Here is a 112528-nt window from a genome sequence, read left to right as displayed (position 1 = left end):
GCTTCTTCACGCAGCGGCCCCAGAGGGCTCCTCGAAGGTCGCGGTCGCCTGGCCGCTCGCACAGATACGAGAGCCGCGGCCGGCCGTCCTCGCCTCGCCGGGAGCACAGGACGGTGAGGCTGTCCGCCTCTTCACCTTCACGAGCGGTGATGTACGGGATGACGGTGGGGTTGGCAACAGTGGTCACGCCGCGTCTCCCATCACGCGGACCGCCGGCCGGTGCGGAGCGATGATCTGGCCGTTCGGCAGCAGCTCGCCGGTGTCGTCGAACATGAGCACGAGGTTGCACAGCAGGCTCCAGCCTTGCTCGTCACCGCGCGCAATGACTTTCGCTGCCTCCCGGTCGGGTGCTGCGGCGGTGGGGCACGGGGGGTTGTGCCGGCACATGGTGCTCGTCCTCTCGGTCGGTTTCGGATCGGTGATTGAGGGCCCGTACCGCGCGGGGCGGTGGCGGTACGGGCCCTGTCCCGCGCGGCGGACTCGGGGTCTCGTCGGGCGGGGGCCGGCTGCGTGAATCCCGGTCATGCAGCCGGAGTCATGGGTGAGCGCGATTACCGGATAGCTGCGAGGGACGGTGTGCGGCCCGTACGGGCGGCCTCCGTGAGGGGCATGGCCGCCTCCATAGCCAGCAGACGGGACATCGGCAGCTCGGCCGGTTTGGGCAAGAAGAGCGCAATCAACCAGCTCATGGCCGTCCCAGTTCTGCTACCGCGGGCGCGTGGCCCGTGCTGACTCTCCCGGTCAAGCGGCGGGATCGGAGGCGGGACTCCGCTTCGTCGTTCAGCGCGTTGAGGGCTCGAACCATGCGTGCGAGGTTCTGCGCCCGCATGGACCTCCCTTCGCGGGTCGTGGCGTTGAGACGGCGGCCCGCCTCCGTGAGCGTGACGATGGCCCGTCGGCGCATCTCGTCGTCGCGGGGCAGCGTGGTGATGTGCGTGGCGATGGCGTGGCAGAGTGCCACCAAGTGCACCGCGAGCTGGCGGACAGCATGTTCAACGATGTCGACGGCTGGCTCCTGCCTTTCACGGCTGGTCAGGTCCCAATCGAGCACCTGGTCGATCGTTGCCACGATTTCGGCTCTGTCCACCGGATAGTGATGAGTGCGAGCACTGGTCATACGACTGCCTTCACAACTTTGGTCTCGGCGAGACGTTCCAGCAGGTCGAGGGCGACCTGGGCCATCTGTCGCAGCAGGCCGATGGCCTTGCGGAAGTCGCCCGGCAGTTCCTCGGAGCGCAGCGTGCGGGCCCGCTGGATGAGGTCAGCCACCTCGGCGTCCTCACCATCAGCAGCAAGGGCGATCCTGACGAGCCTCATGAGGTCGCCGCGTAAGCGCTCGGCGATGTTGTCGAACTCGTCCTCGCGCGGCTCTTGATTGCCGAGCACGTCGCCGATGTCGTCCAGAATCGCCTCCAACGGCGTCACTTGGCGAAGGAGGCCGAGGACGCGGGCGAGAGCGTCAGCGCTCAGGGGCGGCTGCCACTTTTCGACCGGTCGTGAACTGGGGTCGCGGGTCTGGGGGATGGTGTGGGGATGCATCAGCGACTCCCGAAGGTGAGCGTGCACCATGTGGTGGTGCCGTCGTCGCTGCTGCCCCAGGTGCCATTGCGGGTGGATGTGATCCATTGGACGAGCTGGAGGCCCCGCCCGCTCTCCTCGTCCTCGCCCGGAGCGGCGGGCTTCGGCAGTCCCGGCATCCCGTCGCAGACGGCGATGAGCAGGTCTCCATCCCGAAGGCCGAGCGTCAGAGTGATCTCTGTTCCACGGCTGTGCAGGATTGCGTTGCTGATCAACTCGGAGACGATGAGTGTCACGTCGTCCGACATGCCGGGCAGCCCGTAATAGTTCAGGCACGCCTTGACCACTCGCCGCATCGCTCCGACGCGTGCAGCGTCTTTCGCGAGCAGCGGCTCACCCTGGCCACGCTCGGTGATCAGGAACCTGGTCTTCAGAAGGTCTCGGTCGCGGAGACTTCCCGCTGGAAGGCGTGCCATCGTGCCGTTCACCGCTCCGTGCCCCTCTGCGAAGGCCGTGCAGCGGGCCTGGCGAAGGAGGAGGCGAGCGTCCGGCGACGGTCGCGCTGGGCGGGCATTCTGCGCAGTAGGAAGGCGGCGAGGGCCGGCATTTCGGTGATCGAGGCGTCGGCGAGGTTTCGGCGCCGGGCGATCTCTCCGGCGGTGCGTCGGGGGGTCACTGGGCACCCCACGCAGGCTTGGCGGTGAGCAGTGCGCCGAGCTGGTCGTACAGTGCGCCCGCTTGGTCGGCCGTCAGGACGAGCGGGACGGGCGTTCCCGGTTCGGCCCCCTCGCACATTTCGAGGGGGACCGCGATGCGGCCGGCCTCGGTGTGGCCAACCTGGGCGTCTGCCGAGAGACGGAGGTGTCGTTTCCCGGCTGGTAAGGGCGTCGTGATGGCTGCAGCCTGAGCGTGACTGGTCGTCATAGCGCGTAAACGTAGGGCTATTTGGGCCGCTCGCCCCTGAGAAAAAATCAGGGCTGAGTAACGCTCAGGGGTTGCATGATCACTAAGCGGCAAGTCCGATGTGCTTCGCGACCTCGCGCAGGTCGTCTCGCCACAGCGGCTTCTCCCTCTTCAGCAGCTCGGCCACAGCCTCCCTGACCAGCGGAGAGAAGACGATCTCCTCGGGGGACTGTTTCATCAGCTTGCCGAGGATGTGCACCGTGGCGTAGTCATCCCGCTGGACCCGGTTGAGGTTCATGACCTCGATCAAGTAGCGCGTCCGGCGTTCCAGAGGGAGCTCAGGGTTGACCTGGACAGTGTCGGCCACGCGCAAGGCCTCGCTCGCGTCCCCCTCCTCCGCAATGAGGTGGACCTCGTGCATCGCGACGTTGGTTGGCCCGAAGCAGGTGTGCCAGTGATTGCGGTCGCCTCCCACCTTCTGCACGGCCCGCTGGGCTCCCCGGTACAGGTCCCATGCCACCGGGCCTTTGGTGGCGCGTACGGCTGCTACGGCGCCCTGGAGGTGCAGCGCTCCGTAAGCCGACCAGTGCTCGGGCGAGGCGTCATCGCCTGGTGTGCACTGGCCGATGGTCTGCCTGGCCAGTTCGAGGCTGTCGGCGACGTCGCCGGCGGACGTGAGAACGCACGACAGGTTCCAGGCTGCCGCCGCGAGGAGAGCGGGGTCGCCGGCGTTGTCAGCGAGGGCCAGGCCGCGGTCGGCCGCGATGCGTGCGAGCGTGGGTTCTCCGACGCGGCGAAGCCAAATCTGGTGCAGGCCGTAGAGGCTGATGAGCTGTCGGAGAACGGTGTTCTCCTCGTCGCCGCTCGTGTCGCGGAGGGCTGCGTGTCCCTGCCGCAGCAGCGTCGGCAGACGTTCGCCGACATCCCGGTATCGCTCCTCCGCCTGGGTCTCGTAGATCTTCCAGGCGTCGGTGACCGACTCCTGGAAGTCCGTCGCGCTGATCCCCTCGACCCGAAGAGGCAGGAGAGAGGAAGGTAGGGACAGGGTCTGCCGGATGCTCGGTACGTGCTCGTGCTCGGCGCCACCAGTAGCGATGCCGGATACGTAGCCGCCGGTCAGGTCCTCAATGCTGCACCGAAGTGCTCGACACAGGGCGAAGAGAACAGGGACTCGGTCAACCGGCATCCGGTCGTGCTCGATCTTGTAGACCCAGTTCTCCGACCTGCCGGTGAGGTCGCCGAGGGCCTTCTGCGACATCCCTCGCCGCTCTCGAAGCCACTTGATCCTTTGCCCGATGCTGAACAACTCTCCGTCGTACGTCATGGGTTGACCATTCGTCGTAGTGGACAGGGCACTCGTGAAGAGCGTATGCCCACTCAGCCACGGCAGGGGTGATACTGGTGCCCTCTCCCCTGGGAGGGCACTCAACGGTCCCCTGGCCGCAACCGCAGCCGGGGGACCGCCTCCAGTTACAACGCGTATCCGCAAGGAGCCCCGCATTGCCCACCTCATACCGCGGCCTGATCCTCGACTTCGGCGGCGTGCTGACCACGCGCATGAGGCTGAACGGCGAGGCGTTCGAGAAGTCCGAAGGCTTGCCCCCGGGCGCCTACTTCCACGCCCTGAACGAGCACCCCCAAGGCGTCGAGGTCTACTCCGCACTGGAGGTCGGCAAGGCCACTCAGGAGGACTGGAACCGCGTCATCGGCGGCATCCTGAATATCGACCCCACGGACCTGATGCGGCGCGCGCTCGCCAACCTCCGCCCCGAACGGCAGATCGTCGCCGCGGCTCAGCGGGCACGCAAGGCTGGCATCAAGGTCGCCATGCTCAGCAACTCGTTCGGTATCGAGCCGTACAACCCGTACGAGGACAAGGGGATGGGGAGCGACTCCTTCGACGCGGTGATCTTGTCGGAGCAGGAGGGCGTACGGAAGCCCTCACCGCTCATCTACCGGCGGGCTCTGGAGGCCCTGGGCCTGACCGGCCCGGAATGCGTGTTCGTAGACGACCACGCCGAGAACCTGCCTCCTGCCGAGGCCCTGGGCATCCGTACCGTCCACCACACGACAGACCCGGCGGCGACGGCGGCGCTCTTGGACTCCATGCTCCTCGACCAGGCCCCCGTGTAACGGGCTGAGCAGGCTTGTACCTGGTGACTTCCCGCCGCGCCACTCTCTCAGCGCTGGGCCCGGAAGGATCGCAGCCGCTCGGCGATGCCGTACGAATCCAGGCGCAGGATGCGAATGTCGTTGATCAGGTCGCGCCACAGCTCGTACGTCGTGTCGACGTGTTCGCCGGACGCCTCCAAATAGGCGACGGCAACGCCGTAGCCGTACGCCTCGTTGCGGGCGGGGAGCGGGCGCAGCAGCACACACTCCTCCAGGAACACGGCGGCCCGCCAGAAGGCGTCCGGGTGGCTGTGGTCGAGCCTCGGCGGGTCAACGCGATGTCGCGCGGCCATGCCGACGAGCACGCTGAGATCGTTCACCGTGAGGTCTGTGCGAAGGATGTCTTCCTGGCGGGCCAGGAGCCATCGGTAGTCGACGAGCAGTTCCACAGGTTCAGGCCGCCCGCTGAGTCTCGTGCGCGGCCGCCGGCGGGAGGCCTCCGAAATCGGCGTCGAAGCGGTCCAGGATGCCGGGCTCGCCGATGACGCGGCGGAACGCGGCCGTGGCGGTGTCGAGCAGCTTCTCGTGCTCCTTCTCCGCGGCCACCTTGGCGAGGTAGTCCTTCATCGACATGCCCGCACTGTCGGCCAGGGCCTTGAGCCTGTCTCTGGTGGTGTCGTCGATCTTGACGCTGGTGTCTGCCATGCTTCGAGTATGCCGCTGGGCATACCGTTCTGACTACCTGGCTTCTAAGATTGCTCTCACCTGCACATTTATCGGCCGTTTCTGTCTCACAGGGACCGGCCGAAGAGCGGTACGGCGTCCAGCGGGTCCTGCTTGCTGACGTCGATCGTGCCGTCGGGCCGGTTGTAGACGTCGTCGGCGAGGGTGGAATCCAGTCGCCGGCCTCGTTGCGCTCGGCGAGCGGCACCAGGGCCTCAGCCATGTCGGTGTTCGGTCCGGCCCGCAACGAGTGGGAGGTGACCTTGAGGCCGTTGATGATGGCAACCCCGGCGGCCTTCGCGCGCGCCTGGACCATTTCGTTGACGGCGCGGCCGGTGAGGAACAGGCCGCGCACGGTCGCGTTGGAGCGGCGCTTGAGGTTACCCAGCGTGGTCAGGGCACGGAAGAGCGGCTTGTGCGGCTGGTAGGCCGGCTCGCCGCCCACCGGGTTCTGGTCGTGCTCGGTGGGCTCGAACAGCTGGCGAAGGTCGGCGAGCCAGGCGCGCACCCGGGCGACGATCTTCAGGTCGGCGCGGTCGCGGATGAACCGCCACCGTCCCTTGCCCTTCCTCCTGGTCTTGGACTTAGCGGTCCACACCCACACGCCGTCGGTGTCGAGGCGGACGTGTCGCACGAGCAGGTTGGTGACCTCGATCGAGCGGTAGCGCATGCCGTACTGCAGGACGAGCATGGCCGCGTCGCGGCGCCCGACCCGGGTGGTCTCGTCGATCCGGTCGAGGACCTTGATCAGGTACTTCAAGGCCAGGCCCGCGGACTGCTCCTTCTCGCCGCCGGCTGGGATGTACTCCTCCAAGCGGTAGTCCTCGATCATCTCGCGGACCAGGGAGCCGTCCGGCCGGTCGCCCTTGGGGTACCAGGAGACGATGCGGGAGACGTAGACCAATAGAGTGTCGGGGCTGTACTTGGCGCCCTCCTCCTTGCCCTTCTCCATGAGGTGGCCGAAGTACGCGGTGACGTTCGCGGTCGTGGTGGTCGGCCAGGCGACGCGGCCTTCCTTCTCACACCAGGCCCTGAACCGCTCACGCGTGGTGTCGCGGTTGACGCGGGTGTTGCGCGCGCCGCGCTCGGCGATCCGCTTCTTCACGCGGGTCGGGACTGTGAAGTCCCGCTCGGTGAACTGCGGTTGCTCGTCGGCGCGGGGCGGCAGCTCGCCTCGGCGAGGATGGTGTGACGGGTGATGCGGAACGTAGGCGGCGCGGGCCGCGATGAACGTCGCGTCGCTGCGGCCGCGGTTCGGGGTGCGCGGCCGCCATGGACGCCTTGAGCTCGGCGAGTGAAGGCCTGGCGGCGGGGTGCGGGTTCAGGGTTGGCGGCTCGACGTAGAGGACGGAGTCCGGTTCCCACCAGCCGGCGGACCGGCGGCGGGCTGGCCGGTGCTCTCCAACTCCTGGCGGTCGACGAAGTCGGGCTCGGGGGCGGCGCCGGGCGCATCGTGGCGCGGTCGTAGTAGACCCGCCGGGCGGTCCGCTTCGACACGGGGAAGGCGACGGCCTCTGTGGTGATGTACGAGTCGCCATTGGTGTTCTGCCACGTGCCGTAGAGGGCTGCACTCTGTTGCGCCACTTGGAGAGAATGGCCAGGCTCTTGGCGGACCTGTCGTCGATCGCGATGCCGGCGATGTCCTTCAACCGCCCGATGGCCCCGCTCGTGGTGCAGCTGTCGAAATCGCCCGCCTCGAACCTCTCCCGCTTTGCGGTGCCGGGGTCCTTGAAGACGAGGCTCCAGTGCTCCTGTACCAGGCGAGCCTTGAGGAGGACCTCGGCGGCGGCCTGAAGGTGCAGGACCGCGTACTTCAGGTTCCGTGGACTAGGTTGGCCGTGGCGAAGGTGGTCGGCGACGTTGTCGAGGTAGTCGACGCCGTTCTGCACCGGCGGGTAGTCCACCTCGCTCGCGGCCGGAGGGGTGACCTTCGGCTCGCCGCCGGAGCGCGGCTCCGGCACGCCACCTTCATTCTCTTCGCTAACCGGGTATGACTCCTCGCTGACTGGGGGTTTCCTGACCACCCCTCAGCACCTCGCATTCTTCCACGACGTCGAGCATCCCCGCGAAGGCGGCTTCTCCGGCTGGCAGTGCGACGCCGGCCGTGACTGCCGCTCATGACGACGCTCTGGTCCGGGCCCCGTCCGGATGTGCGCTCCCCCGGTCCGGCCGAGGTAACGGCTGCCATGGCATCAACGCCCTGCTCCCGAGACCGCACAACAACCGAAGCGCACCATCCCACGGCCAGCGGCACCAGCCGCCAGCAGTCATGCATCCACCCGGACAACGCCACTGACTCATAGTGAGGGGTCTGGACTCGGGAACATCCCCGCACGCGGGGAGACAGGCCATCAGCCCGCGTCATTTGCGCGGTGGTGGAACTATCCCCGCATGCGCGGGGAGCAGAGATAAAGCCTGCACCCCCGCGAGCGTCCAAGGGGACCATCCCCGCATGCGCGGGGAGCAGACCCGCGGCAGATTGTTGCGCGCCCGGATCTCGGGACCATCCCCGCATGCGCGGGGAGCAGGCCTGGGCGAGGGTGTCGCAGTCGGCGTACGGGGGACCATCCCCGCATGCGCGGGGAACAGTCGGCGGAGGGCTCGCCCGGGTCGGTGCCGTCGGGACCATCCCCGCATGCGCGGGGAACAGGATGTAGAGGAATCCGTCGAGGAGCCGGGGGTGGGACCATCCCCGCATGCGCGGGGAACAGGGCGAGTTGCAGCGGGAGATGGCCCCCAGCCTGGGACCATCCCCGCATGCGCGGGGAACAGCCGCCGGTCTTGTCGTGCCAGACGGACAACGCGGGACCATCCCCGCATGCGCGGGGAACAGACGCCGCTGTGCCGTGCGGACCTCCGAGGCGCGGGACCATCCCCGCATGCGCGGGGAACAGACTCCGTGACCTGCGACTCTACGGCCAGCCCGTGCGATTTTCGAGCACTTTCACTGAATCGGTCAAATAGTGCATAAGTGGCAGACCCCCTCCTGGGGCCGGTGTTGCTACGCCAGGCCTACCGGGTCTGAGGGAAGGCACAAGTGATGACGTCGACGGACCGCCCCGCCGCAGCACGGTACGCAGTTCGCGCCAAGAGATGACGTATCTCGGTCTCCCTCGTGCGCGATGACTCCAGCTTTCCAGATGTCACACACGTATCGCAGTCAGCGATTCAGCCACGCCAAGGCCGCGTCCATGAGCGGCAGGCCAAGGGGACCTCTCCACGCACCGCGTGAGTACAGGGCGAGAGATCGTCCGAAACGCGTGTGTTCGATATCGCGGCTCTTGTCGTTGACCCATACATCGTCGGACTGTTCGCCTGCAGGAGATTCGGAGTTGACGTCGTCGTCGCGAAGAGCAACGCGGATCGCCGTAGCCAGCCCATCGCGACACCCATCGGGGAGCCCCTATATGAGCAGCGTGCGCAACGTCATCGGCGGCCATCTCTACCTAGAACGAGAAGGCACCGTCCTTCTCGGAAAACGCCATCCAGACACGGCCTTCGCTCCATCATCGTGGCATCTGCTTGCTGGCCATTGTGAGTTCGAGGCAATCCGTACCTGCGTCGCGCGTGAAGCGGCCGAGGAGGCCGGCCTGCAGATCGACGAGCAGGACCTGCGCCTGGTGCACACGGTGCACGTTCTCGACCCGGGCAGCACGCAGCCGCGCTTGCAGATGTTTTTCGCTGCGACCCGTTGGACGGGAGAGCCCGAACTGCGGGAGCCCGACCGCTGCACCCAGTGGCGCTGGTGGCCGCTGAACGCCCTGCCCCACCAGCTGGTCGAGTACACCCGGGCAGCCTTGGAAGGCATCACTCGAGGCAGCGCGTACACGCAGATGGGCTGGCCGTCGTGAAGCCCACGCCACGTGCGGACGGCGGCGCACAGGCGTATTGGGACCCGCTGTGGCGTGCCGGCCGACGCTACCGTCGCTTCGACCAAGATGAAGCCGAGCATCTGCGCCACCACGCTGGACCAGGTCGCGGGCGACCAGCGTTGGACATTGGATGCGGTGAAGGAACGCTTGCCCAGCATCTGCACGATCTCGGTTTCCAGGTAACAGGGGTCGACTGTGCACCGGCCGCTCTGGCCACCGGCCGACTTCGCTACCCGCACCTCGACCTGCGCCAGATGGACTTTGAACACGACGACCTCGCGCTTCTGCCGCATGCGGGCTACGCGCTCGTGACCTGCCGGCTGGTCTACCGGTGGATACCCGACAAGCCGGCCTTCCTCGCTCGCGTGCGCCACCTCCTGCCACCAGGAGGGCTCTTCTGGGTCGGTACTTCCGTACACAACCAGACTCACAGGAACGCAGAGGCATGGGAGCTGCAGGCGGCTGACGCTGACCTGCTCACCGCCGGCTGGTCCCGGGCGGACACCTTGACCATCGGCACCTATCGGTGCTTCGCCCTCCGACCATGAACACCAACGCAGTGCATGGGCATAGACCGAGAACCGCCGGCCACGACCCTGGAGACGAGTTGACCACAGAATCGAGCAACGCCACCGCATGGGAAACCTATGGACGTCACCACGCCCACCGGCGAACCGAACTGGACGAGCTGGACCGCTTCGACTGGGGCTGGTGGGGGACGGGACCAGGCGCCGAAGTCCTCGGTGACCTCACCGGCAAACGCGTGCTCGACCTGGGGTGCGGCACAGGCCGGCACGCGGCTCATCTCGTCCGCGAGCACGGCGCCGTCGTCGATGCCGTCGACTCCTCACCCAGCCAGCACGATCGGGCGCGATCCCGCTACCCCCACCTTGCCGGACTGCGCCTGGTCCTGGCAGACGCCGTCGACCATCTCGCCCATGCCGACCCCTACGACGTCATCTACTCCATGCACGGACTGCCCTACCTGAGCCCTCATCGAGCGCTACCAGCGCTTGCCGCCGGGCTCAAGCCGGGCGGCCTGCTGTGCTTCACCACTCTGCATACCAATTCCGCCGGTGATCCTCCCTCCACAAGGGTCGTCCCCCGCCCAGAGATTCTCCCGCTCGCAGGAGGCCAGGCCCAGACCGTCCAGATGTGGGTGCTCACGACCGAATTGTGGGAGAGCCTGCTCGACGAGCAGGGCCTGCTCGTTAGGCGTGTGGACACCCTGGACGCCCCCAGCGACGACAATGCGGTCTCCTACCGGCTCTTCCACGTCCGTCGCTGACCGAAGCAACTGGAAGCATGCTCCCCGAGCTGCCTGACGGGTGGGGACCATCCCCGCATGCGCGGGGAGCAGGCACTGAACCCGCCCGAAACATTCAGCGTGGCGGGACCATCCCCGCATGCGTGGGGGGCAGTAACCGTTCAGCGGGCCAATCACGTTGGCGCCGGGACCATCCCCGCATGCGCGGGGAGCAGCAAGAACGGCCCTCAGGTCCCGGCGCAAGTGCGGGACCATCCCCGCATGCGCGGGGAGCAGAGGGGCTGCTGCTCGGCGTCGACCGGGGGCGAGGGACCATCCCCGCATGCGCGGGGAGCAGAGCACGCGAGCGCTCTTGTACGGGAGCCACCGGGGACCATCCCCGCATGCGCGGGGAGCAGAGTCCGTGACCTGCGACTCTATGGCTGACTGGCACGGTTTTCGACCACATTTACCGAACCCGCCATACAGCCCATAAGCCTCAGATCTCGCGTTACGCTTTACGGTCCGCACGCCTGCAATGGCCGGCCGTGAGATCGGTGACGACGAGGGGCGGCGGTTGCTGCGGCGGGTCCGGGACGTGATCCATAGCTTCAATGCCGACAGCTTCGGCTCGCTCTACCCGAAGTACTCCGGCGGCCGGCCGCGCAGGTTCACACTGCTCGAGCGACGGGAGATCAAGAAGATCGCCAAATCGATGCCGACCGAGCACGAACTGCCGTTCTCCACCTGGAGCCTGACCAAGCTGGCCGACTTCGTGGTCGCTGAGGGGGTGGTCGACGACATCAGCCACGAGGGCCTGCGCATTCTGCTCCGCGAGGAAGGCGTCAGCTTTCAACGCGTGAAGACCTGGAAGACCTCCCGCGATCCGGACTACACCGCCAAGAAGGCCCGAGTCGAGCACCTCTACGCGATCGCCGACGGTGAGGTCATACCCGAGGACGACGAGCCCGAGGTGGTGATCTGCTTGGACGAGTTCGGACCGCTCAACCTTATGCCGCATCCCGGGCGGCAGTGGGCCGAACGCGGCGGCATCCACAAGGACCGCGACCGTGAACCGCGCCGACGGCGCCGCGCGACGTACAACCGCTACGGCGGCGTGCGCCATCTCTTCGCCGCCTACGACCTGGCCAAGGACAGGATCTACGGCCACATCAAGAAGACCAAGAACCGCTCGAAGTTCCTCGAGTTCTGCCGCTACCTGCGCACCCTCTACCCGGCCCGGACCCGAATCGCGATCGTGTGTGACAACTACTCCCCACACCTGACGACCAGGAAGTGCCAGCGCGTCGGCACCTGGGCCGAGGCGAACAACGTTGAGATCGCCTACACCCCGACCAACTCCTCCTGGCTGAACCGCATCGAAGCCCAGTTCACCGCCCTGCGCTACTTCGCCCTCGACGGCACGGACCACCAAAACCACAAGCAACAGGGCAGCATGATCCGCCGATACATCATCTGGCGGAACAACCACGCAGCTGACCAACGCCTCCGCATGGTCGTGGCCAGAGCGAACGTCGCCTGATTCCGACCCGCGCCGCCGCTACGGCTGCGGATCAGGCCCCAACTCTTCCGGCACCACGGCTACCTGGGCCTGACCGGCCAGCCATGTCTTCACCTCGTACCAGGCGGCGTGCTCCTCCGCCTCGGTTCCCCACCACCAGGTGAAGGGCGAGTAGTCGGAGGTCAACTCCTCCCGCCACCACCCGACGCTGTCAGCCAGGTGACGGCGGGCGACCAGGCTCTTCTCCGCCTCCCACAGGGCGAGCCACGGGGTGACCGAGGAACTCGCGGTCACACAGCTCTCGAACACCACACAAGCGGAGATGGGCGGTGACTTCCTCCGCAGGGTCTGCGTCCACCACGCCGCCAGGAAACCGCCCACTGCCCCGGCCTGCTCGCCGGGCCACCGCGACCAGCCTGCCGCGGCCAGTCCACGGGCAATGAGATCAGGCTCGGAAACGCCCTCGGCGAGCACCACGACGAGCTCGGGCAGGACCCGCCGAATAAGCGCGGGCTGGTCATCCCAGTGGAAGGGATCTTTCTGCGCGATCCGACGGACAAGATCCTTCGGGAGCGGGACGTCAGGAGTCCGCAGCAGCTCGACCTCACCCGCGTTGAAGCACCGGCCGCAGCCGGTCTCGTCCGCTTGAGCCGCCATACCGCCGAAGGTCTTGGCGAGCCTCGCCACCGCCGCGGCGAGGACATCGATATCTGGAGAAGTCACCGTGCATCCCGTCAAGACACCAGCAAGCTGCCCCAGCCGAAGAGAGCGACGCTACCAGGCGGCAACTCACCATCGGAACGAGGCGAACGTTGCTTGATACGGCACTAGCTCCACCCTTTGCGTACCGGACCGCCCCAGTCGTCATCAATGCGTGTCGTCGACGGTGCAGCACCTCGCCGGCGCGTCCGGGTTAGGGGCCCAGCAGATACGGAGTCCCGCAGGCCGGACGGTCGCGACCGCCTGCCCCTCATGACTCGGGTCCTGCGCGATGAGCCGCAGTCATCGCGCCGGGCACGAAGCCGCGCTGCTCACGGCACGGAGCACACGCGTACTGGCTGTATCCCGAACCGGACGTCGCCTCGAGGGTGTCGGTACGGACGGCGGTGATCGACGGCCCCTTGTGCCAGTGACACCAGGTGCCGGGCCATCCCGCTTCGGTGGCCCCTTGGGGCGGGTTCCTGTCGTCATGAGGACGACGGTAGGGAGACGATGTGCACGCACTCCAGCGATGTGCAGCAATGTTCACGGACATGCGATTCCACTGCCCCGGCCAGTCCGGACCCTTGACCAAGTCATAGCCCGTCACTGACGGTTGCGCACAATCATGCAGCGAGCGTGTCGGATTCTTCAGCGGAGACGGCCCGTTCGGGCAGTGCACAGACGATGGTGGCCATGAGAGAGAATGCTGCGCATGACGACTTGAAGAGCACCGACTGGGCGCCAGCGCTGGGTCAAGGTCGCGACCTGGGACACGGTCAGGCACGGCGATCGCCGAATCTGCGCCGCCTGCGGAACACCCGTCCGCTCCTACCAGTTCCGTCTCTATGCGCCTGAGTCCTCGATGTTCGAGCGGTGCGTCGGCTTGGCATGGTGTTCCAGGTGCCGGATCTACTCCGGTGCGATGGTCCAGATTCCCCGAACGCGTGTCCTCGTCGACGCGCTGGGATCCCTGCCTGCGGACGAGTGTGTTCGGCTGCGCCGCAGCGAGGCGAAACTGATCGACTATCTCGATCGCCAAGGCGACCGGTAGTCGTAATCCACATCCAGAGGGTGACCGGTGACTTGATTCGCTGTTCAGGACACAGCGGACACGTCCGGAAGTTGGCGTGAGGTTCGCTCTCTGCTCAGGGAGCCTCCTCTTGGAGGTAGGTCGCCGTCCTGTTGAAGCGGTGCATCCGTAGGATGGCGTCATGACTGCCGACGTCCCGCTCACCCGAGAGTCGTTCCGGCGGCTCCAGCCGATCAACGTGCCCAGCCCGGTGTCTCAGTTGCCGGATCGTGTCTGGACTGACGAGGACTGGGACCGGATCCGGCAGGGTTATCGAGCCCGGGACATGGATGAGAAGTGGAACGTCTTCGCTGAAGGCGCTGGCCTGTTCATGCATCGGAGTTGGACCGGTCACGGTGTCTATCAAGCGACCTTTGCCCCAGTGGCCGGCGGCGGGAGGAAGATCGCCTCTGCTGTGGTGGAGGCCGATGGTAAGCGCTATCGGGGCATGGGCGACGAGTATGACTGCCTGATGATGGAGCTGATCATCAGCGCCATCGTCCTTGGAGAGCCCGCCGCCGACCTCCGCGCCGGTCTCGTGGAGTTGACTGCCCCGTCTTCGCCAAAGAGCGCACTTCCCTCGGGCGTGGTGGAACACAGTGTTCTTGGGTTGCGCTCGGGATCGTAGGCGTTCTGGAGCGCTTTCCAGCCTTTCTGGCGCGGTTTTGTCAAGAAGGGGCTGCCGGCTTGCTCAGGCCGCAGTGCGGCGTTGGGCTTCGAGGCGGGCGGCGCGTCGGCCCTCAGCCGTGAGCGTGTAGAAGGTGCGACGCTTGGCAGTCCGCGGCCTGGGGTGGCTCGGCTCATCCAAGCAACGTCGCCTTCGGGGCGGCTGGTGAGCCATCCTGCGCTTCAAGCCGTTTGAGCTCGGGATATAGCGTTCCTGGATCGAGCCTGGTGCGTGCGATGACCTCGGGTCCGTAGAAACTGCGGGGCGCGGGTCCTCTAAGGGGCACCATCGCAGGACCGTCTGACGGCGATCGGGGTGTCGAGGAGGAGACCATCCCCGCATGCGCGGGGAGCAGCAGCGCTCGGACGCGGATTTCCCTGTGCGGCTGGGACCATCCCCGCATGCGCGGGGAGCAGTCCACCCCCCAACTCGCCGGCGATGTCGCTCCGGGACCATCCCCGCATGCGCGGGGAGCAGGAAGTGCGAGGCATGGCCGGTAAGTGGCAAGCGGGACCATCCCCGCATGCGCGGGGAGCAGACTCCGTGACCTGCGACTCTATGGCTGGCTGTCACAGCTTTCGACCACTTACACCGAATCCGCCATATAGCCCATACCCTCCCAGACGTCGCATTGCGCTCTACGGGCCACAGGCAAGGTTAGCCGCGCGGCTACGTCTCGAAGACCCGCATCCCGTCAGCAATGCAGGCGCGGAAAGCAGGTGAACGCACCAGTGCCGGGTTCAGCGGTGCCAGGTTCGAGGGAGCAGGCTGCGCCAGTGGAATCGGGGAGGCCTCGTGGTGACGCGGGGAGGGGGTGAAGTCGGCCGGGGCGGGATTGGTGCGACTGCCGGTGGTCCCGCGGGGTCCGGACTCTGTTGTGGCTCTTCAGCGTGGGCGGCGGGTTCAGCGTGTGCGGGTGAGCCCACCTCGTGGGCCAATGTTGCGAGTTCGGGGTGCTGGCTGTGGGTGTGGTGCTGGGCATGCTCACGGGCGCGGCGGCGGCGGTGCTTTTCACGGCCTCGTTCGGCGGCCTCGAGCGCAGTCATCACTTGGAAGGCCGCAGCGGGCCGGAAGCCGGTGTGTGTGCCGAAGGCGAGCAGCGACACCGGGACCAGGCCCCACCAGGTGGCAGTGCGGGCCGGGTAGGGGTGGGAGATTTTCCAGTCGTGCGACCAGGATTCCATCTCGCCGCTCCAGTCCTCTCCCGCGTGGATGGGATACGTGCCGGGGTGGCCTCCGTATGGGATCAGGGCGGTGTCTTTGGTGATCCAGCCGACCGCGCCGCCCGCGGCGGTGATCTGCCGCTGGGTGGGGGTGGGGCGCACCTTGTCGTGGGTGGAGGGCTTGCCGTGCGGGCGGACCCTGACGGTGCCGGCCGGGTCGTAGTGGAGGGCGTCGTCGCGGTCGAAGAACCACCAGTGCTGGGCGTTCTCGCCGTGGCGGGCGCGCACGGCGTGCAGGCGGTGCTCGGTGGCGGTGGCGGTGGCGGTGAGCAGGCGCCGGGGCCGTTCGATGACGGCGACGTCATTGCCGCGGCGGACGATGAGGGCGGGTGGGAGCGGCCAGTGCTGGCCAGCTAGTTGTGGGTCGATCTGGAGGCAGATGCTCGCGTCGGGAAGAGCGCGCACCAGCTGCTCGCGGAGGTGCAGGGCGATGGTGAGGTCGCTCTGGATGTCGGCCTGGTGCGGGGCGGGCGCGGCGCACAGGTCGGTGCCGGGGGCGGCGCTAGCGTCATGTCGGAAACGGGCCGTGAAGCCGGACGTCGGGGTGGCAGGGCCGGTGAAAATCAGGGCTCCCGCGCAGGCGCAGCAGCGGTAGCGGCCTCCGGCCTTGCCGCGGGGGAGCCGGGTGGCGGCGTCTGGGTCGCGGCGCAGGTCGATCACGCGTCCGGCGTTACCGGTGTCGATGGCGAGCTCGCTCATTCGCGGCAGTTTGCTACGGGAGCTCACGGAGCTTGATCGCTTCGTGGGCATGGTTACCTGACCGGAGCCAGCGGTGTGGACGGAGGGGCGGGAAGGGAGGGCCTGGTGCGTCATGAACGTCGTCTCCAGCGGTTGAGCGGGCGGTCGAGGTCATTCGAGGCTTGCCCGCCGGGAGTTGTCCGTCACGCCGTCCACCCCGTACGCGCAGGTGAAGTGCGGACATGGGTTGACAGGAACGGCCGTGGCAGCGGCCAGCTCGGGTGCCGGGGGCGGGTGGGGTGCCTCTGCCATGGGCAGGGATGCGCCTTGTCGCGGGAGGTTCAGAGGTCCATACGCTGGCCCACCTGCGGGATGGCCGTGGATGCGTTGAGGGGAGCAGGGGCGCGTGGCACAGCGGAAACAAGGCCGGGGCTGGGGAGAACTGAAGGCCGAGACACTCGAGGGACGTGCCTTGGCGCAGTTCCTGCGCGAGAAGCTGGAGCGCGCCGGAAAGCAGATCCGGGATCTGGAATCGCCTACGCGATACTCGCGAACGTCCGTCGGGCAGTTCCTGAGCGGGGAGAAGACGCCATCGCGTGACTTCGTGGAGCGGTTCATCACCGCCACGACGCCGCCGCGCGAGAAGGAGGTACAACTGCGTCAGGCACTGGCGCTCCTGGAGGCCGCGAAGAACCCGGCACCACCAAGTCAGCCCGCACCGGCCGGCGCGGGGAGTGAGATCGCATCCTTAGCGACAGTCGCGGCCACCGCGCAGGGGCAGGCCGCTCAGGCGCAGGAGCAGCTGAGACTGGCTTACCAGCGCAATGAGGAGCTGACGCGGGAGCGGGACGACAACCAGCGCATGGTGCTGTCGCTGAGCCTGCTGAGCAGCGATCTGCGCCAAAAGATAGCGACGGTGGAGCAGGAGGCGGGAGACCAGGCCCGATCGGAGCTCAAGCAGCTCACTGCGCAGCTGGCCTCCGCTGAGCGAGAGCTGGAGCGCGCGAGGGCGGGACGCGACGAGACGGAGCTTCTGGTGCAGCGCCTGCGCCGGCGCAGCAATGTGCTGGAGGAGCAGCTGGCTCAGGCCCGCGACGCCAGCACGGTGAACATTCTGTTCTCGGACAGTCCCGGTACCGTGTCCTCGCCCGGCCCCGAGGAGGTTCAAGAGGCGGCCTTCCAGACCGACTTCGCTCGTGCGCTGCGTGCCGCGCAGGGCTTCCTCGACGAGGGCCAGGCGCATCGTGACGAGGTCCGCGAGGAATGGAGCCTGGTCCCTCGGAGCAGAACGGTGGGGCAGCTGGAGCAATGGCGCACCGCGACCCACGTAGCGACGCGTGCCCTAGGGTGCACGCTGACGGTGGCCGGCGCCCTGGCGCTAGCGATGTCGACCTATTGGGGGCTCTCCATACTCCTCGCACTGGTAGGACTGCTGCTGGTGGCGGACCCCTGGCAGCCGTTGGGGAAGCTGTGGCCCCTGCTGCGCTCATTGATCCAGCAACGGCCGCCGGAGCAGACGCTGGTGGTCAGCTCCCGCGCTCTGGCCGTTCGCGGCGGGCGGTGCCTGGGCGCATTGCTGACCGCAGTCGGCGCGGTGCTGAGCGCGCAGGCGGCGCAGCACGCCGGCGCCTGGTGGCTGGTGCTGCTGGTTCCCCTCACATTGGCCGCCGGTGTGTACACCGTCATTGGGCACGATGACCGGGTGACAGCGGCGGTGCAGCAAGTCGCGGGAGACCTCGCAGCCGACCTCTCCGCGTCCCCTCCCCGCCCGGCGCATCAAGCCCTACTCGGTTGATCGCCCTGTCGGATGCGGCCTGGCTGGCAGACCGCCGACAGGAGTTGAGTACGGCGTTTGCCCAGGGGTGGGGGCCATCGGCGCTGTGGGTCAAGGTGGTCACCCTGGTACCGGTGGCACTGTTCGTGATCGCTCTGCTGGGGTCTCTCGGTACCGCGATGCTCGATGTGGTCCAGGGGACCTCATGGGACGAGCAAGGCATGGTAGCCGTCGTCGACGAACCAGTGCGGACCTACCTCAAGGCGCACTCCCCAGGGCTCCCCGTGACCGCAAACACCCTCTACACCACCTGGCTGGCCAGCGGCATAGGACTCCTGGTGATCTCGTTCATGACCGGCACGTTCGGCGCACGCCTCACATGGATCGCCTGGGGCGCGGGCAGCGTGCTCATGGTCTGGGCCGGTACCACGCCACCCGCCCGAGGCATCGCCTGCGGTGTGGCAGCCCTCGCTTGGGGCGTCGCATCGATCTTTGCGCTACGAGGGCTGGGCACCCGAAGGTTGTGACCGTCTTCTGCCGTTCTGAGACTGAAGTTGTGCACGGCGGGCTCGAACTTGTGCCCCTCCCAGGGGACCAGATCGCGCTCATGAGGTGTCGCGAGTGTGTGGCCAAGACCGGGTGGGGACCATCCCTGCATGCGCGGGGAGCAGCGCCGTCCCTTGAGGCGCCCTGTGAAGCGCCTCGGGACCATCCCCGCGTGCGCGGGGAGCAGACCTGGCCACTCGATCCGAACAGTCCCATCACGGGACCATCCCGCATGCGCGGGGAGCAGTTAGAGAGCGTCACCCATCAGCAGGCAGCCCGGGGACCATCCCCGCATGCGCGGGGAGCAGCTCTGCCAGTAGTCGGGCAGGCCGTCCCACGTGGGACCATCCCCGCATGCGCGGGCAACAGTACGAGACCGTCGTCGTCGACCCGTACACGCTGGGACCATCCCCGCACGCGCGGGGAGCAGAAGCTCAACACCGACGTGTACACGACGGTGAAGGGACCATCCCGGCATGCGCGGGGAGCAGCGCATCCACCCGTCCTTCCGGGCTGGCGCGGGGTCAGAGGACCATCCCCCCATGCGCGGGGAGGCGCTCATCGACCCGGACGTGGTGGGGACCATCCCCGCATGCGTGGGTAGCAGAACACGACGGCGACGACCAGGAGCAGCACGACGGGACCATCCCCGCATGCGCGGGGAGCAGGCCGCCCCGGGGCGGAACTACCAGACCCGGCCGGGACCATCCCCGCACGCGCGGGGAGCAGAGCTTGCTCGGCTCCCAGCCGGACGTGGCGGCGGGACCATCCCCGCTTGCGCGGGGAGCAGTCCGTGATCCGTGGCGTGGGGGCGGCGGCCGGGGGACCATCCCCGCATGGGCGGGGAGCAGAGCTGCTTGCTCGTGTCGAGCAGGCCGTCGTCGGGACCATCCCCGCATGCGCGGGGAGCAGTCCCGACGATCTTCGGTATCGAGAACGAGCGTGGGCCCATCCCCGCATGCGCGGGGAGCAGGCGGGCACGGGCGCGCACCGTATTCGCCTCCCGGGACCATCCCCGCATGCGCGGGGAGCAGGACTCCGCGTTGCTCAGGGGTACACGGCTGGCGGGACGATCCCCGCATGCGCGGGGAGCAGACATGCGATTAGCACATTGATGCCCAACCTCATACCCGTGAGGGTACCGATCACCCGTACTACAAGTGCCGGTGACTGGAGCCCCGTCTCGGGTGCCTGCAGGCGACTGCGAACGGACAGTCGGAGGCTCTCTTCCCCACGGACCTCATCGCTGGTCAACAACGGGGTCCCTGCCGCTGCCTGATGCCCTTGTTGACGTGACTGTGCTGGCGTAGCCGGCCTATAAGGGGGATCGGCCAAACCCGTCCATGACGGGTGCCGTCTTTTCTCGTCAACAGCCTGCATTGCTTTGACCACCAACCGCCGTCGGAACTCGTCGACAATAGGTCAAAAACAACGGCTCTTCACCAGTTCGTGGCCAGCCACAAGTGCATCGATGGATTGGACAGTCACACGAGCGACAGCCACCGATCGGCGACCCACTCCAGCCAACTGACCCCCCAGGAGGCGGCCCGCCAACCTCATGCCCATCGAGTTCGGCGGCATCGGGTTCCTCGAACAGCACCCTCCGAGCGCAGGAAGTCCGCATCAGGCATCGGGAAGGTCTGATCCGGAGTGGTCGACTGCCGATGCAGCCTGTCCGCTCAGGCCTTGAGGGCGTGTCCAGTCGTTGCGTCCACGTGATCGGGGATCTCATCGTGGCGGTCGCCCACGGTTGGTGTCCCAGTCGGCTCGAACATGAGGATCGCGGCACCGGACGGTGCGTACGGCTTGTGCTCGGTACCTGCGGGGACGGTGAAGACCGCTCCCTGCGGAAGCAGGACCGTGCGCTCACCCTCGGGCTCACGCAAGGAGATGTGCAGCTCCCCGTCGAGCACCAAGAAGAATTCGTCGGTGTCGTCGTGGGCGTGCCAGATGTGTTCGCCTGCGACCTTGGCGATCCGGACGTCGTAGTCGTTGACGCGCGTGACGATGCGGGGGCTCCACAACGCATCGAAGGAGGCCAGAGCCTGGCTAAGGGGGATGGGCTGGTTACTCATGGGCTCATCCTCCGCGGTTTCGCAGGGGCAGCGTGAGTGCTAGGAATTGCACATGGCGAAAGAATCCTCGCATCAAGCTCACGCGGCGGGCATACACCGGGTGGTCGTGATCGTGGACGAGAACTCAAACCCTTTCGAGCTCGGCTGTGCAACCGAGGTCTTCGGCCTCCGCAGGCCGGAGATCGGCCGCGTTCTCTACGACTTCAGGCTCTGCTCCCCCGAGCCCCGCACCCCGATGCGAGACGGATTCTTCACGCTCACGGGAGTCGCCGGCTTGGAAGCGGCCGATGCGGCGGACACCTTGATCGTCCCCAACCGCCCCGATGTCGAGGTGCCCCGCCGACCCGCTGTGCTCGACGCCATCCGGCGGGCGCACGCGCGTGGCGCACGCCTGATCGGCTTCTGCAGTGGCGCCTTCACCCTGGCCGAGGCCGGCGTGCTCGACGGGCGGCGGGCCACCGCCCACTGGCAGTGGGCGGCTTCTTTCCGGTCCCGCTTCCCTGCTGTCCACCTCGAAACAGACGTGCTGTTCGTGGATGACGGTGACATCCTCACCGCTGCAGGAAGCGCGGCCGCACTCGATCTCGGGCTGCATGTGGTCCGCCGCGACTACGGCGCCGAGATTGCCAACTCCGTGAGTCGGCGACTGGTCTTCGCGGCGCACCGGGACGGCGGGCAGCGGCAGTTCGTGGAGCGTCCCATGCCCGACTTCCCCGACGAGTCCCTGGCACCCGTCCTGGCCTGGGCGCAGGAACGGCTCGACTCACCGCTCACGGTGTCAGACCTTGCGGCACAGGCGGCGGTCAGCCCGGCGACGCTGCATCGTCGCTTCCGGGCACAGCTGGGAACGACCCCGTTGATGTGGCTCACGGGAGAGCGACTTGCCTTGGCCTGCCGATTGATCGAACGAGGCGAGTCACGCTTTGAGGTGGTCGCACGGCGGAGCGGGCTGGGCACCGCTACCAACTTGCGTACGCTGATGCGTCGCGAGACGGGCATCACTCCATCGGCGTACAAGCGTCGGTTCGGGCCAGAGGTGAATTGACGACGGGGACGCCCCCCAACGGCTTCTGCGTACAGCCACGGTCGGGGAGTGACCGAATAACGCACGGTCAGAACACCGCCTCTTCACCAGTACGGTACTACGCCACCCGCCCGAGGCATCGCCTGCGGTGTGGCAGCCCTCGCTTGGGGCGTCGCATCGATCTTTGCGCTACGAGGGCTGGGCACCCGAAGGTTGTGACCGTCTTCTGCCGTTCTGAGACTGGAGTTGTGCACGGCGGGCTCGGACTTGTGACCCTCCCAGGGGACCAGATCGCGCTCATGAGGTGTCGCGAGCGTGCGGCCAAGACCGGGTGGGGACCATCCCCGCATGCGCGGGGAGCAGCCGTCTGCCAGGAGGGCCGGTCAAGGCTTTCTGGGACCATCCCCGCATGCGCGGGGAGCAGCGCCGCGTCTGGCTCACCGCCGACGCCGTGGTGGGACCATCCCCGCATGCGCGGGGAGCAGCTTGTCGAGAGCTCGCTCTCAGAGGGACAGAGGGGACCATCCCCGCATGCGCGGGGAGCAGCGCCGGCGGATACCTCGACCTGTGGCACAACCGGGGACCATCCCCGCATGCGCGGGGAGCAGCATGTCGGCGAAGGAGACGCGGCGGCCCATCAGGGACCATCCCCGCATGCGCGGGGAGCAGTCCGTTCACGTCCCAGCCCAGCGCGCCGACCAGGGACCATCCCCGCATGCGCGGGGAGCAGACCACCGGCGTCGTCCTGGTGGTGGGCGGACTGGGACCATCCCCGCATGCGCGGGGAGCAGCTCAACCATGAATCGGCGTATACCGTTGTTGCAGGACCATCCCCGCATGCGCGGGGAGCAGGCTGGCGGTCGCATGCGGTGTCGTGCGGACCAGGGACCATCCCCGCATGCGCGGGGAGCAGCCGAGGAACAGGACTCCGGCTTCGGCGCGGACGGGACCATCCCCGCATGCGCGGGGAGCAGCACGGCCGACGACGGAGGAAGAGCTCCTCAACGGGACCATCCCCGCATGCGCGGGGAGCAGCGACAGCGGTTCGTACAGTGGGCACGAGCAACGGGACCATCCCCGCATGCGCGGGGAGCAGGCCGGGGTCGAGCTGGCTCCGGCCGACGCCGTGGGACCATCCCCGCATGCGCGGGGAGCAGTCTCGCTGACCTGCGGCTCTATGGCAGGCTCACGAAGTTTTCGACTACTTTCACCGAGTCCGTCAAATGCCGCATAGTTCTCACCGCTTGCTCGTGCATGCCAGCCGGAGGGCAAAGGGTAGCTGCGCATCTTACGGCCCACGGCTCGGTCGGCAGTTGTGCCAGACCTCAAGTTGGTGTGATTTCCCCATAAGGGCGCCATCGGTTGGGATTTAGCTGTATTCATCAGCCATGAGCAGTGACGGGCAGTTCCGCGGGGGCCTCAGTGGCCGTCTGGCGGGGCCGGTGCGGAACGTATGGGCCAAGCACGACCGGGATAGCGAGGGTTGGCTGCCGCTGTGGCGACACATGGAAGACAGTGCCGCCGTGGCGGGTCGTCTGTGGGACACGTGGTTGCCCGCAAGCGTCCGCAAGGAGCTCGCCGGGTCGTTGCCGTGTGGTGATGAGGATGCCCGCCGATTGGTGGTGTGGCTCGCGGCGGTGCATGACATTGGGAAAGCGACACCGGCGTTTGCTTGCCAGGTCGATCAGCTCGCGAACCGGATGCGTGCGCAGGGTCTTGAGATGCCGACGGCACGCGGGTTCGGTTTGGATCGCAGGATCGCTCCGCATGGTTTGGCTGGGCAGGTGCTGCTGGGGGAGTGGCTTCAGGAGCGGCACGGTTGGACGGGTCGTCAGTCGGGGCAGTTCGCGATCGTTGTTGGTGGTCATCATGGTGTGCCCCCGGAGCATGGGCAGATCAAGGCACTGGAAGACCGCTTGCATTTGTTGTGTACACCTGGGCCGAGCAGGGTTTTGTGGCGTCAGGTACAAGGCGAGTTGCTGGACGCGTGCGCTGACGAGTTCGGCGTAGTTGAGCGGCTTGACGCGTGGCGGTCGGTGAAGCTGCCGCAGCCGGTGCAGGTGCTGCTGAGCGCTGTGGTGATCGTCGCTGACTGGATTGCCAGCAACCCGGATCTGTTTCCGTATTTTCCGCAGGAGACTCCGCGCAGCGGTGAGGAGCGTGTAGCTGCGGCTTGGCGAGGGCTGAGTCTGCCGCCGCCCTGGCAGCCCAAGGAGCCGGCGCAGGAGGCGTTGGAGCTGTTTGCTGACCGTTTCGATCTGCCGCCGGGTGCCGTGGTGAGGCCGGTGCAGGAGGCGGTGGTGCGGTTGGCGCGTGGGATGTCTGAGCCGGGGCTGATGGTGATTGAGGCGCCGATGGGGGAGGGGAAGACGGAGGCGGCGCTGGCCGTGGCTGAGGTTTTCGCTGCGCGGTCGGGTGCGGGGGGAGTGTTTTTCGCTCTGCCGACGATGGCCACGGGCAACGCGATGTTTCCGCGCCTGCTGGACTGGCTCGATCACCTGCCGGCTGAGGAAGGTGCGCGGCTGTCTGTTCTGCTGGCGCATTCGAAGGCGGCTCTCAACGAGGAGTACGCGAGCCTGCTGCGCGACAGTCAGCGGGTCGCTGCTGTTGATGTGGATGCGCAGGTACAGGAGTGGCGGCCTTCTCAGGAAGGGCGGTCTGCTCCGGCGGAGTTGGTGGCGCATGCGTGGCTGCGGGGGCGTAAGAAGGCGATGTTGTCGTCGTTCGTCGCGGGGACTGTGGACCAGTTGTTGTTCGCCGGGCTGAAGAGCCGCCACCTGGCGCTGCGGCATCTCGCGGTGGCCGGGAAGGTCGTTGTGATCGACGAGGTGCATGCCTATGACACCTACATGAGTGTGTATCTGGACCGGGTGTTGTCGTGGCTAGGTGCGTACCGGGTGCCGGTGGTGGTGCTGTCAGCGACGCTACCCGCGGCCCGGCGGCAGCAGCTGGTCGAGGCCTATGCCGGAGCGACTAGCGGGGCCGAGCAGTTCGAAGCGGTAGCGGCTGCGGATGCTTATCCGTTGCTCAGTGCCGTGTCGCCGGGGCACGCCCCAATGATCGAGGCGCCCGCAGCGTCCGCCCGGGGCGGCGAGGTGCATCTCGAACGCCTCGATGATGACCTCCACGTTCTGGCGGAGCGGCTTGCCCCCGAGTTGGAGGGAGGCGGCTGCGCCCTGGTGGTGCGCAATACGGTCAGGCGGGTGCTGGATACCGCGCGTGTGCTGCGGGAGCGGTTCGGCGACGAGCAGGTGACGGTCGCCCACTCTGCCTTCATCGACGTGGACCGTGCTGCGAAGGACGCTGACCTTCTACGGCGTTTCGGGCCGCCCGGGAAGACTGACGGCCGACCGGAGAAGCGGCACATCGTGGTCGCAAGTCAGGTGGCGGAGCAGTCCCTGGATGTCGATTTCGATCTGCTGGTCACCGATTTGTGTCCGGTCGACCTGTTGTTGCAGCGGATGGGGCGGCTGCACCGGCATCAGCGGGGTGAAGACCAGAAGGAGCGTCCTGAACGGTTGCGTTCCGCCCGGTGCCTGGTTACCGGGGTGGACTGGGACGCGCACGTTCCTGTGCCGGTCCGCGGTTCGGTGGCGGTGTATGGGGCGTACCCCTTGCTGCGGTCGGCTGCTGCGCTGGGGCCGTACCTGGATGGTGCGGATCGGCCGGTGCGGTTGCCGCGGGACATCAGTGTGCTGGTGCAGGAAGCGTACGCGGACGGATGGGCCGGGCCGGAGAGCTGGGCTGATGCGTTGGCGACCGCTTTGGAGCGGCATGAGCGGCACCGTGAGGATCAGGCGGAGCGTGCCGGCCGGTTCCGGCTGGACGCGGTCGGAAAACCGGGGCGGCCGTTGATCGGGTGGGTTGCGGCAGGTGCCGGCGATGCGGACGACACGCGGGCCGGGCGGGCGCAAGTGAGGGACAGCAAGGAGAGCCTGGAGGTCGTCGTCGTGCAGCGGCTGACCGACGGGTCGTTGGCCACCGTGCCTTGGCTCGCGGACGGCAACGGCGGCCTGGCGTTGCCGCAGGACCGTCCCCCGTCGCCGAAGGCGGCGCGGGTGGCGGCGAGCTGCGGGCTGCGTCTGCCGATCCAGTTCTCTTCGCCCCGGGTGATGGACCGGGCGATCGCCGAGCTTGAGGAGCTTTATGTTCCGGCTTGGCAGGTGAAGGAGTCTCACTGGCTTGCCGGCCAGCTGATTCTCGCGCTCGATGCCGATTGTCAGACCCGTCTGGCAGGCTTCGACCTCCGTTACAGCCCCATCGACGGCCTTGAGGTGACCAGTGTCTGAACCCGGCGAAGAGAAGGTGGAGGGCGGCGTGTTGTCGTTCGATCTGACCGCGCGTCCATGGTTACCGGTTCTGCGGCTCGACGGTACGCAGGATGAACTGTCATTACGAGAAGTGTTCGAGCAGGCCGGCGATGTGCGTCGGCTCGTCGGGGACCTGCCCACCCAGGAGTTCGCTCTGGTGCGTCTGCTCCTCGCCGCGTGCCATGACGCCCTCGGCGGGCCGGCAGACATCGACGAGTGGGCCGAGCTGTGGGCCGACGAGCAGTGCTTCGCACCATTGGACGCGTATCTGACTGAGCACCGGGCTCGGTTTGACCTGCTCGATGCGCACGCCCCGTTCTTCCAGGTCCCGCAGCTTCGGACGGTGAAGGACGAGGTGTTTTCCCTCAACCGGATCGTTGCCGATGTGCCGAACGGTGATCCTTTCTTCAGCTCCCGCATGCCGTCGGTGCGCCGGCTGGGTTTCGCCGAGGCGGCCCGCTGGGTCGTCCACGCGCACGCCTACGACACCTCCGGCATCAAGACCGGTGTCGCTGGGGACAGCCGGGTCAAGGGCGGAAAGGTCTATCCGCTGGGGATGGGCTGGGCGGGGAGTCTGGGCGGGGTCTTCGTCGAGGGGACCAACCTGCGGGAAACGCTGCTGCTGAACTTGATCGCGGCTGACACCGCCGGTCTGCGGTTCGGTGAGGACGACCGGCCGGCCTGGCGTCGCGAGGTGTGCGGCCCCGGCCCCGCCGATCCGTCAGGTGCCCGAAGGCCCTCGGGGGTGCGGGACCTGTACACGTGGCAGACCCGGCGCCTGCGCCTGCACGTCACGGCCGAGGGAGCCCACGGTGTCGTTCTTGGCTACGGCGATCCGCTCACCGCGCACAACATGCACGTCTACGAGCCGATGACCGCCTGGCGGCGCAGCCCGGCGCAGGAGAAGAAGCGCGGCGAGGCGCTGGTGTATCTGCCGCGGGAGCACGACCCCTCGCGCTCTGCGTGGCGTGGGCTGGCCGCTCTGGTCGCCGATCGGGCGGAGGGCGGCCAGGGTGCTGAAGCCGCTTCAGTGCTGCGGCCGCGGGTGTTGGAGTGGGTCGCGAGGCTGGTGACGCAGGGGGAGCTGCCGCGCGGGTACTTGATCCGGACGCGGGTGATCGGTCCGGTCTACGGCACGCAGCAGTCCGTGATCGACGAGATCGTTGACGACCACGTCTCCATGGCGGTCGTTCTTTTGCACCAGCAGGACCGTGAGTACGCGCAGCAGGCGATCGACGCCGTCCATGACGCGGAGGAAGCCGTCAAGGCCCTCGGTGATCTTGCCACGGACCTTGCTCGCGCTGCGGGCGGTGAAACCGACGGGCCCCGAGCGACGGCCCGAGATCTCGGGTTCGGTGCCCTGGACGGCCCCTATCGGACGTGGCTGCTGAACCTTGCCGCGGCCGATGACCCGTACGAGCAGCGCCGACTGTGGCAGCGGAGCGTGTACCGGATGATGCGCCGACTTGGTGAGCGGCTGCTGGCCGGGGCGGGGGAGGCGGCGTGGGAAGGCCGGGTCATCGAGGTGAAGAAGGGCACGCAGTGGCTCAATTCGGCGCTGGCCGACACGTGGTTCCGGTACCGCCTGAACAAGGCCCTCGGTGACCCGTTTTCTACCGACCCTGCCGACGGCGCGGCAGTGCCCGGCTCTGACTCATCGAAGGTGCCCGCATGACCACCACCGTCCCACCCACCGCCGCTGGGCGAGTCGCCGTACTCGTCGGCCAGACGATCACCGTGCTGCAGAGGGACTACCTGGGCGACCAGTCGCACGCGGTGGGGGCACTGGCCCGGCTGCGGCGTGGGGCCGGCAAGGAGTTCGCGCAAGTCCCTGACCTTTGGGGCCTGGCGGACACCAGGTCACTGCACGAAACCCCTGCCGGTGGGCGGCCGCTGCGCGAGGAGGAGTTGGTCCGTGCGGAGGATGCTGTGCACGCGGCGCTCACCCTGTGGGCACTGCACCAGCAGTCCCGCAGGACGGGCATGCACCGCCCCGATTCCCGCAAGACGCCCACGGGGCTCGGTGCGGCCGTTCGCCGCCTGATGCCGGCCGGTGACATCGACGAACCGATCCGCAAGCGGCTCGTCAGGGCCGGCACGGCCCCCCACCTCGCGGTACTGGCCGGGCGGCTGCGGGACATCGTCCTGCTGCTGCGCCGCGAGGACATCGCACTCGACTACGGGCTGCTCGCCGAACAGCTGTACCGCTGGCAGGAGCCCGGCGGCCGCGACGAGGTCCGCCGCGCCTGGGGCCGTCAGTTCAACGCTTACCGCACCACCCAAGATCCTGCTGCCGCACCGGACGGTTCGCCGGCCGCACTCGACGAAGACACTGCCGCTCTCGCTGACAAGGACGCCTCGTGAACCGTATTTTCCTCGACGTGCACGCCCTGCAGACCGTGCCGCCCAGCAACCTCAACCGCGACGACACCGGTGCACCGAAGTCGGCGATCTACGGCGGCGTGCCCCGGGCACGCGTCTCCAGCCAGGCATGGAAGCGCGCCACCCGCACCTACTTCAGTGACGAGCGCCTGCTCGAGCCGAGCGAACTGGGTGTGCGGACCAAGAAGGTCGCCGAGGTTTTGGCCGACCGCATCACCGGCCTCGACCCCTCACTCACCGGCGCCCAGGCGTTGAACCTGGCGGCCGTGGTGATCGAGAGCGCCACCGGATCCAAGATCGTGGTGCCGCAGCGGAAGGCCGACGCTGCCAAGGACGGGGCGGACGACCCGGCCCCGGAGTCGAAGTACCTGATGTTCCTCAGCTCCCGCCAGCTCGACGGACTGGCCAGCTTCGCCATTGAAGGCGCCGCCGACATCAAGGCGTACCTGAAAGACAAGGACAACAAGGCGAGGGCGAAGGAGATTGCCGACACCCGGCACTCCGTGGATATCGCCCTGTTCGGTCGCATGGTCGCCGACTCCGCGGACGTCAATGTGGACGCCGCCGTCCAGGTGGCTCACGCCATCAGCGTGCACCGTGCCGAAACGGAGTCCGACTACTACACGGCCGTCGACGACCGCAACACCGCTGCCGAGCCCGGAGCCGGAATGATCGGCACTGTCGACTTCAACTCGGCCACCCTTTACCGCTACGCAGCCCTTTCAGTCCACCAGCTCACCGCCAACCTGGGCGAAGGCCTGCGCGAAGACGAACCGCGCACCGATCCCGTGCGCCGTGCCGTCGAGGCGTTCGTGCACGGCTTCGTCGCCTCCCTGCCTACCGGAAAAATCAACACCTTCGGCCACCACACCCTGCCCGACGCCGTCGTCGTCAAGCTCCGCACCACCCGTCCCATCAGCTTCGTCGCCGCCTTCGAAGAGCCCGTCTCCAGCGACCAGGGCGGAGGTCACGTGCGGGAGGCTGCCGCACGCCTCGCCGAGTACATCCCCGACATCGAGCGTGCCTACGGCAACGAGGACTCCACCGCCTCCTGGGTACTGCGCGTCGGCCCGAACACGGAGAAGCTCACCGGCATCGGCGAGGAGGCGAGCAACCTGACGGCGCTCGTCGCCTCGGTCGGCCAGGCCGTCGCCGAGCGCCTGGACAAGCCCGCATGAGCGTGCTCACACTCCGGCTGGCCGGCCCCCTCCAAGCGTGGGGAGCCTCGGCCCGCTTCACCCGCCGCACCACCGAATCCGCCCCCACCAAGAGCGGCATCATCGGCATGCTCGCCGCAGCACAAGGAATCCAGCGGGGCGACGACGCCGCCCTCGCGCGGCTGGCCGCGTTGCGCTTCGGCGTACGCATCGACCAGCCCGGCACCCGCGTACGGGACTTCCAAACCGCCCACCACGCGGTCACCGGCAAATCCATGCCGCTCTCGGAACGCCTCTACCTTGCCGACGCCGTCTTCGTCGCCGCACTCGAGGGCGACCGCCTCCTCCTCGCAGAGCTCCACACCGCTCTGCGGGCACCGGTCTATCCGTCCTATCTCGGCCGCCGCTCGTGCCCACCCGCACAGCCGGTCGAGCTGGCCCTCCACAACGCCTCAGACCTCGACCAGGCCCTGCGGGACGAGCCCTGGCAAGCCGCCCGCTGGTACCAGAAACTGCACCGCCAGCAGGCCGCTGTGCCCCTTGTAGTCCTGCGCGAAGCCGGGCAGGGGGAGAACCACACAGATGTACTGCGCGACCAGCCCCTGAGCTTCGCCGCGGAACACCGCCGGCACGTACTGCGCACCGTGGTCAGCACGTCAGTGGACGTACCCAACCTGCAGGCCGCACCCCGTGGGGCCGTGCCCGCTCACGACCCGTTCGCTTCGCTGGAGGACAGCGTCTGATGTCATTCTTGACCCGTTTCCGCGTGAACACCGCACGCCCGGGAGCCCGTCGCCTGCTCTCCTCGCACCAGTCGGTGCACGCGGCCGTCATGTCCTCCTTCCCGGCGCTGCTGCCCACCGTCTCGGCCAATCCGGGTGGAACCGACGCTCCTCGGGTGCTGTGGCGCCTGGACCACAACGCCCGGGCCGAAGTCTTCCTGTACATCGTCAGCCCCGAGCAGCCCGACCTCACCCACCTCGTCGAGCAGACCGGCTGGCCCGCCGCGGCCACCGACCCCAGCACACCCGGCTGGCAAAGCCGCCCCTACACCCCACTCCTGGACCGCCTCGCCCAAGGGGACACCTGGGCGTTCAGGCTCACCGCCAATCCCGTACACCACATCCGCCGCAAGGACGGAGAACCGACCAAACGGACCGCGCACCTGACACCCACCCACCAAAAGGGGTGGCTGCTCGAGCGCCAGGACCGCTGCGGGTTCCGCATCCTCGAAAAACCGTCCGACAAACGTCTGCTGCCCAGCGGGTCGACGAATCAAGGCCGCGAACACCACGGTGACCGGCACGAACTGACCGTCCGGGACCAGCGTGCAGTGTCCTTTTCCAAGAACCGCGAAGCCAACGCCTCCAAGCAGCGCCCCGTCAGCCTGGTCAGTGTCACCTTCGACGGCAACCTCCAAGTCACCGACCCCGACGCCCTGCGCCGCACGCTCACCCAGGGACTCGGCAAAGCCAAGGCCTACGGCTGCGGCCTGATGACGCTCGCCCCCCTCACCCCTACCACAGGCGGATAGAGGGGTGACCACGGTCGGCAAGCGCACCGCGCTCACTCCACGCCACCTCACCCGCACCAGTGAACGCCTGTCCTTCGTCTACTTGGAGCGCTGCACCGTTCACCGGGACGCCAACGCGATCACGGCCGAAGACGCTGACGGAACCACCCACATCCCATCGGCCACCATCGGCACACTCCTGCTCGGCCCAGGAACCCGCATCACCCACCAGGCGATGAGCGTCCTCGGTGAGACCGGCGCAGCAGTCGCCTGGGTCGGAGAACAGGGCGTGCGCTACTACGCCGGCGGGAGGGCCCTGACCCGCTCCTCCGCGCTCGCCGAGGCCCAAGCCATTCAGTGGGCCAACCCCCGTACGCGCCTCGCTGTCGCACGCGCCATGTACCAGCTCCGTTTCCCCGACGAAGATCCCGCCGGGCTCACTCGCCGTGAACTTCTCGGGCGCGAAGGTAGCCGTGTCAAGGACTGCTACCGAGCCCAGGCCACTCGCACCGGCATTTCCTGGCGCGGCCGCAAGTACACCCCAGGCGACTTCTCAAGCGGCGACGCCGTCAACCAGGCGATCACCGCCGCCGCCCAGTGCATGTACGGCATTGCCCACGCCATTGTGTCCTCCCTGGGATGCAGCCCGGCTCTCGGTTTCGTCCACTCTGGCCACGAACTGTCCTTCGTCCTGGACATTGCCGACCTCTACAAGACGGAGATTGGCATCCCGCTGGCCTTCGAAATTGCCGCTGAAGACGGCGAGGACGTAGGTGCCCGCACCCGCCGTGCCCTGCGCGACCGCATCAACGAAAGCTCGCTGATGGACCGCTGCGTCGACGACATCAAAAACCTTTTTCTGAAGAACGACAGCGCCGCAACAGAGCCCTGTGGTGATCAGGACCGCGTCACCTTGCAAAGCGATGGCGGCCAGGACGTGGCTGCCGGACGCAACTACGGAGACGAAGCGGTGATCTGGTGACCGTGATCGTCCTCACCAACTGCCCACCTGGCTTGCGCGGACTCCTCACGCGCTGGCTCCTCGAGATCTCAGCAGGGGTTTTCATCGGCAACCCCTCGGCAAGGATCCGCGATCTCCTGTGGGATGAAGTGCAGAAGTACGCAGGCCAAGGCCGTGCCCTGCTCGCCCACACCACAAAGAATGAACAGGGCTTCACCTTCCGTACCCATGATCATGCTTGGCACCCAGTCGATCACGAGGGCCTGACCCTCATCCAACGCCCAAATGACCCAGCTGCAGCGATGGCTGACGGGTCGAAGCCTGGGTGGAGTCGGGCATCGAAACGACGCCGCTTCGGCAGACAGTGACGACAAAATGTCTCCTCTACCCGCATTGCCGGAATCGGTGAAAGTAGTCAGAAACCATCTGAACCGGCGATAACGCTGCTGGTCACGGAGACTGCTCCCCGCGCATGCGGGGATGGTCCCTCGAAGTGACCGCCGCCTGATCCGCTCGGGGGCTGCTCCCCGCGCATGCGGGGATGGTCCAAGGAAGTGCAGGAGGTGAGCGCAGAGACGACTCTGCTCCCCGCGCATGCGGGGATGGTCCCGGAGCGGTCGGACTTGCGGGCGTACTCCGCCACTGCTCCCCGCGCATGCGGGGATGGTCCCAGGCGCAGGGGCAGACCTCACCCAGTAAGGGACTGCTCCCCGCGCATGCGGGGATGGTCCCGACAAGGAGCGGCAGAAGCGCGGCCGCGGGAACTGCTCCCCGCGCATGCGGGGATGGTCCCATGGGCTGGTGCACGAAGTACGGGCCTTCGAACTGCTCCCCGCGCATGCGGGGGATGGTCCCGACGCAGAGGGAGACGACGCCGGCGCGGACGACTGCTCCCCGCGCATGCGGGGATGGTCCCTGGCTCATCGAGGGCGCCCGCCGCTACCTCGCCTGCTCCCCGCGCATGCGGGGATGGTCCCAACTAGGTCAAGAAAAAGGGTGGTGATCAGATCTGCTCCCCGCGCATGCGGGATGGTCCCTTGCCCGATACGGCCGAGAACAGGGCTCTGGACTGCTCCCCGCGCATGCGGGGGTGGTCCTGCGGCGGAAGCGCTGAGGATTTGGAAGGACGCCTGCTCTCCGCGCATGCGGCGACCGACTGACCACCGTCAAAAGAACTCCCCCCGTCCGGCCGGACGGGCGCCGAGGGCGCGGTGGACACGCCGGTTGGCGACCTTCAGCCACGCGGCCAGCTGATGGTTGAAGTCGTCCAGTCCGCTGAAGTGCCGTCCGGGCAGGAACGAGGTCTCCAGATAGCCGTTCGCCCGCTCCACCAGCCCTTTCGCTTCCGGGTCCCGGGGGTGGCACAGGTAGATCTTAGTGGCGAGCAGGCCCGCGAACGCCGCGAACTCGCTGGTCGGGCGGCCGCGGCCGACACCGGCCTCGTTGTCCCAGACCAGCGTCCTGGGGACGGCACCTCACTCGGTCAGCAACCACCAGTGCCCGTCGATCACGTCACCGGTCCGCCTGGACGGCAGCATCCGGGCGGTGATCACGCGCGACGCGAGTAGCCGGACACGATGACCAGCACCGGCGGCCGGCCCGTCTGCCCATGGGGATGTCCGCGTCGGGGAACCGCAGTACGCACTGGGCCAACTCTCCCGGCCGATAGATGGTGCGGGAGACCGGATCGACCGGGACATAGGCCGGCCGGAGCTCGCGGATCCGGTCCTTGAGGATCGTCATGCCCCTCTCCCAGCCGATCCGCTCAGCGATCACCGTCGCGGGCATCGTCGGGGTCTTCCGCAGCAGTTCACGGACCTGCATCTCGACCGCATCGACCGCCGAGCCCATGGCCGGGCGCTCGTACTTCGGCGGCCGATCGTTCACCAGGGCCCGCTTCACCGTGTTCTTCGAGATGCCCAGATGCCGCGCAATCGCCCGGATCGGCATCTGCTCAGCCCGGTGCAGCCGGCGGATCTCTGCCCAGTCCTCCACGAGGATCACCTTCCCTCCTGACCTTGATCATTAAGGTCAGAGTCAGACGAAGGTCACCAAGTGGGTCGCTTTTGATACGCCCTCAGAGGGTCAGCATGCGGCTGTCGTCGAGAGACACTCTGGTTCTGAGGTGAGGGAGCTCAGGCGGGCAGCGGGGTGGTGGTAACCAGGGCGCGGAACACGCTGCGGTCGTTCTGTACGGCCTCGACGGATATCGGTTCGCCGCTCAGGGAGGGCGAGCCGGCATGGATCCAGCACGGGGCGTCGAGTTCGACGTACTGGGAGAAGACGGTGTCCATGGCGGTGGGGAACACCGGGCGCGGGTGGGCTGCCGCGTGTGAGGTCTGGCGGGCCGCTTCGAGGAGCAGCATGCCCGGTACGTGATCGACGGCGTGGTCGAAGAGCACGGAGTGGGCCAGGTCCACCCGGAGCTGCTTGGGCTGCAAGGCGTTGGTCTCGGACAGGACGACATCGGCGAAATGAGTGCGGGCGACGTGGTCGGGGGCGAGCGGGGGGGTGAGAGGGACGGCCCGCCGGGTGACGGCGTCGAGGTCGGCGCGAGGGCCGCGCAGGCGCCGGTAGAGGCCGGGCGGGATGTCGCAGAAGGCGGTGTCGGCGGTACCCAGGAGAGCTCCGTCCATATAGCACTCGACGTGCATGGACATCGAGGAGAACCGGCCCCCGCGGCGCAGGACGTCGGAGCAGGTGATGCGCATCTCGACCTGGGCGGGGGAGTCGGTGACGGCGAGGGCGGCGGGGTCGATCGAGTAGCGGAAGCGGGCCCAGCTCTGGCGGTGGCCGAAGGGGACGTCGTAGGCGAGGTGGCTGAGCAGAGGGACGGCCTGGCGTACGGACTCGGCCAGCAGCAGCGGGTCGTGGAGGTTGCCGACGGGCGCGTAGAAGGGGTGGTCGACGGGCCAGCGGGCGGTGATGCGGTGGCGGTCGCTCCCGAGCGGGGTCCAGCCGGTCAGTAGGACCTCGGAATCGGCGAGCTTGTGCACGTACTTACGGGGCACCGTCGTGCCGGGCCGGGTGTACGGGGTGTGCTGTGCGCCGAGGTTCTGGGCCGTGACCGACATAGGAGCTCCCTCTGAGGCGGTGGGAAGGTATCGAGCAACAGAAAGAACATAAAGAATGTTCTGTTTTAGACTACTCAAGGAAGAGTCAAATTAAGGTCATGGTTCGGTCAAGTGGAGTGGGGCGAAAGGCGAAATGGGGCGAAAAAGGATGCGAAGTGGAGTAGTGAGATGTAGCCAGCATGAGTGGAGGCGACGGGTAGCATTCGTTGCGTTCTGTTTCATTTTGGAGGCACGATGGCTCAGCAGCAGCCGAAGCAGGAGCGGGCGATCAAGACCCGTGCGGCGATCCTTCGGGCGGCGGCGGAAGTCTTCGACGAGGTCGGTTACGCGGAAGCGAGCATCAACCGCATTCTGAAGCAAGCCGGCGTCACGGCCGGCGCTCTGTACTTCCACTTCGGGTCGAAGAAGGGTCTCGCTCTCGCGGTGATGAACGCCCAGCCCGACTCGATCGTCCCGTGGCTGGAATCCGAGGGGCTGCAGAGGCTGGTGGACATCACCATGGTCTGGGCGCACCAGCTCCGGGAGGACCCGTTGCTGCGTGCGGGTGTGCGGCTCACCGGCGACCAGGGCGCCATCGGCGTCAAGGATGTGACGCCATATCAGGAATGGGCGCAGATCATGGCGGAGTGCCTGCGGACCGCGGCGGAGAAGGGCGAGTTGCAGGCCGGGGTGGACCCGGACGAGCTGGCCGAGTTCGTCGTCGAGGCGTGCACGGGCATGCAGACCTACTCGGCCGTAGCGAGCGAGGGCCGTGCGGACCTGGAGATGCGGGCGGTACGGATGTGGCGGCTGCTGCTGCCCGGCATCGCGGTCCCCGCGGTCATCGCCCGCACCGAGGTGAACCCCCTGCGTGTGGCGGGCGCCATCCGTGCGGCGTCCGGGAGTTGACCCGGGCGGACGGGGTGCGGACCTGTGGGTGGAGCCGGGGCGTGTGATAGGAACCCGGGACACCTAACAGGGGGTTCCATGAGTCACATACCGGCCCAACTCCGCCTGGCTGCAGTCAACATCGACGGTGTCATGCTCGAAGACACCTTCAGTCCGGTCATCCACCGCTTCCTCACCGAGCGCGGTTGCGTGTACACCGCCGAGGTCGAGCGCAGCATCTTCTCCCAGCCCCGCGAGCTCGCGGGCCGGCTGCTCGCGGAGGCGATCGGCGAGCCCATGAGCGGAGCGGAGGCGCTAGCCGCGTACTTCGAGGAGCGCGCGCGGTACGTCGAGACGCACCCGGTGAAGATCACTGAGGGTGCGCTCGACCTCCTCGTACGGCTGCGGGCCGCAGGGCTGCGCACCGTCTGCTACGGCGGGCTCGGCGAGGAGCACTTCAAGGAGTTCCTCGGCGAGCACGCGGAGCTGTTCGACGCCCCGGGCTACATCTGCACCGACGTGGTCCGCCCGGGACTCGCCGAGATGGCCGACGAGCACTTCGGCCTCGCGTACGAGCAGATGCTGGTCATCGACGACGTCGCCCGGGTCGCCGAGGAGGCCCGGCGCCTGGGTATGGCGTTCATCGGCCACCCCAGCCACTTCGAGCACAGCTTCCAGCGGCAGTTGATGCGCGAGGCGGGGGCGCGGTACGTCGTGGAGTCGCTGTCCGCCATCGACGAGGACCTGCTGCGCAGCCTGGACACGCAGGCCGCACTGGGCACGGTATGGGCATCATGACGGTGGGCGGCGGTCTGGTGGACGGCCGGACCGTCATGATCACCGGGGCGTCCAGCGGGATCGGAGCGGCCGCTGCCCGGCTGTTCGCCGCGGAGGGGGCGGCTGTGGTGCTCATGGCGCGGCGCGAGGGACTTCTGGCCGGGCTGGTGGACGAGATCCGCGCGGCGGGCGGCCGAGCGGTGGCGGTGGCCGGTGACGTGACGTCCTCCCGCGACGTCGAGCAGGTGGTGGCGGCGGCCGACGAGCGTTTCGGCGGACTCGACGCCGCCTTCAACAACGCCGGCTGGGCCACGGCCGGCGTGCCGCTGCACGAGATCGACGACGAGGTGTACGACCGGACTCTGGACGTCAACCTGCGCGGGGTGTGGAACTGCATGCGCCACCAGGTGCCGCTCATGCTCCGTTCCGGAGCGGGTGGCTCCATCGTGAACACCTCCAGCGTCGCCGGTCTCAAGGCCACCGGTGCGTCGGCCGCGTACGTCGCGGCCAAGCACGCCGTGATCGGGCTGACCAGAGCGGCCGCCCTCGACTACGGGCAGCAAGGGATCCGGGTCAATGCGCTCGTGGTGGGGGCCACGCGCACCGAGATGATGGAAGAGGTCACCACCGCCCATCCGGAGCTGGAGGAGGTCTTCATGGCCGACTCGGTCCAGCACCGGCTGGCCGCGCCCGAGGAGGTGGCACAGGCGGCGCTCTGGCTCTGCAGTGCCAGAGCGACGTTCGCGACCGGGGCCGCGATGGCCGTGGACGGCGGTTCGATGGCCGTCTGAACATGTCGTGGCGCCGGCCGATCGGCAAATGGCTCGGACTGATCAGGCACGGCTCAGGCGGGAGAAGGTGTAGGCGGCGGACATCAGCGTCATGTGGTGGTGCCAGCCCGGCCAGGACCGTCCCTCGAAGTCGAACAGGCCGAACCGCTCCAGGTCGCGAACTGTCGAAGTCGTCGACGCCGCAGGGGTGATGAGCGCAGGCAGCTCGCCGGGACGCCGGGGTGGCAGATTGCTCAGCCAGACGCGGTCGGGCCGGGTGCCGGAGGGCGGCCGGGCCACCCCGAACAACTGGTAGCGGCGAGGGGCGCCCCCCGGGGTGCCCCTCGTCGGCAGTGCGACGTGGCCGGTGACCACGGAGCCGGAGCGGATCAGCCCGGCGGTGTGTGGGCCCTGGCCGTCCGCCGTGAGCAGTCGGCCTGCCCTGACGGTGCCGCTCGCGGGGCTCTGGTCGCTCCGCAAGGGCGTCACGGGGAGGGTGGCGGGCGCGCTCAGCACGAACTGGCGGCTACGGCGGCTGAGTTCTTCGGCGAGCACCGCGGCGTCCACATGGCCGGGAAGGTCGACGACGAGGGGGGCCGGGGTGTGCCAGGTGCGCCTCGTGAGGTCTCGGTCCAGGTCCAGGATGTGCGCTTCGGCGGAACGATAGGACACCGCTTCGGGGATACGGGCGCGTTGCCGCAGTGCGGGGGTGTGGCACCAGTGCTCGGGGAGCAGCAGCCGCCAGTCGGTCGGCAGGTTCCCGGCCGGGCCGGAGAGGAACACGCCGAGGCCGAGCTGGCCGTTGACCGGGCGCCCGTTGGCCGGGTGCGTACAGCGGTGGACCCCCACCGAGCAGGAACCCCGCTTGGGCAGGACGGCCATGCCGACGGTCCAGAAGTGCGGTGGTCCGGTGTGCTGCCCGACCCAGTGGAGGAGGCGGTCCAGGACGGTGTCCCAGGGCCAGGGGCTGCGGTTGACGAAGCGGTGCATCGACTGGGCGGCGACGCTGCAGGGGACGCCCCGGCGCAGGAGCGGCGGGACAGCGGGCTCCGGTCCGGGTGAGCTCAGGGCGGCCTGCAGACAGGCGAGAGCCCAGCGCCGCTGATCGCTGCGCAGACCCGCGAAGAGGTAGGCGCTGAACTCGGCAAGCGCCAGTGCGGCCGGAGCCGCGCTGTGAACCAGTGCCATGACCGTCTCCTGCTCTCTGCTTCTCTGCGGGATGACTTCCGCCCGAAAGAATATAGCGAGCGTACGGTTTCTTATAGGTTCGAGTGCGTCTTTGGTGAGTTGGCATTGCCTTGCGGCCCGATGGGTTCGCAGGCTGGCTCCTTCCTCCCGTCGCCGTGGCGGGAGGCGTGGTTGCCGACGGCGAGGGGTACGGGAATGACGATCCAGGCAAGGGCGGCGCACACGCGTGGTGAGCTCGTCCACGCGGCCGCCGTGGAGTTCGACCGGGTCGGCTACGAAGGTGCGAGAGTGGCCCGGATCTCCGCCGGGGCCTCCGTCTCCTTGGGGGCGCTGACCTTTCACTTCTCCTCCAAGGCGGCGCTCGCCGACGCGGTCGGCCAGGAGGGGCGGCTGCACATGGAGGCCCTCCTTGACGGTCTCGGGCACGGCGCGGAGCCGGCGGGGGTTCTGGAGCTGGAGGAGGTGGTCACGCTGACGGTCCGGCTCGCGGGGCTGCTCGAGGAGAACGTTGTCGTGCGCTCGGCCGCCAGGCTCTCGGTCGAGCGGCCGCAGGAGGTGGGCAGTTGGACGGATGCCTGGCTGCCGCGGGTGCTCGACCTCCTGGAGCGAGCCCGGAGCAAGGGGCAGCTGGGCACGGATGAGGATCTCCGGGCGATGGCGATCGCTGTCACGCATCTTGTCGAGGGGGTCGTATCGAGGATCCGGATCGATCGCGCCGCCTCGGACGGTTCCCCGGTGGGCGCCTCTGACCAGCTGAGACAGGTGTGGCGACTGATCGAGCGCGGCATCGCGCGCCAGGCTGCCTGAGGCGGCTCATCCCTGTCGCGGTGAACTCGGAGCCCGCCGGGCCTACAAAAGATAACGAATCTTCTGTATGTTTCAGAGAACGCCGGAGGCAGGGATCGCTCCGACGGCACTCCATGTACATGTCACGAGAGTAGTGGGAGATTTCCGTGCGTTCCTTGCAAGGCCCTGCCGAGGTCGTGGTGGATCTCGCGATCGTGGGCGCCGGTCCCGCCGGCCTCTACAGCGCATACTGCGCCGGCTTCCGTGGGCTGACGGCCGCAGTCGTCGACAGCCTCGACGAACCCGGCGGCCAGGTGTCCGCCATGTACCCGGAGAAGCTCCTGTACGACGTCGCGGCGCACCCTGAGGTCAAGGGGCAGGAGCTGGTCGACAACCTGCTGCGGCAGGCCGAACCCTTCGCCACCCGCTTCCTGTTGGGGCGGACGGCCCAGACCCTGACGCCCCGGCCGGAGGGCTGGACGATCGGTGCCGACGACGGAAGCCTGGTGCATGCCGGGGCCGTCGTGGTGGCCGCCGGGCTCGGCAGATTCGTGCCCCGCAAGCTTCCTGTCTCACTGCCCTACGAAGGGCGTGGCGTCGCCTACCACGTGCCGCGCCTGTCGGCGCACGCCGCCCGCGACGTGGTCGTGGTGGGCGGCGGTGACAGTGCGGTGGACTGGGCGCTCGCCCTGGCGCCGGTGGCGCGCAGCGTCACGCTGGTCCACCGCCGGAGCGAATTCAGGGCGCACGAGTTCAGCGTCCGGCAGCTGTACGACTCCCCGGTCCGTGTGCTCACCGACGCCCAGGTGGTCGCCTGCCACGGCACCGGCCGACTGGAGAGCGTCGAAATCAGCAGGGATGACCGGGACGGCAGGAACGGGGAGCTGCTGACCCTCCCGGCCCAGTCCCTCGTCGCGGCTCTCGGCTTCTCCGCGTCTCTGGGCCCGGTCGCCGACTGGGGCCTCGAGCTGGAACGCCGCCGGATCCGGGTGGACCAGAACATGCGCACCAACCTTCCGCAGGTGTACGCGGTCGGAGACGGGTGCGGCTACCGCGGCCGGGTTCCGCTGATCTCGGTTGGCTTCGGTGAGGCCGGCACCGCCGTCAATCACGCCGCCGTCGCACTGCGCCCCGGACAGCGGCTGGCTCCCGAGCACTCCTCCGACGCGTGCGCCCAGGACCGCACCGACCTCGCGGCGGCCGTCCCCGCGTAACGCGGACACCACCGCACCCACGCCATTTCCCGAACCGGCCCCGGCCTCCTCCGGTCGTACGCCGCCTGGGCCGCCGACCTCACCCACTTGCAGGCCGTCTCGCGGATGCAGTGCACGCCCACGGCCGCAGCCGCCGAGGGGCTGGCCGCCACCCTCGACCAGTCCCTGCACTCCTGGGAGAGCGGGCCCTTTGCGCTCCACAGCCCGGCGCCGCCCCGCCGGCGCACGTGAACGGCCTCCAGGAAGGGGGCCCACGGTCCTTCCCGTTCCGCATCCCCCACCCGACGGAGAGAGGAAACTGCATGCTTGACGCACTGGGATTGAACGCCGACACCGAGGCCGTATACCGGGGAGTGCTGGCCCACCCTCAGGGCGGGGTCGCCGAGCTGAGCGTCCGGCTCGGACTCGGCGAGGAGGACGTGCGCGCCGCGCTCGACAGGCTCAGCGAGATGGCGCTGGTACGGCCCTCCGCCGACCATGCGCAGCCGCTGCACGTGGTCAGCCCGAAGCTGGGCATGGAGATGCTGCTCACCCGGCAGCAGGCCGAACTCGCCGCCCAGCAGCACAGGGCCGAGGAGAGCCGGGCCGCCGCCATACGGCTGATCTCGGACTTCGCCGGCCAGGAGTTCCGCGACCTGGACACCGATTTCGAGTACCTCGAAGGCCTCGACAGCATCCGCGACCATCTCGCGGCGATGAACAACGAGGTCGAGGAGGAGTTCTGGACCTTCGCCCCCGGAGGGCCGCAGACCGAGGCCAACCTGCGCAGCTCCTGGCCGCTGAACCAGCGGCTGCTGGACCGGGGCGTGCGGATGCGCACCGTCTACCTCGACAGCATCCGTAACGATCCCGCCGGCGCGGCCCACGCGGACCGGCTGGCCTCGATGGGCGGACAGGTGCGCACCACACCCTCACTGCCCAACCGGATGATCATCTGTGACCGGCGCGTCGCCATCGTGGCGGGTGACAGCGGCAACACCGCGGCGGGCGCCGTGGTTCTCCGCGCCCCGGGCCTCATCACCTTGCTGTGCGCCCTGTTCGAGAAGGTGTGGCAGGCCGCCGAGCTGCTGGGGGACACTCCGCGGCCCTCCGCCATTGAGGGGCTCACCTCTCAACAGGCCGAGGCGCTGCGGCTGCTCACCCTGGGGTGCACCGACGAGTCGATCGCCAAACGGCTCGGGGTGTCGCCGCGTACCGCCCGCCGCATCTCGACCGCGTTGATGAAACACCTCGACGCCCGCAGCCGGTTCCAGGCTGGGGTACACGCCGCGCAGCGGGGCTTCGCCCAGGCCTGAACTTGATTTCGGCGGCCAGGCGCGCCCACAGCGGTCCATGGGCGCACCTGGCCGTTTCGGGGCGTGGCCGCAACCGCACGCGAATCGCCTGAAGTTACTGCCTTGCGAGCCTGGCAGTCTCGATGCATGTATCTCGTTCACCTCTCCCTCGAACCTCCTCCGTACGAGGCATCACTGCCCGCCGACACGGCCCAGGTGATCTCGGCCCAGGCCGTCGATGCGGACGGCCTGGAGCATGTCTCCGTGCACCCCGTGCCCTGGTCGCTTCCGATCGTCGGGCTCTTCCTGCGAGCCCCGTCCCTGGAGGCCGCCGAGGCTGCCGGGGAACGGATCTGGCGCCGCGCTCTCGACTCTCATTTTCTCCTCGGAGGGTGGGAGTTGAAGTCTTGCGAGGTTCCGCTGCTGATGCCTCGTCAGGCCTGAGTGGGACACGGCCCGTTCGGTCCACCGAATTCCTCTTCCGCCGGGCTGGTATGCACGGCAAGAATATTGCTCAGCAGGAAACCGAGCCCTCGGAAAGAGGCTGATGAAAATGAGCAAGTGCATTCCCGGGATCGCCGCCGCGGGGATTCTCACTCCCGTTTCGATGTCTGCCCTTCAGGCCGGGCGGGCGATTGCGTCCAGCATATCGGACAACGATGCCGGATGGCAGTGAACGAAGACCGCCGGCTCGGACAGCAACTTCGGTCACGACAGAAAGAATTCGAATGAGCACGGAGGAATCTCAGATTCAGGGAAACCCACTCTCTGCCCTTGCCGAGGAGTTCGGTACCCCCCTGTTCGTCTACGACGCAGACGTCCTGGAGACGACCATGCGCGAGCTGCGCGAGCAGCTCCCCGAGTCGATCGACGTCTTCTTCTCCCTAAAGGCCAACCCGAACATCAGTGTGTGCGCCTTCCTCAACTCCCGAGGCGCCGGCGCGGAGGTCTCCTCGTACGCCGAACTGACCACCGCACTGCGTGCCGGCGTCGCCCCGCAGGACATCATCTTCCTCGGGCCGGGAAAGGACGGCCGCGAGCTCGAGGCCTGCATCGAGGCCGGAATCCACGCGGTGGTCTGCGAATCGCTCGAAGAGCTGCGCCAGCTGGATTCCCTGATGGCCGCGCGCGGCTCCGGCGAATGCCCTGTTGTGCTCCGGGTGAACCCGTCCTTCGGTACCAAGGGGTCGGGCCTGTCGATGGGCGGAAAGCCGCGCCAGTTCGGAATCGACGAGGAAGAACTGCGCGGCTCCAAGAATGAGTTGGCAGATCTGCGCCACATACGGGTCAAGGGTGTGCACGCCTATATGGGGACCCGTTTCCTGCACCACGAGGACGTCGTCCACAACACCCGCCAGATTCTGGCCACCGCCGAGGACCTCGCCTCCCAGCTCGGTTTCCCGCTGGAGACGGTCGACTTCGGCGGCGGTCTCGGCATCGCGTACTTCGACAACGAGACGGACCTGGATCTGGCCGCCCTGGGCGAGGGGATACGCGAAGCGGTCGCCCCCTTCGTCGCGCGCCACCCGGAGTGTCGTCTGATCATGGAGCTCGGCCGTTTCCTCACCGCCATGGCCGGCACCTATGTCGTACAGGTCCGGTACGTGAAGGAGTCCATGGGGGAGACCTTCGTCGTCGCCGACGGCGGCACCAACCACCACATGGCGGCGGTCGGAGTGGGCAGCTTCGTCAAACGCAACTTCCCGGTGCGCCACCTCGGCAGCCCGGACGCCCCGCCCACCCACCGCTACACCTTGACCGGCCCGCTGTGCACCCCCAACGACGTGGTCGCCAAGAAGGTGGAGCTGCCCGAGGTGCGGCCGGGTGACCTCCTGGGCGTGGAGCGATCGGGCGCGTACGGGCCCACCGCGTCCCCCGGGCTCTTCCTCAGCCACGGCTATCCGGCCGAGGTCCTGGTCCACGGCGGACGGGCCCAGCTGGTCAGAGCACGCGACACCACCGAGGACCTGTTGGCCAAGCAGCGACTCATCGACTTCACCACGGCGCCTTGAACCTCGCCGTCCCCGGCCCGGTACGCATCGGTCTGGACGTCCTGGACAGCGGTGAGCTCCGCCGGCTGATCACTCGGCCCTGGTTCCTGCGGCTCGGTTACGCCCCGGAGGAGACCGCACGGGCCGAGGCGATGAGCGCCGAGCGACGCCTGGAGTTCCTGGCCGGCCGGTTCGCCGCCAAGGAAGCCGTCCTCAAGGTCCTGGGCACCGGGATGCTCCAGGGCGTCGCTCCGCACGAGATCTACGTGGACCAGGACGACGACGGAGCACCGCTGGTCCGCCTCCGCGGCCGGGCAGCACGGCTCGGCCCGTACTCCATCGCCCTGTCCATTACCCACAAACAGAACGTCGTCGCCGCAGTGGCGATCGGCAGGCCCCACTCCGTACCGGCACGGACACCGGGCACGGACCCCGGCAGAGAGGAACCCCCCACCATGTCCCCGTCGGACAGCGAAGAGAACCAGGAGACGACCGCCTTCCTCCGGGTGCGCATCGGCCAGGAGGAAGCCCACTACGGCGGTGGGCTGGTCGACGGCGCACGCATCCTGCGGCTCTTCGGCGACCTCGTCACCGAGATCACGGTGCGGACGGACGGCGACGAAGGCCTGCTCTCGGAGTACTCCTCCCTCCGCTTCACCGCCCCCGTGCAGCCGGGTGACTACATCGAGGCGACGGGCCGGCTGGTCCGCACCACCCGGCTGCGTCGGGTGGTGGAGCTCCAGGCACACAAGGTCATCGCGGCCCGCCCGGACACGAACTCCAGTGCCGCCGATGTCCTTCAGGCCCCCCAGCTCGTCTGCTCGGCCACCGCCACCACGGTCGTCCCCCGCAAGAAGACCTCCGCCGCCCCGAAGGAGTCCTGATGTCCCCCACGCCCCAGCTCCTGCACGAACTGCTCGACCAGGCAGCCGAGCGCGACCCCGAGGCCCCGGCTCTGGCTACGCAGGGCAACAGCCTCACCTACGGTGAACTCGCCCAGGCCAGCGTGCGCCTGGCCGGCCGCCTCCATCAGGAGGGACTGAAGCGCGGTGACCGCGTGGTCGTGACCGCGTCGGACGGCCTCGGCATCACGCTCCTCGTGTATGCGGCCTCCCGCCTCGGCGCCGTCTTCAGCGTCCTGCACGAGCAGGTACGCGGTGGCCCGCTGGAGCACGTAGTGAAGGACTGCGAGCCCGCACTCCTGGTGTCGGACGACCCGGACGTGGCTCACACCGCGGGGCAGCACGGTGTGACCTTCCTGAAGATCGGAGAACTCGTACGCACCGCCCTCGACGCGCACCCCAGAGCCACCGAGCTCCCGCCGGACCCGGGCACCCTCGCCGTCGACCCGGTCAGCCTGATCTACACCTCTGGTACGACCGCACTGCCCAAGGCCGTGGTCAGCACCCACCAGCAGGTCCTGTTCTCCGCCTCGGCCATCCAGTCCTGCCTGAACTACCGCAGCGACGACGTCATCTACTGCCCTCTGCCGCTCTCCTTCGACTACGGCCTCTACCAGGTCTACCTCGCCGCACTGAGCGGAGCACGGCTCCACCTGGGCACCGTCGCCGAGGCCGGCCCGCCGCTCCTGCGCAGCCTGGAGGAGGCCGGGGCATCTGTCCTCGCCTCCGTACCCTCGGTCTCCGACCGGCTCGCCTGGCTGGTCAAGCGCAGCCCCGGCAAGTTGAGCCGACTGCGCCTGCTCACCAACACCGGTGCCGCACTCTCCGACAGCACCATGTCGGCCCTGCGCGCCGCATTGCCCGCGCTGCGCATCCAGGTCATGTACGGACTCACCGAGTGCAAGCGGACCGCGATCATGCCGCCGGACGGCGACCTGACGCGCCCCGGGTCCTGCGGACTGCCGCTGCCCGGCACGGAGGTCTTCGTCACCGGGGACGACGGCGAGCGGCTGCCGCCGGGCGAGATCGGCCAGTTCGTGGTGCGCGGGCCGAACGTGATGGCCGGCTACTGGCGCCGCCCCGAACTGACCGCCGAACGCTTCCCGCGCCGCGACGGTCTCTTCCCCGAACTCCGTACCGGTGACTACGGCTGGCAGGACGACGAGGGGTACCTCTACTTCGCCGGACGACGGGACGACCTCTACAAGGAGCGCGGCTTCCGACTCAGCGCTACCGAGGTCGAGGCCGCCGCGATGCGGGTGGACGGCGTGACATCGGCCGCCGTCCTGCCGCCCCAGGGCAAGCAGCACGCGATCCTCGCGGTCGTCGCCGAGATCGGCCCGGACGACGTACGCGACCGCATGCGCGAGCTGATCGAACCCTTCAAGATCCCTCGTCGCTGCGTACGCCTCGACGCCCTGCCCACTAACGGCAACGGGAAGGTCGACCGCAAGCAGCTGGCCGCCCTGGTCGACCAGCCCCGGACCACCCCGACGACCACGGAACTCCTCCAGCACCGCCTGTCCCACTGAACGCACACCGCCCTCCCTCGCACCGTAAGGAATCCTCATGAACCGCCAGCACGTTCTCGCCGCCCTCGAAACCGCCCTGACCGATGTCCTGGAGCGCCCCGTCACCGGACTGACCGGCGAGGTCAAGCTCTTCGACGACCTGCACCTGGACTCCACCACGATGCTCGAGATGCTCATGGCTCTGGAGGACTCCATCGGCCTGGTCGTCGACCCGGAGGACCTGGACGCCGACGACTTCATCTCGGTGGACACCTTCACCGACTTCGTACTCGCCTCACAGCCCGAGCAGGTAGCGGCATGACGATCACTCAGCCCGACCTGAGCGTCTTCACGACCCTGGAGTCGGAGGTACGCAGCTACTGCCGCAGCTGGCCCACTGTGTTCGACCGGGCGCAGGGCAGCCGGATGTACGACGAGGACGGGCACGAGTACCTGGACTTCTTCGCCGGCGCTAGTTCCCTCAACTACGGCCACAACAACCCGGTGTTGAAGCGTGCCCTGCTCGACTACCTGGAGCGCGACGGCGTCACGCACGGCCTGGACATGTCGACCACGGCCAAGCGCACGTTCCTCGAGTTCTTCCAGAACACGATCCTGCGCCCGCGGGAACTGCCCTACAAGGTCATGTTCCCGGGCCCGACGGGCACCAACGCTGTCGAAGCCGCTCTCAAGCTGGCGCGCAAGGTCAAGAGGCGCGAGCTGGTCGTCTCCTTCACCAACGCCTTCCACGGTATGTCGCTGGGCTCCCTGGCAGTGACCGGCAACGCCTTCAAACGGGCCGGCGCAGGCGTTCCGCTCGTGCACACCACTCCCATGCCCTTCGACCACTACATGGGCGGGAGGACACCCGACTTCCTGTGGTTCGAGCAGCTGCTCGCGGACCACGGATCCGGGCTGGACAAGCCAGCCGCAGTGATCGTGGAGACGATCCAGGGCGAGGGGGGCATCAACGTGGCTCGCCCGCAGTGGCTCCGTGCCCTCTCCCAGCTCTGCCAGCAGCACGACATGCTGCTGATCGTCGACGACATCCAGATGGGCTGCGGTCGCACCGGAGCATTCTTCTCCTTCGAAGAGGCCGGCATCACTCCGGACATCGTCACCGTCTCCAAATCCATCAGCGGGTACGGACTGCCCATGTCCTTGTGCCTGTTCCGACCGGAGCTGGACGTCTGGGAGCCGGGCGAACACAACGGCACATTCCGCGGCAACAACCCTGCCTTCGTCACCGCGACCGCCGCCCTCAGTGCCTACTGGGCCGACGACAAGCTGGAGCAGCAGACCCTGGCACATGCCCAGACCGTCGAAGCCGCGCTGCGCGACATCGCCGCGCAACACAGCGGATCCGCCTACCGCGGCCGCGGGATGGTCTGGGGCCTGGAGCTTGCCGATCCTCAGCACGCCAGCCGCGCCGCACGCCGGGCCTTCGAACTCGGACTCCTCATCGAGACTTCCGGAGCGCATGGCCAGGTCGTCAAGGTGCTGCCCCCACTGACCATCACCACCGACGAACTCGACCAAGGACTGCGCATCGCCCAACGCGCCGTCTACGAAACGGCATGACCATGCCCGGCACCGCCGATCGAGAAGAGATCCACTCCACCATGACCGTTCGCACCTTCGAGCACTTCGTGTGCGGCTTCAACTCGCCGGTCACCAGCCGCGAGGACCACGACGAGCACGGCGTCCACCCACTGCTGACAGAGACCGAGGCGTTCTGACTATGACGATCACCATGACCTCCGCAGCCGGCGCAGGCCAGGCCACCGTCGCCAACAAGCAGACGGTCTTCCGAGCACCGATGCCCGAGGACGGCCCCGGCGTGTGGAAGCTGGTCGAGAACACCCCCGGCCTGGACTCCAACAGCCTCTACTACTACACGCTGTGGTTCCGGGATTTCGCTGACAGTTCGCTGGTTGCGACCGTGGACGGCGAACTCGTCGGATTCCTCACCGGTTACCGCCGTCCTGACGAGCCCGAGACCTACTTCGTCTGGCAAACCGCCGTCAATTCGCGCCACGGCATCCCCTTCCTCGGGATAAAGCTCTTCCAGGCCGCCGCCGACCAGCAGGTGGCCCAAGGCGCCCGGTACGTCGAGGCCACGGTCTCCGCCGAGAACAAAGCGATCATTATGGTGCTGAAGCAGTTCGCCAAGAAGCACTCGGCCCCTGTCGAGACCCGCGTGCTGTTCCCCAGCAGCCTCTTCGCTGACAGTCACCACGACGAGGTCCTCTACCGAATCGGTCCGATGACTGCCGCTTGATTCCGTCCGCCGCCCCGATCCGACGATGAGGAGTCGTTTTGCCATGGCGCAGCAACCCGAAACTCTGCACCTCGACATCAGTGACGAACACTTTCGCATGGACTCAGAAGAAGTGCGGAAGGCGCGAGCTACACATTGGTACGCACGAACTGACTGGGGCATTGCCGTCCTCTCTTACGAAGACAGCACTTTCCTCCTGAAGCATCCCCGCCTAACCCAAGGGTCGGCCAAATGGCCATCTCAGCACGGAGTGGTCGACGGGCACTTCGACAGTTGGTGGCAGAAGACTCTGCTTGTGCTGGAGGGCGCCGAGCACAACAGGATCCGACGCCTAGTCAATCCCGCGTTCTCCGCGCGCCGGATAGCGCCGTTGCATTCCCAGTTCCGGGACCTGGCGGACAGCCTGATAGACGAATGGATTGACGACGGGCAGACTGAATTCGCCAGTCACTTTGCGGCACCGTATGCAACCAGGATCCTGTGCATGATGTTGGGCATCGATGAGCACGACTGGAAGAAGATCCATGAGCTGGCATCTACGATCGGGCTCGGTCTCGGTATCACCATCCAGGAAAACATCACACAGATCGACGAAGCCATCGCCGAACTCACCGAGTATGCAGAATTCCTGGTTCGAAGCAGGAGGGAATCACCTCAGAATGACATTCTGAGCGCTCTAGTGGAAGCGAGGGACGAGGATGCCGGCAAACTCTCGGATCAGGAACTGATCAACCTCATCATCCTGCTCATATTCGCAGGGATAGACACGACTCGAAACCAATTGGCGCTGGCTGTCGAATCGTTCTCAAGGCAGCCGCATCAGTGGGAGAAGTTGGCTGCAGATCCTGATCGGTACTCCGCCAAGGCGGTCGAAGAAGCGCTTCGTGTCAATCCGATAGGTCGATGGATTTCGCGCGAAGCAGCAGAGACATTCGGTCACAAGGAGCGCACGATTGAGAAAGGCACAACAGTCCACCTGTTCACCCTGACATCGGCCACTGATCCTGCCGAGTTCGACAACCCGGACCGCATCGACCTCGATGCCGAGCGTTCGCCCCATTTTGCTTTCGGTGGTGGCCTGCACCACTGTCTGGGGCATTTCGTCGCCAGGGCAGACATAGGTGTGGCTCTCTCGGCGCTGGCTACGCGAATGACCGATCTGCGTGTGGGCGAAGGTGCCGAGTGGCTGCCTGACTCTGGAAATACGGGTGCGAACAAATTGCCGATCACATTCACCTCACGTTCCCGAACAACGTTCATGTCTGGAGGCAACCGTGAAGATCTTCGTTGATGAAATCAAGTGCCAGAACCACGGGCTGTGCGCAATTTCAGCTCCGGACAACTTTGAGCTCGACGCCGATGGGGAGCTTCAGTACCAGGCGTCGTTCGATGCGGAAATCATCGAAGAAGTCGAGGATGCCATCGACTCTTGCCCGCTGCAAGCGATCTTCTTGAACCGGGATGCCGCATGACCCGTCGCTGAAAGCGCACTGAAGCAGATTCAGCTCATGTCGTACATGAAGAAAGATCAGGAGGACTGTTATGCAGGTTCGTAGGCTTTCGGAGATCGAAGGCACAGAGCGAGATGTCACGGCCGCGAGTGGCGCGTGGCGGAGCAAGCGCATTCTGCTTGCCTCGGACGGATTCGGCTACTCCGTGTCCGAGACAGTCGTTTACGCCGGCACTGAAACCGACATCTGCTATGCGAACCACGTGGAGGCGGTGTTCTGCATTTCCGGCAAGATGATTCTGATCGACCGGGACGAGAACGAGGAGCACATCATCGAACCCGGTACCCTGCACATTCTGGACGACGCCGACAACCACACGATCAAACCGATTGTGGACAGCACCTTTCTGTGCATCTTCACGCCGGCGCTCACCGGACGTGAGGATCATGACGAGAATGGGGTCTATCCACTGCTGACGGAAGCATAGAGGCACCGAACACAGGTCGCATCACTCATCCGCCGGACAGCTTCGATCGACCAAGTCCTCGTCAGCTTGCTGGCGAGGACTTGGTGTTTGCGTGGAGAGGTCTTCTCGAGGCTGCGCCGTTGAAGTCGCGGCGGACGAGGGGCGATGGTCAGCCGGCAGGGCTTGAATCTTTGCGCTTGCTGGCGAGGAAGCGTTCTTTTTTCTCGCGATTCCCGCACGTATTCATGTCGCACCATCTGCGCGTGCCGCCTCTGCTGGTGTCGAAAAAAGCAGCTCGGCACGTCGGCGATGCGCACAAGGCGATCTTTCCTTGGCGTTCTCCCGAAAGGATACTGATCGCGTCGGCGGCGATCACACTGAGTGCGTCTTCTGCAGAAGCAGAACTCAGCCGCCACTCCCGGCTGCCCTCGGGCGTCAAGATTGCCGAGGCCCGCCCGTCAGTACCGCAGTCATTGATGACTTGGACAGCTGAAGAGGGAAGCGGATTCTGGTTCGCAGCGGCGGTAGCGGCTACGTGAATTGATTCCCGCAGTTCTCGAGCGTGGTCGAGCTGGGACTTGGTGCAGGAGTTGACCTCGAGCCCATAGATCGCCAACCACTCCACGAGTCGGAATGGGACAGGAATGCGCTCCACCGCCTCGCCGCAACGCTCCGTCAGAGTCGCCGTGAAGCTGGTCGCCAGCACCTTGCCAAGGCGGAACTCGGGGAAATTATTGACGGACATGGAACCACCTTAGCCGGTTGCTGCCTGACGGGCAAGGACAGCGGAACCGTCAGGAGGGGAGCGTGCCGGCGCTCACAGAACCGGATGATCCGGTCGTGCCGGCGCAAGTGCACCAGACGAGTTGGAATGGACGAATACCAAGTTCGACTGCGGGCCTGATGAGGTCAGCGGCCGATTCAGTCCACCCGTCACCTCTTCCTTTGCTGCGTGGAAGCTCGCAGAATCGAGATAGCTGGAGAACGAACCAGCGAGAGGTGAGCGATGAAAGACCTGGATCGTTCAGCATCCCGTATCGCTGACGCCTCAAGAATTAGGCCCGGACATGGGCAAAACTACACCGTCACTACTCCTCGTAGGAGGCAATCGTATGAGTACCACTGTGCGCCCCGACCTGTATCCCACCCGAGTCATTGGTGATTCTATCCCCCAGCCGCGGACCGATCCGACCGTGTGGGGAAAGGCTCCGGGCCCGCTCGACGGGGCGCAGTTGAATCAGTATGAGTTCAATGGCTACCTGGTTCTCGACGGCTTGCTGTCCGGGCAGGAGGTGGAGAAATACCTCGCCGAACTGCAGCGGCTCAGCGAGGATTCGGTGCTGCGCGCGAGTGAGCGCGTGATTCTGGAGCCGGAGTCCGACCAGGTGCGGTCCGTTTTCGAGGCCGAGAAGGTCAGCGAACTCTTTGCTGAACTGATTCATTCCCCTCGGCTCACCGACATCGCCCGGCAGGTCCTCAACTCGGACGTGTACATTCACCAGAGCCGAGTCAATTACAAGCCTGGCTTCGGCGGTGCTCCATTCCACTGGCACTCTGATTTTGAAACTTGGCATTCCGAAGACGGCATGCCCCGCCCGCGTGCGTTCAGTGTTTCAATTTCACTGACCGAGAATCACCCCTTCAACGGTCCGCTCATGGTGATGCCCGGCACTCACAAGTCGTTCATTCCCACGATCGGGGAGACGCCGCAGGATTACCACAAGGAGTCGCTCCGTGTGGCCAGCCCCTCTGTCGGCTCCCCGGACCGGCGGCACCTGACGCGCATGGCCGGCGAGCATGGAATCGAGCAGATCACCGGTCCTGCCGGATCTGCGGTGATGTTCGACTCGAACCTGCTCCACGGTTCCAACGGGAACCTCTCGCCCTTCGCGCGCTCCAACATCTTCATTGTGTACAACAGCGTGGAGAACACGCTGGAAGCCCCGTTCGCCGCACCCAAGCGGCGTCCGCAGCACCTCAGCAACCGCGAGTTTCCGTCTGCTTCGGCCAAGTAGTCAGCAGACGCGGAACGACGAAGCTCCTGGTGGGTGGGTTCACGACCAAGATCGTCCGTGCTCGCCAGGAGCTACGTGTGCTCGCCCGCCCGTCGGGGACCAATCTGCCCAATGCGTACCTGCGGCCTCTCGCCCGTCCGCACGGCGTCATCGGCCCACGCCGGGACCAGGTGCCCGCCTAGGAAGCGATCACGGAACCGCCTTGGCTGGTTGCCCCCGGAGTGTGGGCATGCTAGAACCGTCTTAGGTGGTTCTGCGTCGGCTCGGAGATCTCAAGGCACTCTCCAAGGTCAGCGTCGAGTGCTCGACGACGGTGGATTTGGCGGTACTGCCGGGCTTCATTGCAGTGATCCTGCTCTTCCTTCACTCGTCACAGAGTGCCTATTGAGATGAGGTCTACCATGTCCGGAAGTATCCTTTCCTCGGCGCGGCCCACTGTGCCCAAAAAGGTACTTTTCCCCCTGCTCCTCATCCCAATGTTTCTCGGCGGCGTGGATTCCACGCTGTTCAATTCCGTCGCCTATGACCTGCCTGTGCTGACCGATTCGTGGCGTCTGTGGTTTATCGACGGATACACGATTGCACTCGCCTCGAGTATTGTCCTCGGATCCCGTCTGGGTGCACGGATGGGCCCTGGTGTGACGTTGGCGATAGGGCTTCTCGTGTTCGCGATCGCAGGTGCCGCTCCTGCACTGTTGGATTCGCCGACGGCATGGACGGTGACTCGGTTCGTGCAAGGCTTTGGCTACGCGTTGATTGTTTCCAGCGTTGCCTCGGTCATTGGCGGACTGCCGCACACCGCAGAGCGCACACTGGGCTACTCGCTATGGATTACCACGTATAGCATCGGCGCTGGTACAGGGCCGCTGCTCGGCCGGGCGTTCGTTGATATTGGTGCATACACTCTGCTGTTCTGGCTGCCGGCTGCAATCGCCGTGCTGTGTGGTTTTTTTGCAATCCTGCTGTTGCGCGGTATCAATTTGGGGCAGGCCGCGTCGACCAAAATCGATGTCGCTTCTTCAGTTCTGGCATTTCTTGGCTTCGGGCTCTTCGTGGCAGGTCTGCAGAGTCATGGTGAGGCACTCGGACGAGTGCTGGCGACTGTCGCCGGATGTGGCATCCTGGCAGTATTCTGCATGCGTCAACTCCGCTCCCGTGACCCGCTCATCGATGTAAAAATGCTCAACTTCTCCCGACTGGGTGCCGCTTCGCTCGCACTCGTCGTCGGTTCGGCGTGCTACACGGGATCGGTGTTTCTTTTCAGTGCAGAGGCCGATTCGCTGCTGTCCGTCCTGCCGGTTTCGATTTTGGCACTGTGGGTATCCCTCGGAGGATTCGCTTTCCACAAATTGCAATCTCGATTTTCTCCGGTGCACATGTTGCAGGTCAGCTTGGCCACGTGCGCTCTCGGCCTGGTAGTGGCTGCTCTCGTCGGCCTGTGGCCAGCCAGCTTTTTGATCGGTCTAGGAGTGGGGGTCGCAATGGCGTCCGGGGACGCGTACCTGCTCGGGAGCGTTCCACCCAAGGATGTGGCACGCGCTGCAGCTCTCCAGGAGACCAGCCTTGCGGTGGGTGCAGCTCTGGGAGTGGCCGGGTTCGGTGGCATTTTCGCCGCTGCCGGCTCGGTCACAGGAACATCCGTCATCACAGCGGTCGGCGTTGCCGTCATCGTGTGGATTCTTCGCTACAACCGCGGTGTTCTCACGGCATAGACAAACCGGCCCCGACCGTTCCGAGTCCCCGTCAGTTTGCTGATGGGGACTTTGTGTTCGTGTGGTGCGGTCCGGGTCCGGCTCCCGCGCCGGAGTGCGGCACGGCCAAAACGACGGGCCCCGGCCGCACTCAGGAACCTCTGCGCCCTTACCGCTGGTGAATCCCCAGGCCGTCGCGGTCCGGCGCGAGGCCGGGCCGCAGGACGAGTTCATCGTCGTACTCGCCGCCCGCCTCGGGCCGGTACGCCAGCGGATCCTCGTCAGGCAGCGTGCGCAGCCGCTCCCGCAGCGCGGCGGACGTACGGGCGTAGTCAGCCGTGTCGTACCGGTCGGCGCCGTACGCCACGAACGGCTTGAGCGGCGCCATCCCCGTGTACCAGAACGTGCCGTGCAACAGCGGGAACAGCACCTCGTCCACGTGCCCGTGGATCCCGCGCGGCCCGAACCCGGACGGCCGGGCCCCCACCGACGTGACGACCAGGGCCCGCTTGCCGGCCAGACCGCCGTCGCCATACCTGCGGGTGTGCCCGTCCGGCGCCTTCACGCCGAACCCCAGCCCCTGCACCAAGACCCGGTCGAACCAGCCCTTGAGGATCGCCGGAGGCCCGAACCACCACAGAGGGAAGTGCAGGACCAGGACGTCGGCCCAGGCCAGCTTCTCGATCTCGGCGCGGATGTCGGCGCTCAACTCGCCCGTCGTGTACGCGCGTTCCTGCTCGGCGCCGACGAACAGCCGCTCACGGACGGGCGGCCCGTCGCCGAAGTCGTCGGCGTCGAGGACTGCCTTCCACTTCATCGCGTACAGGTCGGACACCTGGTACGCGTGTCCGAGCCCGTCGAGTGCGCCGAGCGCGTCGGACATCAGGGAGCCGTTGAAAGAGCGCTGCTCAGGGTGGGCGAAGATCCAGAGAATGTTCATGCCCTCGAGCGTGCGCTTTCGCCCTCGTACGACACCAGTCGCCAGATGGCCATGGAGTGAAAGAATCCGGCCACCGTGGGCAGGGAGACGGGCGCTCATGCGGCCGGCTCGTCCGCCAGGTACGGCGGCGCCGGCTTTACTTGGTCGGCCGTGTCTTGGTCGACCGGCTGCTCGGGCCGGACAGGCGAGTGCGAGCCCTGGCCCGGAACCCGGAACAAGCTCGCCTTCCAGCCGCCGTCGAGGTGGTGGCAGGCAGCCTCGCTGAGCTCACCGGAGCCGCGACGGCACTCGACGGAGACAGCGTCCATCACCTGTCCGGAGTAATCGACCCGGAACGTGCGATACAGCAGGCCCGCGCCTTCTTGGAGCTTGCCGCGGGCGCGGAGGTCGGGCACATCGTCGACCTCTCCGGCATCGCCGTCACCGTGCGGCGGCCGGGCAGCGGCGAAGTCCTGTACCGCATAGGTTCCCGCGCGGGCGCGCCCGCTGAGCGGAAGGAGATCCTCGCATGACACCCCCTGTGTCAACCTCACACCGCTTGAAGCAGCGGTTTCGGGGTTGTAAGAAGTCGTCTCAGTTGGATCGGGAGCCGTGGTCCCGGCAGCTTTCCGGTCCGGCTGCGCATCAGCGTCTGGTGGTGTGGTCCAGGATCGCGGCGACGAGCGGCGTGTGCACCTCACGTGGGAGTGCGTGCCCCATGCCGGGGATCTCGATGATGCGTGCACCTTGAATCGCCTGGGCGAGGTGGTGGGGATGCGGCGGCGGGGAGACCGGTTCGGCGGGAGCAGAGGTGACGAGGGTGGGCACTGTGGTCTGGGCGAGTTGCTCGGTGCGATCCAGGTTGGACGCATCGGCGCGGGCATGCGCGGTGCTGGTGGCGTAGTGCCCGGTGTGCTCCATGACCTTTCGCTCCAGGGCGCGGGCGTATTCGGCGTCGAAGGGAAGCTGATTGCCACCCAGGATCCGCAGGCGGGGTGCGATACCGGGGAGCTCCTCGGGCGAGACCCGGCTTCCGTCCGGCTGGACGTACGGGACGGTGCTGAGCGCGCGGGTGCCGATCAGCGTCGCGCTGAGCAACCGGTCAGGATGGTCGGCGATGAGGAGTTGGGCGAGCATGCCGCCCAGTGACATGCCCACTATGTGGGCGCGTTCGACGCCGAGGCCGTCCAGCACCGTGAGGGCGTCTTCCGCAAGTTGGTTGAGGGGATAGGGCCGCTGGTCGAACGCCCAAGTGGAGCGACCGGTGTCGCGGTGGTCGTAGCGGATCACGCGATGGCGGGAGGTGAGCATGTCCACCAGTTCGTCCGGCCAGCCCAGGCCGGGTGCTTGCGCTCCCATGATTAGCAGCAGCGGAGACGCGTCGGTGGCGCCCCGGTCCTCCGTCCAGAGGCGTACACCGGGTGCTGCGTCGATGAAGCGTTCCATGGTGCTCCTCCAGGGCGAGATTAAGATGAGACGAGACGTATCGTATCGCTTCTGAAGCGACGCAGCTATCAGTGCGCGAAGCTAAGATCGCCCGCAAGTCAGGGGCGCGCATCGCGAGTTCTTGGGCAACGACCGTCGTTGTCCTCGGCGTGGGAATGATGGAAGACCTGGTGCCGGACGGGTTATGGGAGTTGTTCACGACGGTGGCTCCACAGCCCCCGATCAGGCCGCAGGGCGGCGGTCGACGTCGGGCCGATGACCGTGCGGTCCTTGCCGCGATCATCTTCGTCGCCACTACTGGCTGCACTTGGCGCCAGCTTCCGCCGATCTTCGGCGCCTCGTGGCAGACGGTGCACCGCCGCTTCACTGACTGGACGGCAGCCCGAGTCTGGGCCAAACTCCACCGGGTCGCGCTTGACCGGCTCGGCTCTAATGGCGACCTGGACTGGTCGCGGTGTGCGATCGACTCCGTCAGCCTGCGTGCCCTAAAAGGGGGGCCGTTGACGGGACCGAATCCGACCGATCGTGGCAAGAGCGGATCGAAGATCCACCTGGTCACGGATCGCAACGGGCTGCCCCTGTCGGTTGGTATCTCCGCTGCGAATACTCACGACAGCCTGGGGCTGGTGCCCTTGGTGCGCGGGATCCCGCCGATCCGGTCGCGTCGCGGACCGAGGCGGCGCAGGCCCAGCAAGCTCCACGCGGACAAGGGTTACGACTACGACCACTTGCGACGATGGCTCCGCTGCCGACGTATCACGCCCCGCATCGCGCGTAAGGGCATCGAATCCTCGGCACGCCTCGGCCGGCACCGCTGGGTGGTCGAACGCACGGTGGCATGGCTGAACGGCTTCCGCCGCCTGCATCGTCGCTATGAACAACGAGCCGACCACTTCCTCGGCTTCGTCGGTATCGCGGCAGCTCACCGGTGTCCGCTCGACCCTCGCCCAGCTCTCGAAATAGCCGCTCAGGCCCCTCTTCACGACGAGTCCTGCCATGCCCACCGATGTCCGCCACCGGCGCCGCCACTATCCCTCCGATACCACGCTGTCCGAGTGGGCCCTTCTCGAACCGCTCCTGCCCGTCCCGGCCTGCCAGACCAAGACCGGCGGGCGCCCCGAAAAGTGGCCCCGCCGGCAGATCGTCGACGCCATCCGCTACGTCGCCGACAACGGCTGCAAATGGAGGGCACTCCCCGCCGACTACCCTCCCTGGGAGACGTGTTACGGGTTCTTCGCTCGCTGGAACCGGGCCGGAGTAGTGGCCTTCATCCGTGACCAGCTCAGGCGTCACATCCGCACTGGCCTGGGGCGATGCCCCTACCCCGCCACGCTGATCATCGACAGCCAGTCCATCAAAGGTGCCGAGACGGTGAGCCGTGACACCCGCGGCTACGACGCGGCCAAAAGAATCAACGACCGCAAGAGACACATCGCGGTCGACACCAAGGGCCTACCAGTGATGATCATGGTGACGCCCGCCGACATGACCGACCGGGACGCGGCCCGCGAAATGCTCTGGCGACTCCGCCTTACTCAGCCGCAAATCACCCAGGTCTGGGCCGATTCCGCCTACGCCGGCCAACTCACCGACTGGGCCCGCGACTTCCTCCACATCACCCTCAAAACCGTCTCCCGCCCCCGCGACGCAAGAGGTTTCGTCGTCCTTCCACGGCGCTGGAGAGTGGAACGCACCATCGGGTGGATCATGAAAGCCCGCCGCAATGCCCGCGACTACGAGCGCCTGCCGCAACACGCGGAAGCCCACCTGACCTGGTCATTCCTCACGCTGATGACCCGTCGGCTCACCCGCAAGCAGCCCCAGTGGGCGAAGAAGGCACCCCCTACTTCACCGCAAGTGAACCTCGATGTTGTGAGCCTCGAAGATCTCTAGGAGCAGTTCGAAGAGGGTCCCGGTGTCACTCTCTACCGCGTGATGACGGACCAGATGTGATCTCGCGACGTCTGAATGCTGCCATTCCAGGGTGAACGGAGGAGAGGCGCCCCAGCGGCCCCTGAGACAGTCGTCCACGGCGTCGAGATTCCATCCGAAGTACCCGCCGGGCCCGTTGATTGCCTCACCCAGCGCACAGTAGAAGCTGTCGACATCGACGACCTGTCGGCCGTCCAAAGTGAACACCCGCCCCGGCTCGGCGTCTTCGGGGTGTCCACGGCGCTGGTATTCGCGAGACCACAGAGCTACGGACAGCCAGGCACGTCGGCCTTCAGGGCTGAGCGAGTACCACAGCCCTTTCCGATTCAGCTGCCCCGTTCGAAGCGACTCCCATACTCGCTCCGAGCCAGGCAGTAGCTCGTCGCACCACAAACGCACGGTGACATCGAGGAGACCTGCACCATGCAGGGATGGTTTGGCGGCGGTCGCAGTGACATCGTTGACGAAGTAGGAACCCATCTCGATACCTTCAGCATCGAGGAGGGCTAGATGCGCGTTACCCGCAGATGCGCGTCGGCCACCGAGATGATCGAGGCAGGTCAGCAGAGATCCCTGCGGCAAGCACCCCAGGAGTTCGACTTCCCGAAGGCCGTCCTCCAGCGGGACGAACAGACCTCGGGCCTCCCGCGCGAAACCCCGGAAGTCACCTTCGTCCCCATCGCTGGTCAAGGCGTACTTGCACCCATCCCCTGCACGGCCCTCTGCCTCCACTGCACCTCCCGAACCGGAAAGCCTACAGAGTCGCCGATTCGGCTCCACTCTTCGGCTTGAGTTGTGGCCCCAGGACTGAGGACGTGCGGGAGCGTGCAGACCCGGGCGGCGGGTGGGGGGGGCGGGGCCATCAATACCATCGCCGCATGACCGACACATCAGCCCTGGCCCCGTTCCACCTGGACGAAGGCAGTGAATCCGACCCCTCCCACTGCCTCTATCTCTTCGATGGCGACATGGAGCAGGTCGCCGACGTCTTCGAGGAACACAACGCCGAAAGTCACGGTCACGGCTGGGAAGGCCTGGCCGAGTCACTGGTCCGCTCCCACTTGCCCGAAAGCGTCGACGATCTCCACTTCGGATCAGAGGCTGGCACCTTCGTGGTCTCAAGCACCGACTTCAAGGTCCTCACGGATCTGGCCGTCCTCCTCCACTCCGCCTTCCATAACCGCGATATCCTCAGCCAGTACATCCTGACCGCCGATCCGCTCTTCCTCGACCGCTAGAACCCGTGAGCGGAGCGAGGACAGGGACCTTCGAAAACAATCACTGAAAGTCGCCCAGTCGAGCATCCTTTCCGAGCCGGACGTCGACAAGATGCTCCAGCAGCGGCCCACAACTGTGGCGATGAGCGTTCCTGGCACGGGCCACGACCTGCACCTCGAACGACCGGAACTCCTCCACACCATGCTCTTGGAGTTCCTGGCGGCACTTACCTGAACCATCCACAGGTCTTGACGATTCCTCTGCGACTTGCACGTACGCCGATCTTTGGTTCTGGCTTCGCTGATGATGGCTGTGTCGTCAGCGGCCACTGAGTAAACGATCCTGCAGGCAAGCCGTGCAATGGTGCGGGACCAAAACTCGCCAGTGTCAATCCGCTGGCTGCCGAAGGTTTAAGAATCCGATCCGGCCGCCAATGCCGCTCCTGACGACGCGCCGGTCCGGGCCCGGTCCGGTTGTGCCCCCTGTCCGGCCGAGGTGACGGTTTCAACGCCCCGTTCCCTGAGCCACTCCAAGAGGGGCTGCGGCCAGAGGGCCGAAGGCCGCGGTGGGCCCATGTGGGAACGGTTGTACGCCGTCGGACGTGACAGGTTTGGCCGGTCAGTTCAGGTCGTTTGGCTGTAGGTCGAAGAAGAGAACCTTCGCCTCGGTCAACGGCTGACTGTTTCTTTTCTCTGCGGCTGCCCTGACGGTGCTGATCAGGCGGTCGCAGATCGTCTCGCGGGTCTCTGCTGGGCCGGGCCGGACGACGCCCTGGTCGCCGACGATGGTCTGACGGCCGTTGCTCATGCCGGTCAGAGTCAGCGTCCAGTGGAAGGACCCGCGGTTCGCTGCCTCCGTCGCCATGCGGACGGTGATTTTGTCGACCGGATCCAGCATGCGACGGGCAGCTGCGTGCAGCGCATGGTCATACGGGCGATCATCGTCTGCTGATTCGTACTCCCGCAGATCCAGGATCTGGCGCAGCTGGGCGGATTCGCGCAGCAGGGTCATCATCAGGTGCTCTTGAGCGGCCTCGCTGGATGCCGCGTCTTTCGGGCCGTTCACGTGCCCCGCTCTCTGAAGGTGTTTCGTAGGTGCCCGGCCACAGAAAATGCGAACTCACCAGCAGATGGCAGGCGTCGGCCCTCCCGTGGGGAGGCCGGGAGGGACGGCGCGGCCCGCCTACGTGGCAGCACATGGGCGGGCCAGGTGAGGGATCTCTGCCTTTGGGAGGAAAGAGGATCACCGCCGTCACAGCATTGCACTGGTTTCGGCCACGCAACAGGGTTGTGACTGGAATGCGTTGCGGACGGTTGCCACAGGTGATGTGGTCCGTCGGCATGCCGGACGAGTGCCTGGTCAGGCGCCGGGGCGGGTGCTCGGCTCAAGGGCATGAGAACGCCCCTTGTCGCCGTGAAGGCCAGGCAAGGGGCGTCGACGTTTCGCCTACGGGGCGGGTTCGAAGTGGACTTCGGTGGTCGGGCACTGCTCGGCAAGGTCCAGGAGCTCGGCTTGTTCCTGCGGGTCGACGGTCAGGTCCCAGCGGAGCTTGGTTCCGGTCCATTCGGCGGCGTACTGGCAGTGGACTTCGCCGCTGGGTGGCATCCAGGTGCTCGGGTCCTGGTCGGACTTGCTGCGGTTGGACCTGGCGGTGACACCGACCAGCGAGGTGGGGGCATCCAGGTCGTTGGCGTATGCCTCGCGGCGCTGCGCGGTCCATGCTGAGGCGCCAGAATCCCACGATTCGGCGAGCGGCACCATGTGGTCGATGTCGAGGCCAGAGGGGCCCGACACCGTCGTCGCGTCGTAGTACGACCACCAGGTGCCGCCGCTCAGCTTGCACCCGGGGCCGACGGTCGGCGGCTCGACGGCCTCGGCAATCAGGACCTCATTGCGGGTGTTGCACCCGTCCGAAGGGTTCTGCCCGGCATTCCAGTGGCGGAACTTGTCGCGCGTGTACCCCTCGCGGGATTCATCGGCGAGGGGTAGCTGGTGGACCGCGACGCTGAGCGGAAGCGTCTCGACGGCGTGCGCCGGCGAAGACATGGTGACGGGCAGGATGGCGAGCGTGGCAGCCGTAGCGGCGCGCAGCAGGTTCTTGATCACGAACGTATGGATAGCGTTGTATGGGCCGCCGGTTGCCCAAGACGCCGGGCTGCTCACTCGCCCGGGTGGTGCGGTTCACCGGAGAAACGTTGCCCCTGTCGTGAGCTCTCGAAGCCCTTGCCTTCGGTGGAGCCGGAGTCTCGCCCCGAGCGGGGGAGTCGGTCCAACCCACGTATAGCGGCAGGCGTCGGTTCGCCGGCGTGGGGCGTACGCCGCATCGCGCTGGTGGTGATCACGTTTGCGAAGTGTCAGGTCTGGCGTGTCCATGCTGGTAGTGCGCCGGGCGCAGCGGGGTGGCAGTCCGTGGCGTATGCGCACGGTGCCGATGTGATTAGCGTCACGTAGCAGCCTGGGGGTGCAGGTCACACAGGGTGTCACCGAACGAATGATCACGTTCCGAAAAGAACGCGTGCCGCAGAGTTACCTCCGGGGCCTCTTCTGATCGGTGTAGGGGTGAGAGCACCGACTCTTGCTCATCCTGGCTCGCAACGACGCGTGTCAGAAGCCGACTTGGAACGAAGGAGGGTCCGTGAGGCTTCACCAGGTCTGGTGGGCGACGGCGCGAGCCGTCGCCCACCAGCTGACCGACGCGGGCTTCGACCGCGGTCTTTGCCGTGGCGTCCGCATCGCCTCGCAGGCTCGCCCGGAGCACCGCTCCGCTGTGCGCGTCACACCATCGCTCCCCCCTCAGCAGAACAAGCCGGCCCCGCAAGGGCTGCGCCGCATCCCGCTTCCTCCATACCAGCGGGAGGTGCGGTGAACGATTCATCCGGACAGGGCAGCGACCTGACGCGGCCTGCTGAACTGCACGCCTTCGAGGTGTTCTTCGCCAGGCACAAGGAAGAGTTCTTGCGCATCGCGGTACGGCGGCTGCGTAATCTGCACGACGCCGACGAGGCCCTCATGGACGCGGGGATACAGATGTCCCGCAAGTGGCCCCGTATCGAGGCCCATCCCAATCCCCTTGCCCTCGCCCACATGATCCTCCGCGCGGCGATCACCGACTTCTACCGCAAGCGTGCCCGGCACACCAACCGCGAAGTTTCCATTCCGGGAACCTCCTACACCGCGTACGCCGACACACCCACGGTCGACGACATCCTCATGCTGCGCGGCTACGACCGGCTCGACCACGCCCTTGACCGCCTGCGGGCACGGGCACCGCAGCAGGCCGAATGCGTCCGGCTGCGTTATCTCGAGGACCAGACCGTCGACGAAATCGCTGTGCACCTCAACATCACGAAAGAAGCCGCCAAGGCCAACATCCAAAAGGGACGAAAGAACCTGCAAGCCCTCATGGACCCCGAACCGGGGAAAGGGGATTCCTGATGATCGAAGAAACCTTGCGCGCCGAGGCGCAGGTACTCCACGACATGATCAGCACACACGACACCGACGACTTCATGCAGCGCCTCGCCGTCCGTATCGCCCAGGACGCCGCCCGCCCGGCCAGGGTGCAGGTGGGATCCGGCCCGCAGCCCGCAGAGGAGGAAGAAGAGCCGGCCGGGCCCGTTGCGCCACCCCCTTCGTACAAGCCGCTCTTCCAGCGGTCCACCCGCCCCCGCATCCGCAGGGCGCTGCGCCGCCGCCCCACCCCGATCATCACGCCCGACCCCACAGTGCGCCCCGCGGCCGTACTCGACTACGTCCGGCGCACCTGCGAGAGCGTGCTGCGCTCCGACGACATCGAAACCCTGCTTGCCTTCGACACGGACTACGACCAAACCGGCGCCCGCACCTTCGCCTGCCTGCTCTACACCATCGACCGCTGCGAAAGCGCCCTGTACTGGTGGCGCTTCGCCGCCGGAGCGGGCGATCCTCTCGCAGCCCACCTGCTCGCCGCCCACCACGCCGGCGCCGACTGCGTACAAGACGCCCGCCTGTGGCGGACCTTCGCCCGCATGCTCGGTTACACCCCTGACCGGCACCGTCCACACCCTGTCCAGGGAAGAGCGCCCATAGCCGATGGCCTCGCCCGCCAAGCCCCGTGGAACACCGAGCTGCGCAACTTCATGACGTTCGAACAGCTCCCCGAGGCCCTCGTCAGGCCCTGACTCACTCTGCGGCCGCGCTGGTGCCTCATGGCCGCGAGGCACCAGCGCGGCGCGGCAACGGCCACGTCACAACCCCTCCTGAAGACCGCACCGACACATCAGTCCCTGGATCACGCCACGGGCGACCGGGGGCTGCCGACCATGCCCGAATTCCGTCAAGGAGCACCCGATGCCCCCCATCCCGGATCCACCCGCTCCCCGCCCCGGTCCGCTGACCCGCTTCGTGCGCTGGGCAGCCTGCAGTCGGCGCACTGCCCTCATGCACCTGCTGCGCGGAGTCTGTTACGGCACCGGCACCGCCCTGGCCGGAGTCCTCGGCGTGTGGGTTCAGAGCCGTCTTTGAACGTTCGTCGACTGGGCGACGGGTACGGGTACGTACCCGTACCCTTATGGGATGGGAAGGAGTACGACGATGTCTGATGCCAATGTCCGTATCCCCGAGGAAGCCAAGGACCGGCTGGCCGCCATCGCGGCCGCCGAGGGTCTGTCGCTGCGCGCTTACCTTGCTCGCCTCGCCGAAACCCTGCTAACTCCACAGGAACGCGCCGAGCGCGCGGAGCAGGCCCGTGCGGCGCTGAAGGAGTGGAACGGCTACGCCCCTTCCACGGCTGAGGAACATGACTTGGACAGCGAGCTGGACCGGCGCCTTGCCGAGGTGAAGAGCCGGTGACCGAGGCCATGCACATCGTCCTGGACGAGACGGCGATGGCCGCCGCCGGCCAGGGCAACATCCTCGCCTCCCGGCTCATCCACCGCGCCCACGCCGAATCCGGCTGGTTCCTGTACGCCCCGGCGTGCGCACTGGTCGAGGCGGACCGCGCCCGGCCTGGAACAGCGGAGCATCTGGCCTCCCTGCCGGGCATCACCGTCGTCGACCTGGACCTGGCCGCCGCCCTGACCGTGGCGCGCCAGGAAACCTGGGCAGCGGCCCACAGCCAGTACGCGGCGCAGCCCACGCCCGACCGTCCGGAAGGTGCGATTGTGGCCACCACCATCCCGAAGCGATGGGAGGGTGAGCCGGTCCGCGTCTTGGACCTCAACCCTTGAGCCGGCCCGGCGCCGGCGCGGTGGCGCGTTCCGGGCGCTGTCAGACCCGCGGTCTAGGATCCGGGCGTGGCAATCGAACTGAATGATGAGCTCATCGAACTCGAGCGGGCTTCGTGGGTCGAGCAGCAGGCGAACGCGTTGACGGCAGAGACTGCTGCGCGCGTGCATATGGCGATCACCGAGCATGCCCGGGCGACAGAGCAGAACGGGTACGAGGTGGAGAAAGAGCTCAAACGGGTAGTCCGGCATCCGGCTGCGGCGAAGTAGCCCACCTCAGCACATGGGAGGAGTGATGGACTTGCTCGCGGTTCTCGATGAGGCCGTCGCCACTCTCAAGGCTCCTTTGGAACAAGAAGACCGCGAACAGGGCTGGACCGATGATCTCCGGAGAGAGCTTCAGGAAGAGATCTCGATCAGCCGTTCAGTGCTGCGTCGCCACGGATTGGGCATGGTTCGGCATCTGTGTCCGCGCCTTCACGAGTGGATGGAGCGTGAGGGTGTGCGGCCGGGAAGACTCCAGCAGCTGGTGTCGGACGTGCAGCGGCGGCTCTTGGACGCTCGCGGCACGAGATGAGGTGCGCACCCTGAGTTGTTTGTTGGTTCGACGCTGACATTCCGCTCAAGGCTCGCCAACTGTGGTGCAACGGTCCGCCAACTACGGTCCAACGCGTCCGTCTACCCAGCGGCGCCGTTCGTAGGGCCCGCCGAATACCGCTGAAAGTCACATCCGCGAATCTGGCCATGCGCGTGAGTAACCCGCACGGCCCACGCGGCGTTGAGCCCGACGTGACCACGACGATGCGGCTCACCCCCGTCATCGGCCTACAGCCCAGAGGAAGCGAAACGGTTCCCCGCCCCGAGCTGGAGCCGATCTTCACCGCGCTCGCCCAGCGGTGGGAGACGGATGGTCGTCTCGTCCCCGGCCGGGCGGATGAGGAGTGGACGATCCTCGCCCGCCGTTCCCCTTGGCCCACTCGCTGACCGCGCGCGGTGCGGGCACGGCCTCCACCGCTTCCGCACCGCACCCCGAACCGTAGGCGCCCCCGGCGCCGCGCTTCCGGGCTGCCGGGCCGACACACCGTGGTTGGGCCCACAGGTCCGGCAGCCCCGCCATTCCACCACTCGGCCCGGGGTCGCACGCAACGGCGCCCGGCAGCACGAAGCCCTGGTCCCGAGGGCAAGACCAGGGCTGTCGGTCACACGGTCCGGAAAAGGGAACCGGGGTCCGTGGACGCGGCCCCGACGCCGGGAGGAATCGGAGCCGCGGACGGCACCGGCCCCGACGTGGGGGTCCAAGCCAGTGCACGCGTCACCGTCTCAACGCCGCCACGGCCGTTCGGTCACGCCCTGCGCGAGTGAAGCGCCCCCACCGTACGGTCCGCACCGGCCCGCTCCAGCACCTCCGCCACCACCGCACGGGAGTCCATCCCGTCCGCTGACCCTGTGACATTGCGGCAGGTCGGACTACCGATCAGCCAAGAGGTGCTAGTGACCTGAGTCGAAGATTTGTCGTTGGTTGGGTATGAGTCGTCCGGGTCCGAAGATTCCGCCGTTGTCGGTGACCGATGCCCAACGGGCTGTGCTGGAGGGCTGGGTGCGTCGTCGTACGACGGCCCAGGCTTTGGCTCAGCGGTCGCGGATTGTGCTGGAGTGCGCCGAGGGGCACTCGATCATGGAGGTGTCCCGTCGGCTGGAGGTCACTGCGGACACGGTCCGCACCTGGCGGCGGCGTTTCCTCGAACGTGGCTTGGACGGCCTGTCCGACGAACCCAGACCCGGTGTCCCACGGAAGATCACCGACGCCGATGTCGAGCGGGTCATCGTCAAGACGCTGGAAGAGAAACCGAAGAACGCGACACACTGGTCGACCAGGTCGATGGCGGCGGCGACGGGCATGTCGCAGTCCGCGGTCTCGCGGATCTGGCGGGCGTTCGCCCTGGCCCCGCACCGGTCGCAGACGTTCAAGCTGTCCACGGACCCGTTGTTCATCGACAAGGTCCGTGACGTGGTGGGTCTGTATCTCGACCCGCCGGAGAAAGCCCTGGTGCTCTGCGTGGACGAGAAGTCGCAGATCCAGGCCCTGGACCGGTCCCAGCCCGTCCTGCCGATGGTGCCAGGAGTTCCCGAACGCCGAAGCCACGACTACGTCCGCGCCGGCACCACCACCCTGTTCGCCGCTCTGGAAGTCGCCACGGGCAAAGTGATCGGCTCTCTCCACCGCAGGCACCGGGCTGTCGAGTTCAAGAAGTTCCTCGCCAAACTCGACAAGGAAGTGCCCGCCGACCTCGACGTGCACCTCATCCTCGACAACTACGTCACCCACAAGACACCCGCCATCAAGCAGTGGCTACTGGCCCACCCACGCTTCCACCTGCACTTCACGCCCACCAGTTCGTCCTGGCTGAACCTGGTCGAGCGGTGGTTCGCCGAGCTCACACAGAAGAAACTCAAGCGAGGTGTCCACCGCTCGGTCCAGGCCCTTGAACGCGACATCCGCAACTGGCTCGCCGACTGGAACGAACACCCACGGCCCTTCATCTGGACCAAGACCGCCGACGAGATCCTCGACAAAGTCGCCGCCTACTGCCGACGAATCTCTGACTCAGGTCACTAGGACGGGGCAGTGGATAGGGAGGCACCAGTCGTGACCTCGGCTCCGTAGAAGTTGCCGGCTCAGAGCGCCCGCCGTCGGATACGGCGCTTTGCCACAGGGCGTGGAAGCGGTCGAGCTCCTGCTCGGGAGCGGTCGGTCCTGCTGCGTGGTCGCCGCGGTGGTCTCGGTCGTGGTGGAAAGGGCCCGGCGCCGGGCGGCGGGCCAGATGAGCTTGAGGAACTCCATGCGGCCCCGGTATCCGCTGATGCCGACGTTGGCGTCCGTCACCTCGTACGGCGCGCTGCCGGGCCGGTCGGGCTCGGCGAACCGGACCTCATGCCCGCTCAAACGCCGAAGTCCTACTCCGAATTCAGAGTAGGACCTCACTCAATGACGTCGAGCAGTTACAGCATGCCCACGTCACTCACACCGGCACACCTAGACCACGTGCCAGGGCCAGCAACTGAGGCGCAATGCCAGCCGCTGCGCCATTCACAATGCCGATCACACTATCGACCATCCCGCCAACGATGGGGACACCCATGAACGCTCCTTGAGGTTGGTAACTCCCACTATCAACCGAGCCACTTCACTGCCGAGACGGTACGTCTGCGGGGTTCACCCGTATGAGGGTCGCCCTGCTGCACCTGATGGAGCTGGGGTCGTCGGTTACAACTCGTTCTCACCCAGTCGGACGTGGTCACCCCATGCCCTATGGGCGCAACTCCCGGCGACGACAAGCCGAAGCGAAGGTGGGGGTGGGGCCCTCGCCAGGCACAGTGGCCAGGGCCCCGACGTGACACAAACCCATGGGGGGTGGCTCGCGCACGCGTCGCCCTGCACAACGACTCCGCCCGTATTTGGACGCGGGCACCCAGATACGAAGGCCGTTACGGGGCGGGTTCGAAGTGGACTTCGGTGGTCGGGCACTGCTCGGCGAGGTCGAGCAGCTCGGCCTGTTCCTGCGGGTCGACGGTCAGGTCCCAGCGGAGCTTGGTTCCAGTCCATTCGGCGGCGTACTGGCAGTGGACGTCTTGGCTGGGCGGCATCCAGGTGCCCGGGTCCTGGTCGGACTTGCTGCGGTTCGATCGGGCGGTTACGCCGACGAGCGAGGTGAGGGCTTCCAGGTCGGGTATGCCTCGCGGCGCTGGGCGGTCCACGCTGATGCGCCAGTTGGCGGGGAGCGTCATTCGAACCGTGCGGTATTCCCGCCTGGCTGCCCGGTCGGGGCGCGCGGTGATACCCATTTCACAGCCGCCTCTCCGGGGGTGACCGGAGCATGCCATGATCTGCGGATGAGCGAGTACTCCTGGCCCAGGGAGAGCGGCAGGCGAGTGCACGACGCGGTCTCGGCCTGGACCGAGACCGTCCGCGTTCTGCCCGTCGGTACCCACATCACCGGTGAAGCCGTCGGCCGGCAGCCCTTCGGTGTCTTCCTGTCTATCGACGGCCGCCCCGACGCCGTGGGCCTGGCCAGGATCGACAGGATGCCCAGGTGCATGGAGCTGCCGACCGTGGGGCAGCGCGTCACCGGCGAGGTCGTTTGGCACGCCGCCCACAATCACCAAGTGGGGGTTGTGCTCGCCGAGTGGGCCGAGCACGAAGACCTGCTGCCTCGCTTCCGTGTTGGTCAGGTCATCGGCGGACGCATCACGAAGATCGCGTCCATCGGAGTCTTCGTACGTCTCGCCGACTGCGTCGAGGGACTCGTTCCGCTCACCGGACCGGCTGCGTCCAGGGAGGCCTTCCTCGAGGGCCAGGAGATGTCCGTACAGATCGTGACGGTTGACCACGAGCGGAACCGGATCCTTCTGGCCGAACCTGTCCAGTAGCTCCTGAACGCTGGGCTGGGCGGTTCCCGCCCAGCCTTTTCCGGGCCCGGCATGATCCGAAAATACACGGCCTAGCTGGGTGTCAAAGCTGTGGGACCGTCAAGCGGACTTCGAGGTAGGCAGTCCAGTCGGTGGCGGCTCGCCGTCGCCATTGTGCGGCGGTCACGACGTGAAGGCCGAGGAGTGGGGCCAGGACGGCCGGAGGGAGGTCTTGGGCGAGTTGGGTGAGCGCGGTGTTGCGGGCCGGACGGATAGGAATGCCGTGCGTGGTAAGCCGGCGGGCGAGCACGGTGGCGGAGAGGTGCTGGCCGGGGCGGGTCCCGGGGAACAGCCAGCGACTGGGTGAGTTCGCTGCCCAGCCGGAGGGGGTCTGGTCGGCGAGTTCGGTGAGCAGGGTGGACAGGGGTCCTGAAAGGCGGATGGGGACGCGGTCCCGCATTACGGCCTGGTCGCCGTTGAACGTGGTCAAGGCGTCGGCGCTGAGCTGGACGTCCAGCTCAGCCTTGATCTCTCATTGCCCTCCTCGATGCCCTCGTCCTCCAGCCCCCTCCCGCTCCAGCTCCTTGAGCCGGCGGGTAGAGGGGCAGGCCGTGTGGGCTTTTGGGTCGAGCCGCCGGAGGGTGAGGAAGGCCTGGGCGGCGGTGACGAGGGTGACGTGGTGGTGCCAGCCGCGCCAGGTGCGGCCTTCGAAGTGGTCCAGGCCCAGACCGTGCTTGAGTTCGCGGTAGTCGTGCTCGATGCGCCAGCGTATCTTCGCCCACCGCACCAAGTCGGCGATCGGGGTGGTCGCGGGCAGGTCGGTCATCCAGTAGCCGGTCGGCTCAGCTGAGGCCTCCGGATGTTCGACCAGCAGGGCCCGCAGGGGCAGAACACTGTTCCACCGGCTTCGACCGCCGGCCTGTTCCTGGGCGGTGCCGGAGGCTTCCTTGCCTGAGGGCCGCACTTCGAGCACGGCGAAACGCGAAGTCATCGTGCCCTTGCTGCCCTGACGCCAGGTGACCTCCTCGAAGGAGGTGTCGGCATCGATGAACCTCGCAGTAGCGGGGCAAGGTGGGTGGTCCCAGCCCGCCGTAGACGGGCTGGGACGGCTCGGCTGCAGCTGGACGGGCGATCTCCTTGAGGTCTACCGCCACCACGTATGACCAGCCGCGTTCCTCCAGCGCAAGCTGGAAGGCGACGCTGCGGCCGTAGCGCACCGTACGGGCCAGGGCAGAAATCGCAATTCCGAAAACGCGCGGTTCCATACGTGGCCATATCGCAGCAGGTTGACTCAACGGCGCTCACATCGCTGAGCCAAGCCCCTGACACGTCCTGCTGCTCGGTGGCGGATTCCTCGACGTACGAAGGTGTAGCGGACGCACCAGAGGACAGACGGACACTCACCAACGCAGGTGAAGATGCGTGCACGTCTCTGCCGTCGCCATGAGACAGGCTGGAGGGGTGGAAGTACCGGCCCATCCGGCTGGACGTGCCGCACGGACAGAGCACAGAAAGGAACGCCTCGAACGATGTCGTCATCCCTTGTTGAGACCGTGGACGTGAACGCCCCCGTTTCCCTGAGCTGGAGACTGTGGAGCGATGTAACCCAGTGGCCCACCTTCCTCAGCCACGTCGAACGCGTGGACCGGATCGATGAGAAGCGGTTCACGTGGTGGCTGTCGCTCCCCGGAGCGGACAAGTACTTCGCAGCCGAACTGACCGAGGTCGTCCCAGAAGAGCGAATCGCCTGGAAGACTGTCGCTGGAGTGCACCACTCGGGCGTCGTCACCTTTCACCGGTTGAGCGACACCACTAGCCGAGTAGCTCTCCAGGTCGAATACGATCCCGAGGGATTCATCGAGCACCTAGGTGCTCTCACCAACCTGGACAAGGTGCTGGCCAACTACGACCTGGGACAGTTCCAGCACACGGCTGAGGCGCTGGCTACCTCCTCGCGATAGCAGCAGGCGGCAGAACCACCGGTCAGCGACGGCATCTTTGACGGCGCACTCGCGGCTCGCACATCCCGGAGTTCGAATAGTGCCCACCGACGTTCTAGTCGGCCCCTTGCCACCCACCGGTGCGTGAAGGCTTGCGGATCCAGCCCCCACCCATCGGCCAGCGGCAGCCGCGGCCCGCAGGGCGGTGCACCGAGAGTGGTCGATACAGCGGCACCGGCCTCGCCGTCGGCGGGAACCCTTTTCGCGGTAAGCGCATACACACCTGGCGCGAAGAGGCTGCGGCGCCGCAGGCTGTTCGCGGACCGCGGTTACGACCTGACAAACCCGACGTCGAGGGTGGGCGACAAGCGGCCATTGGGCCCTGGCGTGAGCTGCAGCCCGTGATCTCGGCCATCGCTTGTACGACGCTGAAGGCGTGGGCGGCCGACTTCCCCTCCCTGGCAGTGGTCATGACGATCACGGTGGCTGGAGTGGCAGTCGCCGCCAGCACCGCCGCCGCCTCGATTCTTGCCCAGCCGTGCGACCTCCGTGGCGGCACACACCAGAATGGCTGACGCCCTGCCGGTAGGGGAGCGAGTCGTTGCGGCAGCACCTCGACGTCGGGATGTTCGCTGAGCCACTGGCTCAGCTGTTCGGCCCCCCTTCCCTTCGCAGCGTCAGCGGTGCATGGGTCGTGGCGTCGACCAGGAGGGCGCCGTAGGTATCGCCGTAGAGTGCGAAGTCGTCCACCCCACCACCGGGCGTGACCACCAGCGGCGGCGGCATCTGCATCAGCTGGGCGAGCACGGTGAGTGCCAGATTGCGACGTTCAGGAACCGCAGCATCCTCGCCCGGCCCCGGCCGGTCAGCACGACACCGGCCGACTCGACCACGTGTGCAGCAACGCCGTGCGCGCTGGCAGCGGTCAGTCCCGGCACCTGCTCGGTGAACGTCACCTTCGGACACTGCGGGTCGCAGTACAGTCGCCGCACGGCTCAGTCAGGAGAACGCACGCCCTGCCTTGGGCTGGATCCATCGCTCAGCGCCCAGTGGACGTGCCGTCGCATGGACCTGACGGCTGGTCCTGCTCGTCGACCCACGACCGGCAAGTGTGGGAGGAAAAGTGGCCGACCGAGGCGCGTAGCGACCGGAATCAGCGCAGTAAGAACGTGTTGGTGCACCGCCCAGGCTGCGCGTCCTGTGGATGGCGGCGGAGTCCGTGACGCGGCTGTCTCAGGCTTCCTGCCTAAAAACAGGCCGCGTGGCGTGGACACACGCCCGCCCTGGAGCGCCGGTGCCTCCGTAAAGTAAATATTTGCCATGCGGCAATATTTTGATGCGGCTCCTGCAGTCGTAGAGGGTCCTTGTGGGGGCAACTGGGGACATAGCAAGCGCCCCGCTCTCCTTTGGTGGGGCGCCTACCTAAGCTGTCTGATCCATCTACTTTCCGACGAAATGGTCTTATTGTGACGAATCTTCTGGCGGCGGGGCGAGCTGTACGGTCGGCCGCACCTCATGCGCTCTTCAGTGCGATGCGAGCCGCCCTGATCGAGTACTACGAAGCCGTTGGCGTCGACCTGCTGATGGCCGACTACAGCCTCACCTGCCTGCAGCCGGTGACGGCCTTGCCTCATACGGCGCAACCGTTGTCGGTGGAATCCAGTCCGGAAGGCCGCGCGTTCGGCAGCCAGGAGCCGTTCGGGCAGTATGTGGCTCGAAACGGGTCCGTTGATCTGCACCTGCCGGTGACCGTCCGCGGAGACAGGCTCGGGATCCTGACCGTGCGTCTACCCAAACACAGATGCACGCCCGACACCGTTGAGGAACTGACCGAGCTCGCTGAAGTGCTGGGGCACGAAATTGTTGTCGCCGAGCGCGACACCGACGTGTACCTACAGGCCCGGCGTGCCAGCCGCCTCACCTTGGCTGCGGAGATGCAGTGGCAGCTGCTGCCCGCCAGGGCCTGCACGCGCCCTGAGTACGCGATCGGGGCGCAGCTTGAACCTGCCTACGACATCCACGGCGACAACTTCGACTGGTCGAGCACGGCCGAGAGCCTCACCCTCAGCGTCACCAACGGCATGGGTGACGGGATCCAGGCATCCCTGCTCACCAACCTGGCCGTCAACGCCCTGCGCAACGCCCGCAGGGCCGGCATCGACATCGCCGACCAGGCCGCGCTGGCCGACCAGGCCATCTACGCGCAGTACCGCGGAGAGGTATACGTTTCCACCCTGCTGTTGTCCTTCGAGCTGGCCACCGGCCGAGGGCAGGTAGTGGATGCCGGATCACCTCAATTGTGGCGGCAAAGGGACAAGGTCGTAGAGCACGTCGACTTCGAGGCACAGCTCCCGTTGGGCATGTTCGATGAGACCGCGTATGCGGCCCAGAATTTCCAGGCGCTGCCCGGCGACCGCCTGATCTTCGTCAGCGACGGCGTTTACAGCGCTCTCTCTGGGGCCGGCGAGGCGTACGGGGAGCGCGCTCTGGCGCGCGCCATCCAGTCTGTCGGCCTGTTGCCGGCTGCTGCGGTGCCGCGGGCGCTTTTGCAGGAACTGGCGTCGTACCGCGACGCGGACGCTGAAGACGACGCGCTGGTCTTGTGCCTGGACTGGTTCGGCCGCACCGATTCCGCCTCGAACTAAGTGATTGGCCCGATGCGTCCTTCCCGCGACAGATGGGTCGCTGGCCTGCGATTCTGCCCCAGGAAGGAACGCAGTGCACGCGGCGGTGGCCTCCCGTGTTATCTCCTTTGCCAAGGTGTCATGGGAGCGACCCGGAGGCGCGACGGCACATCCCCGGATTCAGACTTCACCGCGGGAGGCGCCGGTGGCGTCCCGGGTGGGGCCGCCTCCCAGCGAGCTCCTGCCGTGCCGAATAGTGCTCTTGAGAGGGACCTTCAACCCGAGCGTCGCTGATCACCGGCACCTACCGCCGCGCCCATGCCGGCACCGCTGAACGTAAAGGTGCAGATCTAACTGGCTAACGGAGAGTCAGAGCCCCGGTTCCGAGAGCAGCCGGTGGCAGGGGGTGTTGCCTACGAACGGGAAAGAACCCGTTCATCTGTTCACCTTCTTGCGCACACAAGAAGGCGAAGCTGTGCAGAGCCCCGAAACGGGGGTAACCGGTGTACCAAGAACGGCTGTTGATCAGCCGTCAGCACACGGGCGGTGGAAGACCGCCTGCGGCGAGGGGGAACAACGATGAAGATGACCAGGTTGATCGCCATCGCGACGATGGTGTGTGTGGGGGCGACCGGCCTCACGGCATGTGGTGGCGACGACGGTGCGGATGAGCCTTTCCAGGGACAGAGTGCCGATGCGATTGCTGCAAAGGCTGTCAAGGCCACCAACGCGGCATCCTCCGTGCACATGGCCGGCACCGCGCGGCAGCAGGGCGGAAGTACGGTCAAGGTCGACTTCAAGGTCGACGCGAAGGACAACTGCACGGGAACGCTGTCCGGACAGGGCGGCGCGGCCGACGTCATAAAGGCCACGGAGACTGGCTACGTCAAGGGCAATGAAGCCTTCTGGAAGAACTCCCTGAAGAACCAACCCGGCTCAGAGAAGATCATCGGGCAGCTGAAGGGCCGCTGGGTGAAGACGCCTGCCGACGAGGCCAGCACGCAGGACATCTGTGACAAGCAAGCCTTCCTGGCCGCCATGGACAACGACAAGTCCGAACGCAAGGGCATGAAGAAGGGCGACACCACCACCGTCAACGGACAAGAGGCCATTGTCCTGACGAAGAAGGAAGGAAGCGAGACGCTCTCCTTGTACGTCGCCACAAAGGGCAAGCCGTACCTCCTCAAGGCCAACTCGAAGGGCGGCGAGAACCCCAGCACCATGAACTTCACCGACTACAACAAGGCAGTGAATGCAACCTCTCCGCCCGCCGACGAGGTCGTCGACCCCAAGAAGGTCGCGGCGGGCAAGTCCTGAGGTCCCAACTGTTCCTACCGGTCCGCCCAACGGCAACTCCCTAGAAGCTGTGCAGCACGCCCCGCTCGAGAGGGCCGGTTGAGCCCGGCGGCCGCTGTCCCGGCACCGCGGCGAACCTCGCGCTGCGCCGGGTGGTGTGAACCGAGGCCGATGACCGGCACGGCCGTGATGAGCCCGTGCCGGTCATCGGCCGTTGTGCAACCGATCCAGCCCCGCTTGCGAACCGGACTCTGTCGCCTGCCGCTGCCCAACGAGCGGCGGCAAGCTTCTCGCACCCGGCCAGGACCAAGGGTGCGAAATTCCAGCGGCCTTTTGAGCGGCGCCATCGGATAGAAGCGGCAGATCGCCAGCATCGGCCGATGACCAGGCTCGCTGCCCCGGGCTAATCGCCGGAGGCTGTGCCGCCTTAGCCTGCGGCACAGGCAACGGGGCCTCGGCTGTGGGGCACTGGCGCGTCCAACCGTTCGGGCCGACGAGGGGGAACCGCGTGCCGGTACCTCTCGAGACAGTAGGAACATGCGCACCGGCCTGCCCCAAGGAGCACCTGCGCGCCCCGCCGCGACTAGCCACCGCGCATCGGGCTCACGGCACGCCTACGGAGCGGCTCCGCTTTCCACGCCCCCATGGGACGGGAGACTCTCCGTCAGTGAGGTGCTCTCCGCTCTCCATTCCTGAGCCGCTTGGCCATGGGCCAAGCCGTGAGTTTCCGGGAGGCGCAGGCGCCCGTCGGCGCGGGCGCGCCTTTGGTCAGCTGTTTGAGGCGTGCGCCGCCGGGCCGCTCGCGGCGAGGCCTGCAGGCGCTTCCCATAGACGTGTGCCACGTGGTTATATTTGCTACATGGCAACAATCGAACTGAGTGGAACACCCGGCGGGGCGTTGCCGTCGGCGATTCGCGAACGGAGTCCGGGTGAGCAGTAGTGAGGTGGCGGCGCGTAAGTGTGTCGTTGGCGCCATGGAGGGCCGCGTCGATGAGATTGCAGACCGGTGGGTGCAGCTTCAGATGCAGCAGGCCGCTCTGAGCACCGGTATGCGGGAGAGTGAGCTGCGCGAGGAGGCCGACACCCTGGTCGCTGCTGTCGCCACCGGACTGGAGAGTCCTCTGCCGGTCGAGCGCCTCGTCGCCTCCCATGCCGATCTCAACCGTGCGGTCACCGAACTCTCCTTGCGCAGAGCCAGGAGCGGCGAGTCCCCGACGGCCACGTCGCTGGCCGTGCTCGCGCTGAAGGAGGCGCTGCTGGAAGCGGTGCAGGAGAGCACGCAGGACAGCGGAGAGCTCTTCTCTGCGGCACTGCTGATCAACCGGCTCCTGGACGCTGCAGGTGCTCTGTCCTTCGACACCTACGTCGAGGGACGGGAGGAGATCATCCGCAGGCAGAGCAGGCAGCTGCTGGAGCTGTCGACTCCCGTTGTGCGGCTGTGGCGGCAGGTTCTGGGCGTACCGCTCATCGGCACCCTGGACACGGCCCGTACGCAGGTGGTGATGGAGAACCTGCTCCAGGCCATCCAGGACCAGGAGGCGACGGTCGCGATCATCGACATCACCGGCGTACCCACGGTGGACACCGCTGTGGCGCAGCACTTGATGCAGACTGTCAACGCGGTGCGGCTGATGGGTGCGGACTGCATTATCAGTGGTATCCGGCCGCCGATCGCGCAGACCATCGCCCAGCTGGGCATCGACCTGTCCACCATCATGACCCGCGCGACCCTCTCCGATGCCCTCTCCGAGGCCATCAAACTCACCACCGGCACCCTGCCGTTCTCCGATGCGCTGGCGTCGCGATGAACGGGCGAGTGTCCACGGGCGTTCCCATCCTGCGCCTGGGTAACGTCCTGGTCACCGGGCTGCTCAACGAGATCGACGACAAGGCCGCCCTGGCCTTCACTCACGAGCTCACGGAGCGCATCTCGGCCGACCGCGTACGCGGCGTCTTGATAGACATCTCCCGGCTCGAGATCATCGACTCGTTCGTGGCACGTACGCTCATGGAACTGACCATGACGGCCAGGCTGCTGGGCGCACGCGTAATTGTGGCCGGGATGCGGCCGCCCGTCGCTATCACGCTGGTCGAACTCGGGATCGAACTCGTCGGCGTGGAAACGGCTCTCAATGCTGAACAGGGCATGGCTGCCCTGGGCTGGCATCAAAGTTCGCAGCCCCCGGAAGGGGCCCGACATGACGCAACTCGCTAAGACAAGCACTCCCGGCGGCACCAATCCTGCCCCTCTCGGGGGCTGCCTCACGCCGGGCGGCGGCGCGACGGAGCCCACCATCCGGGTGCCATTGACTACCGAGGAAGACCTGCTTGCGGTTCGCCATGCGGTACGGGCAGCCACCCTCGCTGCCGGCTTCGGCATCGTCGATCAGACACGCGTGGTGACGGCCGCCAGCGAGCTGGCACGCAATGCCTACATCCACGGCGGGGGCGGCACCTTGACCATCGAGCACCCGCACCGCAATGGCATAAAGGGCGTGCAGCTGACAATAAGCGATGATGGTCCGGGCATCTCCGATCTCGAGTCGGCGCTGATCGACGGATTTACCACCGGGGCGGGCCTCGGCCATGGCCTGGGCGGCGCGCGTCGCCTGATGGACGACTTCGAGGTGCACACCAAGCCCGGTGCCGGAATGACAGTGATTGCTACTCGTTGGGCACACCGGTGACACGGACGGCCATCAGGCCGACCGCCTTCGTGCGCATCGATCACCACAGTGCTGTCCAACTGGCCGCGGACGTGGCCCGCTCGTGCGCCGAGCAGTGCCAGTTGCCGGGAGCGATGCCTGATCAGGCCGCGGTCATCGCTTCCGAACTGGCCAGCAACCTCGTCAAGCACGCCAAGGACGGCGTCCTGTACGTCCAGTCGCTCCCGCTGGGCGCCGGCCTGGAGGTCCTCACCGCGGACCGTGGCCCTGGCATGTCCGAGCTTCAGCGCTGCCTCACCGACGGATACACCACCACCGGCACCCTGGGCGCCGGCCTGGGAGCGGTCAGCCGGATGGCGACCGATCTGATCATCCGTACCGAGGCCGGCGTCGGCACCCTGGTGTCCGCCCGCCTTGCCCTGCCCGGCCAGCCGGGCCTGGGGCAGGACGTGGGGTTCCTGTGTCTGGCGGCCGAAGGTGAACAAGAGTGCGGTGACACCGGTGCCATTGTGGAGAACGACAAGATCCGCACCGCGATCGTCGTCGACGGGCTCGGACACGGGCCTCAGGCTGCCGAAGTCGCGCAGATCGCGCTGCGGGCCTTCCGCTCCGCGGCGGACCAACCACTGCCCCAGTTGATGGCCGTGCTGCACCGAGCGCTGCGCCACTCCAGGGGAGCGGCGGTCGGCGTCCTGCGTCTGTACGCCGACCAGGCGCAGTACTGCGGGATAGGTAACGTCCGCACCCTGGCGTTCTCGCCTCGCGGTGTGGACCACCGCCTGACCGGACAGCCAGGGATAGTCGGCTGGAAGATGCCCACACCGCAGACCCACAGCATCCCGCTCACCGCTCACACCACCGCCGTACTCCACAGCGACGGCATCAACGCCCAATGGGCGCACGCCCCTTCACACTCCATGCTGCGCCTGCCACCACCTCTGCTGGCCGCGGCCCTCGCCCACGGCCACCGTTCCAGCCGAGACGACGCCACCGTGCTGGCCGTCAGGGCACACCAGGAATCCCGATGACAGGCCACCCCTTTCACTCCATGCCGCCGCTGCGCCGGGCCGTGCGCCGCCTCGCACGCGCATACCGGCTGCCGGCGGACGTCAGAGCCCGCCTTGTGCTGTCCGCCGCCGACCTGGCCGAAGATGAAGTGCGGGCCGGCCGCCCCGTCACCCTGCACACGGCCCAAGAAGCGGGGGCTGATGCGGACTCCTACGTCCTGGCTGTCACGCTGCGGTGCCCGCAGACGCCTGGCCCCCTCAGCGCGTCAGGCCTGCCGCTGCCCGCCACAGAGCCGTCCCCCGACTCCGTGACCTGGAGATTCACGATCCCGCTACCACCAAGTCAGCCGGTGACCAGCAGCCTTCCGGACGACATCCAAAGCCGACGTGATCCGTGGCCGGACCGGACACCATGGACGGAGACCCAGGCCGTCGACGAAGAACTGCGCGCGGCCTTCGAACAAACCGACGCGCTCGGCGCCGAGCAGCGTCGTCTCAAGCACGAGCTCGCCGAGACCAACGCCGGCGTCCTCGCGCTTTACGTGCAACTGGAAGAACGCGACGAACAACTGCGCCGCGCGCACAGCCTGATCTTGCAGGAGCTCGAAGACGCGCTGCGCCCACCGCCGCTGAACGTCGAAGGGCTCGAGCTCGCGGTCCACTACGAACCCGCCGACCCCAACGCACCCACCGGCGGCGACCTCTACGACTGGTTCACGCTGCCCGACGGCACTTTGCACATCACCGTCGTCGACGCACTCGGCCACGGACTGGGCAGCACCCGCAGCGCCCTCAACGTGACGCACACCGTGCGCACCCTGGCTCTCGAGGGCCATCCGCTGCAGTCAATCCTGGCCCGAACCCACGAGATCCTCATGCCCCTGGCCCCCGACCTCATGGCAACAGCGCTCCTGGCCCGCCTGGATCCGGCGACCGGCCAGCTGCAGCTGGCCAGCGGAGGCCACCCTCCCGCGCTCGTGCTCCGGGCCGACGGACAGGCCCGCTACCTCGAGGTGAAAGGCAGAGGCATCGGCTTCCCCCTGCCGGGCAGCGAGCAGGTCCTGCACGCCGACATCGGCCCAGGCGACCTCCTCATCCTCTACACCGACGGTCTCACCGAAAGCCGCAAAGACCCCATCGAAGGCGAAAAGCGCCTCATCGAGGCGGCGCGCCGGCACGCGGCAATGCCTCTGGCTGAAATCCCCAGCTCCCTCGCGGCCGACATGCGCTCCGTGGTCCTTCACTCTGACGACACCCTCGCTCTGGCCATCCGCATCACCAGGAGCGGTCCGTAATGCACCCGGCTTCGACAACCGGGACCGCGGCCCCACCTGATGGACGCGAAAGACAGACCCGGGGGCGGCTTCCACTGTCACCCAGTCTCAGGCGCCGGCCCGCTTGCACCACTGCGAGCCAGCCCAGCTCAATACCCCTGGCCCTCGGTCACAGTTGACCGCGGGCCCGCTGCGATTGCGACCACTTTCTTGCCTTCACACTGGATCCCACCACGGCGGCCCCGACGCTTCGGTACGCGTCGCGCTGAGCCCACCGCCGTGAGCTCACAAGGCACCGACTTGCCGACCCCTGCGGCTGCGCCCGCTCCCGGGATGGCGCCCCGGCCCATGACCGCGCACGAGATCTCCCTCGTGCGCGCCGGCCTGGCGGCGGTAGAACCACACGCAGCTGACCTGACGGTCTACTTCTACACGATCCTGTTCTCACGCTATCCACAGGTCAGAGCCCTCTTCCCGGACAATATGGATGGACAGAGGGACCGGCTGCTGCGCGGGCTGCTGCGCATTGTGGACCTCGTCGACGACCCGGAGGCCCTCGTGCGGTTCTGCACCTTTCTAGGGCGAGACCACCGGAAGTTCGGCGCCCTTGAAGCTCACTACCCTGCGGTCGGCGCCTGCCTCTTGGCGTCCCTTGCCCGTTATGCCGGCCCCGCATGGACTGCAGAGATCGAAGCCGCCTGGACACGTGCCTACGACGCAGCAGCCCGCGTCATGATCCTGGCCGCCGCCGACGACGCCCGCCTTCGCCCCGCCACATGGCAGGCCCAGATCATTCGCCACGAACACCGCGGCCACGGCATCGCCGAGCTCACCGTCCGGCCAGATGCCCCTTACCCCTATGCGGCGGGCCAGTACGTCAGTGTGAAGACGCCGTGGCAGGCGAAAGCCTGGCGCCACTACTCACCCGCGCACGCACCGCGAGCCGACTCCACGCTCACCTTCCACATCCGCGCCGTACCCAACGGACTCGTCAGCAACGCCCTGGTGCACCGCGCGGCCGTCGGCGACCTTGTGACCCTCGGACCGCCAGAGGGCGACATGACGCTGACCGCAGCCGGTGACCGCGACCTGGTGTGTGTTGCCGGAGGCACCGGTCTCGCACCGATCCGAGCGCTCCTGGAGGAAGCAGCCTTCAGCCACATGCGCCGCCGCTACGTCGACCTCTTCGTGGGAGCCCGCACCGCAGAAGAGCTCTACGGCTTGGACGACATGCTGAGGATGGCCGCGCGACACCACTGGCTCTCCGTACGGGCCACCGTCTCCCACCAGCGCATCCCGGGCCGGGAAGGCACCCTGCCGCAAGTGCTGGCCGAGTTCGGGCCCTGGGGCCAGCACGAGGCATTCCTGAGCGGCCCACCAGGCATGGTCGCCGCAGCCGCCCAGCTCTTTAGGCGAGGCGGAATACCGCAGTCGCGAATCCACCACGACCCGCTGAGCGACCCCTTCTTGAACGCATCCCTCACATCTTCTCGAAGACCGGAAAGCCAAGAGCCGTGACCCGCAATGATCACACCCCCTCCCGCTGACTCCTCCGCTGCGCACCGAGGCGTAGGCTCCTGAGGGACCGGACCTCGCGGCGGCGTCCGTCGTGCAACGGCCCGCCCGCATCGCCGAACCGTTGACCCCGTTGACCTTCGCACCGACAGCGCCCGTGGCGAACACCGGCTTCCCCGGAAAACCGGGCAGCGAACCCCATAGCGGTTGATCACCTTTCACAGCCCCGCAGGACCGACAGCACTCCAGCGAACAAGATCCGCTGATCTGCCGACCACGGATCTCGGACCGCAGGACTAGCCCCGCATTCTCCATGAACGGCTCCAGGGTCAGCGCGAGTACAGCGGCCTTTCCATTACCAATTGAGGTGGGGCAGCCGCACAGCCGGAGCCGAAGCTGGACAGGCAAGACAGCCACCCCAACGGTAGAGACGCACGCGCGGGGTCGCTGGACGCATTGGCGGGAGCTGACAAACCACTCTCCCGGGTGAGAGAGTGGCCCAATGCCCCGCACTCTGCATTCCGCTGACCATGAACAGGTGGCTCACGCTGCGTGCGCGGTGTCGGAGCTCCTTCAAATGCTCTGGGGGCGTGGGCAGGAAGCCGCACCTTCAGGTCCTGTTTCTCCTTCACAGCTACGCGCGCTCACGACACTGGAAGGGCAGAAGGGTGCCAACCTACGCGCGTTGGGCGAGGCACTCGGGACGCGGCCGTCGTCTGTCAGCCGTCTGTGCGACCGTCTGGAAGCGGCCGGGCTCGTCGAGCGATACCCAAGCACGACCAGCCGCAGAGAGATCGAGGTGCGCCTGAGTCGGCAAGGACGCGCTGTCCTTGCCGAGTTCCGGGCGTTCCGGGCGCGTGAGGTCGAGACGGTGCTGCAGGAAATGTCTCCGTCGCAATTGGCTGCACTCGCCGAAGGCCTGGAAGCCTTCCAAACGGCCGCCGCACACCTCGGCCTTGCCGGCGAGGCAAGTGGGCAAGAGCGCTCCGCGGACATCGCCTAGAACCTGCCACGTTCCCGTTGATGCGGCTTTCCGGCCCGCTCCCACCTCAGGCTCACCGCTGCCCTACGCCGAGACGGGCTACATCAAGACCCTCAACCGTTGCCCCACGCGCAATATTGTCACAAGACAATGATTGGGTCCAGGCCCGAGTGCTTGCCCGCGAGCGTGGCCAGCCGGCCACGTCGCCCCCGACCGCCCTCACTCCTTGGGGGGCAGCTGCGACCGGGCGGTGACGGCCTGTAATTAGGCGCGGAGGGGGCATGCGCGAGGAGCGGGGGCCTTCACGGCGTGGGTGGCCGCGGTGGCATTGACGGCGGGATGCTCATCAGGCGAGGGGGCGGGATGGGTGGCAACACCTCAGTGCAACGACACCAAAGAAGAGCACTCAGGCCCAACCGGCGCCCACGCCGCCAAAGCATGCGCCGGGCAAGGGTGACTTCGACAAGCGGGCCGACGACAAGGCCTGGGTCGTCGATGCAGAGTCCGCATCGCAGTACCTGTTGAACACGTGCGGATCTTTTGGAGGAAATCAGCAAGGGCGAGTACACGTCCCCCGCTCAACGGCTTATGGCGAACCAGACTCCGGTGGGTGACCGCCCGGCCGTCCTCAGGCGGGAATGCCGAAACCGTGCCCCAAGCAGTGGTCATTGGTGAAACGCTCGCTGGCCGGCGACTACGACACCTCCTACGTCGAGGGCGCGTGCGACGTAAGCGCCACCAGCCAATGGGTGTACGCCGACGTCCGAGGCCGCCCTGACCGCATCCAGAGACGACGATCGAGCGGCCAGTCCCGGCGGTGAAGGCATGGCAGTCCTGCACCGCGCACCGGCCCAGCCCCTGCCTTGGTCGGCGGGATTCGCACGAGGCGGTGACCAAGCATCACGCGCGTGTACAGCCCGCCTGCCCGGGTCCTCCGACAACCGGTATCGTTGCCGCCCAGCAACTGTTTCCGTGCTGACGGAATCACCCGCCGTGCCTGCGGCAAGCGGCTGAGTTCCCCGCTACTGATGATGGCCATGCGGGCCCAGCGGAGGCAGGATGGAGCGTGTGGTGACGCGCTGTGGTGACCGACACCTTCGCCATCCGCGCGCAGCCTGAGCTGGATGATGAGAGAAGAGATCATGACTGACCAGTCCAGCGGTTGGCTCGGCGCGGCCGAAAGCGCCCTGCGGGCGGCGCCGCCTACCCGTCTGTTGTCCACGGCGCGCTCCCTGCTCGCCACCTACCTGGACGCCCGCTGGGTGAGCCTGCTCCTCGCCGACTACGGCCTGACCGTGCTCCAGCCGGTGATCCTTCTGCCGCAAACGGGGGAAGCGGTACCCGTGCATGGCGAGCACCCGGCCGGCCGTGCCTTCTCGACGCAGGCCGCGGTCGTGGAGGTCGCTGCAGAGCCCGGCATGGTCACGGTGCACCTGCCCATTACCGTGCGCGGAGACCGGCTGGGCGTGCTGTCCGTGCATCTACCGGAGCCGGCCAAGGGCACTCCAGGAGTGCTGGAGCTGGCGGCCTTCGCCACGGCGATCGGACACGAACTGCTCGTCGCCGAGCGAGACACCGACCTGTACCTCCAGGGACGCAGACGCCGACGTCTGACCCTTGCGGCGGAAATGCAGTGGCAGCTCCTGCCCGGCCGAGGGTTCACCCAGGACGAGTACACCCTCGGCGCCCACCTCGAGCCCGCCTATGCGATCGGCGGGGACAATTTCGACTGGACCAGCACCGACGACCACCTCACCATCACGGTGTCCGACGGCAAAGGGACAGGAATCCAAGCAGCTCTCCTGACCAATCTCGCCGTCAGCGCACTGCGCAACGCGCGCAGGGCGGGGATCTCCCTCGCCGACCAGGCATCCCTCGCTGACCAGGCCATCTACGGCGAGTACGCAGGAGCGCTCTACTCGGCGACCCTTCTGCTGCGCTTCGATCTGGCTACGGGGCAGGTCCAGGTGGTGGACGCCGGCTCTCCACAGCTTTTCCGCCACCGGCAGGAGGTGGTGGAGCGAATCGAACTCGAGACCCAGATGCCGCTGGGCATGTTCGAAGAAACGGAATACCGCGAGCAGTCACTGACCATGGAACCGGGAGACCGCCTGGTCATCGTCAGCAGCGGCGTGCACCAGGCCCAGTCGCGGGACGGCAGCCTCTTTGGCGAGAACGCTCTGCGCGAGACCATTGCTGCCACGCGCAGCTCGTCGACGCACGAAACAGCACGCGCCGTGGTCGACGGATTGGTGCAGTACCACGGCAGTCACGAACTCTCGCACGACGCCGCCGTCGTGTGCATGGACTGGCACGGCAGGCCGACCCCCGCGTGACCAGCACTCTGCTGCCCTGACGGACCGGGCCGGCTAATCCCGCGCCTGGTCGGTTTCGGCGAGCTGAGCGGCCTTCGAGAAGGCCAGCAGTCCGGTCAGGAGGTCCGCTCGTTCGGCCGACGGCATTCTGCTGAGCACCTCGCCAAACCGTGCGTATCGGCGGGCGAGTAGAGCATCGATCAGTTCGTGCCCCGCCGCAGTCAGGACCAGTCCGATCTCGCGCCGACTCGTGCGGCCGGGCTCGCGGCGCAACAGGCCGGCTGCTTCGAGGCGATCGCACAGCCTGCTGACAGCAGGGGGAGTGGCACCGACTTCATCGGCCAGCCGCGTGAGGTTGATACCCGGCTTGCGCCACGTGATCAGCAGTGCTTCCCACTGGAGCGCCGACAGCCGGGGCGATGCGGCGCGAGATGCCTGTGTCCATGCGGCCACTACATCTTCTGCGGCCTCAGCCACCTGGACTGACTGGGCGTGCAGTGGGCCCTCTGGTGGTCCCGCGAGGTCCATACGGCCGTCACTCCCATGAACAGTTGTGCACCCCTGCAGGAGGCTGACGCTCTCGCGGCACGCATTGGGCGAATCCAATACTCGTCGTCTGCCCGCTGTGCCGAAAGTATCCCTGCCCAAGCGTCATACTTGCTGGAATGTCGCAACTGGGGCGAGACGGTTGAGCTGACTGGCCCCGCATCTGAGGTCGTGTGCCACCTTGTGCCCCGGTGCCCGCGACGCATGCACTGCGTTGTCATGCCGGAATAGCGCCCGTTGCCGCTCTGCAGTACCCGCTTACTCCGTCGAGTCGTCATGAGTCCGGGCCATCACTGCGGTGATCGTTTTTCCGGAGCCAGGGCCGGCTGTGATGGTCACGCTGTCGGTCAGGCGGCGGACCATGTGCCAGCCGAAGCCTCCGCTGCCGCCGTTGAGGTCGGGGGTGACCTCGCGTGGGGGAGTGGGACTGGGGTCGCTGACTGCGGCGCTCACCGTGTCGGGGCTGGCGGAAAGTTCGAGGGTGTAGCGGCCGCCGCCGTGGCGCAGGGCGTTGGTGACGAGTTCGGACACCACCAGGACGAGTGTGTCTGCCACGTCCGCGGTCGGTGCGGGGCTAAGGCTGTCGGTGAATGCGCGGGTGATGTCGCGGCCGCGATGGACGTCGGCCGTGCTGTCGCCCATCGTCCGGTGCGAGGCAACCGTGTTGGTGATTTTTGTGTCGTTCATGCACGTACACCCCACCTAGATCGGTTGTGCCGTTTTGCAGAATGGGTAGCGTGCCCGCTCAATCGGCTTCCACACGGGGGCGACAGAATCCCGGCGTCTCCAGCGGGAGGAAAACTGCCATGACGGTAGTAGACATTGCCGTTTGGTGGGGTAGGGTTTTGCTCGTAGCCAGGACAGCGGAGTGAGGCGCGGCAGAGACGAACTGCCGCGCATGCAGGTTCAAGCGAGTTGTGGCACGGCAGCGGAACCTCAGGGCCGGATGCGCCAGGGTCCTGAGATTGGCTGCCGGGCCGGCGGCCCAAAGGGGCCGCGAGCAGTCCCGCGGTTCCAGCAGTACGACAGATTGATCGCAAGGAAAAGGAGGCAGACACCATCAGGATCGCCCGGGCGAGGAAGAGTCCGCTCGGGTACCGAAGGCCCCCGAAAGGAAGGTGGTCCCCGGTCACACAACAGCGATCCCCGCACCGCGCCCAACCCCCTGGGCGGAGATGCGGAAACAAGAAACCGGCACAGAAGTAGCCGGTAGATGGTGTTGACCCCGGGGCCCTGGTGCCATCCAGCACCAGGGCCCCTCGTGTGTTCAGACCAAACGCGGCCTGGGGTATGTCCTCGCGGTGGCCTGTTCGGCCGAAGTCACCGCCAAGTCGGGCAAGTTCCGCGCCGACCAACTGGCGGCGAAGGTACCGAAACGGGGCCTGACAGAAGCTGTCGGCAGGCGCGGGAGCCAAGGGTAACCGCTTCTACGACTGGGCCCTCATCGAGCTGGGCGAGCCCGGCCCCGGCCACCGGCAGCTGCTGATCCGCCGCAACCGCACCACCGGCGAACTCGCCTACTGCTGCTGCCACTTCACCTCACGGGTCCCGCTCACCACCCTGGTCAGGGTTGCCGGATCACGGTGGCGGGTGGAGGAGACATTCCAGACCGAGAAGGGGCTGGCCCACCTGGGCGAGCACCAACTCCGCTGCTGCCCCCTGGGGCCACTGGGTCACCCTCGCCATACTCGCCCACGCCTTCCTCGCCGTCGTCCGCGCCGACGAACACACCCGCCCGGCCTCCGGTGATCTCATCCCGCTGACCTGCAAAGAGATCCAGCATCTGTTCATCGCACTCGTCGTCCAGCCGCTGTCCAACCTGGCCCACCGCCTCAGATGGTCGGAGTGGAGACGACGCCATCAAGCCCGATCACGCACCAGTCACTACCGGCGACACGCCGCAACTCAGATGTGACTGAGTGCCTCACCTGGCGGCACGTCGAGTGAAGCACTCAGCTGCAGGGGCCGGTTACAGGCCGAGGGCTTGGGCAGCGAGCGCGGTGCCTCGCACGCGGGCCTCGATCTTGGCGAAGGCGAGGTCGCGCGAGGTGGAGTCGTCGTCGGCGTACGGGGCGAAGCCGGCGTCGTCGCAGGTACCGAGCTGGTCGACGGGGATATAGCGGGCGGCGAGCAGGACTCGGTCGCGCACCTCTTCGGGGGGCTCGACCGTGGTGTCGATCGGGTCGGTGACGCCGACGAACACGCGGATGCCGGGGGGCAGCTGGTCGGCGGCGACCTTCAGAACGCGCTCGGGGTCCGGCTCACTGGCCAGCTGAAGGTAGAAGTTGCCGACCTTGAGCCGGAACAGCCTCGGCAGCAGACCTGCGTAGTCGACGTCCAGGCTGTGGGTGGAGTCGTGGTCCGCTCCCGGGCAGGTGTGCACGCCGAGACGGGCCCGCTCCTTCTCGCTGAACCGGTCCAGAACCTCGTTGTTGAGGGCGATGAAGTCGTCGAGGACACCGCCGGACGGGTCCAGCTTCAGCGACAGCCTCCCCTCGGTGAAGTCCAGCTGCACACAGTGGGCGCCCGCAGTGAGACAGGCTCGGATCTCGGCCTCGGCCTCGTTGGCGAGATCCCGCAGGAACGCCTCGCGAGAGTAGCCGTCGATGGGCCCGCTCGGATACAGCAGGCTCAGAGCGGAGGGCGCGACCACGGCCTGCTTGATCGGGCGATCGGTGTGGTTCTGGGCGGCGCGGAGGTAGGTGTCCGCGCGGACCTGGTAGCGGAAGGGACCTGAGGTCAGGCGGGGCAGCTGCCGGGTGTGGCCGTCCACGTAGGGGATGACGACGCCATCGGGATCGAGGGTCGTGAGCCCCTGGAGGGGGTAGGTGATGGAGCTGGGCTTGGCCTGGTCACCGTCGACCAGGACCGCGCAGCCCAACTGCTCCAGCCTGGCCAGTGTGTCGGCGACGGCCTGCTCCTGGACTTTCGCCAGCTCCGCATCGGTCAGCCGTTCTTCGGCGTGCTCGACGAGCGCCTGCAGCAGGGAATGCGGACGGGGAAGGCTGCCGATCGGCTCGGTGGGGATGCTCATGATCCGCACCATAGAGGCCCCCGCACGCGCCCCGACCCAGCCGGAAACTCGCTCAGGAGAGTCGGTCCATCACTCCGAAGCGGCTCACCGGCGCAATCGCCGCAGGCAGTGTTCCTGTACCTGAGGACCTTGAACCTGCCGGAGCTTCCGGTCCAATGAGGCGGCACACCCGGCAGAGGTTCACTCGATCGAGCCTCTCGGTAGAGGGCCGCACAGTGATAGCCATTTAGGTACCGCAGGCCGTGTCGGCGGCTGACCCCGCCACCGCCCCTGGGCCAGGCCATCCTCTGTTCTTTCGCAGGCAGCTCTGGCCTGCGAAAGAACAAGAGATGATCTTGACCGTCTCAGTGGCCGGTGAGCATGCCAGTCCGGAGGTTGGTCAGGATGCGGCTGAGCAGCCGGGAGACTTGCATTTGGGAGATGCCAAGTGCGCTGCCGATCTGCGCCTGAGTCATCTCGCGGCCGAAGCGCATCTCCACAATCCTTCGCTCCCGGTCCTCAAGGCGGTTGAGCAGGTGAGCCAGGGCATGCAAATCCTCCACGATTTCCATCGCGGCGTCGGTTTCCCCCAGCGTGTCCGCCAAGGTGCGGGCCCCTTCGCCGAGATCGTTGGGCATGTCGAGCGAGCCGGCGGTGTATCCGTTGGAGGCCACCAGGCCCTCAATGACCTCTTCCTCACCCAGTTCGAGCCGCTCAGCGAGCTCCTTGACGGTGGCGGCGCGGTCAAGGGTGGCAGCAAGGTCTTCCTTGGCCCTCGCGAGATCCCCCCGCAGTTCCTGCAGTCGCCGCGGCACGTGAACAGCCCAGCTGGTGTCACGGAAGAACCGCTTGATCTCGCCGACGATGTAGGGAACGGCGAAGGTGGCGAACTCGACCTCTCGGGACAGGTCGAAGCGGTCGATGGCCTTGATCAGCCCGATCGTACCGACCTGGACGATGTCCTCGATCTCGCCGCTGCCCCGATTGCGGAACCGGCGCGCCGCGAACTTCACCAGTGACAGGTTCATCTCGATGAGAGTGTTACGCGCGTACTGATACTCGCGCGTGCCTTCTTCGAGGACCTGCAGCCGGTCGAAAAACAACTTCGACACAGCCCGTGCATCCTTCGGGGCGACGTTTCCCGCATCCTCGATCCAAGGCAGATCGCCCCTCCGGGCCGGGTCGCAGGCGGGTGCCGCGGTGGCGCCCCCCCTCGTCGCACCGTTTCTGGCAGAGGTGGCCGTCATGTCTATTCCTTCTCACCGTGCGCCACCTGGGATGGCGCGTGCGTCCTCCGCCTACCGGAGCACGGGCATGCCGAGGTCATGAAATGATCATTTGCTCCACGTCTGCGCCACTGCCCGTCGGGATCCGCAGCCGCCAGTAGATGCGTGGCGGCCATCTGCCCGGGTGGCACGGGATGAAGGCGTTCTGCGCGGATGGTGCAGGCCCCACTGTTGATCCACAGCTCGCTTTCCGGTCGCATGATCCTCAGGGCCGCTGACCGCCGAGTCTTCATGTCGTGCCCCGGCTCCACGTTGCAAGAAATCGCGGGAAGCCCAGCAAGAGTTGCTCGCCGGACCTCTCAAAACTGCCTGAACGTGTGTAGGGTAGCAACTGTTGCTCGGTGGAAACTTGGGGACCCCGTTAAGTCGTCCGTTCGGGAGCTGTGCCCGCGAAGTGCCGCCAGCCGCGTTCTCCCACGACCATTGGGTCGCCGGAGTATTTCAATTTCCCTGGGGGAAGTTCGTGGGCCAATCTGTCATGGGCATGTCGTCTCGGCGTGCACGGATCCGCGCAAGACGACTATTCACTACAACCGTTGCCGCACTGGCGGTAACGGCCGGAGCGCTGCCGGCGGCAGCTGCTCCAGTCGAGAGGCCGACTCAGTCGTCCTCGGTATGGGGCAAGGACGACCCCAAGCTCTCGGTGCCGCCGGTCAAGACCGGCGCTACGAAACCACCGCCCACGAAGAGCGAGGCCGCGCCGTCGCAGGCCGAGGCGCAGTGGCGCGCTGCCCAGAAGGAGCGCGCCCATTCCTCGTCCTCACAAAAAGCCCGTACCAGCAAGTCCGGTGACGCGTCGTCGAGCGCACTGTCGGCCGACGCCGGTGTCACCATGTACGTCCCGGAGGGCCAGGGTTCGGTGCCCTGGCACCAGATATCGAATTTCCGCATTACCGACTCCCTGGTCGCCCGGGTGAACTATTCCAACGGCAACCTGATGCTGGCCGGTACCGACTTCGACGTCGCCGGCGTCGGCCAGACGCTCCAACTGGCGCGTACCTACAGCTCCTTCGACGCTCCCTGGGGCAAGGTCTCGCAGCGCTGGTGGCAGGGCTACGAGCGCTACCTGCAGGTCTTCACCTCGGAAGTGGTCCTGTACGACGCGACCGGCGACGCGGTCCGCTTCACTCAGAACGCCGACGGCACCTTCAAGTCGCCGACGGGTTACTCGAAGGACCTGAAGAAGAACGCGGACGGCACGTACACCCTGACCACACGTAAGTCCGGATCGAAGGACACGTACAACGCCGGCGGCACTCTCACCAAGGTGACCGACCGCAACAACGGCTCCATCACGGTTACCCAGCACGACGAGACCGGCGAGCACAAGGGATTCAAGCTGACCGAGACCCGCTCGGGCCGCTGGGTGGACCTGGTCAAGACCAACGCGTCGCAGTGGCAGGCGAAGGACCACACCGGCCGCACCGCCGTCTTCGACCTGAACGCGTCCGGGGGCCTGGCCAGGACCACTGACACAGAGGGCAAAGCCACGGAGTTCGGCTACGACTCCTCAAGCAGACTGACGAAGATCACCACCCCGGATGGGCGGGTCACGGTCTTCACCTACGACGCTGAGAACCGCGTCACTTCGATGCTGCGGGCGACTGCCTTCAACGGCGCGCACACCGGCCCCACCTACACCTACTCCTACTCGGCCACCGCCTCCTCCACAGCAGGAACGACGACGGTGACCGACCCCGAGCAGCACGCGACGAAGTACGAGCACGACGACAAGGGGAAGGTCTCCAAGGTCACCGACGCCCTGGGCCATTCGCGGTCGCGGACGTACGACGCCAACAACAACCTGCAGACGGCGACCGACGCGATGGGCGTCGGCACTACCACCCCCGGCAACGTGACGACCTACGGGTGGGACGCCCGCAACAACCCGACGTCGGCGAAGCTGCCGACCGGCGCCAGCGCCGTGGCCAGTTACCAGACGGTCGCAGGCTCCGACCTGCCGGGCTCGATGACCTCCCCCGACGGCGAGAAGACCGACTACACATACGATGCAGCAGGCAACACCGCATCGGTCGCTGTCACTGGCACCGGCGGCGGGACGCAGTCCTTTACGTACAACAACGCCGCCCCCACGTGCGGCGGCTTCGAAGGCCAGCGGTGCACGGTCAAGGACGCCCGCGGGAAGGTCACGTCGTTCACCTACGACGCCCAGGGCAACCTCACCAAGGTCACCCCGCCGGCGCCGCTCGGTGTCACCACGTACACCTACGACGGTCTCGGCCGGCCGGCGACGGCCAAGGACGGCCGCGGAGTGACGACGCTCTACACCTACGACAACCGTGACCGCATCACCAAGGTCGACACCAGCGGGTACGCGGCCGTCACCTACTCCTACGACGGCGACGGGAACCTCAAGCAGCGTTCTGACGGTACGGGAGCCACGGACTACGAGTTCGACCCGCTGTCCCGTGAAACGGTGCGCACCCTGCAGAACGGGTCGCAGACTCGTCTGACTTACACGGCCGCGGGCAACGTCGACACCTACCAGGATCCGGCTGGCACCACGGACTACACCTGGGACGCAGCCAACCGGCTGAGCGAGTTCAAGGACCCCACAGCAAAGGTCACCACCTACACCTACAACAACAACGACCTCCGTACCAAGACCACCTACCCCGGTGGCACGGTGCAGGAAGTCACGCCGGACAAGGCCGGGCGCCCCACCGCCATCAAGGCGACCTCGCCCAAGGGCACTCTGACCAACCTGTCGTACACCTACGGATACGACCACGACGCCAACGCGACCACGGCGGACAAGGACGGATCGAAAATCCGCACCCGTACCGACACGGCAGCCGGGCTCAAGCAGGCGTACTCCTATGACAGTGCCGGGCGTATGACACTGGCCAAGGAAACCGCAGGAACCACGCTGAAGACGACGTGGGTGTACTGCTTCGACCCGGCCGGAAACCTCACCTCGCAGGCCGACACCGGCACCTGCCCCGGCTCCGGCTCGACGTTCACCTACAACGACGCCTCCCAGCTGACGGCGAAGAACGGCGTGACCACCGGTTGGTCCTACGACCGGGCAGGCAACGAGACCGCAGGGGCCTCGACCACGGCTCAGGCCCGTACGGCCGAGCAGTGGTCGGACTACTCCCAGCTCACCTCGCTGACCGTAGGCGGCAAGACGTATGCCGGGCAGTACGGCTCGACGGACCAAAGTGAGCGGATCAAGCTGGGCGACACGTTCTTCCACAACGGGCCGCTCGGCCTGTCGGCGAAGTCGACGGCCGGTGTGGACATGGGATTCAACCGGGAACCCGGGGGCACGCTGAATTCCATGACGACAGGGGGCAAGAGCTACTACTACCTCACCGACGCGCTGGGCTCCGTCATCGCGCTCGCTGACGAAGCCGGCACCAAGGTCAGCTCGTACTCCTACAGTCCCCGCGGCGTCACCCGCGCTGCGACGTCCGAAACCGTGTCCCAGCCCTACCAGTTCGCTGGCGGCTACCAGGACCCGACCGGGCTCTACCACTTCGAGGCCCGCTACTACGATCCCAACATCGGCCGCTTCAACTCACCCGACCCCAGTGGCCAGGAGAAGAACCCCTACCTCTACGCCGAGGGCGACCCCGTCAACCGCATCGACCCCGAGGGACTGGACGCTCTCAGTGGCATCGGCGATGCGCTCGGCCCGGTCGGCGATGCCATAACTGGTGTCGCACACCTGGCCGAAGGTGACACCCAGGCACTGTGGGGAGACGTCGCCGGTGTTGTAGTGGGTGGCCTTGCAGGCATCGGCTGTGGAGCAGCGGTAGCCGCAGCGGCCCCCGCAACGCTCGGCACATCACTGGGAGCGACGGCCGGATGCTACGCCATCTCGTGGAGTGCGAGCCAAATAGCATCTAACGCGGTCGGAGGCTGACAACTAGAGTGGGGCCGGGTGCATTTTCAACTTACGCCCGGCCCCACCGGCTTTCCCTCAAACAAAGGAACGACTTCATGCCCCGAATCGGCTGGTCCATAGAGCAACGCGCTTCAGTGAAGCGGCACATGTTTTTCGCGGGTCTTTTCACCGTTGCTGGCATCGTGTTCTCAATTTTCCTCATTGCTTCAGGGAACAGTGGAGGGTGGGTCGTACTCGGCATGGTCGCCTGCATCTCACTTGCGACCTACCTTTTTGTAGGAAATATCAAGAAGCAACAACCCTGACCCAGGCACTGATCCCCGCATTCAAGGCGCCGATGGAGGCTGGAGCACCCGCCCGCCAGCCGTAGGGGACGCGGTGGTGAAACGGTTCCCCTCCCAGACCTGGGGCCGATCTACACTGAGCTCTCCCAACGCTGGGAGATCGCCGGGCGCCTCGTGCCCGGAAGGCTCGACGAGGAATGCCCCACCTCGCCCGCCGCTACCCCTGATACTCAGGTGCGCGAGTCGGCTACAACCGCTCCCGCACCGTCCCCGTAGGGGAGGCACGCCTGTCAGCGTGTCCCTCAGTCGCATTTGGGTTAGACCTGGCTGATCAGGCAGCCCCTTCACACGTCCACCGGTGCACACCCTCATGAGCTGCAGGTATGCCGGGCTGCCGCGGCTATCCGGAATCATGTGCTCCTTTCGAATGCAGGGGTAGAGGCTGTCCATGACTTTGGCTCGCGGCTTGCCCGACTCCGCCACTGGGTGGTGGTTCTTCCTCGGTGTGACTGCCCTGTACTTGCTCTCCCGCTGGTTCCTGGCCTGGCGTCAGGCGCGCCGTGACGGAGTGAACGATCCGGTGCGTGCCGCGTTCGCAGATGAGGAGCCCGATGAGGCGAACGCGGCGTTGCTTACGGGTGGGTTCCGCTCCTACCGGCAGTTTTTCGGGGTCGTCGGTGCCGCGGTGGTGGTCATTGTGGTTGCCACCTTGACGGAGGGCCGCCTTCGCCTGGTGCTGATGTGCACGATTGTCCCGGTGCTCGTCATGGCATTGGCGTACCTGGACTTCCGTCAGGCGCAGGCCGCCCGTGCGACGGCTGGCCCCTAAGCGGAGCCCTGGCCGGCCTTCGCCGGGGCGGGGGTGCGGACCATGGAAGCGGGTCCGCATTCCAGCGTCGGGGGCAGCCGCTGGCTCACATCCCACTCTGCCACCGTTCGTGGGAAAGGGGTTCTTTCGCGCGCCGCATGACAGGGAGCGCATAACGCTGACAGGCACCTGGAGCTGGCCGCCCTGCCAGCGTGTGGCCACGCTTCACTCCGCCATGCCCGTGCCCCGAAGTTCACCAGCACCGTTGAGTTGGGTGAACGTGCAAACCCACGGGTTGGGGATTGCACGCTCCGGGGCCCCGAATAACCGCGCTTTGGGCTCGGGGCCCCATCCATGGCCGACCAGTGGGCCCGGTGGTGCGTGCGTCGTAAACGACCGACAGTTCTCCGATGCGCAGGCCGTCAAGGCGGCTCCCTTTCCGTCCTCTACGGCCCAACAGGCCTCGCCCGCTGCGGATCGCACAGTCCGGTTCGAGCGTGGATGTCGCGCACCGGCCGTGTGCACAGCGTCGGCTGTCAGGCGAGTTCGGTGCGGCCGAACAGTGGCGCGTAGCCGGGTGGGAGTTGGATGAGGATGCGGCGCAGCAGGTCCTGGTCGGTGAGGTCGGCCAGGGTGCTGAGGACCGCGCTGGCGTCCCAGCGGGCGGTCTGGGGTGTGGCGCCTTCGATGAGCAGGGCGACGGCTTCGACGAAGTCTGGTGGGCTGAGCGGTGTGGTGGCCGGCCGCGGGTCAAGGAGCAATGGCTGGCACGGGGCGGGGAGTTGGTCGGCCAGTTCCTTGCGTTCAGCACCCACCAGGTGGGCGCCCAGGGCGGTCATGACCGCGCGGGTGGCCCGTTCAGCTTCCCGTGCGGTGGTGTACCGGCCACGGTCCTGGACCTGGGCCAGGTAGTCGTCCCATGCGATTCCCACGGTGGGCCTCCTTCACGACGTGCGGCGTGCGCTTGTTCTGGGGCGCGCGTGCCCGGGATCGGTCGCCTTAGCCCCGGGACGTGGTCATCATTGGGGCCCGGGGTGGGGAAACTACCCGTTTGCCAGGGGCCTTCGCGGTCAGCGCCGACGCGACAGCCACACGACTAGCCCCGCCAGGAACCAGAACTGGCCGTACGGCGTCGGGCTTCGCGCTGGTGCTCACCGCTGAGGAGATCACGCGGCCAACCTTGATCGGCAGTGCCTCAGGAGGTACGGGATGACGACGGGGCGGACGTAACCTGATGCCGTGCTAGCGCCGGTGAGCTCATGCCGGAGCGGCGGCGGATCCAGGAGCAGCGCGCCCTTATGCTCAGAGGTGGGCGACCGCGTGGAAATGAATGTCGTAGGGGGCAGCAGGCCGCGGCGGAGCACTGGCGACGGCGGGCGTTGCATCCGCGACTACGTCTGCTCGTCACCCGGGGCCCATGCATGGATCCGTATCGGTGATGAACTGCCGGGTGGTGCTCGGGCTCAGCGCCTGGGCCTGCAGGTGGGCGTACATCATGCTGTAGAGCTGCACGTCGGTTGGCTTCTCCAGGTACAGGTCACTGGTGTACCTCTCCAGGTACACCACGCCTGCTTCCGGGGCGTCGGCGAACTGGAGGATGGAGAACTGGCCCGTCAAACCGGGGTGGGCTCCCACGCTGTAGGGGAGTACTTGCACGGTGATGTGGGGCTGGGCAGCGAGGTGGCTCAGGTGCTCCAGTTGTTCGCGCATGATGTCGGGGCTGCCGACGATCCTGTGCAACGCTGATTCGTCCAGCACGAACCACAGGCGCCCGGGCCGGGCCGGGTGGTTGATCCGGTGCTGGCGGCGCATCCGCACCTCAAGGCGCGCGGCGGCCTGCTTGGCAGTGAGACGGGGAATCGTTTCCTTGATGATCGCGCGGGCATAGGCGGCTGTCTGCAGCAAGCCGGGGACCACCAGGGGGTCGTAGGAGTGAATCGCGGTGGCCTCCGTCTCCAGGCCGACGTAGGCGCTGTACGGAAGATCCCCATAGGCGTTCCACCAGCCCTGCCGGTTCGACTCGCTGGCCATCTCCATGAGTGAGTCGACGACCTGTTGATCTGTGACGTTGTAGAGAGCGCAGAGGTCGCGCACATCGCGGGGGCTGATGGCACGGCGCCCAGTCTCGATGTGACTGATCTTGGGCTGGGAGATCAATAGGTGTGCCGCCACCTGCCCACCCGTCAGGCCGCTGGCCAGTCGGAGCCGGCGCAGCTCCGCTCCGACTCGGCGTCTCCTGATGGTGGGGTTTCCGTTCGCCGCCACGGGCGCTGTACCTCCGGCTCCAAGTCAGTACTCAAGCCAAAACGTTGCCATGGAGCAAAGGTTGTCGATCACGCGCCATGCCGCCGTGTTCGTTGGCAGCTACAACGGATTGTGACCCTGTAATTTGCCCCGGAGATGCCCGCTGCCACCGGACCTGTCCGGTGGCCGTTTTAGCCAAGTGCCTGCTTAAGGTTTGCCCGACTGCCGCCACAATTTGCCGAGGTTGCGATCACCGGCAGTTCCCAAGGACTGTGCGACATCCCTTGAGTTCCCTTGTACTTTGCTGAGAACGATCACGGGGTCTAGCTGCGGATCTCCGTGCTCGGGAGGGCTGGGACTGGAGGCGTTCGCGGAGGTCGATCTCCTCGGGGGTGTCCTTGGGCCGGGGATCCGGACGGACCTGGGCCGGAGCGCCAGGCCGTGGTTTGCTGTGATGTCTCGGCCTCGGCGAGCGTCCCTCGATGAGCAGCTGCTTCGCGATCTCTGGGGTGGGAAGGCCCCTTGTTCTTCAACGCGATGGCGAAGGTCGGCATGGCGTCGTCGATGACCTTCGGTCGTCTGTCGCAGTGACCGGTCCTTCGAGGGGTTTTTCCTGGGTGTAGTGGGGTGCCCCTGTTTGGGTCCTGTTGCTGCGCGGTCGGAAACGTCTGCCTGGCCTCGGCTGTGTGATCGTCCGCTCCCGGGCCATTCCCCCCGGAGCCGAGTGGGAGATCGTCAGGCTGCGGTCCTCAGCGTCCTTCTCTGCTGACGGGTGTAGCCGGGCTGGATGAGAGTGGGATTCGGTGTGGCGTGGGAGCGCTAGCATCAAGGCGCCGCTGATGTCCGATTGAGAAGGCGATCCCACGCGATGGCTACTGACGCTTACCTGTTCCTTCTTCCTGACCGGCATCCTCGGCTGGGGGCAGCGCTGGCTGCCGTCGGGGTTCTGGAGTGCGCGGAAACACCCGCCGTGCACGGCTGGCTGCAGGCCCACGGCGTGTCGGCCTCCTCGGAGCAGGTCCGGATCCTTCCCGCCGAGGCGGAGGCGTTCATCCCCGAGGACGCGGAGCGCCTGCCCGTGCCGTTGGGCGAGGAGGAGGCGCTGCGGGTCCAGCAGGAGTGCGCTCCTCAGTCGGTCACGGACATGGAGAGCGAACTCTTGGAATTCCGGGACACGACCCAGAACTGGGAAGCTCTCGTGCACCGGGCCCTGACCGCGGGGGTTCCCGCGCCGCGCATCGTCCAGTTGACCGGCCTGGACCCCCAGGACATCGGCCGTCTCACCGTCTGACCTCGCCCGCGACGCCGCCTGGACATCACGACATGCTGCACCTACGGGGGACTTGATGGGCGCTTTGCCGAAGAGCGGGGGCGGTGTGCGATGAGCGTGGTCGACCGGTCGGTGTTCGAGCGGGTAGCCAAAGGCTCCTGGCCGGGCGCGGAACCCGTACTGTCACGGCTGAGTACCAGCGCCAACCACGGGCTGCTGTGGTTCGGCATCGCCGCCGGCATGTGGGTCCTTGGCGGCGTACGCAGCCGGCGTGCGGCGGTACGCGGGGCGGCGTCGCTGGCGCTGGCGTCGGTCGCCGTCAACACGCTGGGCAAGAGAGCGGTCCGGCGCGAGCGCCCGGTGCTGGGCACGGTGCCGGTGATACGGCATCTGCCCCGCCAGGCGATCACCGCGTCCTTTCCTTCCGGGCACGCCGCCTCGGCAGCGGCCTTCACCGCCGGTGTGGCGCTGGAATCACCGGGCGTGGCCGCGGCGCTCCTGCCGGTGGCGGCATCCGTCGCCTTCTCCCGCATCTACACCGGCGTGCACTATCCCCGTGACGTCCTGGTCGGCGCCGCGCTCGGTGTGGGGGCGGCCTTCGCGGTGCGGGGTCTGGTGCCCTCGCGCTCTCAGATGCCGGCGCCCGCCCGGCCGCGCGTCGATGCGCCGGCGCTGCCCGACGGGCAGGGGCTGATCGTGGTCGTCAACCCCTCCTCCGGCGCGCAGCCGCAGTTCATGGATCCGGTACGGCAACTGAAGACGGCGCTTCCCCGGGCCGAAGTCATCTTGTATGAACAAGAAGCGGCGCTGCTGCCGCAAGTACTGGCAGATGCGGCCGGTGAAGCGGCTGCCCGCGGAGGCGTACTGGGAGTGTGCGGCGGGGACGGCACGATCAACGCGGCCGTGGGGCCTGCACTGAAGTACGAGGTACCACTGTTGGTGCTGCCGGGTGGAACGTTCAACCACTTTGCCGCAGACCTGGGCGTGGAGACGATTGCTGATGCCTGCGCCGCGCTGGCTGTGGGCACTGCCGTGCGAGCAGATGTCGGCCGCGTCAAGACGCTGCGTCAGCGGGATGGGAGTCTGGCGAGCGGTGCGGAGCCTGCGTACTTCCTCAACACCTTCAGCCTGGGCGTCTACCCGGAGCTGGTGCGCTTGAGGGAACGCTGGTCGCCACGCATTGGTGGCCCGCCCGCCACGCTGCTGGGCGTCGGACACATTCTGCGCACCGCCCGCCCGCTGCGCGCTGCGGTGAACGGTAAACGGCACTCGATGTGGCTGCTGTTCGCCGGCAACGGCGCCTACCGCAGCATGGGCGTGGCCCCGGTGCGTCGCCACGACCTGGCCGACGGGCTGCTCGACGTGCGCATCGCCCACGGCGGACACTTCGCCCGCACTCGGCTCCTCGCCACCGCCCTGGTCGGGGGCTTCGCCAAAACCCGCCTGTACGCAGCGGCACGCCCCACACGGCTACTGATCTCTGATCTGCCTCAGGACGCCCACATGGCCTTTGACGGCGAAGTCGTCCCCGCCCCATCGGCCTTGTTGCTGGACAAGCTGACGGAGGCGTTGACCGTCTACCGGCCCGTTGGCGAGTGACTGTCGGGGTCGCTCTTCCGTTGGCCGGGCGGAGTGACGAGAGAGCGCTGCGTTGATCTGCGCGGGGTGAGGTGTCTCGAGGCCCTGGGTGTGGCCGAAGCCGAAGCGGCTCCTACAGCTCGGCAGTTGCCAAGCGCTCGAGAAGGCTCGCCCTGCCGCATCGCATGCACGGCCCGCCGCTAGCCAGCAGCGGTCGGTCGCTTGGTGAAGCGGTGCCACCAGTGCTGGCGCCGGGGGTGCACAGCGCGGCCCAGTCGGCGTCCGATCAGCAGGTAGCCCAGCAAGGCGCCCGTCGTGTTGAGTACGACGTCGTCGATGTCGAAGGCCCGCCCGGTGATGAGGGCGCCCTGGACCAACTCGACCAGCATCATCACCAACGCCGTGACCGCTATGACGCGAATGAGCCCCCGGGCGCGGGGTGCGAGCACCGGCAGCAGCATGCCGAATGGCATGCCGAGAACGATATTGCCACCGAGCTGCTTGACGGTGTCACGGAATGCGGGTTGCGCGAGATAGTCGCGGATGGAATCACCCGGGCGCAGATTGCTGTGGGTCAACGGCTCGGAGGCAACCGACGGCTCCAACGTCAGCCGGGCCAGCAGCACGGCAAAGACCACTGTCCCCGCGAAAGCGAGCAGCATAGCCACCGCACGCCCCCATCTGGAGAGCGGTGGCGTGACGGGAATGCTCTTTCTCTCTGATTTCTCCGTGGTCTTGTCGTGCAGGACTGTCCGTACCATCACGCGCCCCCAGTCAGGGTTGGTCTGCTTGCGACTTCCGTTACCCCCATCGAGGGGCGGTACGCGGTTCGCGGCGGATCACGCAGGGACCGTTCGAGTTGCCCTCCGGGCCCGGTGCCTCAGGCTGCATCTTCCATGCCGGTGTCTCCGTCGGTAGGTGACGGTGCTGGTTGCGGCACCTGGACACCTGTCGTTGCTTTGTCGAAGGCCCTACAGAGGGCCCAGACCGCGACCAGCGCACCGGTCAGCAGCCACGGCACGTACCACAGGGAGGCGAGCCACGCGGGGCGGAAGAACACCTGCACGTTGCTGGCCACCATAGCGAGGCCGAGCATCCAGCACAGGGCAGTCCCTGTAACTGAGGCAGCAGCGTGCCACGTTGTGCGCGTCATCGGGGTTCCATCGGGTGCCGCGAATCTCTTACGCATCTTTCTCCCCCCAAAGCGAAATTGTTGGATAACACATGTGCAGACAGCGCTGATCGCGCAGGCTGTTGCCGTCCCGACAACTCCTCGACCCGGCAGGGCTCTTGCCCTGGAACGCTCAGAGGCAGACGTGTGGGTGACAGGAGCACTGCGGGGGCGTTTCGGCTGGAGACGTCTCCTGCGGCTCGTCCTAAGAACTGCAGGCGTCTCTCCCCGCGTACACGCCCACCCCTTGAGACCGCGGTTCCTTCCTTGTGTCCGAAGTGGGCACCCCGGTGCGCCGTCAGCAACTGGCGTGAGTCTGCTCACTCGATGTTCACGACGTTCAACAAAATGTGTTCGAACGTGTGTAGAGTAGCAACTGTTGCTGAGCAGCAACACAGTGATTCCGGTGTTCCGTGAGAGCCCGGCGTCACGGGGGGAGTACCGCTGGCGATGTGCATCCCGGTGGCCGTTGAGGTCAATAGCTGACTCCTTCCTGCACCATGCTCCGCATGTCCGAAACGGGGACAACTCTGGTAGAAGCCCTTCAGCGAGCCGAACTCCGCCTGGCCGCGTGCCCATACATGACCTCCTGGGTCGGCAGGGGTGTGGTTCAGCTCGCTGTCGGCCTGGCCCGCGCCAAGGCGCGTATTCACCGAAAGTCGATCCCCGGCTCCTGTCCGTCGCCAACCGTGCAGACGAGGGGCTACGTCCCACGAACGGGGGCGAGTTGTTCGTGCCAACCGGGTGAACCATCGAAGTCCCGGCGGTACCGTGATGAATCTTCGTGGGGCATCGGCGCACTGGCTTGCAGCGTTTAACGGGGAGACCATGGCATCCGTCTTTGAGAACGCCGACAAGATCTTCAGCATCGTGAGCCAGCTTGTCCGTAGACCGAAAAAAGGCGAGTTACTCGAGAGAGCCCCTGGACGGCACGGGATCCCAGTGGTGTGCCTGATAGGCGCCGACCAGGGAGATCTGACCCAAGACATCGAGACCTCCCTGGGGAGAGCCCGCCCCTTTCGCATACCGCATGAGTTCATCAACACATCTGCCATGCGCAACGACGTGGCTACCGAGCGGGGGACTTGCCGGACGACTGGCAGCCCATCGAGCTGTACCGGCGCATCCTCGTCAAGCTGGCCCAGGAGTATTCCTCCGCGAGCAACGGGCGAGACGGCCGTGTCCGGTTCCGGCGCTTCGGACTCATCAACTGGCTGCTGGAGTCGACTACACGGCCGAGGAACCCGACCCCCAGCACGATCGGGAGCTATTGCGCAGGCTCCGTGACCGTGAGTTCTCGCGCCGAAGGCTCTTCGGGGTCCTGCGCAGTCCCGAGACGGAAGTCTCTGTGCAGGGACAAGTCCCATGGTGGGCCGTGATCCTTGGGCTGCATGTGTTTCCCGTGGTCTGGTTCAGGGTGTGGCGCGGGTTGGGAACCGAGTACCGGTGGCTGCTGCGCCAGCCCTACATGGCGCCGCGGGACCCAGGGACGTTCGCGGGTTTCGCGGTGCGGCTGACGCAGCCTCGATGGGGGAGGGAAAGTCCCGAGCAAATCGGCAAATTAATGATCAACGCCTTCCTGGAAGACCTCAGAGCGGCCTACCGGCGACGGATCTGGCGACGGCGTGCCGCGCGCCGTACCGCCTACTGCGTGGCATTTCTGCAGGAAGTGAGCGAGGACAACGGTGGTATCGGGCTGATCAGGTCACTCATCGATGTGCGAAATGAGACCGGAGCGTTCGATCCCCTGCTAGCCATCTGCAGCAGCGATCGCGCTTGGGCCGAGGGCATGAGACCTCGGGCTCTGTCGGGAGACCTCTACGGAATCTGGCGTCACAAGTTCCACGAAGTGGGGCGGAGCCGCACGGCCGACGCCTGGTATCTGCCGGTCGATGTGCCCCCTCCGCTGGCGGCAAGCGATCCTGGTTATGAGGAGCACGAGGACCGGCTGAGACTGGTCAGGCAACTCGAGCTGGAGCCGCCCCCGCGCTGGGCGCGACGCGGGGTCACGGTCGTGGCGTGCGTCCTGGCGGCCGCGCTTCTTGGTGGAGGGCTTGTCTACACGTTCAACCCTGCCACTGAAAAGCGATGGGAGGTTCAGCACTGCGGGCTGAGCCGGTCGGACCCGGACGCGGTGACCTTGGAGCGGCAGAGTACCGGCGAATGTGTGGGGGTGGCGCCGAACGGCTACTCTTTCGGGACCACCGACGAGGCTCTGAAAAAGACCCTGGCGGTGATCGCTGAGCAGAACGACGAGGCCGATGACACCCACCGGGACTTCAAGCGCCGGCCGGTAGTCACCCTGGTGCATCTGTCGGCCCTGCTCAGCAGTTCCGGACAGGCACCCAACGCGCTCGCATACGCACGCGAGGCTCTGCAGGGCGCTGCGAGTGCACAGCGCCGTCAACTGGACAGAAGGGGAGCCACTGATCCGGTCCTTCGAATCTATCCGGCAAGCGCCGGCTCCGGTATGCGCTTCGGGCCCGACGTGGTCGACACCGTGGAGAAAATGATGCGGCGGGACCCGTCCATCGTCGGCGTGACGGGGCTCGACCAGAGCCGCAAGGCGACGATCACAACCATCAAGGAGCTGACACGCGTCGGACTGCCCATGGTGGCCACGACCCTGTCCGCGGACACGCTCGACGACCACTCGCCCATGTACTACCAGGTGTCACCGCAGAATCGGCCGGGGGCTGCGGTCGCCGCGGCGTACGCGACCTCTCTGGTGAAGAAGAAGCAACTGGACCGGCGCCAGGTGCAGATCGTCTACTCCGCCGATCCGACCGACGAGTACAGCAAGAACCTCCGGGACGACGCAGCCGGCGCCTTTGCCGGTGCCGGTTTCTCCACCACCAAACACGGCTACAAGCCGTCCCCCGCGCCGCCTGACACCACAGGCTTCCCCGGCGTCCGGACCGTTGGGGAACAGAGCTGCGGATACGAAGGACTCATATTTTTCGCAGGCCGGTCCGAGACCTTCGAGACTTTACTGTCAGGCGTCAACTCCGCGTGCGGCTCCGACCCGCCAACTTTCCTAGGTGGTGACGACGTCGCACGGCTCGCCGCGGATCCCGTGCGACGCAGCGCCTTCCCGAAAGTCCCTTTCGACTTCCTCGACTTCACGCTGGGCTCGGCATCCTGTGACAGCGAAAGCGACCTCTACAGCACTATGCGGAAACTGTTTCCCGCCGAGTGCAAGCAGCTCGCGAACACCTCACTGGACGGGCACGCGTCCCTGGCGTTCGACGCAGTCAACCTGTACGTCAAAGCAATCGGACAGCTGCAAGACACGGCACCCGCGCTGCCACTGACCGCACCGGCCGTGTGGCATTCCCTGAGCGGTATCCACGGCAGTGGAGCCCTGGACGGAGAAAGCGGGAGAATCGACTTCGGCGGAGTGGTGGACCGGCAGATCCCCCTCGACAAACTGATTTCCGTACAGCACGTCGACGGGGAGAAGCCGCCCCGCCAGGTTGGTTTCTGCGGCCGCTGGGGCGGGCTGCGCGAGAGCTCCTGGTGCCCGCCGCCGGAGAAAGGCAAACAGTGAGCTCTTCCTACCCCGATTATCAGGCAGTCGCGATGGCGTGGACCAGATCATCGCCATCGAGCTCCAGGACCCCGTCGTCACTCCACAGCGGCTGATGGGCGAGGAGCGGCGCAGTGAGGACGTGCGCGGGCAGCGGCTCAGGGCGAGGCGGCGCTCCTGCGGACGATGGCGGCTCTGACTGGCCCGGCCTCGGACGGCCACATTGAGCAGATCACTGATGCGGACGTGCGCGCCGGTGATTTTGAGGTTCACCTGGATGGGATTGGGGCTTTGGGGGAACTCACTGGCTGAACCAGGCGCCGGTCAGCGGGGGTCGCCGTACGAGGCCTCTTCCATCGCCCCAAGCAGGAGCTGGAACTGCGCGTCGTCCACCGCGTGGCTCACACGCCCGAGCTGCACCGGGCACCGGCTCACCAAGGAAGCGGCGAACTCCAAAACGGCCGCCTGACTCCTCGAGGCCCCGCGCGACCAACCCGGCGTCTTCAGGAGCCGGCCGACACCGTCCCAATCGACTGTGGGATACCGGCCGGAGAGGTCGATCAGCGGATGGTCGACCGCGGCCGCCAGTTCCTGGTCGTCGGCCAGGCGCCGTAGCCAGTAGCCGTCGCTGTGGGCACCCAGCAGCTTCGTCGCCGCCCGCATCGGCTCGTTCACCACCCCCTCCAGCAAGCTCTCGGCAAGCTCCTCACCCGTCGTGCTGTTACTGACCACGGTCACCGGCGTCTCCATCCGTTGCGAAATCGAGGCATCAAAAGGTCGGACCCCGACCCACTGTGCGCCGCCGCACCGGCCAGCCTGCGCCGAACACGCCGGACGATCCACCGGACGCCCTCCCCTGGGCGGTCGCACACCGGCGCCAGCCGCCGCAACGGCGACCGTGAGTCTCCGCCAACGACACCCAGCCACGTTGACATAGATGTTTGTGCGCGGGGCCTGTGAAACGAACCGCTGGGGGGAGAATCGCCGAACCGGAACAGGCCTCCCTCGCGCGGCGGCCTGACCACCAGATGCATCTGGCCGTCGAGCAGCGGCAAAACTGGGGTGTTGCGACGACCACTAGAACGGAAGGTCCCAGGGCCCGGGCCTTCGTCCACGCCGGCGCCAGCAGCGGTGGTGGTCAAGCCCGAGCGCGTTCGCGGCCTGGACCTACGGCGGCGGCGGTCTGCCGCGGCAGCCGGTATCACCGACATGCCGCTCTCGCCCGGGAGCACATGGACGCTGCCGCGGCCGAAGACAAGAGCCGTTCACGCAAGTTGCTCGGCTGGGCATTCCCAGCCGAGCAACTTGCGTGAACGGCTCGCGGCCCATTAACCGACCGCCTTTCGCGGCGGGCTTGGAAAGCGCCCTCCTGCGGTTTCAGCAGTCGACGGACCAGACACCATGGCCCGCAGGACGGGCGTACAGCAGTTGTTCACGCTGCTGCCCAAGTCGGCCGAGCTCAATGGGCGTCGCCCGTTTTTCGCTCGCCGGCGAGCGCCGGTAGGCGTCCCGCGTCGTTAGAGAAGGTCGAGGCCGAGGTCAAGTCCCGGTCCCGTCTCGGCGACGGCACCATTCCTGGCCAAGGTGTCCTCGCCACTGCAGATCTGCTGGACCGAGACCGCGGTCGCCGGGCCGCTGCCAAGGAGGGTGATGGGCCCGGTCACGAGGTTGATGAGGCCGAGCTGGCGCGTGTCCTCGCTGACACGGGACCGCTGCTCGCACACGACCACGTTGCCGTCCTTGCCCTTGCCCCTGCCGTCCCGGTCGCCGTAGGAGTCGGCGGCCGTGGCGACACCGGCCCCGAGCATGCTGAAACTTCCGAGCATGGCAGCTACCAGGGCGGCATTGCGAAGCTTGCGCACAACATCTCCACTTCCGTCAGAGTCGACGTGATCAGTGATGGGTGGAACCGGACGAACCAGTACGCTAGGTCTTGTTTGCGCCATTTTGGGCACAACGCGCCGAGGTGTCACCTCGCTACGGAGGGCCGGGCGGCCGCCGTTTCGGGCGGTGAGGGCGTCGGCCAGCGCCCCCCGGCCGTGACAGGATGCGGCCGACGTCGTCCGTCTTGCCTTGCCCCGAGGTGAAACTGGCTTCGCGGGCAGTGCGGTGTGGTGGCGGCTCGGGCGAGATGAGTGGCAGACGCTGAAGCAGGCGCTCGACAACCGGAGGGCGACTGGCTGTACGCCGCCCAGCACGAGCAGGCCCGCCGAGGCCGGGTGGAATGTGACGCCGCGGAGCGGGAGCAGCAGCGGCCGGTGTGCACCCGCTGCGGGAGCCCAATAGGGACCTGCCAGGACGGGACCTCGGCGCCAACGGCATTGGTCGGGCCTGGGGCACGCCCGCTTATACAGGGGCTGCGGGAGCCATGGCTGGGGGAGACGATGGTTGTCGCGGTGTCGCATGGTTCAAGGATTGCTGATCGTCACCGTACCGGCGGGCGAAAGGCGGCTGGCCGTGGATAGGGACGGGTTTCAGGCCGATCTGGGTGATGCGGGGCGTGCTGAGCTGAGTGGGTCGCCGCGGGGCGGGTTGCTGGACGTGCTGGGTGTGGCGGCGATTGTCCTGGATGCGGAGGGGCGGATCGTGTTCTGGAGTCCCCAGGCCGAGGCGCTGATCGGTTACAGCGCGGGGGAGGCGCTGGGCCGCTACGCCGCGCAGCTTCTGGTGGCGGAGGAGCACGTTGATCTTGTGCTTCGGTTGTTCGCCGAGGTGATGGGCGGCGAGGGAAGCTGGGCGGGCACTTTCCCAGTGCGCCACAAGGACGGCCGGGCACGGCTGCTGGAGTTCCGCAACATGCGGCTGGAGGACGACCTCGGCGATATCTACGCTCTGGGGCTGGCCACTGATCAGGCGCTTTTGCGGCGCGTGGAGCGGGATCTGGCGCTGTCGGTGCGGATGGTGGACCAGTCCCCGATCGGGCTGGCCGTCATGGATACCGGTCTGCGGTATGTGATGGTCAACCCGGCGCTCGAGCGGATCAACGGCCTGCCCGCAGCTGAGCATCTCGGCCGGCGTGTGGGGGACGTACTGCCGTTCCTGGACACCAACCGTGTCGAGTCCGTGATGCGCCAGGTCCTGGCCTCCGGCACCCCGCTGCTGGACCAGTACACCCTCGGTCGCACCCGCGCCGACCCCGATACCGAGCACGCCTGGTCGGTGTCCTTCTACCGGCTGGAAGACCCTGGGGGAATGGTGCTGGGAGTGGCCACTTCGGTCGTGGATATCACCGACCGGCACCGTGCGGCCACGGACGCGGACCGGGCCCGGCACCGGCTATCGGTGGTTGCCGACGCCTCGGTGCGGATCGGCACCACCCTGGACCTGGAGCAGACCGCTCGCGAGCTGGCCGATGTCGCCGTGCCGGAGCTGGCCGACATGGCTGCCGTGGACGTCCTCGACTCTGCCCTGGCTGGCCAGCGCACCCCCGCCCCTGCCCACGGGCCGGCGGTGTTCAGGGCACTGGCGGTCGCCGCCGCCTACCCCACTGACGCGGCCGCGGCCGCTGATCCTCCCGGCGAGGTAGCCCGTTACGACGCCGATCGGCTGGTCGCTCGGTGCGTGAACACGAGCCGGCCCGTCATGGTGCCGCACGTGGAGGAGGCGGATCTGTCTCTCATCGCCCGCGACCCCAGGGCCGCGGCCCTGCTGGCCCGGGCAGGCGTCCACTCCTACCTGGCTGTCCCGCTGATCGCGCGCGGTGAAGTCCTGGGCGCCCTCGACCTCGTACGCGCCCGCAACCCGCTGCCGTTCACCGACGACGACGCCACCCTGGCCGGCGAGCTGGCCGCCCGCGCCGCCGTATGCATCGACAACGCCCGCTGGTACCAGCAGCAGCGCGACACCGCACTCACCCTCCAGCGCAGTCTTCTGCCCAGACCGCCGCCGCACCTGTTCGGCCTCGAGGTCGCCTCCCGCTACCAGCCCGCCAGCGCCGCCATCGAGGTAGGAGGCGACTGGTACGACATACTCCCCCTGACCGGCGACCGGACCGCGCTCGTCGTCGGTGACGTCATGGGCAGCGGCATCCACGCCGCCACCACCATGGGACGGCTGCGCACCGCCACCCAGACCCTTGCCGGGCTGGACCTGGCGCCTGCGGAGGTGCTGCGCAACCTGGACAGGATCACCGCAGGCCTCGACCCCTACATAGCCACCTGCACCTACGCCCTCCACGACCCCCACGCCGCGCAGTGCCATATCTCCACCGCCGGACACCTGCCGCCCGTCCGCATGAGGCCTGGACACCCACCCGAACTCCTCGACCTGCCCACCGGCGCCCCGCTCGGTGTCGGCGGCGTCCCCTTCCGCACCACCGCCGTCGACCTGGACCCGGGCGACCAGCTGCTCCTGTACACCGACGGCCTGGTCGAGACCCGCGACGAGGACATCGACAACCGCCTGGAGGTTCTCCGCACGCTCCTCGACGGCCCGCACCGCAGCCTCGAATACACCTGCGACCACCTACTGGCCGCACTGCGCCATCCCGGCGACCACGACGACGTCGCCCTGCTGATCGCCCGCGTTCGACGCTGAACCTCGCCCGAACCGCGAATCACCCTGCTCTGCTGCCTAGAGACGTCTGGCGGTAGCTGCCAGTCAGGGAGGCAACGGCCTCTGTCGTCAGGCGGGGAGCCGGAGCCATCTGAGCGCATTCCATCGTGAGGCGCGGGAACGTGTGCACGCGCCGCCCTGCCAACGCGGGCAATCGCTACCGGTCATTTCCCAGGCCCATCCGCGCCAAAGCCCGACGGTGGGGGAGGAGGAGCCAGTTGGTGCTGCGGCTCCGTTAGAGTGACCGTTGTTCATCCAAGGTGATCGCATAACGCGGTCGGTTGCCTCCCGCAGGACAATAGATCACGGCGCCACAGCGAATGGCCATGTCTTCAGACCCGGCCGCCACGGCGTCCATGACAGAACGGTCACAAGCCGTCACGGTGGCCGTCGGGATTCGTTGGACGCTGGCGTGGAGCAGAAAACCGTTTCGCCTCCAGAGTCGGCCGGAGTCGCCCGCCCGGCGGGAGACTCCCGGCAGGTGTCCGATGCGCCGATCTACGACGCCGTCGAGCGGCAGTGGCTCGCCGAAGGCCGTGAACTGCCGTGCGGCCGCAGCAGGCCAGATCGCCCCCTGGACCCGGACGACAACCAGCGTGGGTGATGGCTCTCATCGCTGCTCTTTACACCAGCGCCGCCACCGGTCCATCCTTCAGCCCGGCCGATCAGCTCCCCACCCTGCGCCATTCCCCAACGCTTTCTATGGCCCAACGCCATCTCGGATCCGGAGCGATGAACAGGCGCTCGCAGAGGACCTGATACAGCGGCAAGCACACAGGGTGATCTTCCGGTCGCGTCGGCGACGAATGCGCGACACCTCAACATGCGCGCCGCCTACCAGTCCCAAGGCCGTGAACCAGCCCCCAGGCAGCGGCCCACATGGCGTTGTCGAGATGCGCGGGCGTGGTCGCGCTGTTTGGCTGGTGCGGCCCGGCCTTTCCGGTCGGCCGACACGACGGAGTGAGTGATCATGAGCGTTGCGGATGAGTCAGGTGGTCGTGCCCAGCAGTTGCGCGCCAAGGTGCAGGAGATAGAAGAGGCTGCCGAGCGTGCCGCCGACCCGGAAAAGCGTCAGCGGCTGAAGGAAGAGGCCCGCCGGCTCATGGAACAGAGCAAGCAGCAGGGCAGCAGGGGGAGCGAAAACATCGACCCCATGTAGAAGCAGGTCTGCGCACGGACCGGCCGGTGGTTGTCCGCGTCCATCCGGCGGGGAGGCCACCGGCTGGTCACTTATGCGCGTGGGCGGGGGAGCAGCGCGTGGCGCGGGCGTGTGAGCGCGATCTGGCCGGTGAACTGGTGGAAGCAGGCCAGGGCAGCGATCGGGGGCAGGGCGGCGACGGCGATGCCGGACGGGGTCTTGGGGGCGTGGCTGACGCACAGGCAAACGGCCACTGCGGTGAAGAACACCACGACCATCCAGCCGTGCAGAGTACGGCGCCGGTGCACGGCGGCGCGCAGGACCGTGAGGCAGGCGACTAGCCAGGGCCCGAAGACCAGCAGCGGCCAGCCCTGTTCCAGACCGGCCGGTACGGATGGGGCGGCGAGGTACTTCAGCGGGTGGTAGGCGACGACCGCGCCGAGCACACTGACTGTGGTGACGACGAAGGCGGTCAGCGTGGCCAGGCTCAGGCTGATCATCCGCAGCCATGGCCATGCCTTCACAGCGGTGGCCCGCCGGGGCTTGCGTCGGTTGTGTGAGCGCGGGCGCGGGATGGCGGGGGAGACCGGCGCGGCGTTCACTGTGGAGGCGTGCAGCAGGTGGGCCAGCTCCACGTCCCAGTCCAGCGTCGCATCACCACCGTCAGGATGCAGTGCCTGCTCGCAGAAAGCATCCTGCGCATACAGTGCGTCGTTGAGTGTCCCCGCCACACCGTGTCCGTCCAACAGCGGGTTGTCATTCACGACGGGATAGGCATTGAACGACTCCGGCCCGTCAGGCATGCGGCATCCGTTCCGGCCGATGAGCGGCGCAGGCGTGCAAGCGGCGGTGGAAGTCGCTTTGAATACGCTCCAGGCCCTGCATGAATTCCTCCAGCAGGTCAGCGAAAAGGTCCAGCTCCCTCTCCCCGGTCCCAGGTTCCTGGCCGCCGCGCCCTGGCTGCTCCGCCGGTGGTTGCGGCAGACGTGCTGAAGAGCCGGCGCGACGCGAACGGCGCGCAAGCGGGGAGAGATCGATCTTCGGTGGAATCACCCCCAGACAACGACCCTGAACCGGTCCTCGGGTGCCCGGCGACCGGGTGACGCGTCTGCGGCCAGGGATGATTCGCCCGCCTCCGCTTTGACCCGCAGGCATACAGGCAGCTTGATCGCCCAGCCATACGTACTGACCGGGTCGGCCCGGTCAGCCGCCCTGCTGGCCGCCTGGACCGCCCACTACCGGCTGCTCGGCATCGAGCGGTTCCATGTCGCCTTCCACTTCCCCGACACCTGGCGGCACCAGCTGGTCGCCGCCAGCCATGAGCTCGGCATCGCCCCGGCCGCCGTCAGTACCGGGCCGTGGCACGAGCACACCAACACCGAACACGGGAGCGGGCGGTGACGCTGTGGCGGAAAATTCTGGCCGCGCTCCACGACGACACCCTCGACGACGCTGAACGCGAGCGGATCGTGGCCCGCAGCGCCGCCCAGCTCGCCGCCCGCCGCGCACCCGAAGCCAGCAGCCTGAAGGCCCCGGCGGCGCTCCCGGAGGGTTCGGCGGTGGCATTGGTTGTCATCCCTCCGGACGAGAAGAGGAGAAGCGGCCTCTACCTCGGAACGATGTGAGGATGGGATTCCGCTTCGTACCGTGTCCTCGCCGCTGACACGTCGCAGCGATGCTCAACTCGGACTCCGGAGCAGTCACTCTTGTTCACTCATGACAAGCGGCACCGCCGTGCCGTCGTCCTGGCCGTGGCGGCGACCCTCGCCGCCGGTTCGCTGAGCGGCTGTACCCAGGACACACCCAAGAAGGCCGCCGCCGACGATCCCGCCACCCGCGCCGACCTGCGCGCTTTCTACCATCAGAAGCCGCAGTGGAAGCCCTGCGGCGAGGAGGATTGCGCCACGCTGAAAGTCCCCATGGACTACTCGGCGCCCGGCAACGGCAAGACCTTCGCTCTCCCCCTCATACGGGTCACCGCGACTGACACGACCCGCCGCAGCGGGTCGCTGGTCTTCAATCCGGGCGGCCCCGGAGAATCAGGGGTCGCCCTGCTCAAGGACGGCGGAGCACAGTCGTTCAGCGAGCGAATACGGGCCCGCTTCGACATCGTCGGGTTCGACCCGCGCGGTGTGGCGGACAGCAAGCCCGCCGTGGACTGCGGCCCTGAGGATGAGGCTGATACAGAGGCCGATGACGCCGCGCCGCAGCCGCTCCACCCCGCGACGGCGCAGCAGCGCCGGGCCGCCCTGG

The 112528-nt window shown here is 67.0% G+C and carries 112 protein-coding genes, 3 pseudogenes and 4 CRISPR repeat arrays (1 of these 119 running past the window's edge); of the genes and pseudogenes, 77 read left to right on the top strand and 38 right to left on the bottom strand.

Translation table 11 applies throughout. The features are described 5' to 3' along the window. Positions 1-183 precede the first annotated feature (183 nt). The 6 genes from AC1P0E_RS33200 to AC1P0E_RS33175 all read right to left on the bottom strand — a co-directional run bounded on the left by AC1P0E_RS33200 (position 184) and on the right by AC1P0E_RS33175 (position 3745). Positions 184-387: a DUF5999 family protein gene (locus tag AC1P0E_RS33200; protein WP_482746187.1), complete on the bottom strand. Its 204-nt coding sequence runs from the start codon at positions 385-387 to the stop codon at positions 184-186. 298 nt (positions 388-685) lie between these two features. Beyond that, positions 686-1069 carry a DUF6415 family natural product biosynthesis protein gene (locus AC1P0E_RS33195; RefSeq protein WP_482746186.1) on the bottom strand — a complete coding sequence of 128 codons (384 nt, stop codon included), beginning with the start codon at positions 1067-1069 and terminating at the stop codon, positions 686-688. 44 nt (positions 1070-1113) lie between these two features. After that, positions 1114-1539 (bottom strand): DUF6415 family natural product biosynthesis protein, encoded by a 426-nt coding sequence (locus AC1P0E_RS33190; RefSeq protein WP_482746185.1) that lies wholly within the window; start codon positions 1537-1539, stop codon positions 1114-1116. Beyond that, positions 1539-1994: an ATP-binding protein gene (locus AC1P0E_RS33185; protein WP_482746184.1), complete on the bottom strand. Its 456-nt coding sequence runs from the start codon at positions 1992-1994 to the stop codon at positions 1539-1541. Before AC1P0E_RS33185 ends, AC1P0E_RS33190 begins: the two co-directional genes overlap by 1 nt. Before the next feature lie 8 nt (positions 1995-2002). Next, positions 2003-2194: a hypothetical protein gene (locus AC1P0E_RS33180; RefSeq protein ID WP_482746183.1), complete on the bottom strand. Its 192-nt coding sequence runs from the start codon at positions 2192-2194 to the stop codon at positions 2003-2005. Positions 2195-2524: 330 nt separating this feature from the next. Next, a complete protein-coding gene (locus AC1P0E_RS33175) occupies positions 2525-3745 on the bottom strand; it encodes a helix-turn-helix domain-containing protein (RefSeq protein ID WP_482746182.1) in 1221 nt (406 codons plus the stop codon). Between the two features lie 176 nt (positions 3746-3921). On the opposite strand from AC1P0E_RS33175, the gene AC1P0E_RS33170 reads away from it, so the two are divergent. Next, positions 3922-4554, top strand: a complete 633-nt coding sequence (locus tag AC1P0E_RS33170; protein WP_482746181.1) for an HAD family hydrolase — start codon at positions 3922-3924, stop codon at positions 4552-4554. Between the two features lie 47 nt (positions 4555-4601). Here AC1P0E_RS33170 and AC1P0E_RS33165 read toward each other — a convergent pair whose 3' ends face one another. Then, entirely contained in the window at positions 4602-4982 is a 381-nt protein-coding gene (locus tag AC1P0E_RS33165) for a toxin Doc (RefSeq protein WP_482746180.1), read from the bottom strand. Continuing rightward, positions 4910-6361: a site-specific integrase gene (locus AC1P0E_RS33160; protein ID WP_482746179.1), complete on the bottom strand. Its 1452-nt coding sequence runs from the start codon at positions 6359-6361 to the stop codon at positions 4910-4912. Before AC1P0E_RS33160 ends, AC1P0E_RS33165 begins: the two co-directional genes overlap by 73 nt. Before the next feature lie 640 nt (positions 6362-7001). Here AC1P0E_RS33160 and AC1P0E_RS33155 point away from each other — a divergent pair. The 5 genes from AC1P0E_RS33155 (at position 7002) to AC1P0E_RS33135 (ending at position 11917) form a co-directional block, all read left to right on the top strand. Then, positions 7002-7250, top strand: a complete 249-nt coding sequence (locus tag AC1P0E_RS33155) for a hypothetical protein (RefSeq protein WP_482746178.1) — start codon at positions 7002-7004, stop codon at positions 7248-7250. A gap of 383 nt (positions 7251-7633) precedes the next feature. After that, a CRISPR array of direct repeats spans positions 7634-8150; the repeat unit is 29 nt; unit sequence GGGACCATCCCCGCATGCGCGGGGAGCAG. A gap of 513 nt (positions 8151-8663) precedes the next feature. Then, positions 8664-9107, top strand: a complete 444-nt coding sequence (locus tag AC1P0E_RS33150; protein ID WP_482746177.1) for an NUDIX hydrolase — start codon at positions 8664-8666, stop codon at positions 9105-9107. Next, positions 9104-9676 (top strand): class I SAM-dependent methyltransferase, encoded by a 573-nt coding sequence (locus tag AC1P0E_RS33145; protein WP_482746176.1) that lies wholly within the window; start codon positions 9104-9106, stop codon positions 9674-9676. Before AC1P0E_RS33150 ends, AC1P0E_RS33145 begins: the two co-directional genes overlap by 4 nt. A 59-nt stretch (positions 9677-9735) precedes the next feature. After that, positions 9736-10416, top strand: coding sequence for a class I SAM-dependent methyltransferase (locus AC1P0E_RS33140; protein ID WP_482746175.1), 681 nt, complete (start codon positions 9736-9738; stop codon positions 10414-10416). Between the two features lie 43 nt (positions 10417-10459). Next, a CRISPR array of direct repeats spans positions 10460-10795; the repeat unit is 31 nt; unit sequence GGGACCATCCCCGCATGCGCGGGGAGCAGAG. A gap of 117 nt (positions 10796-10912) precedes the next feature. Next, the gene (locus AC1P0E_RS33135) at positions 10913-11917 is read left to right on the top strand and encodes an IS630 family transposase (protein WP_482746174.1); all 1005 of its coding nucleotides are present in this window, start codon (positions 10913-10915) and stop codon (positions 11915-11917) included. 18 nt (positions 11918-11935) lie between these two features. Here the strand turns inward: AC1P0E_RS33135 and AC1P0E_RS33130 are convergent, their stop codons facing one another. Next, positions 11936-12619, bottom strand: coding sequence for a hypothetical protein (locus AC1P0E_RS33130; protein ID WP_482746173.1), 684 nt, complete (start codon positions 12617-12619; stop codon positions 11936-11938). Positions 12620-13809: 1190 nt separating this feature from the next. On the opposite strand from AC1P0E_RS33130, the gene AC1P0E_RS33125 reads away from it, so the two are divergent. Beyond that, entirely contained in the window at positions 13810-14295 is a 486-nt protein-coding gene (locus tag AC1P0E_RS33125; RefSeq protein WP_482746172.1) for a hypothetical protein, read from the top strand. Positions 14296-15074: 779 nt separating this feature from the next. Here the strand turns inward: AC1P0E_RS33125 and AC1P0E_RS33120 are convergent. Together AC1P0E_RS33120 and AC1P0E_RS33115 are read right to left on the bottom strand one after the other, a co-directional pair. Next, the gene (locus tag AC1P0E_RS33120; protein WP_482746171.1) at positions 15075-16256 is read right to left on the bottom strand and encodes a hypothetical protein; all 1182 of its coding nucleotides are present in this window, start codon (positions 16254-16256) and stop codon (positions 15075-15077) included. Positions 16257-16406: 150 nt separating this feature from the next. After that, positions 16407-16547 carry a hypothetical protein gene (locus AC1P0E_RS33115; RefSeq protein WP_482746170.1) on the bottom strand — a complete coding sequence of 47 codons (141 nt, stop codon included), beginning with the start codon at positions 16545-16547 and terminating at the stop codon, positions 16407-16409. Positions 16548-16641: 94 nt separating this feature from the next. Here AC1P0E_RS33115 and AC1P0E_RS33110 point away from each other — a divergent pair, with 94 nt between their 5' ends. Next, a complete protein-coding gene (locus AC1P0E_RS33110; protein WP_482746169.1) occupies positions 16642-18030 on the top strand; it encodes an HlyD family secretion protein in 1389 nt (462 codons plus the stop codon). Between the two features lie 113 nt (positions 18031-18143). Continuing rightward, positions 18144-18536: a hypothetical protein gene (locus AC1P0E_RS33105; protein WP_482746168.1), complete on the top strand. Its 393-nt coding sequence runs from the start codon at positions 18144-18146 to the stop codon at positions 18534-18536. Positions 18537-20234: 1698 nt separating this feature from the next. Here the strand turns inward: AC1P0E_RS33105 and AC1P0E_RS33100 are convergent. Then, entirely contained in the window at positions 20235-20630 is a 396-nt protein-coding gene (locus AC1P0E_RS33100) for a cupin domain-containing protein (protein WP_482746167.1), read from the bottom strand. Positions 20631-20682: 52 nt separating this feature from the next. On the opposite strand from AC1P0E_RS33100, the gene AC1P0E_RS33095 reads away from it, so the two are divergent. The 9 genes from AC1P0E_RS33095 (at position 20683) to cas2e (ending at position 32345) form a co-directional block, all read left to right on the top strand. Further along, entirely contained in the window at positions 20683-21675 is a 993-nt protein-coding gene (locus AC1P0E_RS33095) for a GlxA family transcriptional regulator (RefSeq protein WP_482746166.1), read from the top strand. Positions 21676-21988: 313 nt separating this feature from the next. Continuing rightward, positions 21989-22811: a CRISPR direct-repeat array (repeat unit 29 nt; unit sequence GGGACCATCCCCGCATGCGCGGGGAGCAG). 231 nt (positions 22812-23042) lie between these two features. Beyond that, positions 23043-25943: a CRISPR-associated helicase Cas3' gene (gene cas3, locus AC1P0E_RS33090; protein ID WP_482746165.1), complete on the top strand. Its 2901-nt coding sequence runs from the start codon at positions 23043-23045 to the stop codon at positions 25941-25943. Between the two features lie 16 nt (positions 25944-25959). Continuing rightward, positions 25960-27639 carry a type I-E CRISPR-associated protein Cse1/CasA gene (casA, locus tag AC1P0E_RS33085; protein WP_482746164.1) on the top strand — a complete coding sequence of 560 codons (1680 nt, stop codon included), beginning with the start codon at positions 25960-25962 and terminating at the stop codon, positions 27637-27639. Beyond that, on the top strand, positions 27636-28328 hold the full coding sequence (gene casB, locus AC1P0E_RS33080; RefSeq protein ID WP_482746163.1) for a type I-E CRISPR-associated protein Cse2/CasB: 693 nt from the start codon (positions 27636-27638) through the stop codon (positions 28326-28328). The genes casA and casB overlap by 4 nt, the downstream gene beginning before the upstream one ends. After that, positions 28325-29524: a type I-E CRISPR-associated protein Cas7/Cse4/CasC gene (gene cas7e, locus AC1P0E_RS33075; RefSeq protein WP_482746162.1), complete on the top strand. Its 1200-nt coding sequence runs from the start codon at positions 28325-28327 to the stop codon at positions 29522-29524. Before casB ends, cas7e begins: the two co-directional genes overlap by 4 nt. Next, complete coding sequence (gene cas5e, locus AC1P0E_RS33070) at positions 29521-30246, top strand: type I-E CRISPR-associated protein Cas5/CasD (RefSeq protein WP_482746161.1); 726 nt, start codon at positions 29521-29523, stop codon at positions 30244-30246. Before cas7e ends, cas5e begins: the two co-directional genes overlap by 4 nt. Continuing rightward, a complete protein-coding gene (gene cas6e, locus AC1P0E_RS33065; protein WP_482746160.1) occupies positions 30246-31037 on the top strand; it encodes a type I-E CRISPR-associated protein Cas6/Cse3/CasE in 792 nt (263 codons plus the stop codon). Before cas5e ends, cas6e begins: the two co-directional genes overlap by 1 nt. 4 nt (positions 31038-31041) lie before the next feature. Further along, positions 31042-31998 (top strand): type I-E CRISPR-associated endonuclease Cas1e, encoded by a 957-nt coding sequence (gene cas1e / locus AC1P0E_RS33060; RefSeq protein WP_482746159.1) that lies wholly within the window; start codon positions 31042-31044, stop codon positions 31996-31998. After that, positions 31995-32345, top strand: coding sequence for a type I-E CRISPR-associated endoribonuclease Cas2e (cas2e, locus tag AC1P0E_RS33055; RefSeq protein WP_482746158.1), 351 nt, complete (start codon positions 31995-31997; stop codon positions 32343-32345). Before cas1e ends, cas2e begins: the two co-directional genes overlap by 4 nt. 91 nt (positions 32346-32436) lie before the next feature. Continuing rightward, a CRISPR array of direct repeats spans positions 32437-32954; the repeat unit is 29 nt; unit sequence CTGCTCCCCGCGCATGCGGGGATGGTCCC. A 189-nt stretch (positions 32955-33143) separates the two neighbouring features. On the opposite strand, the gene AC1P0E_RS33050 is transcribed toward cas2e, so the two are convergent. The 3 genes from AC1P0E_RS33050 to AC1P0E_RS33040 form a co-directional block, all read right to left on the bottom strand. Further along, positions 33144-33308 (bottom strand): hypothetical protein, encoded by a 165-nt coding sequence (locus AC1P0E_RS33050; protein ID WP_482746157.1) that lies wholly within the window; start codon positions 33306-33308, stop codon positions 33144-33146. A 181-nt stretch (positions 33309-33489) separates the two neighbouring features. Then, on the bottom strand, positions 33490-33972 hold the full coding sequence (locus tag AC1P0E_RS33045) for a helix-turn-helix domain-containing protein (protein WP_482746156.1): 483 nt from the start codon (positions 33970-33972) through the stop codon (positions 33490-33492). Positions 33973-34112: 140 nt separating this feature from the next. Next, positions 34113-35051 carry a ScbA/BarX family gamma-butyrolactone biosynthesis protein gene (locus AC1P0E_RS33040; RefSeq protein ID WP_482746155.1) on the bottom strand — a complete coding sequence of 313 codons (939 nt, stop codon included), beginning with the start codon at positions 35049-35051 and terminating at the stop codon, positions 34113-34115. A gap of 234 nt (positions 35052-35285) precedes the next feature. Between AC1P0E_RS33040 and AC1P0E_RS33035 the strand changes: the two genes are divergently transcribed. From AC1P0E_RS33035 to AC1P0E_RS33025, 3 genes are all read left to right on the top strand, one after another. Further along, complete coding sequence (locus AC1P0E_RS33035) at positions 35286-35939, top strand: ScbR family autoregulator-binding transcription factor (protein WP_482746154.1); 654 nt, start codon at positions 35286-35288, stop codon at positions 35937-35939. Between the two features lie 78 nt (positions 35940-36017). Further along, entirely contained in the window at positions 36018-36716 is a 699-nt protein-coding gene (locus tag AC1P0E_RS33030; protein WP_482746153.1) for an HAD family hydrolase, read from the top strand. Continuing rightward, positions 36713-37486: an SDR family NAD(P)-dependent oxidoreductase gene (locus AC1P0E_RS33025; protein WP_482746311.1), complete on the top strand. Its 774-nt coding sequence runs from the start codon at positions 36713-36715 to the stop codon at positions 37484-37486. The genes AC1P0E_RS33030 and AC1P0E_RS33025 overlap by 4 nt, the downstream gene beginning before the upstream one ends. A gap of 42 nt (positions 37487-37528) precedes the next feature. On the opposite strand, the gene AC1P0E_RS33020 is transcribed toward AC1P0E_RS33025, so the two are convergent. Beyond that, a complete protein-coding gene (locus AC1P0E_RS33020; protein ID WP_482746152.1) occupies positions 37529-38653 on the bottom strand; it encodes an IS701 family transposase in 1125 nt (374 codons plus the stop codon). A 195-nt stretch (positions 38654-38848) separates the two neighbouring features. On the opposite strand from AC1P0E_RS33020, the gene AC1P0E_RS33015 reads away from it, so the two are divergent. The 14 genes from AC1P0E_RS33015 to AC1P0E_RS32950 all read left to right on the top strand — a co-directional run bounded on the left by AC1P0E_RS33015 (position 38849) and on the right by AC1P0E_RS32950 (position 50550). Then, the gene (locus AC1P0E_RS33015) at positions 38849-39460 is read left to right on the top strand and encodes a TetR family transcriptional regulator (protein WP_482746151.1); all 612 of its coding nucleotides are present in this window, start codon (positions 38849-38851) and stop codon (positions 39458-39460) included. Between the two features lie 146 nt (positions 39461-39606). Next, positions 39607-40653 carry an NAD(P)/FAD-dependent oxidoreductase gene (locus tag AC1P0E_RS33010; RefSeq protein WP_482746150.1) on the top strand — a complete coding sequence of 349 codons (1047 nt, stop codon included), beginning with the start codon at positions 39607-39609 and terminating at the stop codon, positions 40651-40653. Between the two features lie 302 nt (positions 40654-40955). Further along, the gene (locus AC1P0E_RS33005; RefSeq protein WP_482746149.1) at positions 40956-41948 is read left to right on the top strand and encodes a LuxR C-terminal-related transcriptional regulator; all 993 of its coding nucleotides are present in this window, start codon (positions 40956-40958) and stop codon (positions 41946-41948) included. Positions 41949-42074: 126 nt separating this feature from the next. After that, complete coding sequence (locus AC1P0E_RS33000; RefSeq protein ID WP_482746148.1) at positions 42075-42371, top strand: hypothetical protein; 297 nt, start codon at positions 42075-42077, stop codon at positions 42369-42371. A 284-nt stretch (positions 42372-42655) separates the two neighbouring features. After that, a complete protein-coding gene (locus AC1P0E_RS32995; RefSeq protein ID WP_482746147.1) occupies positions 42656-43939 on the top strand; it encodes a type III PLP-dependent enzyme in 1284 nt (427 codons plus the stop codon). Further along, on the top strand, positions 43936-44802 hold the full coding sequence (locus AC1P0E_RS32990) for a holo-ACP synthase (protein WP_482746146.1): 867 nt from the start codon (positions 43936-43938) through the stop codon (positions 44800-44802). Before AC1P0E_RS32995 ends, AC1P0E_RS32990 begins: the two co-directional genes overlap by 4 nt. Beyond that, positions 44802-46352, top strand: a complete 1551-nt coding sequence (locus AC1P0E_RS32985; RefSeq protein ID WP_482746145.1) for a class I adenylate-forming enzyme family protein — start codon at positions 44802-44804, stop codon at positions 46350-46352. The genes AC1P0E_RS32990 and AC1P0E_RS32985 overlap by 1 nt, the downstream gene beginning before the upstream one ends. Before the next feature lie 37 nt (positions 46353-46389). Then, complete coding sequence (locus AC1P0E_RS32980) at positions 46390-46653, top strand: acyl carrier protein (protein ID WP_482746144.1); 264 nt, start codon at positions 46390-46392, stop codon at positions 46651-46653. Next, positions 46650-47912, top strand: a complete 1263-nt coding sequence (gene ectB / locus AC1P0E_RS32975) for a diaminobutyrate--2-oxoglutarate transaminase (protein WP_482746143.1) — start codon at positions 46650-46652, stop codon at positions 47910-47912. The genes AC1P0E_RS32980 and ectB overlap by 4 nt, the downstream gene beginning before the upstream one ends. Next, a complete protein-coding gene (locus AC1P0E_RS32970; RefSeq protein ID WP_482746142.1) occupies positions 47909-48070 on the top strand; it encodes a hypothetical protein in 162 nt (53 codons plus the stop codon). The genes ectB and AC1P0E_RS32970 overlap by 4 nt, the downstream gene beginning before the upstream one ends. A 14-nt stretch (positions 48071-48084) precedes the next feature. Further along, positions 48085-48612 (top strand): diaminobutyrate acetyltransferase, encoded by a 528-nt coding sequence (gene ectA / locus AC1P0E_RS32965; protein ID WP_482746141.1) that lies wholly within the window; start codon positions 48085-48087, stop codon positions 48610-48612. A 43-nt stretch (positions 48613-48655) separates the two neighbouring features. Then, positions 48656-49903 carry a cytochrome P450 gene (locus AC1P0E_RS32960; protein WP_482746140.1) on the top strand — a complete coding sequence of 416 codons (1248 nt, stop codon included), beginning with the start codon at positions 48656-48658 and terminating at the stop codon, positions 49901-49903. Further along, positions 49887-50084 (top strand): ferredoxin, encoded by a 198-nt coding sequence (locus AC1P0E_RS32955; RefSeq protein ID WP_482746139.1) that lies wholly within the window; start codon positions 49887-49889, stop codon positions 50082-50084. The genes AC1P0E_RS32960 and AC1P0E_RS32955 overlap by 17 nt, the downstream gene beginning before the upstream one ends. Positions 50085-50154: 70 nt before the next feature. Continuing rightward, positions 50155-50550, top strand: a complete 396-nt coding sequence (locus AC1P0E_RS32950) for an ectoine synthase (protein ID WP_482746138.1) — start codon at positions 50155-50157, stop codon at positions 50548-50550. 148 nt (positions 50551-50698) lie between these two features. On the opposite strand, the gene AC1P0E_RS32945 is transcribed toward AC1P0E_RS32950, so the two are convergent. Beyond that, positions 50699-51274 carry a CGNR zinc finger domain-containing protein gene (locus AC1P0E_RS32945; RefSeq protein WP_482746137.1) on the bottom strand — a complete coding sequence of 192 codons (576 nt, stop codon included), beginning with the start codon at positions 51272-51274 and terminating at the stop codon, positions 50699-50701. Positions 51275-51641: 367 nt separating this feature from the next. Between AC1P0E_RS32945 and thpD the strand changes: the two genes are divergently transcribed. Beyond that, positions 51642-52544: an ectoine hydroxylase gene (thpD, locus tag AC1P0E_RS32940; protein ID WP_482746136.1), complete on the top strand. Its 903-nt coding sequence runs from the start codon at positions 51642-51644 to the stop codon at positions 52542-52544. A 401-nt stretch (positions 52545-52945) separates the two neighbouring features. After that, positions 52946-54256 carry an MFS transporter gene (locus AC1P0E_RS32935; RefSeq protein WP_482746135.1) on the top strand — a complete coding sequence of 437 codons (1311 nt, stop codon included), beginning with the start codon at positions 52946-52948 and terminating at the stop codon, positions 54254-54256. Between the two features lie 148 nt (positions 54257-54404). On the opposite strand, the gene AC1P0E_RS32930 is transcribed toward AC1P0E_RS32935, so the two are convergent. After that, on the bottom strand, positions 54405-55175 hold the full coding sequence (locus AC1P0E_RS32930) for an NAD(P)H-dependent oxidoreductase (protein WP_482746134.1): 771 nt from the start codon (positions 55173-55175) through the stop codon (positions 54405-54407). A 56-nt stretch (positions 55176-55231) separates the two neighbouring features. Between AC1P0E_RS32930 and AC1P0E_RS32925 the strand changes: the two genes are divergently transcribed. After that, entirely contained in the window at positions 55232-55687 is a 456-nt protein-coding gene (locus AC1P0E_RS32925) for an SDR family oxidoreductase (RefSeq protein WP_482746133.1), read from the top strand. A 112-nt stretch (positions 55688-55799) separates the two neighbouring features. On the opposite strand, the gene AC1P0E_RS32920 is transcribed toward AC1P0E_RS32925, so the two are convergent. Continuing rightward, positions 55800-56600: an alpha/beta fold hydrolase gene (locus tag AC1P0E_RS32920; protein ID WP_482746132.1), complete on the bottom strand. Its 801-nt coding sequence runs from the start codon at positions 56598-56600 to the stop codon at positions 55800-55802. Between the two features lie 155 nt (positions 56601-56755). Here AC1P0E_RS32920 and AC1P0E_RS32915 point away from each other — a divergent pair. Then, positions 56756-57532: pseudogene (locus tag AC1P0E_RS32915) on the top strand (IS5 family transposase); the annotation flags it as partial. A 64-nt stretch (positions 57533-57596) separates the two neighbouring features. Beyond that, complete coding sequence (locus tag AC1P0E_RS32910; protein WP_482746131.1) at positions 57597-58493, top strand: IS5 family transposase; 897 nt, start codon at positions 57597-57599, stop codon at positions 58491-58493. Here AC1P0E_RS32910 and AC1P0E_RS32905 read toward each other — a convergent pair. Continuing rightward, positions 58449-59264, bottom strand: coding sequence for a barstar family protein (locus AC1P0E_RS32905; RefSeq protein ID WP_482746130.1), 816 nt, complete (start codon positions 59262-59264; stop codon positions 58449-58451). The genes AC1P0E_RS32910 and AC1P0E_RS32905 overlap by 45 nt on opposite strands. A gap of 146 nt (positions 59265-59410) precedes the next feature. Here AC1P0E_RS32905 and AC1P0E_RS32900 point away from each other — a divergent pair, with 146 nt between their 5' ends. Continuing rightward, the gene (locus tag AC1P0E_RS32900) at positions 59411-59770 is read left to right on the top strand and encodes an Imm51 family immunity protein (protein ID WP_482746129.1); all 360 of its coding nucleotides are present in this window, start codon (positions 59411-59413) and stop codon (positions 59768-59770) included. Positions 59771-60368: 598 nt separating this feature from the next. Here the strand turns inward: AC1P0E_RS32900 and AC1P0E_RS32895 are convergent. Together AC1P0E_RS32895 and AC1P0E_RS32890 are read right to left on the bottom strand one after the other, a co-directional pair. Further along, complete coding sequence (locus AC1P0E_RS32895) at positions 60369-60815, bottom strand: hypothetical protein (protein ID WP_482746128.1); 447 nt, start codon at positions 60813-60815, stop codon at positions 60369-60371. A gap of 381 nt (positions 60816-61196) precedes the next feature. After that, positions 61197-61856 carry an HNH endonuclease family protein gene (locus tag AC1P0E_RS32890; RefSeq protein ID WP_482746127.1) on the bottom strand — a complete coding sequence of 220 codons (660 nt, stop codon included), beginning with the start codon at positions 61854-61856 and terminating at the stop codon, positions 61197-61199. Positions 61857-62385: 529 nt separating this feature from the next. Between AC1P0E_RS32890 and AC1P0E_RS32885 the strand changes: the two genes are divergently transcribed. From AC1P0E_RS32885 to AC1P0E_RS32840, 10 genes are all read left to right on the top strand, one after another. Then, the gene (locus tag AC1P0E_RS32885; protein WP_482746126.1) at positions 62386-62616 is read left to right on the top strand and encodes a hypothetical protein; all 231 of its coding nucleotides are present in this window, start codon (positions 62386-62388) and stop codon (positions 62614-62616) included. After that, on the top strand, positions 62613-63185 hold the full coding sequence (locus AC1P0E_RS32880) for an RNA polymerase sigma factor (protein ID WP_482746125.1): 573 nt from the start codon (positions 62613-62615) through the stop codon (positions 63183-63185). The genes AC1P0E_RS32885 and AC1P0E_RS32880 overlap by 4 nt, the downstream gene beginning before the upstream one ends. Continuing rightward, a complete protein-coding gene (locus tag AC1P0E_RS32875; protein ID WP_482746124.1) occupies positions 63185-63910 on the top strand; it encodes a hypothetical protein in 726 nt (241 codons plus the stop codon). Before AC1P0E_RS32880 ends, AC1P0E_RS32875 begins: the two co-directional genes overlap by 1 nt. 169 nt (positions 63911-64079) lie before the next feature. Then, positions 64080-64253 carry a hypothetical protein gene (locus tag AC1P0E_RS32870; protein ID WP_482746123.1) on the top strand — a complete coding sequence of 58 codons (174 nt, stop codon included), beginning with the start codon at positions 64080-64082 and terminating at the stop codon, positions 64251-64253. A 69-nt stretch (positions 64254-64322) separates the two neighbouring features. Continuing rightward, on the top strand, positions 64323-64580 hold the full coding sequence (locus AC1P0E_RS32865) for a hypothetical protein (protein ID WP_454380460.1): 258 nt from the start codon (positions 64323-64325) through the stop codon (positions 64578-64580). A gap of 8 nt (positions 64581-64588) precedes the next feature. Then, positions 64589-64957 carry a PIN domain-containing protein gene (locus AC1P0E_RS32860; protein WP_482746310.1) on the top strand — a complete coding sequence of 123 codons (369 nt, stop codon included), beginning with the start codon at positions 64589-64591 and terminating at the stop codon, positions 64955-64957. Positions 64958-65023: 66 nt separating this feature from the next. Further along, positions 65024-65224, top strand: coding sequence for a hypothetical protein (locus AC1P0E_RS32855; protein WP_482746122.1), 201 nt, complete (start codon positions 65024-65026; stop codon positions 65222-65224). Between the two features lie 25 nt (positions 65225-65249). Continuing rightward, on the top strand, positions 65250-65531 hold the full coding sequence (locus AC1P0E_RS32850) for a hypothetical protein (RefSeq protein ID WP_482746121.1): 282 nt from the start codon (positions 65250-65252) through the stop codon (positions 65529-65531). A gap of 212 nt (positions 65532-65743) precedes the next feature. Then, positions 65744-65938, top strand: a complete 195-nt coding sequence (locus AC1P0E_RS32845; protein ID WP_482746120.1) for a hypothetical protein — start codon at positions 65744-65746, stop codon at positions 65936-65938. Positions 65939-66479: 541 nt separating this feature from the next. After that, entirely contained in the window at positions 66480-67571 is a 1092-nt protein-coding gene (locus AC1P0E_RS32840) for an IS630 family transposase (protein ID WP_482746119.1), read from the top strand. Here AC1P0E_RS32840 and AC1P0E_RS32835 read toward each other — a convergent pair. After that, positions 67560-67898, bottom strand: coding sequence for a hypothetical protein (locus AC1P0E_RS32835; protein ID WP_482746118.1), 339 nt, complete (start codon positions 67896-67898; stop codon positions 67560-67562). The genes AC1P0E_RS32840 and AC1P0E_RS32835 overlap by 12 nt on opposite strands. 542 nt (positions 67899-68440) lie before the next feature. Continuing rightward, on the bottom strand, positions 68441-68740 hold the full coding sequence (locus tag AC1P0E_RS32830) for a hypothetical protein (RefSeq protein ID WP_482746117.1): 300 nt from the start codon (positions 68738-68740) through the stop codon (positions 68441-68443). A gap of 105 nt (positions 68741-68845) precedes the next feature. On the opposite strand from AC1P0E_RS32830, the gene AC1P0E_RS32825 reads away from it, so the two are divergent. After that, the gene (locus AC1P0E_RS32825) at positions 68846-69382 is read left to right on the top strand and encodes a S1 RNA-binding domain-containing protein (RefSeq protein ID WP_482746116.1); all 537 of its coding nucleotides are present in this window, start codon (positions 68846-68848) and stop codon (positions 69380-69382) included. An 82-nt stretch (positions 69383-69464) separates the two neighbouring features. On the opposite strand, the gene AC1P0E_RS32820 is transcribed toward AC1P0E_RS32825, so the two are convergent. After that, the gene (locus tag AC1P0E_RS32820; RefSeq protein ID WP_482746115.1) at positions 69465-69851 is read right to left on the bottom strand and encodes a hypothetical protein; all 387 of its coding nucleotides are present in this window, start codon (positions 69849-69851) and stop codon (positions 69465-69467) included. Between the two features lie 42 nt (positions 69852-69893). After that, a pseudogene (locus tag AC1P0E_RS32815) lies at positions 69894-70572 on the bottom strand (transposase); the annotation flags it as partial. Between the two features lie 318 nt (positions 70573-70890). Between AC1P0E_RS32815 and AC1P0E_RS32810 the strand changes: the two are divergent. Beyond that, a complete protein-coding gene (locus tag AC1P0E_RS32810) occupies positions 70891-71322 on the top strand; it encodes an SRPBCC family protein (RefSeq protein ID WP_482746114.1) in 432 nt (143 codons plus the stop codon). Between the two features lie 624 nt (positions 71323-71946). Here the strand turns inward: AC1P0E_RS32810 and AC1P0E_RS32805 are convergent. Then, complete coding sequence (locus AC1P0E_RS32805) at positions 71947-72108, bottom strand: hypothetical protein (RefSeq protein ID WP_482746113.1); 162 nt, start codon at positions 72106-72108, stop codon at positions 71947-71949. A gap of 659 nt (positions 72109-72767) precedes the next feature. Between AC1P0E_RS32805 and AC1P0E_RS32800 the strand changes: the two genes are divergently transcribed. From AC1P0E_RS32800 to AC1P0E_RS32755, 10 genes are all read left to right on the top strand, one after another. Further along, positions 72768-73946: a PP2C family protein-serine/threonine phosphatase gene (locus AC1P0E_RS32800; RefSeq protein WP_482746112.1), complete on the top strand. Its 1179-nt coding sequence runs from the start codon at positions 72768-72770 to the stop codon at positions 73944-73946. A 564-nt stretch (positions 73947-74510) separates the two neighbouring features. Continuing rightward, positions 74511-75242, top strand: coding sequence for a hypothetical protein (locus tag AC1P0E_RS32795; RefSeq protein WP_482746309.1), 732 nt, complete (start codon positions 74511-74513; stop codon positions 75240-75242). A 908-nt stretch (positions 75243-76150) separates the two neighbouring features. Further along, positions 76151-77029, top strand: a complete 879-nt coding sequence (locus tag AC1P0E_RS32790) for an STAS domain-containing protein (RefSeq protein WP_482746111.1) — start codon at positions 76151-76153, stop codon at positions 77027-77029. Next, on the top strand, positions 77026-77436 hold the full coding sequence (locus tag AC1P0E_RS32785) for an STAS domain-containing protein (RefSeq protein WP_482746110.1): 411 nt from the start codon (positions 77026-77028) through the stop codon (positions 77434-77436). The genes AC1P0E_RS32790 and AC1P0E_RS32785 overlap by 4 nt, the downstream gene beginning before the upstream one ends. Next, positions 77420-77908, top strand: a complete 489-nt coding sequence (locus tag AC1P0E_RS32780) for an ATP-binding protein (protein WP_482746109.1) — start codon at positions 77420-77422, stop codon at positions 77906-77908. The genes AC1P0E_RS32785 and AC1P0E_RS32780 overlap by 17 nt, the downstream gene beginning before the upstream one ends. Then, the gene (locus AC1P0E_RS32775; protein WP_482746108.1) at positions 77905-78915 is read left to right on the top strand and encodes a SpoIIE family protein phosphatase; all 1011 of its coding nucleotides are present in this window, start codon (positions 77905-77907) and stop codon (positions 78913-78915) included. The genes AC1P0E_RS32780 and AC1P0E_RS32775 overlap by 4 nt, the downstream gene beginning before the upstream one ends. A 20-nt stretch (positions 78916-78935) precedes the next feature. Further along, on the top strand, positions 78936-80189 hold the full coding sequence (locus AC1P0E_RS32770; protein WP_482746107.1) for a PP2C family protein-serine/threonine phosphatase: 1254 nt from the start codon (positions 78936-78938) through the stop codon (positions 80187-80189). A 327-nt stretch (positions 80190-80516) separates the two neighbouring features. Beyond that, positions 80517-81686, top strand: a complete 1170-nt coding sequence (locus AC1P0E_RS32765; RefSeq protein ID WP_482746106.1) for a globin domain-containing protein — start codon at positions 80517-80519, stop codon at positions 81684-81686. Positions 81687-82185: 499 nt separating this feature from the next. Beyond that, positions 82186-82686 (top strand): MarR family winged helix-turn-helix transcriptional regulator, encoded by a 501-nt coding sequence (locus tag AC1P0E_RS32760; RefSeq protein WP_482746105.1) that lies wholly within the window; start codon positions 82186-82188, stop codon positions 82684-82686. Positions 82687-83807: 1121 nt separating this feature from the next. Next, positions 83808-85001 carry a PP2C family protein-serine/threonine phosphatase gene (locus tag AC1P0E_RS32755; RefSeq protein WP_482746104.1) on the top strand — a complete coding sequence of 398 codons (1194 nt, stop codon included), beginning with the start codon at positions 83808-83810 and terminating at the stop codon, positions 84999-85001. A 33-nt stretch (positions 85002-85034) separates the two neighbouring features. Here the strand turns inward: AC1P0E_RS32755 and AC1P0E_RS32750 are convergent, their stop codons facing one another. After that, a complete protein-coding gene (locus tag AC1P0E_RS32750) occupies positions 85035-85433 on the bottom strand; it encodes a MarR family transcriptional regulator (RefSeq protein ID WP_482746103.1) in 399 nt (132 codons plus the stop codon). A 351-nt stretch (positions 85434-85784) separates the two neighbouring features. Further along, entirely contained in the window at positions 85785-86213 is a 429-nt protein-coding gene (locus AC1P0E_RS32745; RefSeq protein ID WP_482746102.1) for an ATP-binding protein, read from the bottom strand. Between the two features lie 587 nt (positions 86214-86800). Between AC1P0E_RS32745 and AC1P0E_RS32740 the strand changes: the two are divergent. Then, positions 86801-87441, top strand: a pseudogene (locus tag AC1P0E_RS32740) (IS701 family transposase); the annotation flags it as partial. Between the two features lie 54 nt (positions 87442-87495). Here AC1P0E_RS32740 and AC1P0E_RS32735 read toward each other — a convergent pair. After that, the gene (locus AC1P0E_RS32735; protein ID WP_482746101.1) at positions 87496-88560 is read right to left on the bottom strand and encodes a cobalamin-independent methionine synthase II family protein; all 1065 of its coding nucleotides are present in this window, start codon (positions 88558-88560) and stop codon (positions 87496-87498) included. A gap of 344 nt (positions 88561-88904) precedes the next feature. Then, positions 88905-89786 (bottom strand): RNA polymerase sigma factor SigF, encoded by an 882-nt coding sequence (locus AC1P0E_RS32730; RefSeq protein ID WP_482746100.1) that lies wholly within the window; start codon positions 89784-89786, stop codon positions 88905-88907. 682 nt (positions 89787-90468) lie between these two features. Here AC1P0E_RS32730 and AC1P0E_RS32725 point away from each other — a divergent pair. The 3 genes from AC1P0E_RS32725 (at position 90469) to AC1P0E_RS32715 (ending at position 94812) form a co-directional block, all read left to right on the top strand. After that, positions 90469-93717 (top strand): RHS repeat-associated core domain-containing protein, encoded by a 3249-nt coding sequence (locus AC1P0E_RS32725; protein ID WP_482746099.1) that lies wholly within the window; start codon positions 90469-90471, stop codon positions 93715-93717. 77 nt (positions 93718-93794) lie between these two features. After that, on the top strand, positions 93795-94004 hold the full coding sequence (locus AC1P0E_RS32720; protein WP_482746098.1) for a hypothetical protein: 210 nt from the start codon (positions 93795-93797) through the stop codon (positions 94002-94004). Positions 94005-94449: 445 nt separating this feature from the next. Next, complete coding sequence (locus AC1P0E_RS32715) at positions 94450-94812, top strand: hypothetical protein (RefSeq protein WP_482746097.1); 363 nt, start codon at positions 94450-94452, stop codon at positions 94810-94812. A gap of 515 nt (positions 94813-95327) precedes the next feature. Here AC1P0E_RS32715 and AC1P0E_RS32710 read toward each other — a convergent pair. Both AC1P0E_RS32710 and AC1P0E_RS32705 read right to left on the bottom strand, forming a co-directional pair. Next, on the bottom strand, positions 95328-95723 hold the full coding sequence (locus AC1P0E_RS32710; protein WP_482746096.1) for a DUF2267 domain-containing protein: 396 nt from the start codon (positions 95721-95723) through the stop codon (positions 95328-95330). A gap of 472 nt (positions 95724-96195) precedes the next feature. Next, the gene (locus tag AC1P0E_RS32705) at positions 96196-97056 is read right to left on the bottom strand and encodes a helix-turn-helix domain-containing protein (protein ID WP_482746095.1); all 861 of its coding nucleotides are present in this window, start codon (positions 97054-97056) and stop codon (positions 96196-96198) included. 847 nt (positions 97057-97903) lie between these two features. On the opposite strand from AC1P0E_RS32705, the gene AC1P0E_RS32700 reads away from it, so the two are divergent. Both AC1P0E_RS32700 and AC1P0E_RS32695 read left to right on the top strand, forming a co-directional pair. Next, on the top strand, positions 97904-98326 hold the full coding sequence (locus AC1P0E_RS32700; RefSeq protein ID WP_482746094.1) for a DUF6003 family protein: 423 nt from the start codon (positions 97904-97906) through the stop codon (positions 98324-98326). Between the two features lie 90 nt (positions 98327-98416). Beyond that, positions 98417-99904 carry a diacylglycerol kinase family protein gene (locus AC1P0E_RS32695; protein WP_482746093.1) on the top strand — a complete coding sequence of 496 codons (1488 nt, stop codon included), beginning with the start codon at positions 98417-98419 and terminating at the stop codon, positions 99902-99904. Between the two features lie 179 nt (positions 99905-100083). On the opposite strand, the gene AC1P0E_RS32690 is transcribed toward AC1P0E_RS32695, so the two are convergent. Continuing rightward, positions 100084-100644, bottom strand: coding sequence for a VanZ family protein (locus AC1P0E_RS32690; RefSeq protein WP_482746092.1), 561 nt, complete (start codon positions 100642-100644; stop codon positions 100084-100086). A 119-nt stretch (positions 100645-100763) separates the two neighbouring features. Next, the gene (locus tag AC1P0E_RS32685) at positions 100764-100979 is read right to left on the bottom strand and encodes a hypothetical protein (RefSeq protein ID WP_482746091.1); all 216 of its coding nucleotides are present in this window, start codon (positions 100977-100979) and stop codon (positions 100764-100766) included. 1450 nt (positions 100980-102429) lie between these two features. Between AC1P0E_RS32685 and AC1P0E_RS32680 the strand changes: the two genes are divergently transcribed. After that, a complete protein-coding gene (locus AC1P0E_RS32680) occupies positions 102430-104604 on the top strand; it encodes a hypothetical protein (RefSeq protein ID WP_482746090.1) in 2175 nt (724 codons plus the stop codon). 37 nt (positions 104605-104641) lie between these two features. Further along, on the top strand, positions 104642-104782 hold the full coding sequence (locus AC1P0E_RS32675; RefSeq protein ID WP_482746089.1) for a hypothetical protein: 141 nt from the start codon (positions 104642-104644) through the stop codon (positions 104780-104782). Between the two features lie 125 nt (positions 104783-104907). Here AC1P0E_RS32675 and AC1P0E_RS32670 read toward each other — a convergent pair whose 3' ends face one another. Together AC1P0E_RS32670 and AC1P0E_RS32665 are read right to left on the bottom strand one after the other, a co-directional pair. Then, entirely contained in the window at positions 104908-105321 is a 414-nt protein-coding gene (locus tag AC1P0E_RS32670) for a hypothetical protein (RefSeq protein ID WP_482746088.1), read from the bottom strand. 779 nt (positions 105322-106100) lie between these two features. Beyond that, the gene (locus AC1P0E_RS32665) at positions 106101-106445 is read right to left on the bottom strand and encodes a hypothetical protein (protein WP_482746087.1); all 345 of its coding nucleotides are present in this window, start codon (positions 106443-106445) and stop codon (positions 106101-106103) included. Between the two features lie 541 nt (positions 106446-106986). Between AC1P0E_RS32665 and AC1P0E_RS32660 the strand changes: the two genes are divergently transcribed. The 3 genes from AC1P0E_RS32660 (at position 106987) to AC1P0E_RS32650 (ending at position 110296) form a co-directional block, all read left to right on the top strand. Continuing rightward, entirely contained in the window at positions 106987-109119 is a 2133-nt protein-coding gene (locus AC1P0E_RS32660) for a SpoIIE family protein phosphatase (protein WP_482746086.1), read from the top strand. Between the two features lie 499 nt (positions 109120-109618). Then, positions 109619-109741: a hypothetical protein gene (locus AC1P0E_RS32655; protein WP_482746085.1), complete on the top strand. Its 123-nt coding sequence runs from the start codon at positions 109619-109621 to the stop codon at positions 109739-109741. Positions 109742-110107: 366 nt separating this feature from the next. Then, the gene (locus AC1P0E_RS32650) at positions 110108-110296 is read left to right on the top strand and encodes a DUF6381 family protein (protein ID WP_482746084.1); all 189 of its coding nucleotides are present in this window, start codon (positions 110108-110110) and stop codon (positions 110294-110296) included. 71 nt (positions 110297-110367) lie between these two features. Here the strand turns inward: AC1P0E_RS32650 and AC1P0E_RS32645 are convergent, their stop codons facing one another. Further along, positions 110368-111078 (bottom strand): DUF2637 domain-containing protein, encoded by a 711-nt coding sequence (locus AC1P0E_RS32645; protein WP_482746083.1) that lies wholly within the window; start codon positions 111076-111078, stop codon positions 110368-110370. Between the two features lie 361 nt (positions 111079-111439). On the opposite strand from AC1P0E_RS32645, the gene AC1P0E_RS32640 reads away from it, so the two are divergent. The 3 genes from AC1P0E_RS32640 to AC1P0E_RS32630 all read left to right on the top strand — a co-directional run. Then, complete coding sequence (locus AC1P0E_RS32640; RefSeq protein WP_482746082.1) at positions 111440-111676, top strand: hypothetical protein; 237 nt, start codon at positions 111440-111442, stop codon at positions 111674-111676. Further along, the gene (locus AC1P0E_RS32635) at positions 111673-111900 is read left to right on the top strand and encodes a hypothetical protein (RefSeq protein ID WP_482746081.1); all 228 of its coding nucleotides are present in this window, start codon (positions 111673-111675) and stop codon (positions 111898-111900) included. The genes AC1P0E_RS32640 and AC1P0E_RS32635 overlap by 4 nt, the downstream gene beginning before the upstream one ends. A gap of 81 nt (positions 111901-111981) precedes the next feature. Beyond that, a protein-coding gene (locus AC1P0E_RS32630) for an alpha/beta hydrolase (protein WP_482746080.1) crosses the window boundary here: on the top strand, positions 111982-112528 show its beginning. 1052 nt of this gene lie beyond the right edge of the window; 547 of the gene's 1599 nt are visible here — the first part of the coding sequence; it begins with the start codon at positions 111982-111984; its stop codon lies beyond the right edge, outside the window.

This window comes from Streptomyces sp. TRD_SC_5, from assembly GCF_056836825.1.
Note: the sequence above shows the minus strand (reverse complement) of the source record. Positions and strands in the feature narration are given on the sequence as shown.

Coding starts and splice junctions, on each gene's coding strand:
- cas3 (WP_482746165.1), top strand. CDS start 23,043: ATGAGCAGTGACGGGCAGTTCCGCGGGGGCCTCAGTGGCCGTCTGGCG.
- AC1P0E_RS33025 (WP_482746311.1), top strand. CDS start 36,713: ATGACGGTGGGCGGCGGTCTGGTGGACGGCCGGACCGTCATGATCACC.
- AC1P0E_RS32860 (WP_482746310.1), top strand. CDS start 64,589: ATGCACATCGTCCTGGACGAGACGGCGATGGCCGCCGCCGGCCAGGGC.
- AC1P0E_RS32945 (WP_482746137.1), bottom strand. CDS start 51,274: ATGTCCGTCAATAATTTCCCCGAGTTCCGCCTTGGCAAGGTGCTGGCG.
- AC1P0E_RS33150 (WP_482746177.1), top strand. CDS start 8,664: ATGAGCAGCGTGCGCAACGTCATCGGCGGCCATCTCTACCTAGAACGA.
- AC1P0E_RS33100 (WP_482746167.1), bottom strand. CDS start 20,630: ATGAGTAACCAGCCCATCCCCCTTAGCCAGGCTCTGGCCTCCTTCGAT.
- AC1P0E_RS32650 (WP_482746084.1), top strand. CDS start 110,108: ATGAGCGTTGCGGATGAGTCAGGTGGTCGTGCCCAGCAGTTGCGCGCC.
- AC1P0E_RS33120 (WP_482746171.1), bottom strand. CDS start 16,256: ATGAGCGAGCTCGCCATCGACACCGGTAACGCCGGACGCGTGATCGAC.
- AC1P0E_RS32950 (WP_482746138.1), top strand. CDS start 50,155: ATGCAGGTTCGTAGGCTTTCGGAGATCGAAGGCACAGAGCGAGATGTC.
- thpD (WP_482746136.1), top strand. CDS start 51,642: ATGAGTACCACTGTGCGCCCCGACCTGTATCCCACCCGAGTCATTGGT.
- AC1P0E_RS32850 (WP_482746121.1), top strand. CDS start 65,250: ATGGACTTGCTCGCGGTTCTCGATGAGGCCGTCGCCACTCTCAAGGCT.
- AC1P0E_RS33030 (WP_482746153.1), top strand. CDS start 36,018: ATGAGTCACATACCGGCCCAACTCCGCCTGGCTGCAGTCAACATCGAC.
- AC1P0E_RS32870 (WP_482746123.1), top strand. CDS start 64,080: ATGCCCCCCATCCCGGATCCACCCGCTCCCCGCCCCGGTCCGCTGACC.
- AC1P0E_RS32920 (WP_482746132.1), bottom strand. CDS start 56,600: ATGGAACGCTTCATCGACGCAGCACCCGGTGTACGCCTCTGGACGGAG.
- AC1P0E_RS32795 (WP_482746309.1), top strand. CDS start 74,511: ATGACCAGGTTGATCGCCATCGCGACGATGGTGTGTGTGGGGGCGACC.
- AC1P0E_RS33175 (WP_482746182.1), bottom strand. CDS start 3,745: ATGACGTACGACGGAGAGTTGTTCAGCATCGGGCAAAGGATCAAGTGG.
- AC1P0E_RS33095 (WP_482746166.1), top strand. CDS start 20,683: ATGGCGAAAGAATCCTCGCATCAAGCTCACGCGGCGGGCATACACCGG.
- AC1P0E_RS32985 (WP_482746145.1), top strand. CDS start 44,802: ATGTCCCCCACGCCCCAGCTCCTGCACGAACTGCTCGACCAGGCAGCC.
- ectB (WP_482746143.1), top strand. CDS start 46,650: ATGACGATCACTCAGCCCGACCTGAGCGTCTTCACGACCCTGGAGTCG.
- AC1P0E_RS32695 (WP_482746093.1), top strand. CDS start 98,417: ATGAGCGTGGTCGACCGGTCGGTGTTCGAGCGGGTAGCCAAAGGCTCC.
- AC1P0E_RS32970 (WP_482746142.1), top strand. CDS start 47,909: ATGACCATGCCCGGCACCGCCGATCGAGAAGAGATCCACTCCACCATG.
- AC1P0E_RS32720 (WP_482746098.1), top strand. CDS start 93,795: ATGCCCCGAATCGGCTGGTCCATAGAGCAACGCGCTTCAGTGAAGCGG.
- AC1P0E_RS32980 (WP_482746144.1), top strand. CDS start 46,390: ATGAACCGCCAGCACGTTCTCGCCGCCCTCGAAACCGCCCTGACCGAT.
- AC1P0E_RS33125 (WP_482746172.1), top strand. CDS start 13,810: ATGACTGCCGACGTCCCGCTCACCCGAGAGTCGTTCCGGCGGCTCCAG.
- AC1P0E_RS32960 (WP_482746140.1), top strand. CDS start 48,656: ATGGCGCAGCAACCCGAAACTCTGCACCTCGACATCAGTGACGAACAC.
- AC1P0E_RS33190 (WP_482746185.1), bottom strand. CDS start 1,539: ATGCATCCCCACACCATCCCCCAGACCCGCGACCCCAGTTCACGACCG.
- AC1P0E_RS32780 (WP_482746109.1), top strand. CDS start 77,420: ATGACGCAACTCGCTAAGACAAGCACTCCCGGCGGCACCAATCCTGCC.
- AC1P0E_RS32810 (WP_482746114.1), top strand. CDS start 70,891: ATGTCGTCATCCCTTGTTGAGACCGTGGACGTGAACGCCCCCGTTTCC.
- AC1P0E_RS33035 (WP_482746154.1), top strand. CDS start 35,286: ATGGCTCAGCAGCAGCCGAAGCAGGAGCGGGCGATCAAGACCCGTGCG.
- AC1P0E_RS32770 (WP_482746107.1), top strand. CDS start 78,936: ATGCCGCCGCTGCGCCGGGCCGTGCGCCGCCTCGCACGCGCATACCGG.
- AC1P0E_RS33185 (WP_482746184.1), bottom strand. CDS start 1,994: ATGGCACGCCTTCCAGCGGGAAGTCTCCGCGACCGAGACCTTCTGAAG.
- AC1P0E_RS32900 (WP_482746129.1), top strand. CDS start 59,411: ATGACCGACACATCAGCCCTGGCCCCGTTCCACCTGGACGAAGGCAGT.
- AC1P0E_RS33005 (WP_482746149.1), top strand. CDS start 40,956: ATGCTTGACGCACTGGGATTGAACGCCGACACCGAGGCCGTATACCGG.
- AC1P0E_RS32825 (WP_482746116.1), top strand. CDS start 68,846: ATGAGCGAGTACTCCTGGCCCAGGGAGAGCGGCAGGCGAGTGCACGAC.
- cas5e (WP_482746161.1), top strand. CDS start 29,521: ATGAGCGTGCTCACACTCCGGCTGGCCGGCCCCCTCCAAGCGTGGGGA.
- AC1P0E_RS32865 (WP_454380460.1), top strand. CDS start 64,323: ATGTCTGATGCCAATGTCCGTATCCCCGAGGAAGCCAAGGACCGGCTG.
- AC1P0E_RS32745 (WP_482746102.1), bottom strand. CDS start 86,213: ATGAACGACACAAAAATCACCAACACGGTTGCCTCGCACCGGACGATG.
- AC1P0E_RS32875 (WP_482746124.1), top strand. CDS start 63,185: ATGATCGAAGAAACCTTGCGCGCCGAGGCGCAGGTACTCCACGACATG.
- AC1P0E_RS32735 (WP_482746101.1), bottom strand. CDS start 88,560: ATGAGCATCCCCACCGAGCCGATCGGCAGCCTTCCCCGTCCGCATTCC.
- AC1P0E_RS32830 (WP_482746117.1), bottom strand. CDS start 68,740: ATGACGCTCCCCGCCAACTGGCGCATCAGCGTGGACCGCCCAGCGCCG.
- AC1P0E_RS32765 (WP_482746106.1), top strand. CDS start 80,517: ATGACCGCGCACGAGATCTCCCTCGTGCGCGCCGGCCTGGCGGCGGTA.
- AC1P0E_RS33040 (WP_482746155.1), bottom strand. CDS start 35,051: ATGTCGGTCACGGCCCAGAACCTCGGCGCACAGCACACCCCGTACACC.
- AC1P0E_RS33020 (WP_482746152.1), bottom strand. CDS start 38,653: ATGGCACTGGTTCACAGCGCGGCTCCGGCCGCACTGGCGCTTGCCGAG.
- AC1P0E_RS32685 (WP_482746091.1), bottom strand. CDS start 100,979: ATGCTCGGCCTCGCTATGGTGGCCAGCAACGTGCAGGTGTTCTTCCGC.
- AC1P0E_RS33200 (WP_482746187.1), bottom strand. CDS start 387: ATGTGCCGGCACAACCCCCCGTGCCCCACCGCCGCAGCACCCGACCGG.
- AC1P0E_RS32910 (WP_482746131.1), top strand. CDS start 57,597: ATGCCCACCGATGTCCGCCACCGGCGCCGCCACTATCCCTCCGATACC.
- AC1P0E_RS32995 (WP_482746147.1), top strand. CDS start 42,656: ATGAGCACGGAGGAATCTCAGATTCAGGGAAACCCACTCTCTGCCCTT.
- AC1P0E_RS33135 (WP_482746174.1), top strand. CDS start 10,913: ATGGCCGGCCGTGAGATCGGTGACGACGAGGGGCGGCGGTTGCTGCGG.
- AC1P0E_RS32935 (WP_482746135.1), top strand. CDS start 52,946: ATGTCCGGAAGTATCCTTTCCTCGGCGCGGCCCACTGTGCCCAAAAAG.
- AC1P0E_RS32785 (WP_482746110.1), top strand. CDS start 77,026: ATGAACGGGCGAGTGTCCACGGGCGTTCCCATCCTGCGCCTGGGTAAC.
- AC1P0E_RS32690 (WP_482746092.1), bottom strand. CDS start 100,644: ATGGTACGGACAGTCCTGCACGACAAGACCACGGAGAAATCAGAGAGA.
- AC1P0E_RS32755 (WP_482746104.1), top strand. CDS start 83,808: ATGACTGACCAGTCCAGCGGTTGGCTCGGCGCGGCCGAAAGCGCCCTG.
- AC1P0E_RS32760 (WP_482746105.1), top strand. CDS start 82,186: ATGCCCCGCACTCTGCATTCCGCTGACCATGAACAGGTGGCTCACGCT.
- AC1P0E_RS32930 (WP_482746134.1), bottom strand. CDS start 55,175: ATGAACATTCTCTGGATCTTCGCCCACCCTGAGCAGCGCTCTTTCAAC.
- AC1P0E_RS32730 (WP_482746100.1), bottom strand. CDS start 89,786: ATGACGGCCACCTCTGCCAGAAACGGTGCGACGAGGGGGGGCGCCACC.
- cas6e (WP_482746160.1), top strand. CDS start 30,246: ATGTCATTCTTGACCCGTTTCCGCGTGAACACCGCACGCCCGGGAGCC.
- casB (WP_482746163.1), top strand. CDS start 27,636: ATGACCACCACCGTCCCACCCACCGCCGCTGGGCGAGTCGCCGTACTC.
- AC1P0E_RS32645 (WP_482746083.1), bottom strand. CDS start 111,078: ATGCCTGACGGGCCGGAGTCGTTCAATGCCTATCCCGTCGTGAATGAC.
- AC1P0E_RS33115 (WP_482746170.1), bottom strand. CDS start 16,547: ATGGCAGAGGCACCCCACCCGCCCCCGGCACCCGAGCTGGCCGCTGCC.
- AC1P0E_RS32840 (WP_482746119.1), top strand. CDS start 66,480: ATGAGTCGTCCGGGTCCGAAGATTCCGCCGTTGTCGGTGACCGATGCC.
- AC1P0E_RS33000 (WP_482746148.1), top strand. CDS start 42,075: ATGTATCTCGTTCACCTCTCCCTCGAACCTCCTCCGTACGAGGCATCA.
- AC1P0E_RS32700 (WP_482746094.1), top strand. CDS start 97,904: ATGGCTACTGACGCTTACCTGTTCCTTCTTCCTGACCGGCATCCTCGG.
- AC1P0E_RS32660 (WP_482746086.1), top strand. CDS start 106,987: ATGGTTCAAGGATTGCTGATCGTCACCGTACCGGCGGGCGAAAGGCGG.
- ectA (WP_482746141.1), top strand. CDS start 48,085: ATGACCTCCGCAGCCGGCGCAGGCCAGGCCACCGTCGCCAACAAGCAG.
- AC1P0E_RS33015 (WP_482746151.1), top strand. CDS start 38,849: ATGACGATCCAGGCAAGGGCGGCGCACACGCGTGGTGAGCTCGTCCAC.